The following is a 112,191-nucleotide window of genomic DNA, read 5'->3' as shown; positions in this document are numbered from 1 at the left end:
CCCGTATGCGCCTGGTCGCCTCCGCCTGCTCGCGGCGGTGCTTACAAACCGCGCGAACTGTGATACTGCGCCGCCTTCCCAGCATATAGAAAGCAGTTCATGGCCGCACCACGCGTCAGTTTCGTCAGTCTCGGTTGCCCGAAGGCGCTCGTCGATTCCGAGCGCATCCTCACGCGCCTGCGCGCCGAGGGCTACGAGATCGCGCGCAAGCATGACGGCGCCGACCTCGTCGTCGTCAATACCTGTGGCTTCCTGGATTCGGCGCGCGACGAGTCGCTGAGCGCCATCGGCACGGCGCTGAAGGAAAACGGAAAGGTCATCGTCACCGGCTGCATGGGCGCAACGCCCGAGCTGATCCGCGAGAAGCACCCGAACGTGCTCGCGATTACCGGACCGCAGGCCTATGAGAGCGTCATGGCGGCGGTGCACGAGGCAGCACCGCCAACGCACGAGCCCTTCATCGATCTTATGCCGCCGCAAGGCGTGAAGCTGACGCCGCGCCACTACGCCTATCTGAAGATCTCGGAAGGCTGCAACAACCGCTGCACCTTCTGCATCATCCCAGCACTCCGCGGCGACCTCGTCTCCCGGCCGGCCGCCGACGTCTTGCGCGAGGCGGAGAAGCTTGCAAAGGCCGGAGTCAAGGAATTGCTCGTCATCTCGCAGGACACCAGCGCCTACGGCATCGACGTCAAATACCAGACAAGCCTTTTCCAGGACCGTGAGGTGAAGGCGAAGTTCCTCGACCTCAGCCAGGAGCTCGGCGAGATGGGGATCTGGGTGCGGCTGCACTACGTCTACCCCTACCCGCACGTCGCCGACGTCATCCCGCTGATGGCGGAGGGAAAAATCCTGCCCTATCTCGACATTCCTTTCCAACATGCCTCGCCGCGGGTGCTGAAGAACATGCGCCGGCCCGCGCATGGCGAGAAGACGCTGGAGCGCATTCGCGGCTGGCGCGAGGCCTGCCCCGACCTTGCCATACGTTCGACCTTCATCGTCGGCTTCCCGGGCGAGACGGAGGAAGATTTCGAGACGCTGCTCGACTGGCTGGACGAGGCCAGGATCGACCGCGCCGGCTGCTTCAAATACGAGCCGGTCGCGGGCGCGCGCTCCAACGAGATGGGACTCGAGCAGGTGCCGCAGGCGATCAAGGAAGCGCGCTGGCACCGCTTCATGCAGCGCCAGCAGAAGATCTCGGCCAACCTCCTGCAGAAGAAGGTGGGAAAACGCCTGCCCGTCATCATCGACGAGGCGAGCGGCACCGCCGCCAAGGGCCGGACGAAATACGACGCGCCGGAGATAGACGGCTCGGTGCACATCCAGTCGCGGCGGCCGCTTCGCGCCGGCGACATCGTCACGGTTAAGGTCGACCGGGCCGACGCCTACGACCTCTACGGAACCGCGGTCTGATCGTTCCCCGCAGGCGGCACTAAGCGAACTCCGAACACGCTTTATGCTTGCCGCGACAGGACCTGCATTGGCTCGGTGGACGCGTGATAAGCCTGTCTAAGGGCGCGGTCAAAAAAGAAGGGCGCCCGGAGGCGCCCTTCCCTGGACTGTCGATTGCGGCCTAGCTTACTGCGGCAGCTTGTCGTCCACGCCCTTGACGTAGAAGTTGAGCCCGAGCAGCACGCCGTCCTGGGCGGTCTCGCCAGCCTTCAGCCATTCCGTGCCGTCCTGCTTGGTGATCGGGCCGGTGAAGGGGTTGAGTTCGCCCGCAGTGATCTTGGCTTGGGCCCCTTCGGCGGCCTTCTTCACGTCGTCGGGCATGTTGGCGTACGGCGCCATCACGACGTGTCCGTCTTTCATGCCGCCCCAGACGTCGATCTGCTCCCAGTTGCCGTCGATCACCGCCTTGATGCGCTTGGTGTAGTACGGACCCCAATTGTCGACGATCGAGGTGAGCTGCGTCTCCGGCCCGAACTTGATCATGTCGGAGGCCTGGCCGAAAGCCTTGATGCCGCGCTCGGCGGCAACCTGCATCGGGGCGGTCGAGTCGGTATGCTGGGTGATGATGTCAACGCCCTGGTCGATCAGCGCCTTGGCCGCATCGGCCTCCTTGCCCGGGTCGAACCAGGTGTTCGCCCACACCACCTTCAGCTTGAAGTCCGGGTTGACGGTCTGCGCGCCGAGCACGAAGGAGTTGATGCCCATCACGACTTCCGGGATCGGGAAGGAGGCGATGTAGCCGGCGACGCCCGCTTTCGACATCTTGGCCGCGATGATGCCCTGAACGTAGCGGCCTTCGTGGAACTTCGAGTTGTAGGTCGAGATGTTCGGAGATTCGCGCTTGAAGCCCGTCGCGTGCTCGAACTTCACGTCGGGGAATTTCTTCGCGACCGCGTTGGTCGCGTCCATGTAGCCGAAGGAGGTCGTGAAGATGATGTTGCAGCCGGAACGGGCGAAACGCTCGATTGCGCGCTCGGCATCGGCGCCTTCCGGAACGCTTTCGAGATAGGCGAGTTCAACCTCGCCCTCGCCGCCCAGGTTCTTCTGCGCTTCGAGCGCGCCCTGATGGTGCTGATACGACCAACCGAAATCGCCGATCGGGCCGACATAGATGAAGCAGGCCTTGACCTTGGCCTCGGCTGCCATCGTTCCGAAGGCAAGCGCGGCCGCGGTGGCTGCGAGTGTTAGAAATCTGGTTTTCATGTGAGTGTATCCTCTTGAGGTTCTTTTTGGGGTCTCATCCCGTGTTTTTCTTGTGGTCTAGCGATCTGGCACGAACGGCCGCCCCAGAGATGCCGGTGTGTTGATCATCGTCAATCGCCTGTTCCTTGAGATTAGAACGAGGACGACGATGGTTGCCAGATAGGGAAGCGAAGAAAGCAGCTGCGAGGGTATGCCTATCCCCAGCGCTTGCGCGTGGAGCTGGCCGATCGAGACCGCGCCGAAGAGATACGCGCCGGCCAGCACGCGCAACGGACGCCAGGAGGCGAACACGACAAGCGCCAGCGCGATCCAACCGCGCCCCGCGGTCATGTTCTCGATCCATTGCGGCGTATAGACGAGCGACAGGAAAGCCCCGGCGAGCCCGGCGCAGGCGCCGCCGAACATGACCGCCAGATAGCGGATGCCAATGACGTTGATGCCGAGCGCATGCGCCGAGCCGTGATTGTCGCCGACCGAACGGAGCGTGAGGCCAGCGCGCGTCCTGAACAGGAACCATGCGACGACAAAGGTGAGCACGATCGACAGGTAGAAGATCGGATCCTGGCCGAAGAACAGCTTGCCGACGAATGGAAGGTCGGTGAGGCCGGGAATATAGAGCGTGCCGAGCTTGATGCCTGGCTGGCCGACGAAGCTCTCGCCGATCATGCCGGAAAGGCCGATGCCGAGCAGGGTGAGCGCGAGGCCGGTCGCGACCTGGTTCGTCACCAGCGTCAGCGTCAGGAAGCCGAACAGCAGCGAGAACAGCGCGCCGACGACGATCGCTGCAACCACGCCCAGCCATGGAGACCCTGTCGTGAGCGCCACCGCGAAGCCGGTGACCGCGCCCATGACCATCATGCCTTCGACGCCGAGGTTGAGCACGCCCGAGCGCTCCACTACGAGTTCCCCCAAGGCAGCGATGAGCAGCGGGGTCGCGGCGGTGGCGATGGTGATGATGATCTGCTCAAGCATTCTGCGCGGCCTCCCCCGCCTTGGCGGCAGGCGCGCCGACAATGCGTATGCGGTAGTGGATCAGCGTGTCGCAAGCGAGCACGAAGAAGAGCAGCATACCCTGGAAGGCGCGCACCGCCTTGTCTGAGACGCCGATCGCGATCTGCGCCGACTCGCCGCCGAGATAGGTCAGCGCCAGGATGATGCCTGCCGCGACTATGCCGAGCGGATTGAGCCGCCCCAGGAAGGCGACGATGATGGCGGTGAAGCCGTAGCCGATCGAGATCTTCTCGTTGAGATGCTCGATCGGGCCTGCGACTTCCGAAATGCCTGCTAGGCCGGCAAGTGCACCGGAGAGCAGGAAGGCAAAAAACACCATACGCCCCGACGAAAAGCCGGCGAAGCGCCCTGCCCGCGGGCTCTGGCCGAGCACCTTGACCTCGAAGCCCTTGAGCGTTTTCGACAGCATGAACCAGACGACCACGGCAGCTATGAGCGCCAGGACGAAACCCCAATGCGCGCGGCCGGCGTCCGGCCAGACCTGCGGCAGGATGGCGTATTCGCTGAAGCGGATGGTGCCCGGGAAGCTCATGCCTTCCGGGTTGCGCCAGATGCCGCGCACCAGCCAGTCGTTGAAGAGCTGCGCGACATAGACCAGCATGAGGCTGGTCAGGATTTCGTTGGTGTTGAACCTCACCTTGAAGAAGGCCGGTATTGCGCCGTACGCCGCGCCGCCGGCCATGCCGAGGATCAGCATCAGCGGCAGCACGATCCAGGAGTGGAAGCCCGGAAACACGACCGGTATGAAGGAGCCGGCAATCGCGCCGGCGATGAACTGGCCTTCCGCGCCGATGTTCCAGTTGTTTGACAGGTAGCAGACGGAGAGGCCCACCGCGATCAGGATCAAGGGCGCTGCCTTGATCGCAAGCTCGTGAAGCTGCCAGCGATTGGACGGGTCCCAGATGCCGGTCAGCGGATCGATGAAGTAATAGTAAAGCGCTTCGAGCGGGTTCTTGCCGAGCAGCGAGAACATGATGGCGCCGGCAATCAGCGTCAGGCCGAGCGCGATGAAGGGCGACAGCGCCGAAAACAGCGCCGAATGCTGAGGCCGCCTGACGAGTTCGATCCGCATCAGACGGTCTCCAGGGCGTGGTCGGGATGACCAGGTTCGGCGCCGCCCATCAAGAGGCCGATCTTCTCGAAGGTCGCCTCGGCGCGCAGCAGCGGCTTCGACAGCTCGCCATTGTGCATGACGGCGATCGCATCGGAGATTTCGAAGAGTTCGTCGAGGTCCTGGCTGATGACAAGTACGGCGGAGCCGCTGCGCGCCAGCTCGATCAAAGACTGCCTGATCTTGGCCGCTGCGCCAGCGTCGACGCCCCAGGTCGGCTGGTTGACGACCATGACGGCGGGCCGCCGGTCGAGCTCGCGGCCGATGAGAAATTTTTGCAGATTGCCGCCCGACAGCGAGGCAGCCTCCGGATCGCGCGCGCTCTTCCTGACATCCATCACCTCGATGATGCGCTGAGCGGCCTTGTCGATCGCGGCCTCCTTCACGATGCCGCCGGCGCCTAGGAAGGCTTTGCCGTCGGTTGCATAACGCGAGAGGAAGAGGTTTTCAGACAGCTTCATGCGCGGCGCGGCGCCATGGCCGAGGCGTTCCTCCGGCACGAAGGCCGCGCCAAGCAGCCGCCGGCCGGTGATGTTGAGACGCCCGGCGTCCTTGCCCCGGATGCGGACCGTGCCGGCGTCCTGCTGCATCACTTCACCGGATACGGCCTCGAAGAACTCGCCCTGGCCGTTGCCGGCCACGCCGGCGATGCCGATGACCTCCCCTGCCCGGACATTGAGCGAGATGTTGCGGAGAGGCATGGAGAACGGCGTGGCCGGCTTGCGGCTGAGGCTCCTGATCTCAAGCAGCGGCTCGGCCTTCTCGATGCCTTCGACAGCTTCGCGCACGACCGCGTGCACTTCCGTGCCGACCATCATGCGGGCGAGCGAGGAGGCGGTCTCCTTGCGCGGATCGCAATGGCCGACGACCTTGCCGTGGCGCATGACCGTCGCGGCGTCGCACATGCGCTTCACCTCCTCGAGGCGGTGGGAGATGTAGAGGATCGACTTGCCCTCGGAGCGCAGCCGCTCGAGCGTCTCGAAAAGCTTGTCGGCTTCCTGCGGGGTCAGCACCGACGTCGGCTCGTCGAGGATGATGAGGTCGGGCGTCTGCAGCAGGCAGCGGATGATCTCGATGCGCTGGCGCTCGCCGACCGAAAGGTCGCCGACCAGCGAATAGGGGTCGAGCGGCAGGCCGTAGCTGTAGGACAGCGCCTTCGCCTTGGCGGCAATGGTGGAGATCGGCGTCTGGTCGTTCAGCGAGAGCGCGATGTTCTCTGCCGCCGAGAGTGCCTCGAACAGCGAAAAGTGCTGAAAAACCATGCCGATGCCAAGCTTCTTGGCAATGCTCGGGCTGCCGATCTTAACCGCGTCGCCGTTCCAGCGGATCTCGCCGGAATAGGGTTCCAGCGAGCCGAACAGCATCTTGACCAGAGTGGACTTGCCGGCGCCGTTCTCGCCAAGCAGGGCGTGGATCTCGCCCTTGCGGATGGTCAGGTCGACACCGTCGCACGCCTTGAGCGTACCGAAGATTTTGGTCAGGCCCCGAACCTCGAGCAGGTTCGCGCCGCTATCGCCAGCACTCACGGTGCCTCCCGATCTGTTTGCCAGATTTGTTCTTAGTTCCCGAGGGCATCGTAGTTCCACCGGCGCCGCAACGCAAAGCACCGACCGGCTTGAAAGATTTTCAAGATTCTCAGGGGCAACGGTCCGGATTACTCACGGAATCAGAATGGTCGTGCCCGTGGTCTTGCGGTTCTCAAGGTCGGCATGCGCTTTGGCCGCGTCTTTCAGCGCATAGCGCTGATTGATCCTTATCTTGACCGTTCCCGAGGAAACGACGTCGAAAAGCGCTGCCGCCGAGGCTTCGAGGTCCGCGCGCTTGGCGATATAGACGAAAAGCGTCGGCCGGGTGGCGTAGAGCGAACCCTTCTGCGCCAGTATCTGCATGTTGAAGGGCGGGATGGGACCGGACGACTGGCCGAACAGGACGAACATGCCGAGCGGGCGCAGGCAGTCGAGCGAGCCCGGAAACGTGTCCTTGCCCACCGAATCGTAGACGACATCGCAGAGCTTGCCGCTGGTGATGTGCTTTACCTCCGCGACGAAATCCTGCTCGCGGTAGTTGATGACGTGGTCGAAGCCATGCGCCTTTGCGAGTTCGATCTTGTCGGGCGAGCCGGCCGTGCCGATGACGGTCGCGCCGAGATGCCTGGCCCATTGGCCGAAGATCAGCCCGACGCCTCCGGCGGCCGCATGGTAAAGCACCGTGTCGCCCGGCTTCACCCTGAAGGTGCGGCGCAACAAATATTCGGCGGTCATGCCCTTGAGCATCATGGCCGCCGCCTGTTCGTCAGAAATTCCGTCGGGCACCTTGACCAGCTTGTCGGCGGGGATCAGGCGTTCCTCGCAATAGGCGCCGAGCGGCGTCGTGTAGGCGATGCGGTCACCGGATTTCAGCCAGTCGACGCCCTCGCCGACTTCGACGACCTTGCCTGCCGCCTCTCCGCCCGGAACCAGCGGAAGGCCGTTCGGCGCCGGATAGAGCCCGCTGCGGTAATAGGTGTCGAGGAAGTTGAGGCCGATCGCCGTATGCCGCACCAGCACCTGGCCGGGGCCCGGCCGGCCGGGTTCGTCGTCCTCATAGGAAAGCGCTTCGGGGCCGCCGTGGGCGTGGACCTTGATGGCCTTGGACATGGTCAGGACTTTTCAGGCTCGGTTCTCGCACCGAGGTGCGGGAACAGCTGCATGACGCCGCCGATGCAGAAAAGATAGACGCTGGTCACGCCGATGCCAATCTTGGTGAAGGCGCTGACGTTTTCGGCCAGCACGCCGATCTGGGTATAGAACTGCGCCAGGAAGGACTCGGCCAGCGCCAGCGCCCCGAAGGCGCACCAGGCGAGCGTGATGCCGAGATTGATTGGCCTGAGCCGCTTCACCCGCACCGGGTGCAGGAAATGCACCGGCGCGAAGGTGAGGACGCCGGCAATGACCACAACGCCGAAGGACACCCATTCGCCCGGCTCGATGACGAACAGCGTAAAGACGATCATGTTCCAGACGACCGGAAAGCCCTTGAAAAAATTCTCCGTCGTTTTCATCCCCGTGTCCGCATAATAGATCGCGCTCGACACGACGATGATCGCCGCCGAGAGGAACGAAAGCCCCTCTCCCATCAGTCCGAACTGGTAGAGCGCGAAGGCCGGGATCAGCACATAGGTGACGTAGTCGATGATGTTGTCGAGGAGTTCGCCTGACCAGGTGGGCAGGATCTCCTTCACGTCGAGCTTGCGCGCGATCGGCCCGTCGATGCCGTCGACGAAGAGCGCGAGGCCCAGCCACCAGAACATCGCGGTCCAGCGCTCCTCGCTTGCGGCGACGAGGGAAAGGAAGGCCAGGAACGACCCCGAGGCCGTCAGCAGGTGGACCGAGAAGGCGCGCGCCTGCGGCCAAGTCACTTTTCTTATGGGTTTCAAAGACCTCGCCAACCCCATTGCGTGTTCCGGCCAAGCCGGGCCGGCGAAACGAAGCGACAGTAATCGCAGGGGCGCGACCGGCACAAGCCGTATCGCCGCCCCCGGCGTCCGAGCGTCGCATTGATTAACCTGCGGAGCCTGCCGTATAGCTCGGCTTCGTTATTGTGGAGCGCGCCCTTGGACACGGAACGGAACGGACGGATCATCATCGCCGGCACGGGGCCGGTCGGGCTGACCGCGGCGCTGGCGCTTGCCGACATCGGCATGCCGGTGACGCTGGCGGGTCCGCCTCCATCCTCCGACGACAGGCGCACGACCGCGCTGATGACGCCGGCTCTCGCGTTTCTCGACGGGCTTGGCGTTCTCGCCGTCATCGGGCCGAGGGCCGCGCCGCTGAAGGTGATGCGCATTGCCGACGCCACGAAGCGGCTGATCCGCGGCCCGGTGGTGATCTTTCGCGCGGCAGAGATCGGCGAGGATCATTTTGGCCTCAACATTCCCAATCGCGACCTCAACGCGGCGCTGGAATCGGCCGTCGCGGCGCATCCGGCGATCGAGTGGCGCCGCGTATTGGTCGAAAGCTGGACCATCGGCGGCGGCGGCGTCCTTGCGCGGCTGGCCGACGGGAGCACCGTTGAGGGAGCGCTTGCCGTCGCGGCGGACGGCAGGCTGTCGCCCGCGCGCGCGGCAGCGGGCATCAGGGTCACGACACGGTCCTATCCACAGGCGGCGCTGGTGCTGAATTTCTCGCACAGCCGCGGCCACGGCTTCGTCTCCACCGAGTTCCACACCGAGACCGGCCCCTTCACCCAAGTGCCCCTGCCCGGTGATCGCTCCAGCCTGGTCTGGGTGGTGAACCCGAAAACGGCCGAGGAGCTCGCAGCACTCGATGACGCGTCGCTCTCTGAACGGGTCGAGGAGCAGATGCAGTCAATACTCGGCCGCGTCGCCGTCGAGCCCGGACGGCAGGTCTATCCGCTTGGCGCGACGCTGCCCGTCCGCTTCGCCCAAAACCGCGTTGCACTGGTTGGAGAGGCGGCGCATGTGTTCCCGCCGATCGGCGCACAGGGACTGAACCTCGGTATCAGGGATGTCCGCGATCTCGTTCAAATCGTTACGGAAAACAGAAATGACCCGGGTACCGAACGAGCCTTGTCGGCCTATGACCGGAGGCGGCGGCCGGACGTGCTGGCCCGCGCCGGCGCCGTCAACCTGCTCAACCTGTCGCTGCTGTCGGACATGCTGCCGGTCCAACTCGCCCGCAGCGCCGGGCTCGGCATGGTGGGCGGCTTCGCACCGCTGAGGGCGCTGTTCATGCGCGAGGGACTGCAGCCGGGCAGCGGCTTCGCCTCGATGCTGTCGGGTCTAAGGGAACAGGTCAGGCGGTAGCATGCCGCTTTTGATCAGATAGAGCAGGCCGGTGACCGTCGCGACCGAAATGCAGGTCGTGAGCAGGATGCTGGCGGAGGCCCGCTCCACCCAGACATGATATTGCTGGGCAAGCACGAATACGTTGGTGGCGGTCGGCAGGGCGGCGAGCAGCACCGCCGAAAACAGCCAGATTTCCGAAAAATTGCCGACCCAGCTCAGCACGACGTAGCAGACCAGCGGGTGCAGGATCAGCTTCAGGAACGCGATCGGTCCGAGTTCCCTAGGCACCCGTTTCAGCGGGCGCAGCGCAAGCGTCACCCCCATCGCGAACAGCGCACAGGGTGCGGCGGCGGCCGACAGATATTCCAGCAGGCGCTCGACCGGCAAAGGCGGCCGGACATGGAAATAGGCGGCGGCAACGCCGAACGCGGTGGCGATAATGAACGGGTGCAGTACGATCTTGCGGATGACGCCGTATGCAAGCTGGAGGGGCGTGTTTTTTTCGCCGCCCGACAGCGCCATCATCATTGGGGCAACCGCGAAATGTATGATGTTCTCGAAGCAGAAGATGAGCGCGACCGGCACCGCCGCCTCCGGCCCGAAGACCAGCAGCGCGAGACCCGGCCCCATGTAGCCGATATTGCCGTAGGACGCCGCGAGGCTCTTGATCGTCGATTCGGCGATGTTGCGGCCCGCAAACAGCATCGATCCGGCGAACATGATCAGGAAGATCGTGTAGGTCGAAAGGATGGCGCCGAGGATGAAGGTCCATTCGGCCAGGCGCTCGAACGGGGTTTTGGCGAGCAACTGGAAGAAGAGCGCCGGTAGCGCGACATAGACGATGAACGTATTCATCCAGCCGAGCGCCCCGACCGGCTGGCGGGTAATGCGCGCTACGAAAAAGCCTAGCAAGATCAGGCCGAAAAACGGCAGAACGAGACCCAGTACGTCCGACATTTTCTGCGCGCTTCTTCCGGTTTCTTAGCCGCGGTAACACCGAGTTTCCCGGTCCGGCAAGCGTGCGGGATTGAATTGAATGCCGCACTGCGCCAAATATGGCGCTAGACTTGGACCATGGACGATATGAAAACGGCTAAGTTTGCAATCGGTCAGGTGGTGCGTCACCGGCTCTTCCCGTTCAGGGGGGTCGTTTTCGACGTCGATCCGCAGTTCAACAACACCGAGGAATGGTACCAGTCGATCCCGAAAGAGGTGCGGCCGCGCAAGGACCAGCCGTTCTACCACCTGCTGGCCGAGAATTCGGAGACGGAATACATCGCCTATGTGTCCGAGCAGAACCTGCTCGAGGACGAGTCAGGCGAGCCGGTCCGGCATCCGCAGCTGGGCGAGCTTTTCGACCGGACGGCGGACGGCCACTATTCGCCGAAGGCGCCTTCGCGGCACTGAGCGGTACTGACGCTGCAATGAAAAAGCGGGGCAGTCGCCCCGCTTTTCATTTTCGCGCCGTGAATCAGTTGGCTGTCTTGGCCTTGTCCTGCTCTTCCTTGAGCTTCTTGGCGAAGTCCTCATTGTTCTTCGCGACGAATTCCTGCAGCTTCTTCTGGCGGTCCTCGATGTCGGACTGCTGCAGCGGCGGGCCGTCGAACGCGCCGGTGAAGCCGTTGAGCGAAACCTTGACCGGGTTGGCCTGGTTCTGCGAGTTCACCGAAGTCAGCGTCAGTTCAGTGCCCTTTTTGAAGGATGCCACGAGCGCGTCGGAGAGCTGCGCTTCGGCGATGCAGCGGTCGGGGAAGCAGAGCACGTATTCAAGCTTCTGCGCCTTGCCGCCGTCGACCTGAAGGCCGATGCCTGGAGGCACGAGACGACCGGTCGGCACAGTCACCTGGAACACCTTGCGGTTCACCTTGCCCTTCAGTTCGAGCAGGCTGATGCCGGTAATGACCTGACCGGTGTTGGCGGTGAGGATGTTCTGGACGTTGCAGATGTCCACGTCTTCCTGCTTGGCGCAGGCCTTGAACCAGCCCTTCGGAATCTGCGGCTGCTGCTGCTGCTGCTGCGCGCCGGCCGGCGCCAGCCCGGCCGCGAGCACGCCCATCACACCGGCAGCCATGACCGAAATACGGTAAGCGTCGGTTTTCAGGCTTGTCATCTCGATCGATTCCTCTCAACTGATCCGGGGCGCGGCTCGTACCGCTCGTCTGCGCTACCTGTTGTCCAATTGAGGCAACAGGATGACTTCGCCCCGCCTGTACACCGGGCGGAGCGGCGAATCCAGTCCGGCGCAGCCTTTTCCGCGCGCAAGCCACTTGTCGCCGAGCCGTGATAGGTTCGGCGGCGAATCAACAAGGCCCGCGCTTCGGGAGACTTTTCATGCGACGCCTGGTTCTGAGCCTGATGCTGGTTCTGTCCGCGCTGCCGTGGGGCGCGACCGCCGGCGCCCAGCCTTCCCACGCCATCGCCATGCACGGCGAGCCGGCGCTGCCAGCCGATTTCACGCACCTGCCCTATGCCAATCCGGATGCGCCGAAGGGAGGCGCGGTCAACTATGCCTGGATCGGCACGTTCGACAGCATAAATCCGTTCATCGTGCAGGGCAGCGGCGCGCGCGGCAGCCGCGATCTCATCTTTGGCAACAACGTCTTCGAGTCGCTGATGATGCGCTCCGCCGACGAACCTTTCACTATGTATCCTCTGCTGGCCAAGACGATCGAAACGGACGATGACCGTACCTTCGCTGAATTCACCCTCGATGAGCGTGCCAAGTTTTCCGACGGCCAGTCGGTGACGCCCGAGGACGTGATATTTTCGTTCGAACTGCTGGCAGAAAAGGGTTTGCCGCGCCCCTTCGCTGTGACCGCGAGCAGGCTAGCCAAGATCGAGAAGGTGGGCGAGCGTGGTGTGCGTTTTACCTTCAAGCAGCCCGACCGCGAGCTGCCGCTGACCCTCGGCCTGTCCCCAATCCTCCCCAAACACGCAATCGATCCTGAAACCTTCGACAAGTCGACGCTGAAGCCCATGATCGGCAGCGGTCCCTACCGGCTGGAAACTGTGAGGGCGGGCGACTCGCTGACCTTTCGGCGCAACCCGGATTACTGGGCGAAGGACATCCCCTCGAAGACGGGCTTCGATAATTACGACACTGTCACGCTGACCTATTTCCGGGACGAGAATGCCATGTTCGAGGCGTTCAAGAAGGGGTTGGTCGATGTGTTCATCGACGAGAACAGCGGCCGCTGGGCGAGCCAGTATGATTTCCCGGCGGTGATGCGCGGTGACATCGTCAAGGAGGCGATCAGGACGCGGCTGCCGTCGGGGATGCTCGGCATCGTCATGAACACCAGACGGTCAGTCTTCCAGAACCCGAAGCTGCGCGTCGCGCTGATCGACCTCTTCGACTTCGAATGGGCGAACCGGACGCTGTTCTCCGGCGCCTATACACGCACCAAGAGCTACTTCGATAATTCGGAACTCTCCTCCCACGGCAGGCCGGCGAGTGAGGCCGAGAGGGCGCTGCTGGCGCCCTTCCCCGCCGCCGTGACGCCGGAGATCATGGCCAATGGCTGGACACCGCCCGTGTCTGACGGCAGCGGACTCGACCGTGCCTTCATGCGCGTCGGCTTCGGCAAGTTGAAAGAGGCGGGCTATGTGCTGAAGGATGGGCGCTTGATGGCGCCGGACGGCAAGCCGGTCACCTTCGAGATCATGCTGAAGAGCAACGAGAACCAGCAGGTAGCGATCGCCTATCAGCAGACGCTGGCGAAGCTCGGCATAGCGGTGTCGATCAGGTCGGTTGACGCGGCACAGTTCGTTGAGCGGCAGAAGGACTACGACTTCGATGCCATGTTCTTCAACTACACGCCGTCGCTGTCGCCGGGCGTCGAACAACTCGGTCGTTGGGGTTCTGCGGCCAGAGACACGCCAAGTACCTTCAACTATGCGGGCGTGGCCGATCCGGCGGTCGACGCGATGATCGAGGCGCTGATCAATGCGCGAGAGCGAGACGACTTCATCGATGCCGTGCGGGCTTATGATCGCGTACTTTTGAGTGGCGCCTACGTCGTTCCCCTCTATTTCAAGCCGGAACAATGGATCGCGCGCTGGAAACGCATCGAACGGCCGGAGATGACGCCGCTGCAGGGATCGCAACTGCCGACCTGGTGGCGCGAACAGGATTGAAGGATGGACAAATTGGCTGACGACCGCCTGAAACTCACGATCGACGTGGTGTCCGACGTGGTCTGCCCGTGGTGCTTCCTCGGCCAGAAGCGCCTCGACCAGGCGATTGCGGCCGCCCCCGATGTGGATATCGCCGTGACCTGGCGGCCGTTCCAGCTCGATCCGACGATCCCGCCCGAGGGCATGGGCCGCAAGGCCTATATGCGCGCCAAGTTCGGCGACGAGAGCCGTCTCAGCGAGGCGCACGCCAGGCTCGAGGCGCTCGGCCGGGACGTAGGCATCGACTATGCCTTCGACGCGATCAAAGTGTCGCCCAATACGCTCGACGCGCATAGGGTGATCCGCTGGGCGGGAACCAGCGGCCCGGAGGTTCAAAACAAGCTGGTGCGCGACCTGTTCAAGGCCTATTTCGAGCGTGGCAGGAATATCGGCGACCATGCGGTTCTGGTGGAGGCCGCGCGCGAGGCCGGCATGGATGCGGCGGTGGTCGAGAGCCTGCTCGCCAGCGACGCCGACCGCGACGCTGTGGCCAACGAGGCTGCGACCGCGTCTCGCATGGGCGTCACCGGCGTGCCCTGCTTCCTGTTCGAGGGCAAATACGCCGTCATGGGCGCTCAGGACGTTTCGACGCTGACCGACGCCATCAGGCAAATCGCGGCGGCCAAGGCGCGCGGTGACCTGGAAAAGGCGAGCTGAGGCATCACCTCGTGTCAGTAGCGGTTCTCGACCGCGAACGCGTTCAGGATCGCCACCGCCTCGTCCGCCCGTTCGGCCGGCACGAAGAGGTGGTCGTGGAAGAAACCCGCGACCGGGTTGACGCCCATGCCGGCCGACGCCAGACGTGTCGCAATCGCCGCGATGAAGCCGACGGCATCGAGCGACGAGTGCACGTTCAGCGTGATCATCCGGCTCGGGAAGACGGCGGCGAGCCCGGCCGCCCTCGCCTCTTCCTCGCGAAGGATGAGCGTGGCGCCCTCGCGCTCGCGGAAGATCATGACGGGATCGAGGTCGTCGGGCGCGGGTGCACCCGACGGAAGCGTTGCGAAGACGTAGATATCAGGCAGCAGTTCCGGAGACATGGAGCCGAGCAGTTTTCGCAGATTCGTTTCGCCGGGCATCGCTTTACGCCGCCTTCGCCGCCATGCGCGCGAGCTGCGTCATGACGACGGCCGAGCCGGCCAAGCGCTTCTCGGCGTTCGGCCAGTCGCGCATGAAGACGACGCTCTGGTCGGGCCTGATCTTCGCCAGCGAACCCTGTTCGCCGATGTAGCGGACAAGGCCGACAGGATCTGGGAACTTCTTCTCGCGGAAATGGATGACGACACCCTTCGGTCCGGCGTCGAGCTTTTCGACGTTCGCCTGGCGGCAGAGCACCTTGATGAAGACAATCTTCAACAGGTGCTGCACCTCGTCCGGCAGCGGGCCGAAGCGGTCGATGAGCTCGGCGCCGAAGGCGTCGATTTCTTCCGTCGTCTCAAGGTCGCCAAGGCGACGGTAGAGCGCGAGCCGAAGCTGCAGGTCGGGCACATAGCTTTCGGGGATCATGACCGCCGTGCCGACGGTGATCTGCGGCGACCAGCCGCCGTCGACCGGCTCGCCGGTGTCGCGGATCTCGGCCACCGCCTCCTCCAGCATCTGCTGGTAGAGCTCGAAGCCGACCTCCTTGATATGGCCGGACTGTTCCTCGCCGAGCAGATTGCCGGCGCCGCGTATGTCGAGGTCGTGGCTGGCGAGCTGGAAGCCGGCGCCCAGCGTGTCGAGCGACTGCAGCACTTTCAGGCGGCGGTCGGCGGTGTCGGTGAGTTTACGGTTGGCGGGAAGGGTGAACAGCGCATAGGCGCGCAGCTTCGAACGGCCGACGCGGCCCCTGAGCTGGTAGAGCTGGGCCAGGCCGAACATGTCGGCGCGGTGGACGATGAGGGTGTTGGCGGTCGGGATGTCGAGCCCGGATTCGACGATGGTGGTGGAGAGCAGCACGTCGTACTGGCCGTCGTAGAAGGCGTTCATGATGTCGTCGAGTTCGCCGGCCGGCATCTGGCCGTGAGCGGTCCCGACCTTCAGCTCTGGAACAGATTGGTGAAGGAAATCATGTATTTCCTGGAGATCGCTGATGCGCGGCACGACATAAAAACTCTGGCCGCCGCGATAGCGCTCGCGCAGCAGCGTCTCCCGGATGACCAACGGATCGAAGGGCGAGATGAAGGTGCGGACCGCCATGCGGTCGACAGGCGGCGTAGCGATCAGCGAAAGCTCGCGCACGCCGGTTAGCGCCAGTTGGAGCGTCCGCGGGATGGGCGTGGCCGAGAGCGTCAGCACATGCACGTCGCTCTTCAGCTCCTTCAGCCGCTCCTTGTGCTTGACGCCGAAATGCTGCTCCTCGTCGACGATCAGCAGGCCGAGGTTCCTGAAGGAGATGGCGCTGCCGAGCAAGGCGTGGGTGCCGACGACGATGTCGACCGTGCCATCGGCGATACCCTTTTTCGTCTCGGCAAGTTCCTTCGCGCCGACCAGGCGCGAAGCCTGGCGAACGGTGACGGGAAGCCCGGAGAAGCGCTGCGAGAAGGTCTTGAAATGCTGTCGGGCAAGCAGCGTAGTCGGAACGACGACAGCGACCTGGAAGCCTTCCATGGCGGCTACGAAGGCCGCGCGCAGCGCGACCTCCGTCTTTCCGAACCCTACGTCGCCGCAGACCAGCCGGTCCATCGGACGGCCGGCGGAGAGGTCGTCGAGAACGGAGTCGATCGCTGTCTGCTGGTCGTCGGTCTCCTCATAGGGGAAACGCGCGGAAAACTCGCCGTAGAGGCCGTCCGGCGGGTTGAATGCGGCGGCGGTGCGCATCTTGCGCTCGGCCGCAATGCGGATGAGTTGGCCCGCCATTTCGAGCAGGCGTTTCTTCAGCTTCGCCTTGCGCGACTGCCAGGCGCCGCCGCCGAGCCTGTCGAGCACCGCTTCCGTGCCCTCCGAGCCATAACGCGACAAAAGCTCGATGTTTTCGACCGGCAGATAGAGCCGGCCGTCGCCGGCATAGTGGATTTCCAGGCAGTCGTGAGGCGCGCCAGCGGCTTCGATGGTCTTCAGCCCGACGAAACGGCCGATGCCGTGGTCGGCATGGACGACGATGTCGCCGGCCGACAGTGCCGAGGCCTCGGCGATGAAATCGGAGCCCTTTTTCCGCTTCTTCGAGCGGCGCACGAGGCGGTCGCCCAGAATGTCCTGCTCGGCGACGACCACGAGACGATCCGTCTCGAAGCCCGATTCCAGCGGCAGGACGGCGGCGCCCGCCTGCCCCGCCCCCAGCTTGTCCACCTCGGCCAGTGTCGCGACCGGCTTGATGTTGCCGAGATTGTGCTCGGCGAGGATTTGCGTCAGCCGGTCGAGCGAGCCCTCGGTCCAGCCGGCAATGACGACGCGCCGTTTCGCCGATCGGACGGCGGCGATGTGCTTGACCGCAGCGTCGAAAACGTTGGCGTTGGGGTCGGCGCGGTGCTCGGCGAAATTCTCGCCGGCGCGGGCGCCGGCATGCAGCACCGTGCGCAGGCCCGCGTCGGGCGTGTCGAAAGGCGTGAGTTCGACCGAGAGATGATCCGCCAGCGTGGCGGCGACGTCTTCGGGCGTCAGATAGAGCAGGCCGGGCGGCGTTGGTTTATACGGGACCGCATCCTTGAGCGCGCTGCCCGACTGCTGGCGGCGCGCCTCGTAATAATCGAGGATGAGCTTGTGGCGCTCGTCGATCGCCTCATGCGCGAGATGGTCGAAGATGACGGGCGCGCTGGGCAGGTAGTCGAACAGCGTGTCGAGGCGGTCGTAATAAAACGGCAGCCAGTGCTCCATGCCGGCGAAGCGGCGCCCCTCGCTGATCGCTGCGTAGAGGCCGTCGTCGCGCGACGGCGCGCCAAACGCCTCGATGTAGTTGCGGCGGAAGCGGCTGATCGTCTCCGGCGTCAGCGTGACCTCGGTCATCGGCTGCAGCGACACTTGCGGGCGCGTGCCGGTGGTGCGCTGGGTGGCGACGTCGAAGGCGCGGATCGTCTCCAGCGTGTCGCCGAAGAAGTCGAGGCGCAGCGCCTCGTCGGCGCCCGGCGCGTAGAGGTCGAGGATGCCGCCGCGCACGGCGAACTCGCCGACGTCGCGCACCGTCGGCACGCGCTCGAAGCCGGATTTCTCCAACCGCGCGATCAGCGCGTTCATGTTGACGTTGCTGCCGGGCTTTGCGCGAAAGGCCTGTGCCTCGATCACTTCTGCCGGCGGGATGCGCTGGAGGAGCGCGTTGGCGGTGGTGAGGATGATCGCCCGGTGCGGGTCCTTTCGCAGCGCCGCCATCGCCGACAGCCCGTCGAGGCGGCGCGCGGCGGCGTCGGCGCCGGGCGAGACGCGGTCGTAGGGCAGGCAGTCCCAGGCGGGGAATTCGAGGACAGGCAGGTCGGGCGCGACAAAGGCGAGTGCCTCGATGATCGCCGGCAGCCGCTGGCCGTCGCGCGCGACGAAGAGCAGCGGGCCGTCGGGCGCGGCCTCGGCCGCCGCCGAGGCGAGCGCGAAGGCCTCGAAGCCGTCGGCGACGCCGTCGACGATGAACTGGCCGGTTCTGCCTTTGGGCAGGCCGATTTTTTCGAGCAGGCTCATGGATTCAATCTTCAGGCGGATATCGCTTTTCACACAGGCCGGGAGGCCATGATCTTCGTCAGCAAGGGCGTATCGAAAGCGGCGGGAACGGGGTGCTCGCGCGTGAACCAGGACAGGAGGTCGGCGTCCTGCAGTTCGAGCAGATGCTCATATTGGTCCAGTTCGGCTTCGGTCAAGGTGGCGATGGCGGCATCGGCAAAGCCGCCGAGGATCAGATCCATCTCGCGGATGCCGCGATGCCAGGAGCGGAAGAGGAGCTTGCGCCGCCGCCCGTCCAGTCCCTCGCTCGATCGCGCCGTCCCGCTCATTGCCCGTCCAAATCCATGATGAGCGGCGCATATAGCGTGGACAGACGCCGTTGTCAGCTTTGCGGGGCCGTCCGCGCCGCCTAAGCTGACAAAATGCGCCCGTCCCTGCTCGACCCGCTGTTTGCGCCGATCACCTCGCTTGAGGGAGTCGGGCCGAAGGTCGCGACCATGATCGAGAAGGTGGTGCCGGCGGACCTGGGGGATCGGTCGGCGCGGGTCGGCGACCTGCTCTTCGTGCTGCCGCATTCGGTGATCGACCGGCGCAACCGGCCGGGCATCGCGCTGGCCGCGGAGGGCGCGATCGTGACACTGGAGGTCAGGATCGACCGGCATCAGCCGCCGCCGCGGGGCAACCGCTCGGTGCCGTACCGGGTGTACGCGCATGACGATACGGGCGAGATCGCACTGACCTTCTTCCACGCGCATGCGGCCTATCTGGAAAAGCAGATGCCGGTCGGCGAGCATGTCGTCGTGTCGGGCCGCATGGAGTGGTTCAACGGCCGGCCATCCATGGTGCATCCCGACCACATCGCGCCGCTGTCGGACGCGGCTAGCCTGCCGCTGGTCGAGCCGGTCTATCCGCTGACGGCGGGGCTGTCGGGCAAGGTGTTGCGCCGGGCTATCGGCCAGGCGCTCGGGCGGCTCCCCGAACTGCCCGACTGGCTCGATCCGACGGTGGCGAAAAAGCATAGCTTTCCGGCCTTCGCGGCGGCGCTGGAGCGCCTGCACGATCCGTCCGATCCGATCGATCTGTCGCCCGAAGGTGCGGCGTGGCGCAGGCTTGCCTATGACGAGTTCCTGGCCGGGCAGCTTTCGCTGGCGCTGACCCGGACGCATGTCCGCCGGCTGTCGGGCCGGCCGCTCAAGGGCGACGGCAGGATCGAGGACGCGATCCGCAAGGCCCTGCCCTATTCGCTGACCGGCTCGCAGGAATTCGCGCTCGCCGAGATCAACGCCGACCTCGCCGAGCCGGAGCGCATGCTCAGGCTTCTGCAGGGCGATGTCGGTTCCGGCAAGACCGTCGTTGCGCTGCTTGCCATGGCGCGCGCGGTCGAGGCCGGCGGACAGGCGGCGCTGATGGCCCCGACCGAAATCCTGGCGCGGCAGCATCTGGCAACCATCACGCCGCTCGCCGAGCGTGCCGGGCTGAAGGTTGCGATCCTGACCGGCCGCGAAAAGGGCCGCGAGCGCTCGGCCACGCTCGCCGGGCTGGAAGACGGGTCGATCGACATGGTGGTCGGCACCCATGCGCTGTTCCAGGAGCCGGTGAAGTTTCGCGACCTGGTGCTTGCGGTGGTCGACGAGCAGCACCGCTTCGGCGTGCACCAGCGGCTGGCGATCACCGCCAAGGGCGACGCGCCCGACATGCTGGTGATGACGGCGACGCCGATCCCGCGAACACTGGTGCTGACCGCCTTCGGCGACATGGACGTGTCGCGGCTCACAGAAAAACCCGCCGGGCGGCGGCCGATCCGCACGGTTACACTGCCGCTCGACCGGTTGGACGAACTGATCGGGCGGATTTCCGACGCGGTAGCGGAGGGCCAGAAGGTCTACTGGATCTGCCCGTTGGTCGAAGAGTCCGAGGAGATCAAGCTGACCTCTGCCGAGGACCGCTTTGCAATCCTGAAGCAGGAGTTCGGCGACATCGTAGGTCTGGTCCACGGGCGCATGAAGGGCGCTGAGAAGGACGAGGCGATGCGCGCCTTCAAGGAGGGCGAGACGAAGATCCTCGTCGCCACGACCGTGATCGAGGTCGGCGTCGACGTGCCGGACGCGACGATCATGGTGATCGAGCATGCCGAGCGTTTCGGGCTGGCGCAGCTTCACCAATTGCGCGGCCGCGTCGGGCGCGGCGACAAGCCTTCCTCCTGCGTTCTGCTCTACAAGGACCCGCTCGGCGAAACCGCGAAAAAGCGGCTCTCGGTGATGCGCGACACCGAGGACGGCTTCCTGATCTCCGAGGAAGACCTCAAGCTGCGCGGCGAAGGTGAACTGCTCGGCACAAGGCAGTCCGGCACGCCGGGCTTCCAGGTGGCGCGCATCGAGTTCCACGCCGACCTCCTGGAGGTGGCGCGCGACGACGCCAGGCTCATCCTTGCCCGCGATCCCGACCTCCAAACCGAACGAGGCCAGGCGCTGCGCGTGCTGCTCTATCTGTTCGGGCGCGACGAGGCGGTAAGGTTGTTGCGGGCGGGGTGAGGCCTACGACGTGGCGCGTCTCACTTGAACCTGACGTTGGAGACCTTCTCCACCGTCGGGTTAGCCAGCGCGACATCGATCGGCGCGCCGTCCTTGGTGACCACCTTGCGCTTGTATTCCGGCGCGACGAGGCCGGCAGAAACGATCAGCTTGGCGCCGTCCTCGATCGTCATGTCGAGGAGCACGATCTCGGAGCGATAGACATACATCAGGAAGCCGGTGGTCGGGTTCGGCGTGCACGGCATGAACACGGCGATCAGCGGGTCGCCTTCCTTGTCCAACTTGGCGTTGATCTCCGTCATCTTTTCAGTGGCGACGAAAACCAGCGACCAGACGCCCTTGCGCGGATATTCGACCAGGCCGACCTGCCGGAACATCTCGTTCTTGTTGGAAAGAACCGTCTCGAATATCTGCTTCAGCGCCTTGTAGACGCCGCGCACCAGCGGCATGCGCTCGAGCAGGCGCTCACCGACCGAAACGATCGACCGGCCGACGATGTTGGCCGCCAGGAAACCGATCATGGTGATGACAAAGATCGCCACCAGCAGGCCGAATCCCGGCACCGCGAAAGGCAGATAGGTGTCGGGGCTGTAGGCAGTCGGGATATAGGGCTTCACCCAGGAATCGATCCAGCCGATGAACGACCAGACGATGTAGACCGTGATGGCGAGCGGCGCGCTGACGATGAAGCCGGTCAGGAAATAGTTCCTGAGCCGGGTCATGCCGGATATGACGCTCGGAGTTTCAGACATCGGTCACCGCTTCTCTCGCACTGCAAGATAGTGAAGCGGCGCCAGCTTTGGAACAGCGAAGTTAAGGAACTGATCCCGCGGCAGGTATCGCATGACCCGCATCCGATGAACGTCCGACGAGGCGGGGCGCCTCGTCGGCGATCGCCAATATTATTCCCGATTTGCGAGTCGAGCCAAAGTCCAGGCCGGCGAAATATATGCCAGGCAGGGCCGTGACGCCGTCCTCCTGCAACGGTTGTCCCTCGGCATCGAGCACTCCGGGAAGCTGCATCCAGCCAAAGTCTCCCCGAAAGCCGGTGCACCAAATCACCGTCGTAATGCCGCTCGCGGCGGGATCAAGCGTGTGTATTGGTGGGTTCGGCAACCTTGGAGTGACGATCTCCGCCGGATCGGGCTCCGCGGCGGGCGCGTCGATTCCGGCACGCGCGATGAACTCGTCGATCTGTCGTTTAACGTTCGCGGACGCCTCGTCCGCGAAGCGGAGATGGTCATCCACATCATCGGTGAAGGTGAGCTGGCCAACATTCTGGACGCCGGTAAACCGACCGAGCAGGACGACGCCTCGAGCACTGAGGGACTGAAAACTCATAGTATGCGTCGAGCCAAGAACGCCCCTGGCTGGAATGCGGCCCAGCATTTGAATGATTTGCTCCCGCCGAACGTCAAGAAACCCGCTCTGGACGAGCCAGATCATGATGTCTCGTCCGCGATAACGCCTCGGAAGTCGGCCGATCCGGCTTGTCGAAAGGAAAACGGTTCGCCCGGCCTCCGCCAGGTCCTCGGCTATCTGACAGCCCGATTGGCCGCCCCCCACAACCAACACCGCCCCCTTTTGTAGATCGGTTGCGCTGCGGTAGTCGGAAGCGTCTATCTGATGAAGGCTGGGCGGCAATGCCGCCGCCCACTGTGGACGCCGCGCAACGTTCAAGCTACCACTGGCGACAACCACGTTCCGCGCGGCAAGCTTCCCGCGCGAGGTGGTCAGACGGTAGACTCCGTTTTCTGGTCCGGCGGCAAGTTCGATCACTGGGCAGTTTTGCTCAACTGGAAGACTGTTCCGCTGAGCGAAGTCCTCCAGAAGCGCGACAAAGGCGTCGCGGGTCAAAACACCGTCGGGATCCGTGCCGTCATAGCTGTCTCCAGGCATGACGGTCTGCACGTTTGGCGTGTTCATGCGGAACGAGTCCCACCTTTGAGTACGCCAGGTTTCGCCGACGCGGCCCCGTTCCAATACGTGATGACTGAGGCCTTGTTGTTTCAGCGCATGGCTGACGCCGAGCCCTGCCCAACCGGCACCGACTACGACGGCATCAAGGACATCGACCTTGTTCGTCACAACAGGCTTTCCGCGCGTTCCCGATCAATGAGTACACGGCCCGACAATCTTTGACGAGATCGCGATATCGCTTGAGTGCGATGAACCGCTATTCGACCGTCACCGACTTCGCCAAATTGCGCGGCTGGTCGACGTCGGTGCCCATGAATACCGCCGTGTAGTAGGCGAGCAGCTGGATCGGCAGGGCGTAAATAATCGGCGCGATGAACTCCGGCACGTCGGGCAGCACGATGGTCTCCATCGTCTTCACGGTGGCGTTGGCGGCGCCCTTCCGGTCCGTGATCAGGATAATCTTGCCGCCGCGCGCCGCGACCTCCTGCATGTTGGAGACCGTCTTGTCGAAGATCCGGTCGTGCGGCGCGATCACGATCACCGGCATCTTCTCGTCAATCAGCGCGATCGGCCCATGCTTCAGTTCGCCTGCCGCATAACCTTCCGCGTGTATGTAGCTGATTTCCTTGAGTTTCAGCGCGCCTTCCATGGCCAAAGGGTAGTTGGTGTCGCGGCCGAGATAGAGCACATGCTTGTAGTGCGAAAGCTCGCGCGCGACCTTCTCGATCTGGCCTTCGAGCTTCAGCACCTGGGTGGCGTAGCGCGGCGCTTCGGAGAGGCTGCGCACCATCGCCCTCTCCTCGTCCGCCGTGATCGTGCCGCGGGCGCTGGCGGCGCGAACGGCGAGCGACGCCAGGACGGAAAGCTGGCAGGTGAAGGCTTTTGTAGAGGCGACGCCGATCTCGGGGCCGGCAAGCGTCGGCAACACGACATCGGACTCGCGCGCGATTGTGGATTCGCGGACATTGACGATGGCGCCGATCGGCACGCCGGCCTTGCGGCAATAGCGCAGCGAGGCCAGCGTGTCGGCCGTCTCGCCCGACTGCGAGACGAAGAAGGCCGCGCTGTCCTTCGAGATCGGCATCTCGCGGTAGCGGAACTCCGAGGCGATATCGATGTCGACCGGCAGCCGCGCGTAACGCTCGAACCAGTATTTGCTGATCAGGCCGGCGAGATAAGCGGTGCCGCAGGCCGAGATGGCGATGCGGTCGAGTTTTGCGAAATCGAAGGGCAGGTCGAGCGGCTTCGAGGTGCCGCTGGTGAAATCCAGATAGTGGGCGAGCGTGTGGCCGATGACCTCCGGCTGCTCATGGATCTCCTTCTCCATGAAATGCCGGTGGTTGCCCTTGTCGACCATGAAGGAGGTGCCGAGCGACTGCTGGCGCTTGCGTTCGACCTTGCGTCCTTCCATGTCGAAGATGGTGATCTCGTTGCGGCGCACCACCGCCCAGTCGCCGTCCTCGAGATAGGTGATCGAGTTGGTGAAGGGCGCCAGCGCGATGGCGTCCGATCCCAGGAACATCTCGCCCTCGCCGTGGCCGACCGCGAGCGGCGGGCCGTTGCGGGCGCCGACGATCAGATCCTCGTCTCCGGTGAACATGATGGCCAGCGCGAACGCGCCCTGCAGGCGCTTCAGCGCATTGTGGGCGGCCTCGACGGGTTTTGCGCCACCGGCCAGTTCGCGCGCGATGAGATGCGCGACGACCTCGGTGTCGGTCTGCGAGGCGAATTCATAGCCGTCGCGCTGCAGTTCCTCACGCAGCTCGGCGAAGTTCTCGATGATGCCGTTGTGGACGATGGCGACGCCGTTGGAGAAATGCGGATGCGCGTTGGTCTCGTTGGGCACGCCGTGGGTCGCCCAGCGGGTGTGACCGATGCCGATGGTGCCGCCCAGTGGCTCGCCCTGCAGGCGGCGTTCCAGGTTGACGAGCTTGCCCTCGGCCCTGCGGCGGCCGAGCTCGCCATGATCTATCGTGGCGACGCCGGCCGAGTCATAGCCGCGATATTCGAGGCGCTTCAGCGCATCGACGATGAGCGGTGCAACCGGCGAATGGCCGACTATAGCTACGATCCCGCACATGCTGACCTGTCCCGATTCCCGGCCCGATTCCGTCCCGACTTGCCGTCAACGGCTATTTACGGAGAGCCCGGACGCGGCGGAAGTCAATTTGCGTTTCGTTCCGTTTCAGCCGGATTTCTGGCACAGGGCCATTGAGATCGCGTTACCGGGATCGATTCATTTCTTCTTCGCCGCCGCGGCCGCCGCGAAGCGTTCGCGCAGCTCCTTGCCCTTGCCGGGGATGGTCTTCTGGCGAGTGCGACCAAACGCCAGCGCGTCGGCCTCCACGTCGTCGGTAATGACGCTGCCCGACGCGATATAGGCGCCGTCGCCGAGTGTGACGGGGGCGATCAGCGACGAGTTCGAGCCGACGAAGGCGCCGGCCCCGATGTCGGTGAAATGCTTGCCGAAGCCGTCATAGTTGCAGGTGATGGTGCCCGCGCCGATATTGGCCCCGGCGCCGACGCGCGCGTCGCCGATATAGGTCAAATGGTTGACCTTCGCGCCCTTCTCGACGGTCGCCTTCTTCACCTCGCAGAAATTGCCGACCTTGGCCTTTTCGTGCAAGTCGGCGCCGGGGCGCAGCCGCGCGAAGGGTCCGACCTGCGCGCCGGTGGCGATCGTTGCCCCCTCGATGTGGCTGAAGGCGTGGATCGTCGCGCCCGATGCGATTTTCACGCCGGGACCGAACCAGACGTTCGGCTCGACCAGCGTGTCCTGGCCGATCTCGGTGTCGTGCGAGAAAAACACGGTTTCGGGCGCGATCAGCGTGACGCCTGATAGCATCGCGGCATGGCGCCGGCGGCGCTGCCAGATGGCTTCCGCCTGCGCCAGCTCGGCGCGGTTGTTGATGCCGAGCACGCTTTCCGCACTCGCCTCGATTGCGACGACGTTGAGGCCGCGCGCATGCGCGATCTCGACGATATCGGTGAGATAGTACTCGCTGTTGGCGTTCCGGTTGCCGACCGCATCGAGCAGCGCCAGCGCATGTTTGCCGGAAATCGCCATCAGCCCGCCATTGCAGAAGCCGATCTTCTTCTCGGCCTCCGACGCGTCTTTCACCTCGCGGATGGCGACCAGCTTGCCGTCCTTCTCGATCAGGCGGCCGTAGCCGGCCGGATCGGCGGGGCGGAAGCCGACGACGGCGACCGCGGCACCCTCGGCGAGCTTCTGCCTTGCAGCAAGCAGCGGCTCGGCCTCGATCAGCGGCGTGTCGCCGAACATGACAAGCAGGTCGTCATCGCCGCGCGCGATGGCCGTGCGTGCCGCCAGCACCGCATGCCCGGTACCGAGGCGCTGCTCCTGGACGAAAATCTCCGGCGCAGGGTTCAGTCGGGCGGCGGCCTTGCGCACCTCGTCCGCGCCGTACCCGACGACCAGCGCGACATCGCCGCCGCCGGCCTTCTTCGCCGCGGCCGCGACATGCGCGACCATCGGCAAACAGGCGATCTCGTGCAGGACTTTCGGTTTTGCGCTTTTCATCCGCGTGCCCTCGCCGGCGGCAAGGATGATCGACAGGCAGGTTCTGGAGGTCATGGCGGCTTTCCGGGAGACGGCGGCGGGATTCGCCTGAGTTCTATCACCGCTGCCATACGTCTCCAATCCTGGAGGATTTTGGGCCGGATCTTGCCTAGTTGGAGAAAAACTCCACCAGCTTGGGAATGACCTAGCCCGGCGCCTCGTCGATCAGCCAGTGGCCGGAACCGATGACCAAAACCCCTTCGACATTGTCGTCCACCATGCGTCCCTGATCGATCAGGAATTGCCCACCGGCCTTTTCGCCGCTGAGCACCAGCATGGGCATGGTCAGCTTGGTCTTGGCAAACTCGGCGAAATCCTTGCCGTCCTGCTCAAAGGCGCGGAATACCTCGAAACCGGCCTTCATCGCGCCGGGCTGCCCGTATGCCTGCGCATAAAATACACGATCGGCCTCCGACACGGAGTGTTCGGGATCGGCGGCGAAATCGTTCCAGAAATGCTCGAAATAGATGCGCTCGCGCCCGTCGACCAAGGCTAATGGCGTCTTGCCATAGAAGTGGAAATGCCAGAGATCGCGAAGCAGCCAGACATGTGTCCAGTCGCCTACACCCGGCAGAAAAGCGTCCATTAGCGCGATGCGGCTTACGTCGGCGGGATACTGGGCGGCGTAGGCATAGGCGACCATCAAACCGATATCGTGACCGGCGACCCCTACTTTTGAAATGCCCAGCGACGTGGTCAGGGCGTGAATGTCCTGCGCCATGGATTTCTTGTCGTAGCCGCTGTCCGGCTTGTCCGACTCGCCGAAGCCGCGAAGGTCGGGCGCTATCACCAGATGCGTCTTGGCAAGTTCGGCAATCAGTGGCCGCCACATGTGGCTGTTCTGCGCATATCCATGCAACAGCACGACGGGATCGCCGGCGCCGGCCGCAAGATAGTGCAAGCGCACGCCGTTCACATCCGCGTAGCGGCTTTCGATCGTGACGGGCTCTTCTCCGCTCGCCGGCTGGATCAAGGATAGGCAAACGGAAAGACCGGCCAGAGCGGCAGCGAGGAGCTGTTTGAACATTTGTGCAAGACTCCTGGTCGGGACGCAGAGGCGAACCGTCAGTCAGCAGCAGTACAGGGCGACCGCGCTATGCGCCAGCAGTTTGGGTGGCGCAATTCGGCTTGGCCAATGCCCAATCAACCCAGCCGCGCCAGTCCCGGAAATGCCTCCAGCAGCCAGTAGGCTGCGGTTTGCACACCACCGGTGAGGAACAGCACGCCGGCGATCACCAGCAATCCGCCGATCACCTTTTCGACGCGGCCGAGATGGATGCGGAAGCGCTGCAGGAAGCGCATGAAGGCACTGGAAAACAGCGCGGCGATCAGGAAGGGGATTCCGAGGCCTATCGAATAGGCGAAGAGCAGTAGCGCGCCTTCGCCCACCGTCTCGCGGCCCCCGGCGAGCGTCAGGATCGGACCCAGCACCGGGCCGATGCAGGGCGTCCAGCCGAAAGCGAAGGCGAGGCCCATGACATAGGCCGTGATCGCGTTCGCGGGTCTTCCCTGCGCATGGAAGCGGGCGTCCCGCAAGAGGAACGGGATGCGGATCACGCCGAGGAAATTCAGACCCATGATGATGATGAGCACGCCGGCCGCGATCGCCAGCGGCTCCTGCCAGACGCGCAGCAGGCGGCCGATGGTCGAGGCGCCGGCGCCGAGCGCCACGAAAACCGTGGTGAAACCGAGCACGAAGGCAAGCGAGGACAGAAGCAGCGCCGTGCGCACGCCCGACCGCGCGGCTTCGATGGTGTTGGTGCGAAAATCGTCGACCGAAACCCCGGCCATGTAGCAGAGATAAGGCGGCACGAGCGGCAGCACGCAGGGCGACAGGAAGGACAGCGCCCCCGCCCCTATTGCGCTCACATAGCCGACATCCAGCGCCATTCAGCTTCGCCCGATTGCTCGCGGGCAGCTTATAGACGCGCGCCTGTCCGCGCTCCAGTCACGAACGCGTGGCATGTGGTCGCTTCGGCGGGTCCCGCCGCGTCAGAGCGCCCTTACCGCGACATCCTCCGGCGCCTCGATCTTCAGCGGGTTGCGCAGCGGCAGGCCGAAGTCGGGGGCGGAGATCTCAAAGACGTCGCCTTCCTCGGTCTTCACGCCATCCGCGAAGGAGAGCGTCGCGGTGCCGAACATGTGGATGTGCACGTCGCCGGGCTGGCGGAACAGCGTGTACTTGAAATGGTGGTGCTCGAGATTGGCGATGGTGTGCGACATGTTCGCCTCGCCAGACAGGAACGGCTTTTCCCACAGCGTCTTGCCGCCACGCAGGATTTTCGAGGTGCCGCGGATGTCCGCCGGCAGGTCGCCGACCAGCAGTTCCGGTCCGTAGGAGGCGTTCCTGAGCTTCGAATGCGCGAGGTAGAGGTAGTTGACGCGCTCGGTGACGTGATCGGAGAACTCGTTGGAGAGCGCGAAACCGACGCGGAAGGGCGTGCCGTCGTCGCCGATGACGTAGATGCCCGCGATCTCCGGCTCCTCGCCGCCGTCCTTGGCGAAAGCAGGCGAGAGCAGCGGCGCGCCGGGCGCGACCGCCATGGTGCCGTTGCCCTTGTAAAACCATTCCGGCTGGACGCCGACCTCGCCCTTCTCAGGCTTGCCGGCTTCGAGCCCCATGCGGAACATCTTCATCGAATCCGTCAGCGTCTCCTCGCCGTCGGCCGTCAGCTTCTTGTGCATGGCGTCGCGGGTCGAAGCCGAGCCGAGATGGGTCAGGCCGGTCCCGGTGAGGTGCAGATGCGCGGCGTCGGGATGGTTGATCGGTGAAATCAGCCGGCCCTGGCGATAGGCCGCGTCGAGATCGACGGTCTTGCCGAACCCCTTCCGTTCGATCAACGCCGCCAGCCCGCTGCCGCTGCGGGCGGCCTCCAGCGCCAGCGAGTAGACGCTTTTCGCGCCGTTCACGACCCGGGTGGCGCCATTGGTGCGCGCCACCACCTGGATCATGTCCGACGCGTCGACAACCTGTGAAATCAGCATGCCTCAATCCTCCTCGCCGCGGTGCGCTCGCGCGGTCTTCCGCAGGTTTCCAGCGCAAATTCCTGTCCGCCGCCCGTCGAGGGAAGCGAGTTGTGCTCCAAGATCCTGATTTGCGGCGCGCATCCGGATGTCAGGACGTGTTGCCGGCGTGTTTGCCAGCCCTAAGCCTTGTTCTTGTTGTAGACGTCGAAGACCACCGCGCCGAGCAGCACCAGGCCCTTCACCACCTGCTGCCAGTCGACATTGACGCCCATGATCGACATGCCGTTGTTCATCACACCCATGATGAAGCCACCGACCACGGCCCCGATGACCTGGCCGACGCCGCCCATCGCCGAGGCGCCGCCGATGAACACGGCGGCGATGACGTCGAGCTCGCTGCCCAGGCCCGCAGCCGGCACCGCCTGCCCGAGGCGAGCCGCGATGATCAGCCCGCCGAGCGCCGACAGCACGCCCATGTTGATGAACACGATCAGGGTCAGCCGCTCTATGTTGATGCCGGACAATTGCGCGGCCTTGGCGTTGCCGCCCATGGCGTAGATGCGGCGGCCGATCGTCATCCTTTTGGTGACGAAGACGAATAGCCCGATCAGCAAGCCCATCACCACCAGCACGATCGGCAGGCCCCGGTAGGTCGCGAACTGGTAGACCAGGAACAATATGAGTGCGCTGATGACCAGCGTTTTCACCGTGAACAGCGCGAAGGGCTCGGCGTGATAGCCATGCTTTTCGCGCGTGCGGCGCGCCTTGAGGCCGAAATAGATGTAGGCCAGCACGCCAATGATGCCGATGACGATGGTGGTCATGTGCAGGGAAATGCCGCTGCCGACGATGGTCTTGCCGGCGGCGTTGACGACCGGCGGAACGATCGTCCACGTGCCGATCAGATCGGGAATGAAGCCTGAGCTCAGCGCCTTGAAGCCGTCGGGAAGCGGTCCGACCGACGAGCCGCCGCCGAGCAGCGCCTGGCACATGCCGCGGAAAATCAGCATACCGGCGAGCGTGACGATGAAGCTCGGTATTCGGTGATAGGCGACCCAGTAGCCCTGCGCCGCGCCGATGGCGCCGCCGATAACGAGGCAGACTATCGACACGACGAGGGGGTTGCTGAGAAAACCGAGCGGCCAGATCACCATCATCATGGCGGAAAGCGCGCCGATGAACCCCGCGACCGAGCCGACGCTGAGGTCGATGTGACCGGACACGATGACCAGCAGCATGCCGAGCGCCATCACGATGATGAAGCTGTTCTGCTGCACCAGGTTGCTGAGGTTCACCGGCTTGAACAGCGTGCCGTTCGTGGTGAACTGGAAGAAGACCATGATGGCGATCAGCGCGAGCACGAGTCCGTATTCGCGCAGGTTGGTGACCAGCGCCGAAACGGCGAAGCGCGGCGTCGGCTGAATATCCTGGGCTACGCCGGTGCGTGGGGTCGGAGTGCTTTCGGTGCTCATGACGCTGCTTTTCCTTCTCCGCGAACGATGGCGCGCATGATCTTCTCTTGGCTGGCGTCCGTTGCCGCCATTTCGCCGACCATGCGTCCTTCGTTCATGACGTAGATGCGGTCGGTTATGCCGAGCAGTTCTGGCATTTCCGACGAGATGACGATGATCGCCTTACCCTCCGCCGCGAGCCGCGCGATGATCGTGTAGATTTCATATTTGGCGCCGACGTCTATGCCGCGTGTCGGCTCGTCGAGGATCAGCACTTCCGGGTTGGCGAAGAGCCATTTCGACAGCACGACCTTCTGCTGGTTGCCGCCCGAGAGATTGCCGGTCATCTGGTAGACGCTCGATGCCCGGATATTGGTCCTGGCGCGATAGTCGTTGGCGGCGGCGAGTTCTCTGAGATCGTCGATCACGCCGTGCCTGGACACGCCGCCGAGATTGGCCAGCGAGATGTTGTGCTTGATGTGGTCGATCAGGTTGAGCCCGTAGGTCTTGCGGTCCTCGGTCACATACGCGATGCCGTGCTGGACAGCCTTGCCTACAGAAGACGTGTCGATCGGCTTGCCCCTGAACAGCACCTCACCGGTGATGCGGCGGCCATAGGATCGTCCGAACAGGCTCATGGCGAACTCGGTGCGTCCGGCTCCCATCAGCCCTGCAATGCCCACCACCTCGCCCTTGCGAACATTGATGTCGATGCCCTTGATGACCTGCCGGTCGGCATGGATCGGGTGGTAGACCGACCAGTTCTTCACCTCGAAGACGATCTCGCCTATCTTGGGCTCGCGGGGCGGATAGCGGTCTTCGAGCGCGCGGCCGACCATCGAGGTGATGATGCGGTCTTCGCTGATATCCTGCTTGGCGAGCGTCTCGATGGTCTGGCCGTCGCGGATGATGGTGACGTGATCGGCGACGCGGTTCACCTCGTTCAGCTTGTGGGAGATGAGAATCGAGGTGATGCCCTGGCGCTTGAATTCGAGCAGCAGGTCGAGCAGCGCCTGGCTGTCCTTTTCCGACAGGCTGGCGGTCGGCTCGTCGAGGATGAGCAGGCGCACTTCCTTACTCAGCGCCTTGGCGATCTCGACCAGTTGCTGTTTGCCGACGCCGATATTGGTGATGAGGGTCTTGGGGTCCTCGTTCAGCCCGACCTTCTTCAAGAGCGCGCTGGTGCGCGCCTCGTTGGCGTTCCAGTCGATGACCCCGTATGTGGCGTGTTCGTTGCCGAGAAAGATGTTCTCGGCGATCGACAGCATCGGCACCAGGGCGAGTTCTTGGTGGATGATGACGATGCCCTGGCGTTCGCTGTCGTGGATGCCCCTGAACTTGCATTCCTCGCCGCGAAAAATGATCTGGCCGTCATAGGTTCCATCAGGATAGACGCCCGACAGCACCTTCATCAGCGTAGACTTGCCGGCGCCGTTCTCGCCGACCACGGCGTGAATCTCGCCCTCCTCCACGCTGAGGTTGACGTTGGACAGAGCCTTGACGCCGGGAAACGTCTTGGTGATGCCGCGCATCTCCAAAATCGTGGAAGCCATCGGGAATATTGCTCCTGCGGACCCCCGCAACACTATCGGGGTCACCGATCAACGAAAAGGGCCCCGCGCAAACGCGCGGAGCCCTTCGTATGTCAAAGCCTTACTGCAGCTCTTCAGCCTTGATGTAGCCGGAGTCGACGACCAGCGCCTGGTAGTTCGAGACGTCGACGTCATGCGGTGTCAGCAGGATCGAGGGAACGATCTTGACGTCGTTGTTGTAGGTCTTCTCGTCGAGGCCTTCCGGCTTGCCGCCCGAGAGCACCTTGTCGACCAGCTCGACGGTCGCCTTGGCCAGCTCGCGGGTGTCCTTGAACACCGTCGAATACTGCTCGCCAGAGATGATCAGCTTGACCGAGGCGGTCTCGGCGTCCTGGCCGGTCACGATCGGCCAGGGCTGGGCGTCGGTGCCGTAACCCACGGCGCGCAGCGATGCGGTGATGCCGCGCGACAGGCCGTCATAGGGCGAAAGAACGCCGTCGACGCGGCTGCCGTCGGAGTAGTTGGCCGACAGCAGATTGTCCATGCGGGCCTGGGCGGTTGCGGCGAGCCAGCGCAGCGTTCCAACCTTGTCCATGCCGGTCTGGCCGGACTTGATGACGATCGAGCCGTCGTCGATCAGCGGCTGCAGAACGCTCATGGCGCCGTCATAGAAGAAGAAGGCGTTGTTGTCGTCCGGCGAGCCGCCGAACAGCTCGACATTCCACGGCTTGGTGTCGGGGAAGCGTTCCTTGAGGCCCTTGACCAGCGAGTTGGCCTGGATCACGCCGACGCCGAAATTGTCGAAGGTGGTGTAGTAGTCGACGTTCGGGGTCTTCTTGATCAGGCGGTCATAGGCGACGACGACGACGCCGGCGTCTGCGGCCTTCTGCAGCGCGTCCGACAGGGTGGTGCCGTCGATCGAGGCGATGATCAGCGCCTTCGGGCCCTTAGTGATCTCGTTTTCAAGCTGGCTGAGCTGGTTCGGGATGTCGTCCTGCGCGTATTGCAGGTCGACCGTGTAGCCCAGGGCCTCGAGCTGGGACTTCACGGCGTCGCCGTCGTTGATCCAGCGCTGCGAGGTCTTGGTGGGCATCAGCACGCCGACGAGGCCCTTGTCCTGCGCATAGGCGCCGTAGCTCGTGGTCGCGAGGCCGAGCGCAAGCGCGCCGACCAATGCCTTGATGATTTTCACTCTGATTCTCCCTTGGTGATGATGTGCCGCGGCCGGAATTGCCGGGCCGCCTTTTATGCCTGTCGCCTCGGCGCAGGCTTTTCGTGTTTGGTATCCTCCCAGAGCGTCCGTCGAACCATGCCGCTGTGCGAGTGCGCCCAGACGGCCAGTCAAAAGACAGGCGGAAACTGGCTTCAATCGATATAACTGTCAAATGCATTTTCCGACATATGGCATAATTTCCTGATATGTCAGCTTACGTGGTGCAACGTTTCAATCGAGGATAATCTTTGGAAAGATCGGTCTACAGGGCAGATCCAGAGCCGCGCGGCGAAGACACGGAAGGCCTGCTGCGCAGCGCGCTCAAGGTCACGCATATGCGCATGATCGTGGCGATTGAGGACAGCGGCCAGATCAGCGCCGCGGCCCATATGCTCAATATCTCGCAGCCGGCCGCCTCGCGCATGATCGCGGAGATGGAGGACATACTCGGCGTGCCGCTCTGCCGCCGGCTGCCGCGAGGCGTCGAACTGACCCCGTTCGGGGCGGCGCTGGCGCGCCGCGCCCGTACCATGCTGCTCGAACTGCGCGAGATCGACCGCGAGATCTCCGATCTCAGGTCCGGCAAGGGCGGCGCGGTGTTCCTCGGCGCGGTGACCGCGCCCGCGATCGGGCTCGCCGTGCCGGCGATCCGGCGCATCCGCAAGAACTTTCCGCGCATCGAGATCAGCGTGCAGGTCGACACCAGCGGCGTGCTGGCCCGCGAGCTTCTTGCCTCGCGGCACGACTTCATCATCGCGCGCATCCCCGACGACCTCAATCCGCGCCTCTTCGAGGCGCGCGTCATCGGCATCGAGAAGGCCTGCCTGATCGTGCGCCGCGGCCACCCGCTGGCCGACGGACGGACGGTCGAACTCGAGCAACTGACCGGCTACGACTGGGTGTTCCAGCCGGGAGGCTCGCTGCTCAGGCGCACCATCGAGACGATCTTCATGAGCCGCAGCGTGCCCCTGCCCGACCGCATCCTGAACACCACCTCGCTGTTGCTGACGCTGGTGATGGTGGCGCAGTCGGACGCCATCGCGCCGGTGGCGCTCGACATGGCGAAGTTCGTCAACGCCGCGGACGGGCTGGCCGGCGCGATCGAGATCCTGCCGACATCCTTCGACGTCGACGTGCAGCCCTACAGCCTGATCATGGCGCGCAACCGCGCGCTCTCGCCGGCCGCCAAGCTGCTCTACGATCATATACTGGAGGAGATAAGGTAGGCGGCTCGAGCCATTGGCCGGAGCCGATCTTCCCGAATTTCATCTTGTTTCGTATCATGGATCGACCAGACCGCTGCCCGAAGCCCGAGACCTCGCAATGAACCATGTCCGCGCAACCATATCGATCGCCGCATTGCTCCTGATGGGCGCCACCTTTCAATCCGGTGCGGAGCCGTTCGACACCATGGATGAGGTCGGCGCTGCGATACAGGCGTGCTGGCATCCGCCATCCGGAACCGAGGGCTCCGAGGTCACATTGAGCTTCAGCTTCAATCGTGACGGCGCGCTGATCGGCCCGCCGATGCCGACCGCCATCAACGTTCCCGGCGACGAGGCGGCGAGGCAGGCTTTTGTCGAGGCTGCAACGAAGGCTTTGGAAGGGTGCGTGCCATTCAGCTTCTCGCCCGCGCTCGCGGCTGGCATCGGCGGCACCGTATTCACGACGGAGTTTGCCTCACCGGCGAATTGAACCGGGCGGGTGGCGAACCGGCGCAACATCCTGTACGCCGCTTCGCGGTGTCGTGGCCGCGCGGAGACGAGTTCATGTTTTGGGCAAACAACTGGCTGTGGGGCTTGCCGCTCCTCGTCACGACGGTGGTTGTCCATGTCGCGATGTTCATGGTCATCACCCGGGCTCTGGTCCCCGAGATTATTCCTTCAAAACGCAACCTGTTTGACTTCATCGTGTCGGTCGCGGTCATCGCATTGTTTGCCGCAACCCTTCATTCGCTCGAAGCGCTGGCCTGGGCTTTCCTCTATGTGGCGATCGGAGCTTTGCCCGACATCTCTGTCGCGATGCTTTATTCCCTCAGCGCAATCACGAGTTACGGCCACTCCAACGTCTTCCTTACGAATGACTGGCGGCTACTCGGATCGATCGAGGCGGTGAACGGGCTGATTCTGTTTGGGCTGACGACCGCATTTTTCTTCGCAGCGATTCAGAACGCGTGGCCGGCACACCGGGAGCGTCGCTGAGCCGGAATTTGCGGACATCCTGAAGACACAGCCAACCGGCCACCGCTCGGCAGCAACCGGCCTCCTGCAAAGCATTGATAAAGATACGTTTTCTGGTGAGCGCGCAGGGATTCGAACCCTGGACCTACTGATTAAAAGTCTGTCCAGACAGGCTAACGGGGCGCAACAATTCAGTCGTTCCGTAGGCGCTCATTCCCTTGCAAAGCTTGGATTTGTAAGGCATGTTAGCCCGTGATACTAACACGGGGTAGCGGCCGCAAACGGGCCAAATCTGTTACCCCACAACGATCCGGGGTAACACAATGGCGGTACGGCTCACCGATATTGCCATCAAAAACGCGAAGCCAGGGGCGGCCCGACGGGAGATACCGGACGGCGGCTGCAAGGGGCTCTATCTCGTCATCCAGCCGTCCGGGAAGAAGTCATGGGCGGTGCGCTATCGCCATGAGGGCAAGCCGCGCAAGCTGACGCTCGACGGCTTCCCTGCGCTCGCCACGGCGCGCAAGCTGGCAACTGCGGCAATCGAAAACTCGGAACTCGACCCGGCCCGAGAAAAGAAGGCGAGGAAGGCAGCGCAGAAGGACGAGGCGCAATCCACGCGCGATCTGTTCCCCGAGATCGTTGAGACGTATCTCAAGCACTACGAGGCCGGCAGGGCGACCAGAAAGAACGCCAAGCCGAAGCCGCGCACCATTGCCGAGACGAAGCGTCTGCTCGACCAGTTGATTGTGCCGGACGTGTGGGGCGCGAAGCGGATTCAGGACATCAGGAAGCGCGACGTAATTGACCTGCTCGACGGCATTGTCGACCGCGGCGCGCCATATGTCGCTAACCGGACCTATAGCGCGATATCGCCGCTGTTCGCCTGGGCTGCACGTCGAGACATTATCGACGCCTCCCCTGTCGTATGGAACAAGGCGGCCGAGGAAGCCCGTGAGCGGCATTTCACGGCAGCCGAGATAAAACTGTTCTGGCAGGCGACGGAAGCGCTCGGGCATCCGTTTCAACCGATCTTCCGGCTGCTGCTTCTGACAGGGCAGCGCAAGTCCGAAGTCTCGGAGATGACCGACAGCGAGCTCGACGGTTCCGTCTGGACGATCGGCGCCGACCGGACGAAAAACCGCCGCGAGCATGTCGTGCCCTTGTCGAAGCCGGTGCTTGCCATTCTAGAGGCCGTGCCGCGCATCAAGAGCGACAGGCGGCTGCTATTTACGACGAACGGGAAAACCTCGCCTAGCGGCTTCACCAAGCCCGTGGAGCTATGTCGAGCGAAGATGGAGGAACTGGCGGGCGAGGAAGTGCCGCACTGGTCCCTGCATGATCTGCGCAGGACCGTCAGCACCATGATGAACGACGAGTTGGCGATCGACCCGCATATCGTCGAGGCCACCCTCAACCATATCAGCGGCAGCCGAGGCGGCGTCGCCGGCACCTATAACCGGGCGGGCTATCTAAAGCAGAAAAAGACGGCGCTGGAGGCGTGGGGCCGCTACGTCGAGACACTTGTGTCCGGGACGGCCGCCGACAACGTGATTCCGCTGGCCCGAGGGTAGGTTTCCACCGGCTTTGCATGTCACATTGTCGTGATGCTTATCCGCTGTTTTCAGGCAGGTTCATGCAGGTTGATGCACGTTGATGCTTGTTGGTGCACGTTGCGAACGGAGAAAGAACATTTCGCTTGGGGGGGAAAGCGGGGAAAGGCATTGGTGAAAGGCCGCCGGACCTTGCGTCCGATGATTCGGGCGGGTTAGATTTCGTGCTAACGCGGGGATTCGAAGCGGTCTTTCGCGGAAATAGAAACAGCCGGGCGGGTTTCTGAGGCCAGTGCCCGGCTGTTTTCCATCGATGATCAAGGTCTCCCTTTCGGGAGCCTCCTCCACGCAGAGGAATCCCCTACGCATGAATAATCAAGCACAACAGGGTCAGGCGCGCAATTCGCATTTCGCCGGGTGCGGCGATTCATCCACTACCGGCTTCCTACCCGCCCGAAAGGTTCTCGATCGCTACGGCGTCTCCGACATGACGATCTGGAGATGGCTACGCGACGAGAAAATGAACTTCCCCCAGCCCGTCTACTTGGGCCGCTATCGATATTGGCGCATTGCCGACATCGAGGCTTGGGAAGCTGCGCAGATGCGGGGGGCCGCATGATGAGCATAAAGCCTTCCTTTGATAACGTCTCGGATGGCTGGCGGCGAAACCCGCCGGCCATTTTCGTATCGAGCGCTGGGGCGCTGGCTGGGCAATCAATATTCACCGCGTCGGCGAGCCCGTCCAGACGATCGTCTCAACTCTCGGACGCCGGCTTGTTCGGCTATGTGTCGGGAGGTGCGTGATGATGAAGCGCATCTCCCCTCAACTTCGCTGGAACCGCCGGCACCCGGCGGCAATCCGGGCACACGGCGTCGTTGCCCGCGCGATCCGCCGCGGCGAACTTCAACGTCTGCCCTGCTGGATTTGCGGTGCAGCGGCTGAAGCGCATCACGAAGACTATTCGGTCCCGCTGAGCATCGACTGGCTCTGCCGTTTCCACCACCGCCGGCACCATGACAGACAGCCCGGCGACCTGTTCGCGAGGTGCGCCTAGGTGGGCGCCTTCGCCGAGTGGCAGCCACTCTATGCCGAGCATGGCGTGGCCACCTTCCCTGTTCGGCCGGACAAGACGCCGGCCGTTCGGGGCTATCTCAAGATTGGTGCAAAGACTAGCGGCCAGCTCGCGCTCCGGTTCCCTGACAATGACGCCTTCGGCTTCGCCTGCCGCCGGAACCGCATCACTGTCCTGGACGTGGATACGCCAGACGATCGCGTTCTTGCGGACGGGCTCAGTCGCCACGGGCCGACGCCTTTCATCGTGCGCAGCGGTTCGGGCAATTTCCAAGCGTGGTATCGCAACAACGGCGAGAGCCGGAAGGTGCGGCCGGAACCCGACAGGCCAATCGATATCCTGGGCGACGGCTTCGTTGTGGCACCGCCTTCCATCGGCACCAATGGCCGATACGAGATCGTGCAGGGAAGCCTCGACGACCTCGACCGACTGCCGACGATGAGGGGGTTAAATTCTGACCCCAATAAGAAACAGAACACCCTCTTCCCTCTTTCCTCTCCTCCTCCAAGGGAAGCTTCCGAGAAATCGGACGGCGCCCGGAACGATACCCTCTGGCGGGAGTGCATGAAGATGGCACGGGGCATTCGCAACATAGAGGAACTGATGGTGAGGACGATGGAACACAATCGGGGCTATTGCGAGCCGCTGCCTGTGGACGAGGTGCTCAAGATCGTGGAATCCGCTTGGGGCTACGAAGTCGCGGGCAAAAACTGGTTCGGCCACGGTGAGCGTGTCGTCGTCCGGCATTCGATTGTTGACCAGTTGGCGGCATCCGATCCGCGCGCCTTCGCCTTCCTGTCGCTGCTTATGCGGCATCATTGGGGGCGCGACTTCTATCTGAGCAAGGCGTATGCGGAGACGCTGGGGTGGGCTACCAATACCATGAAGGCCGCGCGCAAAACCTTGGTGGACTGTGGGCTAATTGAGTGCGTCCATCCGGGCGGACGCGGGCCAAACGATCCGCCCGTTTATCGGCTTACCAAGGCCGACCCCAGCATCGCCGCTCGATGAGGGAAAGCCATACCCATGACGCCGCTCTCGAAACAGCCTAAACCCTCGCCAGCAATCGATAAGCCTGTGCGGACAAAGCCGCTCATCAAGGTCGATGGCACCCATGTCACCACCTGCGCTGACAAGACCGGGTGGGTCTTCGGGTCGACCGATGAGAACTTTATCGACGGTCTGGTTGGCCAGCTTGTAAATATCGGCAGCCCAGGCAAGGTGCCCGACCAAAAAGGCACGGCCTTTGTCGCATCGATTGTGCAAGGCATAAATCCGAGGGATCAGATCGAAGCCATGCTGGCCTCGCAGATGGCAGCGGTGCACCTATCGACGATGACGTTCGCCCGTCGCCTCGCCCATGTCGACACGATACCTCAGCAGGACAGCGCCGAGCGCGCCTTCAACAAGCTGGCGCGGACTTTCGCCGCCCAAGTCGAAGCGCTGAAACGCTATCGCACCGGCGGCGAGCAGAAGATGACTGTCGAGCATGTGCATGTGCATCCCGGCGGCCAGGCCATCGTCGGCGACGTGCACACCGGAGGAACCAGATGAAAACCGCGCTTATTGCAGCACTGCTTTTCACGGCAAGCCCGGCCTTCGCGAGCCCGGAAGACGATTACGTTGCGTGTTTGATTGGTCGTGCCGCCGTAGCGCTTCTAAAGCAGAATCCGCCCATGACGAATGCCGAAGCGGCCCAAGAGGTCGCCTATGGCTTTTGTCCCGAACCGGCCTCTATAGGCGCCGATCCTAATGGAGAAGCCGTCGAGGGGATAAGCGACTACGTTAACCTCATGGTCGAGCGGATGGCCGCTGAGTGAGCGACGAGGAACCGCCCCTGATCGAAACCGGAGCGACTGACCCGTGGAAGCATGGGGGGTAGGATGGCGGAAAAAAACAACGTCAACCTCATGAACCTGGCGCCGCGGTGCAAAGCCACGTCGAAGCGATCGGGCCTGCCCTGTCGGGCGCCGTCCGTCAGGGGCTGGAGTGTCTGCAGGGTCCACGGTGCGCGTGGTGGCGCTCCTGAAGGCAAGGCGAACGGCAGCTATCGACACGGGGGCCGAACGAAGAGCACAATGGCGGCCTTGGCCGCTGTCCAGGCAATGGCGCGACTATGCCGGCAGACGCTCGAAGATCTAGACTGAGGCCCCGCAAGCCGCCGCGTCTAGCCCACCTACTTTCAGCCGATTTTCATTTATGCTGTACTTGGAGAACCATTGGAGTTTGGGGGATGGCGCGTTACCGTCGTCGAAATCACACAAACACATTTTTCGGGGCTGGCGAGGCATTTAGCGCTCCTCAGGTTTGGCCGTGTGTGGTTAGGCATGATTACCAAAATTATGATTCCGTGCTGAAGCCTCAGAGCCTCGACTCCGGCGATGCCGGCGTGATTTTTCTCCCGCAGTTGAGGGGTCTGACGCGCGTTGGCTCTGTGTCGGCCCTCAGCAGAATCCAGGCACTCGCCGGTCGCGCATATCCACCCCCGCCAACGCTAAGCGCTGACCCTCCTGCCGAACCTGCCCATCCGGGCCAGCCCCCTAAGTTACCGGATCAGCCTATGTGGGCTCAGTTTGCTCCCAAGAAAAAGAAGGCGTTCTTGAGAAGACTCTACGACGTGTTGTCCGGCAGTTGGTCCAGACGAGAACAGGAAGCAAAACGCCTGTTTGATGCCTCAACTGAAAAGTGGGAGCTAGATCGGGGCCGTTGGGATAGTGCCAAGCGAACCTATGAGTCCAGTATGGCGCGCTACGACGAGCAGATTGTCGAATATCGAACGAAACATAATGCGCTCCAGGTGGAACTAGGGTCAGGACTCATAACCAAAAGATGACGGTTGCGGCGATGCAGACTGCCGACAGGAACAGTTCTCCGCATCGGTCATAACGGGTCGCGATACGACGCCAGTCCTTCAGTCGAGCAAACAAGTTCTTGACCCGGTGCCGCTTGCGATAGAGCGTGGCATCGTGGTCGGCAGGATTCCGTCGTCCTCGACGGGCGGGAATGCACGCACTGATGCCGCGCTTGGCCAGCGCCACCCGGAACCAGTCTGCATCATATCCTTTGTCGCCCAGCAGCGTTTTGGCGGGTGGCAGGCTGCCAAGCAAAACCAGCGCACCTTTGGCATCGCTCATTTGCCCGACTGAGAGGAAGAAAGTCAGAGGTCGCCCGCGTCCGTCGCAGACCGTGTGCAACTTGCTGTTCAGACCACCTTTGGTTCGACCTATGGCTCGCGTCCGAGTCCCCCTTTTGAGAGGCTTACCGCCGTTCGGTGCGCTTTCAGGTTGGTGCTGTCGATCATGATGGTTTCACCGTCCGACCCCGGTTCTGCCAGTTCCCGGAAGATGCGCGCAAAGACACCCAGGCGTGACCATCGCACAAACCGATTGTAGAGTGTTTTGTGCGGACCATACTCGGCTGGTGCATCCCGCCATCGCAGGCCATTGCGGATGACATGGATTATTCCGCTCAGAACCGTACGGTCGTCAGAGCGAGCAACGCCGCGTGGTTTCGGGAACATGTGCTCGATGCGTTTCAGGCGCGCTTGGTCGAGCCAGTATAGATGCGACATGGACAATCCTCCTGCCGCCCTTGAATCACGATGGCGACGCCGATGGAAGCAACGAGTGATGTCCGCGGTCCGGGACAAACCCGTCATCCGACAAAAACCGTCAGATGTCGGCTCAGAGCCCGAAGAGGACTTCCAATTTGCTCGACGCGCCTTTCGGATCAGGTATGAGGAAACAAGCGAACCGTGGATGTTGGAGAGGTACGTGACCTCGCGATCACTATGCCCGGGTTTGCCCAGGTTTTCTCGGACTGAGCACCGCGAGGCAGACCCCCGCGATAAGTGCACTGAGACCGAGGCTCACCCAAACGAAGGCAGTGGGCCATAGAGTCGCTCTGACAGTGTAGAACGTCGGGGGGAAGCCCTGCAGACGCAGAGGGATGTCAGAATACCAATAGACCCACCAACCCATGAGCAACGCGAGGAGCAACAGTGCAAACACGCGACGCAACGCTGAGGACTGCCTGGGACCGTCCCTCTTTCTCCGGCGCAGGTCCACCACCACTCTCCCGCTGATCAAGAGACCAATCAGCGCTGCAATTCCCCCGGCAAACCAGTGCGCGTTGCGGAGAGTCCGGAGTTGACCGCAAACATTGCGCATCGGATTGCCGGGCAAGGCTTCGCTCCAGGGACACGCAATGTCGGCGAATATTCCAGGCGCGGCACGGTCGCTGTTCGCAAGGATTACCAGCCCTGCGCCGATCTCGGGCATTGAGAAAACAATCGCTTTGTAGCCACGGTGGTCGCCGCTCTTCCGCGCGACCAGCGTCTCACCATCCAGGTGCAGGTTGTAGCCGAGGCCGACCGCGCTCTGGTCAGCTTCGAAGGGAAACGGGGTGAAGGTGGCCTTCACTGAACCCGGCGAGATCACGCCGCGACCCGGTTCGACCCCGTCCGGACCGCTCATCGAGGCCGCGAGGAACTTCGCCACGTCGGTCGCGGTCGCAACAATTCCGCCCTGCGCTTTGGTTGCATGGCTGTAATGCGGCAGCCGCCTGCCGTACCAGTCGTGACCCCAGGCGGCCCGCGCCTCAAGCCCAGGCGTCCAGCCGAATGAACTGTCGGTCATCCCAAGCGGGTCAAGGACTTCACGGGTCACATACAAGGCGAAGGGCTCGCCGGTGATGGTCTCGACAGCCATTTCCAGTAGGACGAAGCCCTTGGAGGAATAATGGTAGGCTTCTCCCGGTGGATGGGTGACCCGGATCGGCCCGTATTCCATCCCGGCGCCGTTTGCGGCCTCGACAAGCGTCGGAACCGAAGCCGCCGGGGGGCCGCCGGAATCGCCGCCAGCACCCAGCCCGGCCCCGTGCGCCAGGATTGAACGTCCCGTCACCCCGGAATGGTCGAACTCCGACGGCGGCAAGGTCCAGCCGCCAAGGTAGGTTTCGATCGGCGCGTCTAGGTCGATCCGTCCTTCTTCGGCCAACCTCAGCATCGCCCAGGCTGTGACCGGCTTTGTGACTGAGGCGATCTCGAAAACCGAGTCCGCGGTCACTCGGGCCCCGGTCTCGACATCCGCGACGCCAAAGCCGCCGGCCCAGACGGGTTCGCCGTCGATCACCATGGCCACGGCAACCCCTGGCACGCCGTGCCTGACAAGCGCTGCCGGAGCCGAAGCCTCAACGGCAGCAACCGCGGCCGCAAGGTCGTCGCGGGTCTGGGCCTCGACCAGCCCAGCCGAGACGACGCTGGCGAGAGCGACCAGCATCCTGAGCATTAGGCCGCTCCCGCCCCTTCGGCGGTGCCGCCGAGCATTCGCTCGGCGATGTCTTCCTCAGTGACGGTGAACATCAGCAATAGTCCCGCCAAGATATAGGCGCCGGACAACAACAGATGCGGACCAAACCCAAGCGGGACCGCGACGTAGGGCCCAGCAGTGCCGGAGGTCACATAGATGTAGTCCTCGATCGTGTGCAGATAGATCAACGGCAAGAGGCTGCCGGTCCGCAGAAGCAGGGCACCGTAGAGCACACCCATCCCAAATGTCGCCGCGAACACTTCGATCCAAGCGAAGAGCGAGAGATCCTGAAAGAAGGCGTTGGTCAGGTGCCCCAACGAAAACATCACCGCCGCCAACAAGACAGCGGCCCACTTGCCGTACCTCAGGAGCAGCGGGATCGCGACGCCGCGCGTCAACCCCTCCTCGCTGATCCCGGTCGTAAGTACGGCGAAAAAGAACAGTGATACCCCGGCCGCCGGGATCGAAACCGTGCCATGGAGCAGTGCCGGAACAAAATGAACGATGGCCGGGAATATCAGAAGGTAGGCGTTCCGCACCGTGCCGGTAAGTCCGCAGGCCCGGCTCCATCCCATGGTCCAGATGAACCAGATGATGAACACTGACTGGACGACGGGCACGGCCAGGCGAATAGGTTCCAACGACGTGCCCAGAGCCTTGCCCACGGCGACAACCGGGATGGCGAGTGCTGGCTGAAAGATGGACAAGGCGACGACGAACCAGAATGGATGGGTGTCGGCAAAGCGGCGAATGGCGCTCATGCTGCACCCCACCATGTCTATTCTCAGATTAATATACGATGCGTACCGTTTCGATTCTTGTCAAGATGGGGAAAATCCGCTCTACACCACATCGGCTGAACGCGCGGGAATGCGATGCGGAACGAAACAGAAAGTGACAACAAGAGGACTGGTCGCCCGAGAAGCGAGAACTCGAAGGACGCGATTCTTTCGACTGTTCGAACCCAGCTCTTGAAGGAGGGCTACGCCCGCTTGACGGTCGAAGGGGTTGCGAAAAAGGCCGCCGTCAGCAAAGCCACCATCTATCGCTGGTGGCGCACGAAGGGCGAGCTGGTCCTTGAGGCAGCCGGGAACGACATATCCATCGGCGAGGTACCCGACACCGGAAATTCCTTTGCCGACTTGGACGCGGCGATCAGCCAACTCATTGAGACTTTCTCGCGACGGCTCGCCTCAATCGTCATATTCGCCGCGATCACCACTGCAAGCGAAGACAAGGTGATGGCGGAAATCTTCCGTGATAGATTCGTTTATCCCTGGCGCAAGTCTGCAGCCGAGGCTCTCGACCGCGCCAAGGCCCGTGGAGATCTTACCTTTGATGACACTCAGTTCTTGCTCGACGTTATTGTCGGAACTGTGTTTCAGCGAACTCTCGTTGTGAAAGAGCCCATAGCCGTAGGCCTAAAGGAAAAGCTGCTTCGCGTCGTGTTTGACTCTCGCCAGATCGAGGGCATTGGTGATCGTCGTGAGTTAGTGGACAGGTGGCCCGCAGACCCCCTTCTCGCGATCCATGGCCTAAGGCAGCCAGACTCTGGGTAACGGCCGACTGAACGGAAGTGGCGACGCGAAGCACGGAACGTCCGTTTTGTCCGCAACCCGGACATAGCCCGGTTTTTGCTCTTGGTAGGAGCGGCCATTGAGTTTGGGGCCTATTTATAGGTCCTGACCCTAGAACAGGCCACGAATGCCTACTTGACCAATAAGCGCCGATTCGATGAGGAACGAGCGGCCCTGGATCCGCTTGCGAAAGGCGTCGAGCCGACATCGAAGCAGGGCATAGAAGCTTTGGCGGCTCTGCTTTATCGCGCGATACCGATGCCACTCGCACTTGGCCGGGAAATCGAGGTCAGGTTTGATCCCACTGAAGGCGTTCTGCTTTACACGCTGTCTTTGCCTGATCTCGAAAAGGTCCCGTTTGCTGTCGAACTCGCAACCAAAATACGACCCGCGTCAGAGAAGGAGGTCCGAGCGGCGCAGGAGCTTCTTGTCCACTCTATTCCGCTTCGCCTGATCCATGAGGTGTTCACAACACCCGGACTGAAGTCTGTCAATTTCGTTGGCGTGAATGTGCGGCTCAGCTTCATCAATCGAAGCAATGGCCGACAAATGAACCAGATCGTAGGTTCCCTCGCCGCAACGCGTGAGGAATTCGGGAACATTAACATCGCCGAAGTCGATCCCAAGCTTTGCTTCAGGTCTCTGAAAGGTGTCGCTTCCCCATCATTTCAGGATCTGTCTGCGGTTCGTCCGGTCCTAGTGTTCGACACCGACGACAAAAGAATCGTTAAGGGCCGCGAGGTCGTCGATAAACTCGACTCCAAGACGAACCTGGCGGCGATGAATTGGGAAGACTTCGAACACATCGTTCGGGAGTTGTTCTCGAAGATGTTCTCCGCTCGCAATGCATTGGCAGAGGTTCACGTTACCCGGGCCAGTCGCGACTACGGTGTCGATGCCATTGTTCACGATCCTGACCCTATCCATGGCGGCAAATTCGTGATTCAGGCAAAGCGATACGTGAACACTGTCGAGGTTTCGGCGGTAAGGGACCTATTCGGGACCGTACAGAACGAAGGAGCCAATCGAGGGTTTCTTGTGACAACGAGTTCGTTTGGCCCTGATGCATTTGCCTTTGCCAAGGGCAAGCCAATAACTCTCATTGATGGGCCTCATTTACTGCAACTCCTCCAGACCCATGGATACAGCTTCCGCATCGATTTGAAGGAAGCCAAGAACCTCCTCCACTCCCGCTAGGCGCCTGGCGGGCAATGGCACTTTACTAGCGTCGAACGGCTGGTCGATAAGCTTGCCGCCTAGTGTCGCGTCCCGGGTTGCGTAGGACACGGCGAGGCGCCCCAGCACGCGATGGTCAACAACGCGGATGCTCGATGCCGACAGACCTTACCGACGAGGGAATTGTGCCAGCGGCATGAACTCCGACGGCGCGCGGCAATGGATCTGGGCGCGGTAACCGGTGGCAATTTCAGGTGCCCTCATGGCGCTGCCGTAGGTGGCGCCGGGCGAACCCGAACGAAAGTGTCGCGACTGTTGTAAACGAAGGCTCTTTCCGAAATTTTGTTACCCCATGCGTTACCCGGAGCCGTAAATCGCAACGGAACGGAAAGTTGCGCTTCCCGTTACCGCTATGATTTTATTTAGAAATTTCTGGTGAGCGCGCAGGGATTCGAACCCTGGACCTACTGATTAAAAGTCAGTTGCTCTACCGGCTGAGCTACGCGCTCCCGCGAGGCGCGAATGCCGCCCCCGAAATTGCGCGGAACATAGGGAGAGTGCCCGGACGGGTCAACCGTAAAAAGCCTACCGGCAGGCCGCCTCCCCGCGGCCGGAATCAGCCCCGCGGCGCCAGGGCGGGAGCGGCATGCAGCTTGATTTGAATCAATGCCGGATCATTACGATTAGGCAATCTTGATAAACATGGGAACTATTTATCCAATCGGCCGTTTCCTGCGACAAGGGACACGGACAACCGTCTCGGACAAAGGAATCTATTATGAGAAAGCTCTTTTCGGCCCTGTGCGCCACGGCGCTTGCGGCTTCGTTCGCAATTGCCGGCGCGGTGCCCGCGACGGCCGCGCCGGTCTATGTGCCGCAGACCCAGCCGCTCCAGGCATCGGACGTGGTCTCGGTCGACTACCACTGGCGCAAGAAGCGCCGAAACTTCCGACGCAACAGCGGTTTTTACAAGCAAAACAACCATGGCTACTACAACGGCCATCGCGGCTACCGCTACAAGCGTCCAGGCTACAACTACTACAACAACGGCTGGTGGTTCCCGGGCGGCGCCTTCATTGCCGGCGCGATCATCGGCGGCGCGATCGCCAACAGCAACACCTATTATCGCGGCGGCGGCAGCGCGCACGTCCAGTGGTGCTATGACCGCTATCGCTCGTATCGCGCGTACGACAATACGTTCCAGCCCTACGACGGCCCGCGCAGGCAGTGCTACTCGCCTTATAGCTGATAGCTGACTCGTTTCCTTGAAAGCCCGCGTCGTGAAAACGGCGCGGGTTTCCTGCGTCAGGTGCTGAGCGTGCGCCGGACGGCGTCGCGCCAGCCCCTCAGTTTCGCCGCGCGCGTCTTCTCGTCCATCCCGGGCTTGAAGCGGCGCTCCAGCGCCCAGCTTCTTGCGAAGTCCGCTGCTTTCGGCCAGACGCCCGCCCGCGAGCCTGCGAGCCAGGCAGCACCCAGCGCCGTCGTCTCCAATATCTCCGGGCGGTCGACCGGTGCGTCCAGAATGTCGGCCAGCCTCTGCATGGTCCAGTCCGAGGCCACCATGCCGCCGTCTACCCTCAGCACCGTGCCGGCCGAAGCTCCTATCCAGTCCTTCTTCATAGCGTCGAGCAGGTCGCGCGTCTGGTAGGCGACGGCCTCGAGCGCCGCGCGCGCGAATTCGGCCGGGCCCGAGTTGCGCGTCAGCCCGAAGATCGCGCCCCGCGCATGCGCATCCCAATGTGGGGCGCCCAGACCGACGAAGGCCGGCACGAGATAGACGTTCTGGGTCTCGTCCGCTTGTGCGGCCAGCTCGCCGCTATGCGCGGCCTTGGAGATCATCTTCGCCCCGTCGCGCAGCCACTGAACGGCCGCGCCGGCGATGAAGATCGAGCCTTCGAGCGCATAGGTGGTCTTGCCGTCGAGACGGTAAGCGATGGTTGTGAGCAGGCGGTTCTTCGAACGCACGATGTCGGCTCCGGTGTTGAGCAGCGCAAAGCAGCCGGTGCCGTAGGTCGATTTCATCATGCCCGGGTTGAAGCAGGCCTGGCCGATGGTCGCAGCATGCTGGTCGCCGGCAACGCCGAGGATCGGGATCGCCGCGCCGAAGATGGCCTTGTCGGCGATGCCGTAGTCGTCGGCACAGTCCTTCACCACGGGCAGGAGTTTTGCCGGGACCTTCAATAGCTCGAGCAGTTCGGCGTCCCACGCGTTTTTGCCGATGTTGTAGAGCAGCGTGCGCGACGCATTGGTGGCGTCGGTCGCGTGCACCTTGCCGCTGGTCAGGCGCCAGATGAGGAAGCTGTCGATGGTGCCGGCAAGAAGCTCGCCCTTCTCGGCGCGCCTGCGGGCGCCTTTGACGTTGTCCAGCAGCCAGGCGATCTTGGTGCCCGAGAAATAGGGGTCGAGCAGCAGCCCGGTCTTGCGCGCGAATTTTTTCTCCAGCCCGGCCCTCTTCAGCTTCGCGCAGAGCGGCGCGGTGCGCCGATCCTGCCAGACAATGGCCTTGTGGATCGGCTTGCCGGTCGCCTTGTCCCAGATCACCACCGTCTCGCGCTGGTTGGTGATGCCTATGGCCGCGATGTCGCCGGCCTTTAACTTGGCTTTCCGCAGCGCTTCCTTCGCGGCCCACACCACGCTCTGCCAGATTTCCTCCGGATCGTGCTCGACCCAGCCCGACGCCGGATAGAACTGCGTGAATTCCTTCTGGCCGACGCCCGCCACCTTCATCGCGCCGTCGAAGACGATGGCGCGGGAGGATGTGGTGCCTTGGTCTATGGCGAGGATGTAGCCGGTCATGATCCCTCCGCTTAACCGAACAGGGAGACGGCATGGCGCCGCCTCCCCGTTCTTCAGATATCCGGGCGCGGACGCCCGAACGATGTTTACTGCCAGCTCTTCACCAACTCGTCGTAGTTGATGGTGATCGGCTTTTCCTTCTCGTTCTCGATCTTGAGCTGCGGCGCGAGATTGCCGGCCTTGACCGCTTCCGCGTTCCAGTATGCGAGATCATGCTCCTCGGCGAGCTTCGGACCCATGTCGCCCATGACGCCGGCACGCTCGAGGCGTTCCAAGACGCTTTCCTGCTCGGCGCAGAGCGAGTCCATCGCTTCCTGGGGCGTCTTGGCGCCCGACGACGCGTCGCCGATCGCCTGCCACCAGAGCTGCGCCAGCTTCGGATAATCCGGGATGTTCGTACCGGTCGGCGACCACTGGACACGGGCCGGCGAACGGTAGAACTCGATCAGACCACCGAGCTTGGGCGCTCGCTCCGTGAACGACTTGTGCTGGATCGTCGATTCGCGGATGAGCGTCAGGCCGACATGGCTCTTCTTCACGTCCACCGTCTTCGACGTGACGAACTGCGCGTAGAGCCATGCTGCCTTGGCGCGGTCGTCCGGCGTCGACTTAAGGAGCGTCCAGGAACCCACGTCCTGATAGCCGAGCTTCATGCCATCCTTCCAGTAGACGCCATGCGGCGACGGTGCGAAACGCCACTTCGGCGTGCCGTCCGCGTTCACCACCGGCAACCCCTCCGTTACAAAGGAGGCTGTAAAGGCTGTGTAGGTGAACATCTGCTGGGCGACCTCGCCCTGCGAGGGAACCGGCCCCGATTCGCTGAAGGTCATTCCCTGGGCCGCTGGCGGCGCATAGGCCTTCATCCAGTCGAGATACTTCTGGATCGAATATACGGCTGCTGGACCGTTGGTATCGCCACCTCGGGCGACGCACGAGCCGACCGGCCGCGAATTCTCGTCGACCTTGATGCCCCATTCGTCGACCGGTTTGCCGTTCGGGATACCCTTGTCGCCATTGCCTGCCATCGACAGCCAGGCGTCGGTGAAGCGCCAGCCGAGCGACGGGTCCTTCTTGCCGTAGTCCATGTGGCCGAAGACCTTCTTGCCGTCGATCTCGCGGCCGGTGAAGAACTCGGCGATGTCCTCATAGGCCGACCAGTTGACGGGCACACCGAGGTCGTAGCCGTACTTGGCCTTGAAGTCCGCCTTGTTTTTCTCGTCGTTGAACCAGTCGTAGCGGAACCAGTAGAGGTTCGCGAACTGCTGGTCGGGCAACTGGTAGAGCTTGCCGTCGGGAGCAGTCGTGAACGACGTGCCGATGAAGTCGGCGAGATCGAGGTTCGGGTTGGTGGCGTCCTTGCCCTCGTTCGCCATCCAGTCGGTCAGGCTGCGGGCCTGCTGGTAGCGCCAGTGGGTGCCAATCAGGTCGGAATCGTTGACATAGGCGTCGTAGATGTTCTCGCCCGACTGCATTTGCGTCTGCAGCTTCTCGATCACGTCGCCCTCGCCGATCAGGTCATGGGTGATCTTGATCCCAGTGATCGCCGTGAACGCCGGCGCCAGCACCTCCGATTCATACTGGTGCGTGGCAATGGTCTCCGAAACCACCTTGATATCCATGCCTGCGAAAGGCTTGGCAGCGTCGATAAACCACTGCATCTCGGCTTCCTGGGCGCCGCGGTCCAGCGTCGACAGTTCGCCGATCTCGGCGTCGAGGAACGCCTTGGCCTCGTCCATTCCGGCATAGGCCTGACCCGCACCGAAGAGCAGTGCAAGCGCAGTCGTTGATGTTAGTAGATGCCGTCGCATTTCGTTTCCTCCACTTTTCAGGTTTCAAGTGCGATCTGGAGCGGTCGCCGGCACGCGGCCGCTCCAACAGTTTCCCCCTCTATACAAAGCGGAATACGCCAATCGCGTAGACCACCGAGAGAGCGAGAGCCCACCACAGGCTGGGGCCGATGAGCCCCAGCCAAGCGAGATGGATAAAGGCGCTGCCAAGCAGCGAAACAAAGAGGCGATCACCGCGCGTCGTCTCGAAGTGCAGGATACCGACGCGCGGATTGCCACCAGGCGAAAAATATTCCCATACGCCCATGCCGACGAGCATGAGGAAGATGGTGCCGAAGAAGGCGGCGGTCGGCAAAGTCCAGGCCATCCAGGCGAAGTTCATCCGCGGCGCCCTCCCCTTAGACCCGCCCAAGGGCAAAGCCCTTGGCGATGTAGTTGCGGACGAACCAGATGACGAGCGCGCCCGGAATGATGGTGAGTACGCCGGCCGCTGCGAGCACGCCCCAGTCAAGGCCCGACGCCGAGACCGTGCGGGTCATGATGGCGGCGATCGGCTTGGCGTCGGTCGTCGTCAGCGTGCGCGCGATCAAGAGTTCGACCCACGAGAACATGAAGCAGAAGAAGGCGGCGACGCCGACGCCTGACGCGATCAGCGGCATGAATATCTTCACGAAGAAGCGCGGGAAGGAATAGCCGTCGATATAGGCGGTCTCGTCGATTTCCTTCGGCACGCCCGACATGAAGCCTTCGAGGATCCACACCGCCAGCGGCACGTTGAACAGGCAGTGCGCCAGTGCCACCGCAATGTGCGTGTCGATGAGCCCGAATGCCGAATAGAGCTGGAAGAAGGGCAGCGCGAAGACGGCGGGCGGCGCCATGCGGTTGGTGAGCAGCCAGAAGAAGAGATGCTTGTCGCCGAGGAAGCGGTAGCGCGAGAAGGCGTAAGCCGCCGGCAGCGCCACAGCGATCGAAATCACCGTATTCATGACCACGTAGATGATCGAGTTGATGTAGCCCTTGTACCAGGACGGATCGGTGAAGATCACGGCATAGTTGCGCAGCGTCGGGTCCCGCGGCCAGAGCGAGAACGCTCCCAGTATCTCCTGGTTGGTCTTGAAGCTCATATTGACCAGCCAGTAGATCGGCAGCAGCAGGAAGATGATGTAGATCGTCGGCACCAGCCACCAGAACCGCGATTTCTCGCCGCGCCGGCGCATGGCGCGCGCGACCGCATCCTGTCCGGCCCCTGCGGCGCTGGACGCCTGCGCCGCCAGATTGTCGGTGCGGACCGCCACGGCGACGTTCTGCTTGCCGTCCGCCATCTCAGCGCTCCTGCCCGTAATTGGTCATGACCGTGTAGAACACCCATGACAGCAGCAGCACGATGAGGAAGTAGACGATCGACATCGCCGCCGCCTCGCCCAGGTTGAACTCGCCGATGGCGAGCTTGACGAGGTCGATCGACAGGAAGGTCGTGGTGTTGCCGGGACCGCCGCCGGTGACGACGAAGGGCTCGGTGTAGATCATGAAGGAGTCCATGAAGCGCAGGAGCACGGCGATCAGAAGCACGCGGTTCATCTTCGGCAGTTGGATGTAGCGGAAGATGGCCCAGCGCGACGCCCCGTCGATCTTGGCGGCCTGGTAGTAGGCGTCGGGGATGGAGACGAGACCGGCGTAGCAGAGCAGCACGACAAGGCTCGTCCAGTGCCAGACGTCCATCAGGATGACGGTAACCCAGGCGTCGAACGGATCATTGACGTAGTTGTAGTCGAAGCCGAGGTTGGACAGCGTGTAGCCGAGCAGGCCGATGTCGACGCGCCCGAACACCTGCCAGATAGTGCCGACGACGTTCCACGGAATGAGAAGAGGCAGCGCCATCAGGACGAGACAGGTCGGAACGCCCCAGCCGGAGCGCGGCATGTTGAGCGCTATGAAAATGCCGAGCGGTATCTCGATGGCGAGGATCGTGGCCGAGAAGATCAGGTTGCGGCCCATCGCCGTCCAGAAGCGGTCGGACGAAAGAATGTCCTCGTACCAGGAGGTGCCGGCCCAGAAGAAGACGTTGTTGCCGAACGTGTCCTGCACCGAATAGTTGACCACCGTCATTAGCGGGATCACGGCCGAGAACGCCACCAGCAGCAGCACCGGCAGCACCATGAACCAGGCCTTGTTGTTCCAGGTCTTGTTCACGCGCTCAGCCTCCCATCTCGACGCGCCAGGAATCGGCGTAAAGGTTGATGCCGGCGGGATCGAAGGCGATCCTCGGCTCGGCCGGGATTTCCGCGTCCTCGCCTACGATCACGGCTATGTCGCGCCCCTCGAGGTTGGCGCGCACCACCTTGTGGCGGCCGATGTCCTCGACCTTCCTGATCGTCGCCGGCATGCCGGCCGAGCCGAGGCGCACATATTCGGGACGGATGCCGAGTTCGATGGCGCCGGCGTCGCCGAGCTTTGGCGCGCCGGGCAGTTCGATCACCTGGCCGCCGAGCTTCGCACTGCGCCCCTCGACCGAGACCGGCATGACGTTCATGCCCGGCGAGCCGATGAAATAGCCGACGAATGTGTGCTTCGGCCGCTCGAAAAGCTCGGCCGGCGTGCCGATCTGCACCACCTCGCCGTCATACATGACGACGACGTGCTCGGCGAAGGTCAGCGCCTCGGTCTGGTCGTGGGTGACGTAGACCATGGTGTAGCCGAAGCGCTTGTGAAGCTGCTTCAGCTGCGAGCGCAGCACCCATTTCATGTGCGGATCGATGACGGTCAGCGGCTCGTCGAAGAGGATGGCGTTGACGTCGTGACGCACCAGGCCGCGCCCCAGCGAAATCTTCTGCTTCTGGTCGGCTGTGAGCCCCCTCGCCCGGCGCTTCGCCATGTCGGCGAGCCCCGTCATCTCCAGCGTCTCGCGCACGCGGCGGTCCACATCGGCTTCCGGCACGGCGCGGTTGCGCAGCGGGAAGGCCAAATTGTCGTAGACGCTCATGGTGTCGTAGATGACCGGGAACTGGAACACCTGCGCGATGTTGCGCTCCTGCGTCGACAGATGCGTGACGTCCCTGCCGTTGAACAGCAGTTCGCCATGCGAGGGGTGCAGCAGGCCGGAGATGATGTTGAGCAGCGTGGTCTTGCCGCAGCCCGACGGCCCGAGCAGCGCATAGGCGCCGCCGTCCTCGAAAGTGTGGTGCACTTCCTTCAGCGCATAGTCCCTCGGCGACCGCGGGTTTGCGCCGTAGGCGTGGCGGATGTGGTTGCAGTCGATGCGCGCCATCCTATCCCCCTCAAGCCGCCAGCTTTTCGCGCGGCGCGGCCGAGCGGCCCAGCGCGTCGAAGACCATGATGTGGCGCGGATCGATGAAGACCTCGATCTCCTGGTCCGGTTCGAAACTCAGAATGCCATGCGCCAGCATGACCCAGCGTACATCGGCGAAATCGAGATGCACAAAGCTTTCCGAACCGGTGATCTCGGTCACGATGACCTTGGCTTTCACCGGCACGGCGGCTGCGCCCGGGCGCGATAAAGAAAGATGGTGAGGCTGAAAGCCGATCGTGTAGCTCGCATCGGCAATGCCTGCGAGTTCGGCCGGCACAGGGAGGTTCACCCCACCATCAAGCTGGAAGCCCGTTCCGCTCTTCTTCAGCACGATCGTGTTGAGCGGCGGATCGGCAAAGGTTCTGGCCGTGACGAGGTCGTCCGGCCGGCGAAAGACGTCGATGGTCGGGCCGAACTGCGTGACCCGGCCTTCCGACAGCGTCGCCGTGTTGCCTCCGAGCAGCAGTGCCTCCTGCGGCTCGGTCGTGGCATAGACGAAGATCGTGCCCGCCTCGGCGAAGATTTTCGGCAGTTCCTCGCGCAGTTCCTCGCGCAGCTTGTAGTCGAGGTTGGCGAGCGGTTCGTCGAGCAGCACGAGGGACGCGTTCTTGACGATGGCGCGGGCCAGCGCGGTGCGCTGCTGCTGGCCGCCCGACAGGTTGAGCGGGGTGCGGTCGAGGAAGGGGGTCAGCTTGAGCAGCGACGCGGCGCGTTCGACCTCCCGCTTGATCGTCGCCTTGTCGGCGCCGGCGACGCGCAGCGGCGACGCGATGTTTTCATAGACCGTCATCGCCGGGTAGTTGATGAATTGCTGGTAGACCATGGCGACGTTGCGCTTCTGCACCGGCACGCCGGTGACGTCGACGCCATCGAACCAGATCGATCCGGAAGTCGGCGCGTCGAGGCCCGCCATCAGGCGCATCAGGCTGGTCTTGCCCGAGAGGGTCGGCCCGAGGAGCACGTTCAGCGAGCCGTGGCGAAGCGTCAGCGACACGTCGCGGATGTGATCCGCGCCGGACACCGTCTTCGTCACATTCCTCAGTTCGAGCATGTCGCCTCCTCCCAGGCTGCTACTTTCGGCGCGTCATTTCATTCCGCGGCGGCACTATGCACGCCGCGCTTGATGCCCTTCATGTATTCGTCAAGCGCTGACGCCTCGTCGCGGGACAACGTAAGCCCCCGCTTGGTCCTGCGCCACAGGACGTCCTCGGCCGTGACGGCCCATTCGTGTTCGGCCAGATAGCGTATCTCGGCCTCATAGAGGTCGGACCCGAACCTGCGGCCGAGGTCGGCCTCGGACCTTGCCAGGCCCAGAAGCGCAGTGGCGCGCGTGCCGTAGAGTCGCGTAAGCCGGCGTGCGAGGCGGATGTCGAGGAAGGGGTATTCCGCCTTCAGCTTCCGCACCTGAGCGTCGAAACCCGTCGCGAAAAAATCGCCCCCGGGCAGCGGCGCTCTCGCGGTCCAGGATTTACCTTTCTTGCCGAGGAAATGCTCGATCTTCTCCAGCATATGCTCGGCGAGCCTGCGGTAGGTCGTGATCTTGCCGCCGAAGACATTGATGACAGGCGCCTGTCCGTCCGGGTGATCCGCCTTCAGCACGTAATCGCGGGTAGCCTCCTGCGCTTTCGACGCGCCGTCGTCGTAAAGCGGGCGCACGCCCGAATAGCTCCAGACGATGTCTTCCGGCCGAACCGGCACGGCGAAATATTCGCTCGCCGCATCGCAGAGATATTTCGTTTCAGCGTCGCTGATCTTCGCTTCGTGCGGGTCGCCCGAATAGTCCCGGTCGGTCGTGCCGATAAGGGTGAATTCCTCCTCATAGGGGATGGCGAAGATGATGCGGCCGTCCTTGTTCTGGAAGAAATAGGCGCGAGGGTCGTCGAATTTTTTGCGGACGACGATGTGGCTGCCCTGAACTAGGCGCACATTGTGCACGTCGTTCTGTCCGATCGCGGCCGAGAGCACATGGTCGACCCAGGGGCCGGCGGCGTTGACGATCAGCCGCGCCTTGACCTCCTCCAGCATTCCGTTGCGAAGATCCTCGACGCCGATGCTCCAATGGCCGTTTTCGCGGCGCGCGCTCACCACCTTGCAGCGGGTGCGGATCGTCGCGCCCCGGTCGGCCGCATCGCGGGCGTTGAGCACGACGAGGCGCGCGTCGTTCACCCAGCCGTCGGAATATTCGAACGCCTTTGCGAACATGGGCTTCAGAGGCTTGCCGGCGGGATCCTTGCGCATGTCGAGCGTGCGCGTCGCCGGCAGTAGCTTGCGGCCGCCGATATGGTCGTAGAGGAACAGGCCGAGCCGGACCATCCAGGCGGGGCGCGGGCCGCCCTTGTGATATGGCAGCACGAAACGCATCGGCCAGATGATGTGCGGGGCATTGCGCCACAGCACCTCGCGCTCCATCAAAGATTCACGCACCAGCCGAAATTCGTAATATTCCAGGTAGCGCAGTCCGCCGTGAATGAGCTTGGTGGAAAACGACGACGTGCCGCTGGCAAGATCGTTCATTTCCGCAAGGTAGACCGAATACCCCCGCCCGACGGCGTCGCGGGCGATGCCGCAGCCGTTGATGCCGCCACCTATGACAAAGACGTCATGGACTGGGGATGTGCTCAATCATTCCTCCCCGCTTTCGCACTGCAGCATTTTAGGCTTTTTGCGAAAGCGTTTCGGAATTATTTCGAAAAGATAACGAATGTCAAACGAAATAAGCGAAAGCCGCTATGAGACCGAGGTCTCGACCAGATCGACTTCGGAATCGCGGCAGATGTTGCGGACCGAGGGCAATTCGCAGCGATCGGTGATGAACGTATCGACCTGGCTGAGATGACCGATCCGGACAGGCGCGGTGCGCTCGAACTTCGTCGAGTCGGCGACCAGAATTACATGCCTTGCATTGGCGATGATCGCTTGCGCTACCTTGACCTCGCGAAAGTCGAAATCCAGCAGCGCCCCGTCGTGGTCGATCGCCGAGGTTCCGATAACGGCATAGTCGACCTTGAACTGCTTGATGAAGTCGACCGCCGCCTCGCCGACGATGCCGCCGTCCGAGCCGCGCACCACGCCGCCGGCGATTACCACCTCGATCGAGGGGTATACGCGCATCCTATTGGCAACATTGATGTTATTGGTGATCACCATCAGCCCGTCATGATCGAGAAGCGCCTTGCTGACGGCCTCGGTGGTGGTGCCGATATTGATGAAAAGCGAGGCGTGGTCGGGGATCAGCCGCGCTGCCGCCAGCCCGATCGCCTGCTTCTCGTCGGACGCGATCTTGCGGCGCGCCTCATACTCCATGTTCTCGATGCCGGACGGGAAATGCGCGCCTCCGTGGATGCGCGTCAGCAGGCGTTGGTCGCACAAGTCGTTGAGATCCTTGCGGATCGTCTGCGGGGTGACGGCAAAATGCCGGGCAAGATCCTCGACCAGGACGCGGCCGTTGTCCTTGGCCATCTGGATGATTTCATTGTGCCGGGGTGACAGGAACATGGCGGGCCTCCTGGTTTCGTTTTTAGCACAGACACGCCAAAACGAAAGCAGTTAAAAGCCGACAGCCGGCTAAATGAATTTTATCGCTAACAAACCGCGTTAAGACCGCTCAGGTCGCATGGTCGTTCAAGCTTGACGCGATGCTGGTGATGACGTCAAAGGCGACCTCCACATCCGCCTCGGTGGTCTCGAATTGCCCGGCCTGGAAGCGTATCGCCACGCGTCCGTCGACCTTCGTCTGCGTCAGATAAATGCGGCCGTCATCGTTGATCGCGCTGATCAGCGCGAGATTGTGCTCGTCCGTGCGGCTCTCGTCGCGCGCCTGATGACGGAAGGTGAAAAGCGACAGCATCGGCTCGGTGACGATCTCGAAGCCCGGCACCCCGGCCAGCCGCGAGGCAAGGTTCCCGCTCCAGCGAACATGGTTGCGGATCATGGCGCGCAGTCCTTCCAGCCCGTGCGCCCTGAGCAGGAACCACAGCTTCAGCGCGCGAAAGCGGCGGCCGAGCGGAACCGTCCATTCCGAATAATTGACGATGCCATCCTTGCCATGCGTCTTCAGATATTCCGGCTTGATGGCCAGGGTGCGCACGAGGCTGTCGGGATCGCGTACGAAATGCACCGAACAATCGAACTGCGCGCCGAGCCATTTGTGCGGGTTGAAGACGATCGAATCCGCTTGCTCGACACCCGACCAGAAATGCCGGAACTCCGGGCAGATCATGGCGGAGCCTGCCCATGCGGCGTCGACATGCAGATAGAGGCCGTGTTTGCGGGCAATGGCGCCGATGGCGGAAATGTCGTCCGTTCCGCCAACGCTGGTGCCGCCGACGCAACCGATCACCCCGACCGGGAGGAAGCCGGCGGCGCGGTCCGCCTCGATCGCGGCGTCAAGTGCCGATGGCGCCATGGAGCGCCATCTGCCGCCGGTCGGGATGCGCACAAGGTTCTCCTCGCCGATGCCCGAAACCCAGATCGCGCGGTCGATCGACGTGTGGACCTGGTCGGAGGAATAGACGCGCAGCCTCGGCTGGCCAGCAAGACCGTTCCGGTTGCCCGACCACTTGAGCGCGCGCTCGCGCATGGTGAGCACGGCCGAGAGCGTTGCGGAGGAGGCGGAATCCTGGATGACGCCGGAAAAGGCCTCGGGCAGCGCGAGCGCCTGACGCAGCCAGTCGATCACCTTCGTCTCGAGCTCGGTCGCGGCAGGCGACGTCTGCCAGAGCATGCATTGCGCGGCCATCGCGCTGACGAGATACTCCGCCACCACCGAAACCGGCGCGGCGTTGGCCGGGAAATAGGCGAAGAAGCGCGGGTGCTGCCAATGCGTCATGCCGGGCATGATGTCCCGCTCGAAGTCGGCGAAGATCTGCTCCATCGGCTCGGGTTTTTCGGGAGCGGACGGCGCGATCAGCGCCGCGATGTCGCCCGGTTGCGTTCTGGCGCGCACCGGCCGCTCGCGCAGCGTATCGCGATAGTCCGCCCCCCAGTCGGCCGCGCGGCGCGACCATTTTCGGAAATCTTCGCTGTCCATCGGCCCTCCCCTGCGGCTCAGCGCTTCTGTAGCAGTATAGGAAGACGGACGCGCGCCGGAGGCTAGCTCTCCGGAAAGTCGGGCAGGCTCCTGAAAGCCTGTTTCAGCGCGTTCGACCAGCCGTCGGAGACGGTGCGGTAGTAGGGATCGTCCTGGGCGATACGCTTTTTCAGCCCCACCCTGAAGCTGTCCTTTTCGTAAAAAAGCAGATCGAGCGGCAGCCCGACCGACAAATTCGACTTAAGAGTCGAATCGAAGGAGACGATCAGGAGCTTCACCGTCTCGGCGAAGCTCATCGTCTTGTCATAGGTGCGCACGATGATCGGCTTGCCGTATTTGGTCTCGCCGACCTGAAAGAACGGCGTGTCGTCGCTGGACTCGATGAAGTTCCCCTCTGGGTAGATCATGAACAGCCGCGGTTCCGTGCCGCGGATCTGGCCGCCGAGCACGAAAGAAGCGTTGAAATAGGAATCGGCCTTTTCGCCTGCGGGCGAGGAGCTTGCGATGACCTCCTTGACCACGTTCCCGACCAGCTTGGCCGTCTGGTACATGGACGGCGTCTCCAGAAGGGTCGGCGTGCGTTCGTTGACCGACTTGGTGCGCTCGTCGAGGATGCTGACGACCGATTGCGTGGTGGCGAGGTTGCCGGCCGACATCAGCACGATGACGCGTTCGCCGGGTTCCTCCCAGACGTGCATCTTGCGGAAGGTGGAGATCGAATCGATGCCGGCGTTGGTGCGCGTGTCCGACATGAACACGAGCCCCCGGTCGATCTTCAATCCAACGCAATACGTCATGGAATCGTTTCTGGCAGCGCCTGTTGCCGGATTACTGCTCCACCGTGATCGCGACGGCAAGCTGTTCTTCCGCCCATCCAAGGCGAATTCCCGACACCGGCGTGGCGTCGCGGTAGTCGCGGCCGACCGCCATGCGCACATAACGCTCGTCCGGCGAGATGCCGTTCGAGGCATCGAAGGCGACCCAGCCCAGCCCGGGCACATGCGCTTCCGCCCAGGCGTGGCTTGCGGCCTGGTCAACGGTTTCGTTCATCATCAGGTAGCCGCTGACGTAGCGGGCGGGGAAACCGAGCAGCCGGGCCGCGGCGGTGAAGACATGGGTATGGTCCTGGCAGACGCCCGCGCCGAGTTTCAGCGCCTCCTCGGCGGTCGTCGCTGCGGTCGTCGCGCCAGCCGTGTAGGCCACCCTCGCCTCGATCGTGTTCATCAGCCGGTGCAGCCTGTCGAGTTCGGAGCCCGGTCCGATCGAAGCCGCCAGATCGCGAACCGCCTCGCCGGCAGCGGTCAGCGGCGTTTCATGCTGGAAGAGCCACAGCGGCGCAAATCCCTTGTGCTCGCCGACGACGCCGGCCGTGTCGAAGGTCTCGACCTCGCCCCAGGCGTCGATGCCGATGAGGCTGGCGTCTCCGGAGACGCTGACCAGCCGCGTATCGTTCTCGAACTGATCGACGAAACGCACCTCTTCGGTCGCGCCCTCGACCTTGAGCGACCAGCTTTGGACCGTCTGCGTCCTGCCGCCGCGAGGCACCAGCCGCAGCCGCTGCAGGGCATATTGGACCGGGGCGTCGTAGCGGTATTCGGTCCGGTGCGAAATCTTCAGCCGCATCGTGCCTCGCGCTCAGTGAAAACGGTAGCCGTTGGCGACTTCGTCGCCGAGACGGTAGTTGTCCTGGATGAAATCCGTCAGGAACTCGTGCAGGCCGGTGTCGAATATCTGCTTGATCGAGCCGACCCTTAGCTTGGCCAGCGTATGCTCCACAGTTTCATGGCAAGGGAGCCTGAGGCCGTATTCCTCTTCGCGGAAGCGCAGATGCTCGGCGAGGAAACGGTAGCAGAAGGTCAGCGAACGCGGCATGCGGCCATTGAGGATGAGGTAGTCGGCGATGTTGGACGGCCGGTACTCGGCGTCGTAGACCCAGCGATAGGAACGGTGCGCCGACACCGAGCGCAGGATCGACTCCCACTGGTAGTTGTCGAGCGTCGAGCCGACCCAGGAGACGGACGGCAGCAGCACGTAATATTTGACGTCGAGGATGCGTGCGGTGTTGTCGGCCCGTTCGACATAGGTGCCTATCTGCGCGAAATCGAAGATCTCGTTGCGCAGCATCGTGCCGTAGAAGGAACCGCGGATCAGAGCGGTCTCGCGCTTGATGGCGTCGAGCACCGCGGGAAGGTCGCGCTCGTCGATCGGCTTGGCAAGCATGCGCTTCAGCGCCATCCAGGCCTCGTTGATGCTCTCCCAGGTCTCGCGCGTCAACGCGGTGCGAACCATGCGCGCATTGAAGCGCGCGGTCTCCATCGAAGACATGGAACTCGACGGGTTGGAGGTGTCGCGGATGAGAAAATCCGACACGGCGGCGGAGGTGTATTCGCTGTATTTGGCGGCAAATCCGAAATCGACTCCGGCCGACAGCACGACCGATTTCCACTCTTCCTCGGCGCTCGAGGTCCGGGTCAGAGCCATGCGCAACCCGGCGTCGACCAGGCGCGCCATGTTCTCCGCCCGCTCGATATAGCGGTTCATCCAGTAGAGACCGTTGGCGACGCGTCCGAGAAGCATCACGCCGCTCCGCGACCGAGTGAGTAGTGAATAGGGAGTAGAGAGTAGTAGAGGGACATCACGAAGACTTCTGCTGTAGGCTACGGATCATTGCGTGCAACATTCTGCCGAGATCATCTGATTGGCTAAGCAGTTTCTGCATATCCTCTTCCGCCATTAACTCAACTCTTCCGCTCAGGATCACATGCGTTTCGAGTTCCTTGAGCGACCCTTGCGCGATCCTGAGAAACTGTATGAAAGAGCCCCTGTGCTCCCTTCCATACCCCTCGGCTATATTCGCGCCAATCGAGGCTGCTGACCGGCGAATCTGAGATGTCATCCCGAAGGCTTCTTTCTGAGGAAACGATTTCGTGGCGGCATAGCACCCTACAGCCAGTTCAATGGCTGCCTTCCAGACAAGCAAATCCCGGTAAGACTTGACTGCGGTCGCCAGCACTGCCCCCACTACTCACTACTCACTACTCACTACTCACTACTCACTACTCACTACTCACTAGTTCAGTCATCCAACACCCACGTATCCTTCGTCCCCCCGCCCTGCGAGGAGTTCACCACCAAGGACCCCTCCTTCAGCGCAACCCGTGTTAATCCGCCCGGCACGATCTGGATGCGGTCGGAAACCAGCACGAAAGGCCTGAGGTCGACATGGCGCGGCGCGAGCCCCGCCTCGGTCAGGATCGGGCAGGTCGACAGGGAAAGCGTCGGCTGGGCGATGTAGTTGGTCGGGTTGGCGGCGAGCTTTTTCGAGAAGGCTTCGCGTTCCTTCTTTGTCGAGGTTGGGCCGACCAGCATGCCGTAGCCGCCGGAGCCGTGGACTTCCTTGACCACCAGCTCGGCCAGGTTCTCCTGGACGTATTTCAGACTGTCCGGCTCCGAACAGCGCCATGTCAGGATGTTCTCGAGGATCGCCTTTCGGCCGGTGTAGAACTCGATGATCTCCGGCATGTAGGAATAGATCGCCTTGTCGTCGGCGATGCCGGTGCCCGGCGCGTTGGCGATGGTGATGTTGCCGGCCCGGTAGACGTCCATGATGCCCGGCACGCCCAGTGCCGAATCCGGGTTGAAGGTCAGCGGGTCGAGAAAGGCGTCGTCGACGCGGCGGTAAAGCACGTCGATCTGCTTGTAGCCCTCGGTCGTGCGCATCGCGACATGGCCGTCGACCACGCGCAAATCATGGCCTTCGACCAGCTCGACGCCCATCTGGTCGGCGAGGAAGGCGTGCTCGAAATAGGCGGAGTTGTAGCTGCCGGGGGTCAGCACCGCGATGGTCGGCGCCTTGCGCAGGTTTTCCGGCCTGACGGCGGCAAGCGACTGGCGCAGCAGCTGAGGATAGTTCTCGACCGGACGGACCCGCACCTTCTGGAACAGCTCGGGGAAGAGCTGCATCATGGTCTCGCGGTTTTCGAGCATGTAGGAGACGCCGGAAGGCGTGCGCGCGTTGTCCTCGAGAACGAAGAACTCGTCTTCGCCCGTGCGTACGATGTCGACGCCGATGATGTGTGTATAGACACCCGCCGGGGGGCGCACGCCGATCATCTCCGGTAGGAAGGCGTCGTTGTCGGCGATCAGCTGCTTGGGTATGCGGCACGCGCGAAGGATTTCCTGGCGGTGATAGATGTCGTCAAGGAAGGCGTTGAGCGCCTGGACGCGCTGCTCGATGCCCTGGGTCAGCCGGCGCCACTCCGACCCCGACAGGATGCGCGGCACGATGTCGAAGGGGATCAGGCGCTCCGCCGCCTCTTCCTCGCCATAGACGGCGAAGGTGATGCCCGTCTTGCGAAAGACGCGCTCGGCGTCGCGCATCTTTTCAGTCAGCCTGGCAGGGTCCTGCTGTTTCAGCCAACGGTCGTAAGCCGCGTAAGAATGTCTCAAACCGGATCGCTCCGGCTGCATTTCGTCGAACGCTACCAAGCGCGTACTCCCCTGTGGCGCTATTTGAAAATGCGTCGCGACCGAAAAGCAAGCGCAATCGGCCAATTCGGCCTAGACTTTGGTCAACACGCCCAAACTGCCGAATTTGCGGGCACGTGGCGGCAGCGCCGTGTCACCCTTTGCCCAACGACAGTGCAACAGCCTGTCGTGGCCAAAGCGCTTTGCCCCTAGGTCACCGGTGAATCAGGTCGCGGAGAGGTTTGGCGAGGCCCTTGCGACGGCAACTGCCTCTTTGAGCGCGGCCAGCGGCAAGCCGTGGCGATAAAGCACGCCGCCGACGAGCAGCGCCGGCGTTCCCGCAAGCCTGAAATCCGAGGCCTGCGCGGCGTTACGGGCAAGCACCTGGTCGATACCAGGCCCGCAGGCTTCCATGCGCTCGCCAAGCGCCGCTATGCTTATACCGGCGTCATCCAGCAGCCGCTCCGTGCGCAGCCTGGTCAGCTTGCGCTCGTTGCGCATCAGCGCGTCGATGGTTCCCGCGTAGGCGGGGTCGTCAGTCGAGGCAAGCAGCGCGCGGGCGGCGAACTCCGAGGGCGGGCCGAAGATCGGCCAGTCCTTCACGACCAGCCTGATGCCGCCGTCTTCCGCCACGAGCTTCATGATCTCGAGGTAGCAGAGCTTGCAGTAGGGACACTGGTAGTCGACGAATTCGACCAGCGTGACGTCGCCTTCCGGATTGGCGAGGGCCGGGATAGCCGGGTCGTGCGCGACCTCGTCGACCGACGGCAGCGCGATGGCCCGGCGAGGCAACGACGTCGAGGCAAGGAAACTGGTTGCGCCGGCAATGAGCAGGCGACGGTTGATCGAAGTTCCGGTCATGCATTCGTCCCGTGTCAGCCCCGAACGCCGTCCGTCCCTACGATGAGGCATGCGGTTTAAGGGAGACTTAAGCGCGGCGCGTTTCCGCCTTTCGCCTGAAACCGAAAAGCCTTTTGCCGCGTATGATACGATGTGCGGCAGCTATCGTGTCCGCTCGGCACAAGGAGACAAGACATTCGCCAGATCCGTGCATTCCTCCTCGCAAGCGCGCTGCTCCTACCGTCCGCCGCCTTTGCCGGCGACGCCGAGATCAAGGCCGCGCAAGGCACGATCGGGGCGCAGTTGAGGGCCTTCCAGGCCGGCGATGGCGAACGCGCCTATTCCTACGCGGCGCCGAGCATCAAGCGGATGTTCCCGACGGTCGACGTCTTTATGGGCATGGTCGAAAGCGGCTACCAGCCTGTGCGCAATCCGCAGCACTTCTCGTTCGGCAAGGTCGAGGAGATGGGCGTCGGCAAGATCGCGCAGCAGGTGATGATCACCGGACCCGACGGCAAGGAATACGAGGCGCTCTACACGCTCGAACTGCAGCCCGACGGCGTCTGGCGGATCACCGGCGTCAGCCTGAAGGCGTCGAATGCGCTGAGCACTTGAACGCCAAAAGTCGTTACAGCGACGGCAGGTCTCCCCGCACCCAGCCTTCGGTGATCCCGGCGGCGCGGTCGGCGAAAGCCAGCGCCTCGATCGCGTCGCGAATGTCCTGCATCAGCCGCTGGTAGTAGGACAGGTTGTTCCAGGTGAGCAGCATGGCGCCCAGCGCCTCCTGCGACTTCACGAGGTGATGCAGATAGGCGCGGGAATAATCGCGCGTGGCGGGGCAGTCGCTTTCCTCATCGAGCGGGCGCGGATCGTCGGCATGGCGCGCATTGCGCAAATTGATCTTGCCGCGCCGCGTGTAGGCGAGGCCGTGGCGCCCTGCCCGCGTCGGCATCACGCAGTCGAACATGTCGATGCCGCGCGCCACCGATTTCAATATGTCATCCGGGGTGCCGACGCCCATCAGATAGCGCGGCTTGTCGGCCGGCAATTCAGGGCAGGTGATGTCGAGCATGTCGAGCATCACCGCCTGGGGTTCGCCGACCGCCAGCCCGCCGATCGAATAGCCCTTGAGGTCCATTGCTTTCAGCGCCTGCGCGGAACGGATACGCAGCTCCGCCACGTCACCGCCCTGGACGATGCCGAACATCGCCTTGCCTGTTTGCTCGCCGAAGGCGGTCTTGCAGCGCTCGGCCCAGCGCAGCGACAACTCCATCGCGCGCGCGATCTCCTGAGGCTTCGCCGGCAGCGCGACGCATTCATCGAGCTGCATCTGGATGTCGGAATCGAGCAGTCCCTGTATCTCGATGGAGCGCTCCGGGCTCATCTCATACGCCGCGCCGTCGATATGGGAGCGGAAAGTGACGCCGTTCTCGGTCAGCTTGCGCAGCTGCGACAGCGACATCACCTGAAAGCCGCCGCTGTCGGTCAGGATCGGATAGGGCCAGCGCGCGAATTCGTGCAGGCCCCCCAGCCGGGCGACGCGCTCGGCGCCCGGTCTCAGCATCAGATGATAGGTGTTGCCGAGGATGATGTCCGAGCCGAGGTCACGGACCTGATCGAGATACATAGCCTTGACCGTGCCGGCGGTGCCGACCGGCATGAAGGCCGGCGTGCGTACGGTCCCGCGCGGCATGGACAGCTCGCCGCGCCGCGCCTTGCCGTCCGTGGCAAGCAGTTTGAAGGTAAAGCTGTCAGTCATGGTCGGCCCGGAAAAGCAGGCTCGCGTCGCCGTAGGAATAGAACCTGTAGCCGTTTTCGATGGCGTGGGCATAGGCCGCGCGCATGCGCTCCAGCCCGGAGAAGGCCGAGACCAGCATGAAGAGCGTCGAGCGCGGCAGGTGGAAATTGGTCATCAGCGCGTCGGCGACACGGAAACGGTAGCCCGGCGTGATGAAGATGTCGGTCGCGCCGGACCATGCCGCGAGGCTCCCATCCTCGCTCGCTGCGCTTTCGAGCAACCTCAGCGAGGTGGTGCCGACGCAGACGACACGGTTGCCGCGCGCTCGCGCGGCGTTGATCGCGTCGGCGGTCACCGATGAGACATGCCCGGTCTCGGCATGCATCCTGTGGTCTACCGTGTCATCGGCCTTGACCGGCAGAAAGGTCCCTGCCCCGACATGCAGCGTCACGAAATGTCGTTCGACGCCCCGCGCGTCGAGTGCGGCGAACAGTTCCGGCGTGAAATGCAGCCCGGCCGTGGGCGCGGCAACGGCGCCTTCGTCACGGGCATAGATCGTCTGGTAGTCAGCACGGTCACGCTCGTCGTCCGGGCGTTTCGAGGCGATGTATGGCGGCAATGGAACATGGCCGACAGCATGCAACGCCTCGTCGAGGAACGGACCGGAGAGATCAAAGGAAAGCAGCACCTCGCCGCCGTCGCGCTTCTCGATGACGGTCGCATCGAGTTGCCCGAGGAAGCACGAATTGCCGTCATGGCCGAAATGGATGCGGTCGCCCGCCGCCACGCGCTTGCCCGGCCGCACGAAGGCCAACCAGCGGTCCGGCGCGACGCGCATGTGCAGCGTCGCGTCTACCTGCGCCGAGGCGTCGCCGCGCTTGCGGATACCGGTAAGCTGCGCCGGGATCACCTTGGTGTCGTTGAAGACAAGGACGTCGCCGGGGTCGAGCAGCGACGGCAGGTCGCGCGCGATACGGTCCTCGAACGCGCCCTGCGGCCGCACGACCAGCAGTTTCGCCGCATCGCGCGGACTGGCCGGGCGCAGCGCGATTCGCTCGTCCGGCAGATCGAAATCGAAGAGATCGACGCGCATCAGGTCAGCCGTATGAGCACGGCCCCGGCCATCAGCAGGAGGGCTCCGGCCACGCGCCCGAGCGAGATTTCCCTGACCGCCATGCCGAGGAAGCCGATCCGGTCCATCAGCATGCCGGCAAGCAGTTGCCCCGCCACGATCAGCGCCATCAGCGCGGCGGCGCCGATGCGCGGGATGAGCAGCGTCGAGATGGTGACGTAGGAGCCGCCGAGCACGCCGCCGGCGACGAACAGCCAGGGCGCCGGCGCCTTCCAGTCGAGCGAGATGCCCTGGCCGCGGGTCACCACCAGCGTTGCGATGCCGAGCACGATCGCGCCCGACAGGAACGAGAAGGCGGCCGCGGCGACGGGAAGTCCGAGGCCGCGCGCCAGTTGCGAGTTGATCGGCGCCTGGATGGCGATGAAGGCGCCCGACACGATGCCGAGCAAGGACCAGAAAGCGCCCATCATCGCCGTGCCGCCCGCCAATTCAAATGGTGCATGATCTGACCCAAAAACCGGTTCCCACTTTTGGGATCATGCTCCCGGACTACTTCACGTCCGCGGCGACTTTCATCGAAACGATCTTGTCGGGATCCTGCACCGGTTCGCCGCGCTTGATCTTGTCGACATTCTCCATGCCCTCGATGACCTGGCCCCACACCGTGTACTGGCGGTTGAGGAAGCCGGCGTCGCCGAAGCAGATGAAGAACTGCGAGTTGGCCGAGTTCGGGTTCTGCGCGCGCGCCATCGAGCAGGTGCCGCGGGTGTGGTTCATGTTGGAGAACTCGGCCTTGAGGTCGGGCTTGCCCGACCCGCCCATGCCGGCGCGGCCCGGGTTGAAGTCCTTGCCGCCGCTCTTGCCGAACTTGACGTCGCCGGTCTGCGCCATGAAGCCGTCGATGACGCGGTGGAACACCACGCCGTCATACGCGCCCTCGCGGGCCAGTTCCTTGATGCGGCCGACATGGCCGGGCGCCAGGTCGGGGAACAGTTCGATGACGACGTTGCCCTTGGTCGTCTCCATGATAAGCGCGTTCTCGCGGTCCTTGATCTCGGCCATGCTCTCAATCCTTCTTGCTCGAGCTTACTTGTTGTCCGCGGCGACGCGGACCTTGATCATGCGGTCGGGGTCGCTGACCGACCCGTTGTCGGCCTGGTCGCCCTTCTTGATGTTGTCGACCAGTTCCATGCCGCTCTCGACGGTGCCGACGACCGTATACTGGCCGTTGAGGAAGCTGGCGTCGCCGAAGCAGATGAAGAACTGCGAGTTGGCGGAGTTGGGGTCCTGCGAACGCGCCATGCCGATCGTGCCGCGCACGAAGGGTTCGTCGGAGAACTCGGCGACGATGTCGGGCTTGTCGGAGCCGCCCATGCCGGCCGCGCCGGCGTCGTAGCCGTCGTTCATGTCGCCGTACTGCACGTCGCCGGTCTGCGCCATGAAGCCGTCGATGACGCGATGGAAGGCGACGTTGTCATAGGCGCCTTCGCGGGCCAGCGCCTTGATCTGCTCGACATGCTTGGGCGCCAGGTCGGGCCTCAGCGCAATCGTCACGTCGCCATCCTTCAGCGTGACGATCAGCGTGTTCTCCGGATCGGCGGCGAACGCGATTTGGGCCGTCAGCAACGTTGCGGCCAGCACGCACGCCGAAGCGAGCATTTTCAACATGGACTGTCTCCTGAACCTTATTGTCTGGATTGTTTGGATTTGAATTTCGCCTTGAGCGGAGCGACGACCGCCGCGGGTACGAAGGGACGGATATCGCCGCCCATCGACGCAATCTGGCGTACGAGTGTGGCGGTAATGGTGCGCACCGAGGGGCTGGCCGGCAGGAAGACGGTCTGCAGTTCCGGCGCCATCGTCTCGTTCATGCCTGCCATCTGCATCTCGTAGTCGAGGTCGGTGCCGTCGCGCAGGCCGCGGATCATGATCGAAGCGCCGAGCTTTCTCGCCGCGTCGATGACCAGCCCGTCGAAGGAGACGACCTTGATGCGCCTGGCGTCCTTGCCGAGCTCTTGCTTCGCCACAGTCTCGATCAGCTTCATGCGCTGCTTGAACTCGAAGAGCGGCTTCTTGCCCGGATGAATGCCGACCGCGGCATAGATCACATCGGCGACGGCAAGCGACGCCTTGAGCACGTCGAGATGCCCGTTGGTCAGCGGGTCGAAGGAACCGGCATAGATGGCGTGGCGGTCGGTCATGGGCGTGCTTCTAGTGCCTTTCACATCCGGATGGAAGCTGGAGCGTTGCGCCGTAGCCAAATCGCATGAACGCCAGATGAACGGCCCGCTCACGCATGATTAAAGATGGCCTGACTATACGTGAGGACAGCTTACGGCAACCAAACCGCCCGCACTACGTTGTTGCGCAGGAGATTTGCCATGATGATCTACATGCTCGCCGCCGCAATGACCATCGCCATGCTGATCGCGACCGCTTTCGGCCTGCACCAGGAGACCGAACGGATGCGCCTCAAGGAGAAGCGCAGTTCGTTCCGCGGCTTCGGTACGCGCTGAGGCGGCGTCCGCCGCCCCGCGCGCGCATCAAGCTCGCGCATCAAGCTTCCGGCGCATCAAGCTTCCGGCTCGGCCTCTATCGTTGGCGGGACAACCACTTCCCCGCCCTCCGGTTCCCCGCCCTCGGGTTCGGAAATCCGCTCGACCGAGACGACCTTCTCGCCTTCCGCCGTATTGAAGATGGTGACGCCCTTGGTGGCGCGGCTGGCGAAGCGGATGCCGCCGACCGGCACGCGGATGACCGTCCCCCCGTCCGAGACAAGCATGATTTGATCCTCGCTTTCGACCGGGAACGCGGCGATGAGCCTGCCGATCTCGTCGACCTTCGAGACATCCGTCGCGCGGATGCCCTTGCCGCCGCGGCCGATGACCCGGAAATCATAGGACGACGAGCGCTTGCCGTAGCCGTATTCGGTGACCGTCAGCACGAACTGCTCGTGCGCCTTCAGGAACTGATAACGATCTTCGGCGAGATCGCCCACTTCGCCGACCTCCTCGTTCGTCAGCACAACCTCTTCTTCGCCGTCGGCATGCTCTCCAGCGACTGCCCTTCTTTCGGCCGCGGCGCGCTTCAGATAGGCGGCGCGCTCGGCAGTATCGGCGTCCACATGTTCGAGGATGGCCATGGAAATGGCGTGGTCGCCGTCCTCGAGCTGAATGCCCTTTACGCCCTGCGAGCCGCGGCTCTGGAACACGCGCACTTTCGTAACCGGGAACCGGACGCAGAGGCCTGAATCCGCCGTCAGCAGCACGTCGTCGTTCTCCGTGCAGGCCTCGACGGCGAGGATGGCGTCGCCCTCCTCCTCGAACTTCATGGCGATCTTGCCGTTTCGCCGCACATCCGCGAAATCCGACAGCTTGTTTCGGCGCACGGTGCCGCGCGTAGTCGCGAACATTACGTCCAGCTTGTCCCATTCGGATTCGTCGGGCAGCGGCAATATGGCGGTGATGCGGTCGCCGTCTTCCAGCGGCAGCATGTTGCGCAGGAATTTGCCGCGCGACTGCGGGCTGCCGATCGGCAGGCGCCAGACCTTCTCCTTGTAGACGATGCCGCGCGAGGAGAAGAACAGGATCGGCGTGTGCGTGTTGGCGACGAAGAGCCGGGTGAGGTAGTCCTCCTCCTTGGTCGCCATGCCCGAGCGGCCCTTGCCGCCGCGCGCCTGCGCCCGGTAGAGCGAAAGCGGCACGCGCTTGATGTAGCCCTCATGGGTGACGGTGACGACCATGTCCTCGCGCTGGATGAGGTCCTCGTCCTCCATGTCGGTCCCGCCATCGGTCAGTTCCGTGCGGCGCGGCGTGCCGAACTCGTCGCGCACAGCGGCGAGTTCGTCCTTGACGATCTTCTGGATGCGGACGCGCGACGACAGAATGTCGAGGAAATCCTTGATCTCCTCGCCGATCTTGCCGAGTTCGTCGGCAATCTCGTCGCGGCCGAGCGCGGTCAGCCTGGAAAGCTGCAGGGCGAGGATGGCGCGCGCCTGCTCCTCGGACAAATTGTAGGTGCCGTCGTCGTTGATGCGATGGCGCGGGTCGTCGATCAGCAGGATCAGCGACTCGACGTCGGCCGAGGGCCAGCGCCGCTCCATCAACTGCTCGCGGGCGGCCTGCGGGTCTGGAGCCTGCCGGATCAGCTTGATGACCTCGTCGATGTTGGCGACGGCGATGGCGAGGCCAACCAGCACATGCGCCCTGTCGCGCACCTTGCGCAGCAGGAATTTGGTGCGCCGGCTGATGACATCCTCGCGGAAGGCGACGAACGCCTTCAGCATGTCGATCAGCGTCATGATCTCGGGCTTGCCGCCGTTCAGCGCCACGACATTGGCGCCGAAGGATGTCTGCAGCGGCGTGTAGCGGTAGAGCTGGTTCAGCACGACGTCGGCAACGGCGTCGCGCTTCAGCTCGATGACGACGCGGTAGCCCTGCCGGTCGCTCTCGTCGCGGATGTCGGAGATGCCCTCGATGCGCTTGTCGCGCACCAGTTCGGCCATCTTCTCGATCATCGTCGCCTTGTTCACCTGATAAGGCACTTCGGTGATGATGATCGCCTCGCGGTCGCCGCGGATTTCCTCGAAATGCACCTTGCCGCGCATCATGATCGAGCCGCGGCCCGTCGAATAGGCGTTGTAGATGCCGGAACGGCCAAGCACGATGCCGCCGGTCGGGAAATCCGGGCCGGGCACGATATCCATCAGGTCGGGAAGGTCGATGGCCGGATTGTCGATGATGGCGATGGCGCCGTCGCAGACTTCAGCCAGATTGTGCGGCGGGATGTTGGTGGCCATGCCCACCGCGATGCCGCCCGAGCCGTTGACGAGCAGGTTCGGGAAGCGCGCCGGCAGTACGCGCGGTTCCCGCCCGGACGCGTCGTAGGTGTCCTGGAAATCGACCGTGTCCTTGTCGATGTCCTCGAGCAGCTCATGCGCAACCTTGGTGAGGCGCGATTCCGTGTAGCGCATGGCCGCCGGCGGATCGCCGTCGATCGAGCCGAAATTGCCCTGTCCGTCGATCAGCGGCACGCGAAGCGACCAGTCCTGGGCCATGCGCACCAGGGCGTCGTAGATGGAGGCGTCGCCATGCGGGTGGTATTTACCCATGACATCGGCAACGGGCCGCGCCGACTTCACGTATTTGCGGTTCCAGTGGTAGCCGCTCTCATGCGCCGCGAAGAGGATGCGGCGGTGCACGGGCTTCAGCCCGTCGCGCACGTCAGGCAGCGCGCGCGACACGATCACGCTCATGGCGTAATCGAGATAGGAGCGCTGCATCTCCTCGATGATGGAAATAGGCTCGATGCCGGAAGGACCGTCGGGGCTGCGCGGTGTTTTCTGGTCGTTCAAAATTGGTTCACGCTATATCTGGGAATCAGGCTCCCCTTATATAGGAAGCGCTGCCGATTCTCCAACGAATGCCTGGGTTTTCCAGCGTTGGTTTTCCATAGAATTTCAAATGGATATGGTGTTTTCCGTGACCTCGCGTCAGCTTGTGACGCAAAGCCCGCTGGCCCGCTTGGAGGACCATTGCGGCGTAAAAGCGGCAAGCGCCGGGCTGGCGTGCGGCGGCGAGGCGGGATAGCCTGCGGTCGAGGGGAACGGACATGCCGAATTACGACAGTCTTTTCAATGCCTTCCTGACCATCCTGGTGACGATCGACCCGCCGGGGCTGGCGCCGCTCTTCCTCGGAATCACGCGGGGCATGAACCGCGTCGAGCGGACCCAGGTGTCCGTTCGGGCCTCCCTGATCGCTTTCGGCGTCATGGCGCTCTTCGCCATCGCCGGGGCGGCCATCCTGACGATGTTCGGCATCACGCTCCCTGCGTTCCGGATCGCGGGCGGCTTTCTGCTCTTCTACATAGCCTTCGAGATGATCTTCGAGAAGCGGCAGGACCGGAAGGAAAAGACCGCCGACGTGGCGATCACCAAGGATCTGATCCACAACATTGCAGCCTTCCCGCTCGCCATCCCGCTGATCGCGGGACCGGGCGCGATTTCCGCGACGGTGCTGCTTTCCGGCAGCTTCCATGAGCCGATAGCCAAGGCCGCGCTCGTCGGGATCATCGCGGTCTGCATCCTGCTGACCTACCTGGTCTTCCTGCTTGCCGAGCGCATCGACGGGATTTTGGGCGCTACCGGCCGCTCGATCCTGACACGCCTGCTTGGCGTGCTGCTCGCGGCGCTCGCCGTGCAGTTCGTCGCCGACGGCATCAAGGCGCTGGCCGCGGCGTAGATCACCGTGACGCGCCCAAAACCCATTGCGAGACTGCTGCACAAAGTCAAAAACCATGCGTTCCCGCTTTTCCGATCGTGGCCTGGACCCAGGGCGATCGAGCAACCGGACAAACGTATTGCCGATCTTGTGCAGCTTTGCGAGGATCGTTTGCGCGCCATCGGCGCGCTCGGATCGGAGATCGCGGAGTTGCGGCGGTCGCGCTCCAGCCTGCTTGACGAGGTGAGCGCTCTGCGATCGGCGGCTGCGCCTTATCGTGGGCCAGCCATACCGGTTGTGCTGGGCGTCGACGTGGAACCGAACGCCCGCGCCGTTGATCTGCGCGATCCATCCTGGGACGCCACGACTGCGTTTTTCTCCAAAACTGTCGATCTGCGCAATCGCGTTAGAACGATTTCGGGAGCCCCGCTACACATCACATGGTTTCCCAGGGCGGACCCGCAGGTCGAGATTTCGAACGGCAGCGCTGACTGGGCCCTGAAGCACTTCGAAGCCGAGTGGAGGATTGCGCAACTGGAGGGAGACGAAATCGGGTTGCACATGCACCCATGGCGGTGGGACGAGGTTACGCGAGGCTGGTGCCAGGACCACGGCGACGAAGGCTGGGTGTTGCAGTGCGCGCGCTCGTCGATCGATGCCTACCGAGGGGCTTTCGGCAAGACACCCGCCGCCTATCGCGGCGGCGATCGCTTTCTGAGCAATGCGATGGTGCGGCTGCTTGAGGAGGAAGGCGTTCAACTGGACCTGACCCTCGAGCGCATGCCTGGAGCAGCACGACTTGTGGAAGCCGAGCGTGGTACCGGAAACATCCCGGACGGAGAGAATATTCCGCCAAGCGCCTATCGACCGTCGTCCGCGGATTTTCGCGTGCCGGATCCGGATAAAACGTCAGGACTCGGCATGTTGCCCTTGACCGCCTACGAGCAGGAAACGCTGGCTCCATGGCTGCCCAACATACGTTTCGAAGAAGCGTTGGATCGATTGCTGGCCGCCGCTCCGGAGAACGGACTTACACATCTGGCGTTCGTGGCGAGGTCCGACCTCGCCAACATTCCTCAGTGGGAGGCTTACGTCGACAATGTCATCTCCCTGGCGCGCAGGGTCCGAGAAGGGCGACTGGTCTTCAAAACCGCCAGCGAGACGTGGGAATATATCGGAAAGTCGCGGTCTCAGCCGCCATTCGACGAATCGACCACTTCGTAGTCGTGCGTCACGGTCGCCGTCTTCGACAGCATCGCCGTCGCCGAGCAATATTTCTCGATCGACAGGTCGATCGCGCGCTTGACCTTGGCGTCGGCCAACCCGCGCCCCCTGACAATGAAATGCATGTGGATACGGGTGAAGACTTTCGGGTCGGTCTCGGCGCGGTCCGAGTCCAGTTCGACCACGCAACCCTCGACCGCCTCGCGGCCCTTTTCCAGTATGTGGACCACATCAATCGCCGAACAGCCTCCCGCGCCGATCAGCATGAGTTCCATCGGGCTTGGTCCGGGCTTGGGCCTGATCCCGTCCGGGCCGGATGCCGTGCCGAACACGATCTTGTGGCCGGAGCCCGTCTCGCCGACGAAGGTCCGGTCCTCAACCCATTTGATGCGCGCTTTCAAATGCCTGGCTTCCGGTCGTTGTCCTGGGTAGCTACCGTATCAATCAAGTCCGCGCCTCAGAACGGGATTTCGTCGTCGAGTTCGCGCGAAGCTCCGCCGCCGCTTCGGTTTGCGCCGCCGCTTCTGGTGCCTTCATTGGGCCCGGATTGACCGAAGTCCGAGCTGCGGCCGCCGCCGGAATAACCGACGCTGCCGCCTTCGCCGCCCTGCCCGCGCGCGTCGAGCATCTGCAGCTCGCCGCGGAACTTCTGCAGCACCACCTCGGTCGAGTAGCGATCCTGCCCGCTCTGGTCCTGCCATTTGCGCGTCTGCAGCGCGCCCTCGACATAAACCTTCGAGCCCTTCTTCAGATACTGCTCGGCGACCTTGGCGAGATTGTCGTTGAAAATGACGACCTGGTGCCACTCGGTCTTTTCCTTGCGCTCGCCCGAATTCTTGTCGCGCCAAGTCTCCGAGGTGGCGATGCGCAGATTGACGACGGGATCGCCAGACGGCATCCGTCGGATTTCGGGGTCGGCTCCCAGATTTCCCACCAGTATAACCTTGTTGACGCCTGCCATGACACTTCTCCGCGCTCAATCCTAAACCAGGTCGACCGAAACCCAGGTCGATATCGTGTTGCGGGCGCATCCTATAGGATCAGGCCCGCGACAGCCCCGTTGAAAGACCTTTCTCCTTCGGCTGTCCACATAATAGTTAGTTCTCGATTTGTTCTACATATTTCCACGCAAAACGCAAGCGCTGCCGAAGACCTCAATTCCGGAACGTCGCCACGTTTCCCTCGCACGACACCAGCCCGGCATGGCCGGCCATGTGTCAGGTCGACCAAGAAAACGGCCCTGTCTCTCGCTCGGAGAGAACAGGGCCTCGATCACGCGGGCCTTGCCCGCTTATGCCGGGATTCCATAACCGGCGTTTATTCGGATGCCACGCGGCGTTCAGCCGACGATCCGACTCGTAGTCTCTGATTGTGGGTTGATCAGCAGGCCGTTGCCCGAACGGATCAGGAGTTTACCTGCCTAGGCTCCAGGCTTTTAGTGGAGCCTCTGGGGACTGTCCGGTGGAGTCATTCCTTCCTCCTTCGTCAGTTTCCGATCGCCTCTACGGCGGCCTCTCCGCTGGTCTGCGGCGTCTCGCAAACCGCCCTTTGGCAGCGAACGATGTCGCGTGGACATCCGGCGCCATGAGACACCCTATAAATCTGGACCCCGGTGCCTGCCGCGTCAACCGCGAAAGGGCGCCTGCAAAGAAATGTGATCGCCGCCAGCTTCGTCCCCAGCGATTTGTCAGGAACCTGTTCGACCTTTGTTCTTTTCGCTTGCCCCCCGGGCGACCGGAAGAGTAGACCTCGAAAGTCTGGCAAAATCGGGTTCCCGTGCTGGCCCCAATACTGGCACTCGACGCGGCGACGAAAACACCTAAATAAGGGGCTGGCTGGTGATACCCTGCCATCCCGACATTTTTTTGAGACGAGGCGGCGGACCGGCCATGGCCGACCACAAATACCTTTCCATTCGCGGCGCGCGCGAGCACAACCTCAAGAACATCGATCTCGACCTGCCCAGGGATTCGCTGATCGTGATGACCGGCCTCTCCGGCTCCGGCAAGTCGTCGCTCGCCTTCGACACGATCTACGCCGAGGGCCAGCGCCGCTACGTCGAGAGCCTGTCGGCCTATGCGCGCCAGTTCCTGGAGATGATGCAGAAGCCGGACGTCGACCAGATCGATGGCCTGTCGCCGGCCATCTCGATCGAGCAGAAGACGACCTCGCGCAACCCGCGCTCGACCGTCGGCACGGTCACCGAGATCTACGACTACATGCGTTTGCTGTTTGCCCGCGCGGGCATCCCCTATTCGCCGGCGACCGGTCTGCCCATCGAGAGCCAGACGGTCTCGCAGATGGTCGACCGCGTGCTTGCGCTCGACGAGGGCACACGCCTCTTCATCCTTGCGCCCATCGTGCGCGGCCGCAAGGGCGAGTACCGCAAGGAACTCGCCGAGCTCCAGAAGAAGGGGTTCCAGCGCGTCAAGGTCGACGGCGCCTTCTACGAGATGTCAGATGTGCCGGCGCTCGACAAGAAGTACAAGCACGACATCGACGTGGTGGTCGACCGCATCGTCGTGCGCGCCGACCTCGCCACCCGGCTCGCGGATTCGCTGGAGACTGCGCTAAAACTCGCCGAGGGCATCGCGGTCGCGGAATTCGCCGACCGTCCGCTCGATGCCAGCCAGACCGGCGCCGATTCCGTCAACAAGAGCGCGAACGAAACCCACGAACGCATTCTTTTCTCTGAGAAATTCGCCTGCCCCGTTTCGGGCTTCACCATCCCCGAGATCGAGCCGCGCCTGTTTTCCTTCAACAATCCGTTCGGCGCCTGCCCGGCCTGCGACGGGCTGGGCAGCCAGCGCGCCATCGACGCCAGCCTCGTCGTGCCCGACGAAAACGTCTCGCTGCGCGACGGCGCGGTGGCGCCCTGGGCGAAGTCCTCCTCGCCCTATTACGCGCAGACGCTCGAAGCGCTCGGCAAGGTTTTCGGCTTCAAGCTCGGCGACCGCTTCAGCGAGCTGAGCAAGGAGGCGCAGAACGCCATCCTGCACGGCACCGGCGCGAAGGAGGTCACCTTCAGCTATGACGACGGGCTGCGCTCCTACAAGACGACCAAGACCTTCGAAGGCGTCATCCCCAACCTCGAACGCCGCTGGAAGGAGACCGAATCCGCCTGGATGCGCGAGGAGATCGAGCGCTTCATGTCGGCCACGCCCTGCCCTACCTGCAACGGCTACCGCCTGAAGCCCGAATCCCTCGCCGTCAAGATCGCCGGCCTCCACATCGGCCAGGTCAGCGAAATGTCGATCCGCAAGGCCGACCAGTGGTTCACCGACCTGCCCGCCCATCTCTCGGCCAAGCAGAACGAGATCGCCGTGCGCATCCTCAAGGAGATCCGCGAGCGGCTGCGCTTCCTCAACGATGTCGGCCTCGACTATCTCACCATGTCCCGCAACTCCGGAACGCTCAGCGGCGGCGAGAGCCAGCGCATCCGCCTGGCCTCGCAGATCGGCTCGGGGCTGACCGGCGTGCTCTACGTGCTCGACGAGCCTTCGATCGGGCTCCACCAGCGCGACAATGCGCGGCTCCTCGACACGCTGAAGCACCTGCGCGACCTCGGCAACACGGTCATCGTCGTCGAGCATGACGAGGACGCGATCATGACCGCGGACTATGTCGTCGACATCGGCCCCGCCGCCGGCATCCATGGCGGCCAGGTGATCGCCAAGGGCACGCCGCGCGACATCATGGCCAACCCGAACTCCATCACCGGCAAATATCTCTCCGGCGAGTTGGAGATCGCCACGCCCCCCGCCCGCCGCCAGGGCAAGAAGAACCGCCGCATCCGCGTCGTCGGTGCGCGCGGCAACAACCTCAAGAACGTCACCGCCGACATCCCGCTCGGCACCTTCACCGCCGTCACCGGCGTGTCGGGCGGCGGCAAGTCCACCTTCCTCATCGAGACGCTGTTCAAGGCGGCGTCGCGCCGCATCATGGGCAGCAGAGAGCATCCCTCCGACCACGACCACGTCGAGGGGCTGGAGTTCCTGGACAAGGTCATCGACATCGACCAGTCGCCCATCGGCCGCACCCCGCGCTCGAACCCCGCCACCTACACCGGCGCCTTCACGCCGATCCGCGACTGGTTCGCCAATTTGCCGGAGGCGAAGGCGCGCGGCTACCAGCCCGGCCGCTTCTCCTTCAACGTCAAGGGCGGCCGCTGCGAGGCCTGCCAGGGCGACGGCGTCATCAAGATCGAGATGCACTTCCTGCCCGACGTCTACGTCACCTGCGACGTCTGCCACGGCAAGCGCTACAACCGCGAGACGCTCGACGTGCTGTTCAAGGGCAAGTCGATCGCCGACGTGCTCGACATGACGGTCGAGGAAGGCGTCGACTTCTTCGCGGCGGTGCCCGGCGTGCGCGACAAGCTCACTACGCTGAACCAGGTCGGCCTCGGCTACATCCACATCGGCCAGCAGGCCAACACGCTCAGTGGCGGCGAGGCGCAGCGGATAAAACTCGCCAAGGAGCTGTCAAGGAAAGCAACTGGCAAGACGCTCTACATCCTCGACGAGCCGACCACCGGCCTCCACTTCCACGATGTCGCGAAGCTGCTCGAAGTGCTGCACGAGCTGGTCGACCAGGGCAACACGGTCGTCGTCATCGAGCACAACCTCGAAGTGATAAAAACCGCCGACTGGGTGCTCGACCTCGGCCCCGAAGGGGGCGACGGCGGCGGCGAACTCGTGGCATCAGGTACGCCCGAAGACATCGCGGCCGAGAAGCGCAGCTACACAGGGCAGTTCCTCAAGGAGCTGCTCGGACGCCGGCCGGGGAAAAGGGCGCAGGCGGCGGAGTGAGGGGGTGGCTAATGGACTCGGATGAGAAGCCGGAGCGTTCGAAGGGCCGAAGGAAAGCCGGCGAAGACCACCAGAAGAAGTGGCTGTCGGAGCACTTCCCGTACGAAGTTTGCATGATGCGGTACGGGCTCACGGCCATGCGCGGGGCTATCATGCAAATCGACTACAATCTCGCTTTCGAGTGCTTTGTCTCAAAGGCGAGGGTCATTTACAGCTTCCTAACCAACAAGGCCCAACACAACGACGACATTCAGGCTGCTGATTTTACGTCGACCTATCCGCCTCCTAGCATTGAAAAGGTCAAGAACATCATCAGCCGCTGGAACGCACACGCGGCACATGCCTCGAACAAGCGACCGGACAGCGTCGCCGAAAAAATTGATCTGGAAGACTGCATCAAAATGGCCGGGTGGATTGAGAAAGCGCTCGTGGCGTTTCTAGCTGCCGTGCCGGAGAGGATGCGTGAGAACTGGAGCGGTGAACGTGCTGGAGACATGCTCCCCCAGATCGCGGGAACGGTCACTTTCCAATCAACCTTCTCGGCTTCGTCGGCTGCCCCCGTCATTGTGAAAGGCATGTCGACCGCAACCAACCACATCAGGCTCAGCGATGGCGACGATTCAGGAACTTGAAGCTCTTTTCGACCTTCAAGACGAAACCCTGAGCACCGAGTTCAAAGCGTGGCTTGACCTGACCACGCCACACGGCAAAGCCACCATGGCAAAGTCAGCTATCGCGATGGCCAACCACGGGGGTGGTACTGTGCTTATGGGCATGGGCGGCAAGCCTCCGCAATCCACCGAGCGTCCGGCCGAAATCGCTCGCTACACCGCCGACATGGTCAATGCAGCGGTGAATCGGTACGCCGACCCCAAAATTAGTTGCGAGGTTGCACACCTCAACCACCCTGACACCGGATTTCAGCATGCCTTGATACTTGTACCCGGCGGCGCATCGGTTCCCGTGATGTCGGTGAAAGAGCTGCCTGGGACGATTGCGCAGCAACGCTGCTACATACGAAAGCCCGGCCCGAAGAGCGAGGAGCCGTTTACCGCGGAGGAATGGCGTGCACTGCTGGACAGGTGCGTGCGTGCCAACCGCGACAACCTGCTCGATGCTATCCGGCAGATTGTTCAAGGCCAGCCGATTACACAAGCAGCGCAAGACCAAATCGACCGTTTACTTGGCTTCACCGATGAGTCTCGCGAGCGTTGGCAGAGCCGCATCGAACCGCTCCCTAAGGATGATCCTGCTCGCTTCAAGAAGGGTTTCTACGAGCAGTCATTCGAACTGGTCGGTGTAGAGCCCGCCGCGAACCTGAAGGAACTGCGGGATAGGATCTACAAAGCCGGAGAGGTCAAACTCACTGGTTGGGGGCCGTTCATCTACCTCGACCGCCCCCCCATTGGCCCGACTCCCGCCGGCGATGCAATCGAAGCATGGATTGGTCATCCTGATGAGCGAGGGAGAGACGGCAGACACTCTGACTTTTGGCGAGTGAACCGCCAAGGATGCATGTACGAAATCCGCTCTCATGATGAGGATTACACGGAGAAGGCGGTACCTGGTACCGTCTTAGACTTAACCATTCCGATCTGGCGTATCGGCGAGACGCTGCTCTACGTCGCACGATTTGCACGGCTGTTCGGAGAAGATCCAGAAATCGCGTACCGCATCGAATATACGGGGCTCAAGGGCCGGAAGATGAAAAGTGTCTTTTCATCTCGGTATCTGAGCTACGAACGCGAATGTGTGGTCGACTCGGTGCTGATGCAGGGAAAGACGCAAGCCTCGGTTCTCGATGACAACATCGATGAGGTTTTGCTGCAACTCCTGACGCCTCTCTACGAGGCCTTCAATTTCGCGCCGCTTAACGCGCCGCTAGTCAGTGATGAGCTGGCGAAATTCCGCAACTCTCGCTTCTAGTCTAAGGAGATCGCCCCAGAGGGGCTGAGGTCTTAGGCGTGGTCGCAGACGCGGCGACCGATCACATCTGCGGCAATGGCTGGACCTGATGACGTTGCGGCAGTACAAGCCGTGCCGTTTTATCAACCAAGCCATTTCAGAGGAGATATCTAGATGGCCAAGAATCGCCCTTTATGGGTTCAGTATTTCGACCCGGACGCAATCCCTGACCTTCCATGCCCGGAGTGTCGGCGGGGCAATCTTATGCTCGACAAGAAGAACTTGCTCATTAAGACGCCCGACCATCCGGACCATATTCGCAATCACCCGGACTGGGAGCCAGACTGGGACAACGGTATTTTCACGTGCGTCCTTGTCTGCGGTTCAAAGAAGTGTGGATCTTCCGTGACGATGAGCGGGAATTACGTGTGGGTGCCCGGCTACATTGCGGAACTCGACACCGATGGGTTCATGCCGTTTCTTGAGCCAAAGACGATGTACCCCGGCTCCCCGCTTATAGAGATTCCCAAGCAGACGCCTGCGTCGGTAGCGGATGCGATCAAGCAGTCCTTTGTCGCATACTGGGGCGACAGAGGTGCCGCCGCGAACCGGCTCAGAATCAGCGTCGAGCGCATCATGGATGAGGAGAGCATACCTGCGAAAGGCACGCTCTTCGACCGCATCGAGTTGTTCGGCAAGAAGCACACGGCCGAAAAGGATACGCTGGACGCGCTACGCAAGGTGGGTAATCTCGGCAGCCATGACGGTGAGGTTTCACGCGAGGCTCTGCTGGATGCCTACGAAGCGTATCAGTATTGGCTGAGCAATTTCTATGAAGCATATCCGAAACACATCGCCGGCATCGTGAAAAAGCTTAATTCCACCAAAGGCAAGTACGCCTATTAACTTGACGGCGCAGGCTTTGAATCCAGCCTAGGGGTGGCGGGCTTCGACGAGCGCCGCCTCTATGCGATTGCTTCGAATCGAACAACGGCCCAATTTCTTATCTTAAGATCGAGACGCACGATTTCCGCCCTCATATTTATCCACTCCCTTCCCACCTACGCGATAATCCCGCCGCCTTGAAAGGAGGCGGCGATGGACGGAACGGCGGCGATATCAAACAATCTCGAGGCGCTGAAGCGCATCCTGGCCGGTCTTGTCGCCATGGCCGGACTTGCATCCGGATCGCGGTGTCCGCGAAGGATCAGGACGCACGCCAATTGCCAGCGACAATCTCAGTGAAACGGCGACCTACAGATCCGCCTTGACCCGTGATACGGCTGAAAGGTGTCCGTTCGGACATCGTAGGACCGGTAGCGCTGGGCGCACCAGTCCACGTGCGAGGCGGGGGCGCGGACGACCGCCCGAGGCACGCGCGCGGGCGCTTTGTAGATCGGCACCGGATAGCCGGTCAGCCGATGCGGATAGCCCGGCACATGGTTGGGGTAATAGCTGTAGTAGTGGCCTGTCGCCGTCCCGGTCCACGGCTCCTGCCGGTACCACGAAGCCACGGGCACGGAGTCGTATAGGATCAGGTCAGCCGCGGGATCGTATTCCCATCCACCTGCCCTTGCCGAAGATGGTGCGATGACCATCGCGGCGGACACCGCGACCAAGACGCTTCTCCACATGCCAGCCTCCATGCGCGCACTGCGCCGTGCACTCAACCGGCGGGCGCAGCCTCGGTTCCGCGCGTCCGTCGGGCAGGGTTAACGATCTCGAAACGCGGCGCGCCGCCGAAGCGAGGACGGGTGCTGGAAGATTGCGGCGCTGGCGATCCTGCCAGAACCCCGTCGGCTAAAACCGCGCAAGTTTATCCACGCTCGCCCAACCTGCGCGATAATCCCGCCTTCCATGAAAGGAGGGCGGCGATGGACGGAACGGCGGCAATCAACCACAATCTCGAGGCGCTGAAGCGCATCCTGGCCGGCCTGGTCGGCATGGCCGGGCTTGCCGGCCCTTTCACCTCCCCCTTGAGGGGAGGTCGGCGGTCGTCAGACCGCCGGGTGGGGGTAACTGAGGCGTCGCAACCCCCACCCGACGCTTCGCGTCGACCTCCCCTCAAGGGGGAGGTGAAACTCACCCTGCCCCGTCATCTCCGCCTCGCCATCCTTCGCCTCCTGCGTCCGGCCGAAGCCGCCGCGCGGCGGCTGATCATCGCGGCCGCGCGCGGCCTGGCCGTGACCCTGCCGTATCAGCGAAAACGCGAGGCCCGGCCCGTGACCGTCGAGCCACAGCTCCGCCGCTTCGGCATCGCCGTCGTGATGTCGCCGGCCGATCTTGCGGCCGGCCGGATCCTCCCCCGTTCACGGGGGACCGGCGAAGCCGGTGGAGGGGGCGGCCCGCGCACCCTATGCCTGCCGCTCCTCGATCCACTGAAACGTCCGTCGCGCGCCCACCGCCGCACCGTCCCCGCGCATGCCGCGCCGCGCATCCTGTTTCCCGGCCTCGTCACGCCCCACCGCCTGCCGCCGCCGCCCTCCCCCGACGACCCGATCGACGCCACGCGCCTGGCCCAGCGCCTCGCCGCACTCTCCGCCGCGCTCGACGATTTGCCGGGGCAGGCCCGGCGCTTTGCCCGCTGGAAGGCGCGGGGGGCGGACGCCGCAGGCGCGCAAAACAAAAACCGCGACGCCGCAGGCGCGCAAAACCAAAACCGCGATGCCGCAGGCGCGCAAAATCAAAACCACGACGCCACTCGGAAAGGATCCACCCCCGGCCGCCGCACCGCGCCGCTGCGCCCCGGCCGCCCGCCCGGCGGCCGGCTCTCCCGCTACGATCCGTCTGCCCCCCATCGCCGCCGCATCCGCGAGGTCGATGAGATCCTCGCCCACGCCCATGCGCTGGCCCTCTACGCACTGGCCTATCCCGACACGTCATGAACTCACCGCCGCCTTACTGCTGGGGAAAGCGGCTCGCGGCATTGAATTGCCGCGCACGCTTTCGCGCGTCCCCGTGCTGCCGTATTCCCCTATTCCCCTACTCCCTGTCAGGAGCCATCCGCCACCGGGTGGACAAGCTTATCGGGCGAACGCATCTTCGCCGCACGAGCGATGCAAGGGAGGTGACGATGCCCAGAGGAAAGAGCGCGGGCCAGATCCGCGCCGGCATGGGCGGCTGGACCTTCGAGCCGTGGGACACGTCCTTCTATCCGGAAAAACTGTCGAAGGCGAAGCAGCTCAACTATGCCAGCCGGCAGGTGCCGACCATCGAGGTCAACGGTACCTATTATTCGACCTTCAAGCCGCCGACCTTCGCCAAATGGGCGGCCGACGCACCCGACGGTTTTGTCTTTTCGCTGAAGGCGATCCGCTTCGCCACCAACCGCCGCGTGCTCGCCGAAGCCGGCGAGTCCGTGCAGCGCTTTCTCGGGTCGGGCGTGTCGGAACTCGGCGACAAGCTCGGGCCGATCCTCTGGCAGTTCGCGCCGACGAAAAAATTCGACGAGGCCGATTTCAGCGCTTTCCTGAAACTGCTGCCGGAAAAACAGGATGGCGTGAAACTCCGCCATGCCGTGGAGGTCAGGACCGACTCCTTCATCGTGCCGGAATTCGTCGCTCTCTGCCGCAAGAACAATGTCGCGATCGTCTATGCCGACCACGAGAAATACCCGGCGATTTCGGACGTCACCGGCGACTTCGTCTATGCCAGGCTGCAGACGGGTTCGGACGACGAGCCGACCTGCTACACGCCGAAGGCGCTGGACGAGTGGGCCGCGCGGGCGAAGCTCTGGGCCGCGGGCAAGGCGCCCGACGACCTGCCCCGCGCCGACCCCGGTAGCGAGGCGCCCGTCAGGCCGCGCGACGTGTTCGTCTACTTCATCACATCAGGCAAAGTGCGCGCGCCGCACGGCGCCATGGCCTTCATGGAGCGTGTCAACGGCTGAGTCGTTCCCGCAACAGCGGCGGCAGCAGGTCGGGCAGGTCTTCGGCGATCAGCCCGGGCCCGAAGCGGGAGCCGGCCTCGGCGTGCAGCCACACCGCCGCGCAGGCCGCCTCGAAGGAGGGCATGCCCTGCGCCAGCAGGCCCGCCGCGATGCCGGCGAGCACGTCGCCCGAACCGGCCGTGGCGAGCCAGGGCGTCGCGTTGGCGTTGATCGCGGCGCGGCCGTCGGGTGAGGCGATCACGGTGTCGGGCCCCTTCAGGATCAGCGTCGCCCCCGCCAGCGCGGCGGCCTTCCTTGCCCGGTCGAGCTTCGACAGGCTCTCGTTGCCGGCGAGTTCGGGGAAGGCCCGGGCGAACTCGCCCTCATGCGGCGTCAGCACGATCTGCGGCGCGCCCGGCATCCCGAACGCTGCGAGGAACTCGGCGCGGCGGCGCGACAGATGCGTCAGCGCGTCGGCGTCGAAGACGATGTGGCGAACGATGCCGGCGCTCGCCGCGATCAGCTTGAGCGCGAGGTCGCCGACCTTGTCGTCCAGCCCGAGCCCCGGCCCGAAGACCAGCGCGGCCGGCTTTCGGTCGCCCAGCCATTCCGCGATCTCCTCCGGTGTATCGGCCTTGCGCAGGATGATCGAGGTCAGGTGCGCGGCGTTCACCTGGACGGCGTTGCCGGGGGACAGCAGCGTCACTGCCCCTGCGCCGGCGCGGGCCGCTCCCCTCGCCGAGAGGCGCGCCGCGCCGGTCGAGGCCGGACCGCCGGAAAAGACGCCGACATGCCCGCGCGCGTATTTATGCGTCTCGGCCGCCGGGCGCGGGAACAGAGCGCCCCACAGCGCCGGCGTGTTCTCGAAGCAGGCCGGACGGATCGCGGCGAGCACGCCCGGCGCTATGCCAATCTCAGCGACGATCGTCTCGCCGCAGCGCTGCCGGCCCGGGTACAGCAGATGACCCGGCTTCTTGCGGAAGAAGGTGACGGTGATGTCGGCGTTGAACGACGCGCCGAGGATACTACCGCTCTCGCCGGACACCCCGGACGGCAGGTCGACCGCGATGACCGGCACGCAGGCTCGATCGCATTTCTCGATTGCCCTCGCCGCATCGCCCTCGATCGACTTGGACAGGCCGGCCCCGAACAGCGCGTCGACCACGACCGCTCCCGGCGTCGGCGCGAAATCGTGCAGCGGCTTCGTCTCCAGCGGGCTTTCGGCGGCGGCCGTTGCGGCGTCCGCGCCCGGCCTCGGCGTGCCGAGCGACCAGACGCGCACCGGCATGCCGGCCGCATGCAGCAGCCTCGCCACGACATAACCGTCGCCGCCATTGTTGCCGGGACCGCACAGGACGTCGGCCGACGCCGCCGGATAGCGTTCGAGCACGACAGCGGCTACCGCCGCGCCGGCGCGGCGCATCAGGGCCATGCCGTCGAACGGCCCCGTCTCGATGGCGAGCCGGTCGGCCTCGCCCATTTCCGCCGGTGTCAGAAGCTCATGCGCCATCACCTCTGCGGTAGCACAAGCCGGTCCGGCTGCGAATAGCTGGATCGATCGGATCGGGGATGCATTATCTGCATACAAAAGAAGCATTTTGCTTATTCTTTATACTGCCCGATTTGGCGGCACTTTTCGGCGCTGCGCAAGGAAACAGCGGTTTGCGGATGGATGTCGTCGCCGGAAATCAAACTTTCGTCCGACGGGGACTTTCGGCGCAACGTTGCCGCTTTCGGGACGGATTGGCACGGTTCGTGCTAGACGTTGCGCAAGCGGGGCAAAGCTCCCGTCATCCCGGTACTGGAGGCCATAACAAAGATGAAGAAGATCGAAGCAATCATCAAGCCGTTCAAGCTCGATGAGGTCAAGGAGGCGCTCCAGGAGGCGGGCCTGCAAGGCATCACGGTAACCGAAGCCAAGGGTTTCGGCCGCCAGAAGGGACACACCGAGCTCTATCGCGGGGCCGAATACGTCGTCGACTTCCTTCCCAAGGTGAAGATCGAGGTCGTGCTCGGCGACGACGCGGTCGAAGGCGCCATCGAGGCGATCCGCAAGGCGGCCCAGACCGGACGCATCGGAGACGGCAAGATCTTCGTCTCCAACATCGAGGAGGTGGTCCGCATCCGCACCGGCGAAACCGGCATAGACGCCGTCTGATCCAATCGATATTTCAACAAAACCAAGTCAACAATTTCATCTAGGGAAACAGGACATGACGACAGCCAAAGACATCATGAAGCAGATCAAGGACAACGACGTGAAGTTCGTCGACCTGCGCTTCACGGACCCGAAGGGCAAGCTGCAGCATGTGACGATGGACGTCGTGGAGGTCGATGAGGACATGTTCGCGGACGGCGTCATGTTCGACGGCTCGTCGATCGCCGGCTGGAAGGCGATCAACGAGTCCGACATGGTGCTGATGCCGGACACCGAGACGGTCCACATGGACCCCTTCTTCGCGCAGTCGACCATGGTCGTGATCTGCGACATCCTCGACCCAGTATCGGGCGAACCCTACAACCGCGATCCGCGCGGCACGGCCAAGAAGGCCGAGGCCTATATGAAGGCCGAAGGCATCGGCGACACAATCTATGTGGGTCCCGAAGCCGAGTTCTTCGTATTCGATGACGTGCAGTACAAGGCCGACCCTTACAATACGGGTTTTCGGCTCGACTCGACCGAGCTGCCGTCAAACGACGACACGCCATACGAGACAGGCAACCTCGGCCACCGCCCGCGCGTCAAGGGCGGCTACTTCCCGGTTCCGCCGATCGATTCCGCACAGGACATGCGTTCGGAAATGCTGACGGTGCTCGCCGAGATGGGCGTTCGCGTCGAGAAGCACCACCATGAGGTGGCGGCGGCGCAGCATGAACTGGGCATCAAGTTCGACACGCTCGTGCGCAACGCCGACAAGATGCTGATCTACAAGTATGTCGTGCACCAGGTCGCCAACGCCTACGGCAAGACTGCGACCTTCATGCCGAAGCCGATCTTCGGCGACAACGGCTCGGGCATGCACGTCCACCAGTCGATCTGGAAGAATGGCAAGCCGACCTTCGCCGGCAATGAATATGCCGGCCTGTCGGAAAGCTGCCTCTACTACATCGGCGGCATCATCAAGCACGCCAAGGCGATCAACGCCTTTACCAACCCGCTGACCAACAGCTACAAGCGCCTGGTGCCCGGCTACGAAGCGCCGGTGCTGCTCGCCTATTCGGCGCGCAACCGCTCGGCGTCATGCCGCATTCCGTTCGGCTCGTCGCCGAAGGCCAAGCGCGTCGAGGTCCGCTTCCCCGATCCGGGCGCGAACCCCTATCTCGGCTTCGCGGCGATGCTGATGGCCGGCCTCGACGGCATCAAGAACAAGATCCACCCTGGCCAGCCGATGGACAAGGATCTCTACGATTTGCCGCCGAAGGAGCTGAAGAAGATCCCGACCGTCTGCGGCAGCTTGCGCGAAGCGCTGCAGAATCTCGACAAGGACCGCGGCTTCCTCAAAGCGGGCGGCGTCTTCGACGACGACCAGATCGATGCCTATATCGAACTCAAGATGGCCGAGGTCATGCGCTTCGAGATGACCCCCCACCCGGTCGAATTCGACATGTACTACTCGGTCTGAGCCTCGGTTTCGTCAGCAAAAAGAGCCCCGGCGTCGCAACGCCGGGGTTTTGCTTGAGAACACCACTCGCCGCTGACCGCACAGGCCTTACATCCGCCCGAGCGAAAGCATGGCAGGATCACCACGCCAGGCCCTGGCGAGTTCATCCGCAGCCTTTTGCTCGGCAAGCGTATCGCCTTTCGCCTTTGCCGCCTCCTTCAGCCCGTAAAGCGGCCAGGCGCTGCCTTTCTCGTGTTCGAGAGCCAGGCGGAACTCCCGCTCGGCCTCCTCCGCATTGCCCGTCTTCAGCAGGGCCGCCCCAAGCGATTGCCTAACCGGGTAGTACCAGAACGGCGGCTCCATATAGGGTATGGTGTCCTGGACGTCGGCGGCATGCTTCAGCAGTTCGATCGCCGCTTGCTGATCGTCTTCGGCCTGGGCAGCCCGCGCCATCACCACGTTCGCGGCCACTTCGAGAACCGGCCGCGCCGGAATGCCCCAGTTGTCGAGCTCGGTCCAGTCCGCGCCGCCGAGAATCGTCCGGATCGCTTCCGCCTCAGCGCGCGCTGCAACAACGTCTCGCTTCGCCGCGAACGCGGTTCCTCGCGCGTAATGCCACATCGCTTTGACATAGGGCGGCGCGCCGGGAGGCTCTGGAAGCGCAAGCACCGTGTCCGGATCGGCAAACTGCGCCCAGGCGAAATACGGAGCAGCCTTGACCGGTTGCGTGATCGGTATCGCCGCCGCCACCTCATTGCTCAGCCACTTGTCGAGCTTGTCGGCTTGCTCGAGCACCGTCGCCTTGTCGCCAAGCAGTTGCGCGGAAACGAGCACGAAGTGGATGTTGTGGGAGTAGTAGCCGATCGGATAAACGCCAACAGCGCCCGTCTCGGCGATATAGGCCTCATCGACCTTCGAGGCCGCCTTGTTGGAATCCAGCGAATCCGAATAGCGGCCGACCCGGTGGTAGATGTGGCTCGGCATGTGGACGATGTGTCCGGCGCCGGGCATCAGCGCCGCAAGCCGATCGGCATAGGGCTCGCCGCGTTCGGGCCGGTCCGACGCCTCGACGAAATGGATGTAGAGGTGCATCGCCCAGGCGTCGTCGGGGTTCTTGGCCAAGACCGCTTCAAGCCGTTTCTGGATGTCGGCGCCGCGGCCTTTTGGCAGCTTGCCGCCAGGCTCCCAGTAGTCCCAGGGCTGGGTGTCCATGCCGGCCTCCGCCGCGATGACGGCCAGCAGCTGATCCTCGGGATATTTGTCGGAGAGCGCCGCCATTGCGTCGGCGAAGGCGGCGTCGAGCGTTGGCCGTTCCGCATCCGGATCGTCCGAATAGCGGGCGGAGATCGCCTCGATCAGCCCCTGCTCCTTGTCGGTCGCGCCGGCGGCAAGCCGCTCAGCCCTGCGCAGTGCTTCCAGGGCAGGTGCATTGGCTGCCGGATCCATCGGCACGTTGATGTTCGGTCCGAGCACCAGCGCCTCGCCCAGGTAGCACAGGGCACATTCGGGATCGAGACGCTGTGCTTTCCGAAACGCTCGCCGCGCCTCGGCATGATTGAAGTTGCTGGCCTGCCTCAACCCCTGGTCAAAATAGGCCTGAGCCTCGGCATTCTTCGTGCTGATCGGGTAGCTCAGGGCCCCGAGTTCGTCCCACAGCGGCACCTCGCCTTCCTCGTAAGCCTTCGCGGCCTCCGCGGCTTGAACCTGCGGGGGAACCGAAGCGACCCTGCAATGCGCCGCCGTCCGCAGCTCGGCAGCCGCAGGGCCGTGCGCCCGGTCGGACCGGTCGGCGACGAACGCTACGGCTGCGCCGGCGCCCAGTCCGGCGAAAGCCAACATCGCCAGACTTGCTCGCGGCAGGATATGACGTGCTTTCATCTGAACCTCCTATGGCTTTGTCTTTGGGAAAGCCGTGATCGCTGGGATGCGATCGTGGCGGGCATTGTCGGAGGCGCTCGCCAAACTAATCATATCATCACTCTCTAATTTAGAGAACGTGTGAATTTGGCGGCATCGCGGCCCCGGCGGGTTCACCGGCAGCAGGCGCCGGCCTGATCGCATCCGCCGCCGACATGCGCCGCAACGCGCATGCGGCCTTCATCGGGGTTTTCCGATCGGCGCACATTGGCGGCGATCAACTCGGCGACCGAGGCCGGATGGGTCGATATCATGAAGTGCGCGGCGCCGCCTATCGCGTTGAATGTCGCGTCCTTAATGGCCATCGCGACGAGACCGTTGGCGCGGCAGATTGCCGGGTGGCTGCTAGCACCGACAGCCACGGCGACGGGCACGTCGATGGTCGCCAGCACCTCCGGGGACAATTCGTAGTCGTAGGCGCAGGCCCAGTCGAGCATGTTGACCGGCGTCGTCTCGACGGCATAGGCGCGCACGCGCTCCGGCCAGGAACGGTAAGTCCCCTCGCCGCCGTAGAAGTCGATCATCGACCTGATCGCCTCGCGGTCACCGCTGCCATAGGCCGCGAAATAGGCGTCGGTCATGTCGCGGAAAGAACGGTAATGCGCATCCTCTCTGCAATGACGCAGCAGCGCCGGCAGCGGCGCCTCAAGCACCGTCAGGCTGGCAAGGCGGACACGCTTGCGCATGGCCACGATCAGCGCCACCGCACCGCCGAAGGAATGGCCTGCGAGATGCACGTCGCCGCCAGCCCTGCCGATCACGGCCTCCAGCATTTCCGCCTCGCGCAAGACGGAAGGATCGGCCTCGGTCCGGCGTTCGGCGGTCGCGCCGTAGCCGAGCAGGCTCGTCGTCACGCAGCGGAATTTGCCGTCGAGGGCCTTCATCACCGGCCGCCATGCTGCCCCCGTGCTGCAGGACCCGGGCACCAACACCAGCGTCGGACCCGATCCGTATTCGTCGTATTCGATGCGCCCGAGATCGTCTTCGATCATGGCATGCTCCTCAGCCGCAGCCCCTCGCGGGCAGCGGCCCATAGCCGACGCCCGAAGTGCCTTATGGGGGAGCGCTGTTGCGAAACGACGCCGGCGCGAACAACGACTCTGTTACAGAGACTCGCGGGAGTGGGTTGGCGCAGTCTAGCCGATTCCCGGGCTGACGCTCAGATCAGTTCGTCGTTCAGCCTCTGGCGCCATTCGGCGAGGCGCTTCTTGATCTCTGCAGCGCGGAAGTAGGCGTTGGCCTCCTCGTCAATCCGGTCCACGACCTCAAAGATGAAATCGCTGGCGTCCCCCTCGTCCCAAGCCTTCTGAAGCGAGCGTCCGGGATAGCCGCTGTTGCGCAGCGAGAACCAGATGCGGTTCTGGACCTTGTCGAGATTGGGCGCGCTTCCGAGCCACACCTGTCCGGTCGGCAAACTCTTCACGGCGAACACGCCAGCCTCGACCTTGATCTCCTTGTATGCGGCGAGTGCAGCCTTGCGATCCACGTTTTTCATTGTCTTGGCCCTGTTGCGGCGGGCGGCTTAAGCGCTTCGGAGGCACTTGTGAAGCAATAAAAAGGCGGCGTCTCGCGGCGCGGCCCGTTTTTTTACACAACGTGAGAGATCAAGCCATCGAGCGCCTTATCGCCAGCCGCCACGCAGCGCCGGTGCGGCACGCGCGTCCTCGATCATATACACGGCTCCTCGGGACGCCTTCTGGAGTCTAAGCGCCGGAATATGCTTGCGCCGTCTTCCGCAAATCATCTTTCGCCGAGCAGATCGTCGGCGATGGCCACGAGGTCGCCCGCCTGAAGCAGGTCCTCATGCGCGCGCAGAAGATTCATGCGCAGATTGTTGAAGATGTAGTCGTAGTCGTTGGTCACGATGTCCTTGTGCATCGGCAGCGCATTGAAAATCAGCCGTGCAGTCGGTTTGGGGATCATGCGCACGGGCCGCGGCGGGCCGGATTGTGTCGCTTCCAATCTTGCCTCGACCAATTCCGCGGCCGCGGTCCAGAAATCGTCAGTTGTCCCGTCCGGCACCTTGTATCCCGAGAAGGTCTGCCTCGCGAGATTGGCAAGGACGCCCGGAAGCTTGCGCTGCCGGATGCCGGCCGCGGGACGCAGTACGCCTTCGGCCATTTCCGCCACCATCGCATAGGCAGGCGGATAGCTCAGCCATCGCGATTTGGTCAGTTCGGCCTGGAATTCCTTCTCGCTGAAAAGCTTCTGCCAGTATACGCCTGACCGCACGCGGCAGAATTCGACCACGCATTTCTGCGCCATGAATGCCGCACGCGAATCCATGAAATCGGCCAACGCGGAAGCGTCGGCGATCGATTCAGCCTTGCCGAACAAGCCAGCCGTAATGGTATCGAGTAGCCCCAAAGGCCAGCCTCCAACGTTCCTGCGGGCTGGAGTCTACTGCGCCGTCACGAACTTCACCAGACGTCCCCCACGGCCAACGAGCGATTCTAAAGTTGTATGAACAAACAGTGGCTACAAATGTTACGAAACGTCACTGTCGAGTCCGTGTGTCACACATTCGGTGCGCGATGGAGGAGGTCCGGCAGCCCTTGGCTGGCCGGAAGAAACCGGGCCCGGCTGTTGGAGGCGACAGCTTGGCTCTCAGGGAGGGAGGACAAGCGGGATGGCTACGCCAGATCGTGTAAGTTATTGGAATGACACCCGAAGGCTCATGTACATCATGTTGGCCCTGTGGGTGTTCTTCGGATACGTCGTACACTTTTTCGTGGGTGCTCTGAACAACATCGTTATTCTCGGCTTCCCGCTCGGCTTCTACATGGCCGCGCAGGGCTCGCTCATTGCCTTCGTCGTCATGCTGTTCTGGTTTGCACGCAAGCAGAACGCAATCGACGAAGAGCATGGCGTCGCTGAAGATTGATGGGGGGATGGATATGGCTAGCGCGACAACAAGTGGAGGCGATTTCACCTCCAATCTAGGCCGCATCTACGGCATCTACACCGGCGGCTTCATCGCCTTTATCATATTGATGGCGATCCTGAGCGCGATGGGCGTGCCGAACGTCATCATCGGCTACCTCTTCATGGGCTTCACCATCGTCATCTACGCGGTGATCGGCATTCTGAGCCGCACCATGCACGTCGGCGAATACTACGTCGCTGGCCGGCGGGTTCCTGCCATCTACAACGGCATGGCGACGGGCGCCGACTGGATGTCCGCCGCCTCGTTCATCGGCATGGCGGGTTCTCTTTACATCCTCGGCTACGACGGTCTTGGCTTCGTGCTCGGCTGGACCGGCGGCTACGTGCTCGTCGCCATCCTGGTCGCGCCCTATCTGCGCAAGTTCGGCGCCTACACGGTCCCCGACTTCCTGTCGGCGCGTTATGGCGGCAACCTCGCCCGCTTTATCGGCGTCGTTGTGCTGTTCTCCTGCTCGTTCACCTATGTGGTCGCGCAGATCTTCGGCACCGGGCTGATCTCCGCCCGCTTCCTCGGCATCGACTTCAACGTCGCGGTCTATGTCGGCCTCGCCGGCATCCTGGTCTGTTCCATGCTCGGGGGCATGCGCGCCGTCACCTGGACGCAGGTCGCACAATACATCGTGCTGATCATCGCCTACCTCATCCCCGTCATCTGGATGTCGACTGTGAAGACCGGCGTGCCGATCCCGCAGATCATGTACGGACAGGCGCTGCAGAACATCGGCGCTCTCGAGGTCGCGCAAGGCATAACCGTCGGACACGCCACGCCGTTCGCGCATGGCGGCTACGATGCCAAGAACTTCTTCCTTCTCATCCTCTGCCTGATGGTCGGCACGGCATCGCTGCCGCATGTGCTGATGCGTTATTTCACCACCCCGTCGGTGCGTGAGGCGCGCGTTTCGGTCGCCTGGTCGCTGCTGTTCATCTTCATGCTCTACTTTACCGCGCCGGCTTATGCGGCGTTCGCCAAGTGGACCATGCTCGACCTGGTGGCTTCCGGCCTGACACCCGACAACATTGCCGAAAAGGCTGGTTGGATGATGCGCTGGGCGGCGGCGGATAACACGCTGGTGCAGATCTGCGGCAAGGCGGCGGTCGATGCCGCTACAATCGCGGCCGCCTGCGCCGAAAAGGGCATCACTGCGCTGTCCTTCGCCGACATCAACCTCAACGCCGACATGATCGTGCTTTCCACGCCGGAAATGGCTGGCATGCCCTATGTCATCTCGGGTCTCGTCGCAGCCGGGGGTCTCGCCGCCGCGCTGTCGACGGCGGATGGCCTGCTGCTGGCCATCGCCAACGCGCTCAGCCACGACATCTACTACAAGATGATCGACCAGAATGCCCCGACCTCGCGTCGTCTCATCGTGTCGCGCATCCTGCTCGTCATGGTCGCGGTGCTGGCCGCCTATGTCGCGTCGACCAAGCCGTCCGACATCCTGTCGATGGTGTCGTGGGCCTTCTCGCTGGCGGCAGGCGGGCTCTTCCCCGCGCTGGTGCTCGGCGTGTGGTGGAAGCGGGCCACGTCGGCCGGCGCCATCGCCGGCATGATCGCCGGCTTCGGGATCACGATCTTCTATCTCGTCATGACCCAGTACGGCGCCGACTTCGACAAGGCTACGCCGAACATGGAACTGTGGTGGGGTGTGAAGAACATCTCGTCGGCCGCCTTCGGGCTTCCGGTGGGCTTCATCGTGATGGTTGTCGTCAGCCTGCTGACCAAGGCTCCGTCCAAGGAAATGCAGGACATGATCGAAGAAATCCGCGTTCCGCGCGGCAAGCAGATCATGGAAGAAAAGACGGCCTGATCGTCTAACTCTTACAACAGGCGGGGTCCGGCGACGGACCCCGCTTTCTTTTCGTCGCGACGCGGCCCATAAGGCCGCTTGGGCGTCATCCCCCAGGTCTTTGCCGAATGAATGATTTCTGGTCCTACTGGTATTTTCACATACCGAACTTCATCCTCGCCGCGATCATGTACACTTTGCTAGGGCGCCTGGTGCTGGGACTGTTCGTGCCGGAGAACTGGGACAACTACATCTGGCGCGCCTTCAAGCTAATCACCGACCCGATTCTAAAACTCGTCCGCTTCGTGACGCCGAACGCCCTCACAGGCTTGGTGGTCATAGTCTTCGGCGTGCTCTGGATCATGCTGATCCGTCTGGTTTATCTCGTCGCCTTGATAAACTACGGGCTGGCGCCTGTCGCACAGGGGAGCTGATGCTCATGGATCGCAATGCGCTTGTTCCGGTGATGGCGATCGCCATTATCAACGGCATCTTCTCGCCCTGGGTGCTTGTCGTATTCATTCTCTACCCGATCTGGTTTCCCGTATGGGCGCCGGCATACAGCCAGGTGGTCTACATGTGCAGCGCCCTGATCCTGTCGACGCTGACGATCATGGTCGCCGGCGTTCCGGCCGCGCTCTATGAACGCCTGGTTCCGGCTTCCCGCCCGGCAGTCGCGACAGTGATCTGGGTTGCAGGCGTGGCTCTGCTGACGCTTCCGGCGTTGCCCAACGTCCTGCGCGCGCTCGGCTTTTCCGCGTAACAGCCGGCGCGGCGAGCAACGGCACGACAACGAAAAAACCCCGGTGGACGACGCCACCGGGGTTTTCGCATTGTACCGCGTGGGCTAGCGGCCGATCAGGCGGCGGCCTTCTTTGCCTCGCCGGTCGACACTTCCGCGACCGTCTTCAGAACCTGCGATGCGATCTGGTAGGGGTCGCCCTGCGAGTTCGGGCGACGGTCTTCCAGATAGCCCTTATAGCCGTTGTTGACGAAGGAGTGCGGCACTCGGATCGAGGCGCCGCGGTCGGCGACGCCGTAGCTGAACTTGTTCCACGGCGCGGTCTCGTGCTTGCCGGTCAGGCGCTTGTCATTGTCCGGCCCATAGACGGCGATGTGGTCCATCAGGTTCTTGTCGAAGGCCGCCATCAGCGCTTCGAAATACTCCTTGCCGCCGACTTCGCGCATATATTTGGTCGAGAAGTTGCAGTGCATGCCGGAACCGTTCCAGTCGGTGTCGCCGAGCGGCTTGCAGTGATACTCGATGTCGATGCCGTACTTCTCGGTCAGGCGCTGCAGCAGGTAGCGCGCCATCCACACCTCGTCGGCAGCCTTCTTGGAGCCCTTGCCGAATATCTGGAATTCCCACTGGCCCTTGGCCACTTCGGCGTTGATGCCTTCGTGGTTGATGCCGGCTTCGAGGCAGAGGTCGAGGTGCTCTTCGACGATCTTGCGGGCGACATCGCCGACATTGGAGTAGCCGACGCCGGTGTAGTACGGGCCCTGCGGCGCGGGGTAGCCGGCGGTCGGGAAGCCAAGCGGGCGGCCGTCCTTGTAGAAGAAGTACTCCTGCTCGAAGCCGAACCACGCGCCCTCGTCGTCGAGGATGGTGGCGCGCGCATTGGTCGAGTGCGGGGTGACGCCGTCCGGCAGCATGACTTCGCACATGACCAGGGCGCCGTTCGTACGGGCCGGGTCCGGGTAGATCGCGACTGGCTTCAGCACGCAATCCGAGCTGCGGCCTTCCGCCTGCATCGTCGAGGAGCCGTCGAAGCCCCATAGTGGCAGCTGTTCGAGCGTCGGGAAGGCATCGAATTCCTTGATCTGCGTCTTGCCGCGGAGATTAGGAACCGGGGAGTACCCGTCCAACCAGATGTACTCGAGTTTGTATTTTGTCATTCGGGCCTCTCATAGCCAGTTGGCAATCGTTCGGGGACGCGCTTTGCGGCTCGGCGCACCGGGGCCGACTCCCCACGGTTAAGACGCAATTAACGTGCCACTTTCCGCACTGCAGCATTCGACGCGAACAAGGCGAGTTGCCGTCGCGAAACGCGCGGGCAGATCTGACCGAAAAATGGGCATCTGCACCGGATGTCAGGAACGGATGCAATGAACAGGCGTTTCGAAGGGATGGGGGCAGGAAACGCGACCGAATTGTCCCCTATTACAGCATTCAGCGGGCATGCCTAAAATTTGGTCATCTGATTATTTTTAGATCAGAACATTGCATAAAACTGCTGCAGACCTTACTCTTTGGGAATACTTGGAATCGCAAAGACGCAGCACAACAGGACAAAAACAATGACTGCGAAGGTTCAACACGAATCGGCGAAGATATTCGCCTTCCCCACCAGGGCCCAGTTGGCGGCGGGCTATCGCCGCGACATGTCGGCGATGGCTTCCGAAGTGGCGGATGCACTACGTCTCAAAAGGCCGGATTTCGGCAGCGGTTGGTATCATGACGCCGCCATCGAGGACGCTGGACGCGGGAAGAAGAACTGACGACTTCCCGGACGCCGGTTGGCTTGACGGATTACCATAGAAGCCCCGGCTAAACACGCCGGGGCTTTTCGTTTGGCGGTATATCAATGCGCGCTGTGGTCGCTCGTGCCCTCCCCCGCGCCGTTGCGCTCCAGCCAGTCCCTCATGAAGGCGATCTCGGACTCCTGGGCCTTGACGATCTCCTCGGCAAGTTTCCTGACCTCGGGGTCCGTGCCGTTCTCGATGACGATTTTCGCCATGTCGATCGCGCCCTGGTGATGGGGAATCATCATGCGCATGAAGTCGACATCGACGTCGCCGGTTGTTTCGACGGCCATCGCCTCGTGCATGGCGCCGTTTGCGGCTTCCAGCGCCTTTGAGCCCGCGGAATGCTCGGCAGCGGTTACCGCCGTCGACCCCGCGACCAGCAGCGCAACCATGGAAATCGTGTGAAAGAGCCGTTTCATCCTGTTGAAATCCTTCTTATTTCGGTTCCAGCCCCCACATTCGCCACGGGCAGTGACATGTGTCTAGAGGTTCCACCAAATGGAAGGTCAACAGGCAAAATCGGCCGGCCGGCGATTTAGCTCCTGATCGCGTCGATCAGCGCGGCGGCAGCCGTCATGTCGCGCTTGCGGTTGGCGCGACGCGCGACCGCCTCTGAATCCTGGCCCCATTGCGCGGCCTGGAAATCCTCGTCGACATGCGCGGCGGCCCAGGCGGTTTCGGCGTCGAGTTCGCCGAAGTCGACAGCGAGCGCGAGCAACGCCGAGCCGGTCAGGCTGGTCATCACATGTAGCGCCGCAAGCCGCAGCGGCTCGGCGCGCTGGCCGACATGAACGCCGATGGCGGCGATCGCCTCGCGCGGCTGTTCGAGATGGATGACGCCCTCGGCGAGGAGAAGGCGTGCGCCGAGTGCGGCCCGTGCCCAGTCTAGGACGGCGTCCCATGCTTCGTTCTGGCGGCGCACCAGCGCGTCCGGCCCCTCGGCGCGGTAGCAAAGCAGGTCGGACGAGGAGAAGCGCAGAATATCTTCGAGCACGGCCTGCGGATCGCTGGCGACGCCGTCTATCGCGGTGTTGACAAGCCGGTAGGCAGGCATCGAGGCGAGGTCGAGCGTCTCGCCCTGCGCGGCGAATTCGTCGGCGACCAGTTGCGCGGCGCGCTCGGTCGGCAGCGCCAGCAGCGCCTTGCCGGGGGTCTTCACGGTCCTGCCATCAAGCTGGACGACGAAACCGCCCTCTCCCGCCGCGACCGCCACATCCTTGTAAAAACGCTTCGGCGTCGGCGTGCGCATCTGCAACTGTGCGCGCCGCACCGGGTCCGGGTCGGAGAGAAGTCTGCCGGTTTCGAGGTCGTTCAGGATGTCGCGCATCATTGTCCCATAGGCCGTCGCGGCGCGCGGTTGACGAGGACCAGCCCGCCCGCAATCAGCAGCAATGCAATGAAGATAGTTACTCCGAGCGGCTCGCCAAGGATCAGTCCGGCAAACAGCACGCCGAAGGCCGGCGTCACGAAGGTGAAGCTGGCGAGCCCCGAAGCCGGATAGTGGCGCACCAGCCAGAACCAGAGCACATAGGTGACCGCGACGATATAGACCGACTGGAAGATCAAGGACCATGTCGCGACAGCGTTGGCGTCGCGGATCGCCGGTCCCCAGAACGGCAGCAGGATCACGGCAACGATGGCAGCCACGGCGAGTTGGTAGAGCAGCAGCTTTTCGGCGCCGGCATGCGCAAGCCTCGTTCCCTTGATCACCACATAGGTCGCAGCCCAGGCCAAACCGGCGCCGAGGCTCATCAGGTCGCCGATCAGCGCGTCAGGTCCCGGCCGGCTCAGCTTGTCGGAGAAGATGAGCGCAAGGCCGCCGAAGGCGAGCAGAAGACCGACGACCTTTCTCCCCGTCATTCGTTCGCCGAGGAACAGGTGGCCGCCGACGAGCATCCAGAACGGCATCGTGTTGACGAGCAGCGTGCTGCGCGCAACCGAGGTATAATCCAGTCCGACGAAGATCAGCAGGAATTCAAGTGCGAAGAGCAGGCCGGTCAGCATGCCGGGCCACAATGTCCCGTCACGTTCGAAAAGGTGTATGCCACGCCACCGGCACCAGACAAAGACCAGCAGGCCGCCAAGCGCCGAGCGCACCAGAGTCAGGAACACCGGGCTGTAGCCAGTGTTCGAAAGCTTCGCCGCGACCCCATTCAGGCCCCACGAAAGGGTGAGGGCGATCATCATGGCGACGGCGAACGTGTCGACGGCTTCGCGCCGCTGCACAGCGACGATTGCGCTCACTCCTGGTCACCGCTTGCATCGTCGAAACCGATAAGGTTCCAGCTCTGGCGCATATGCGGTGGCATCGGCGCGGTGACGTCGATCACACCCTTGTCCGGATGGGGAATGATGATGCGCCTCGCGTGGAGATGCAGCCTGTTCTGCACGCCGCCTGGAAAGTCCCAGTTGGAGTCGAGCTCGAAGTATTTCGGATCGCCGATGATCGGGCAGCCGATATGAGCGGCATGGACGCGCAACTGGTGCGTCCGCCCGGTATAAGGCTCCATTTCTAGCCAGGACAGCGTCTGCCCGGCCTGCTCGAGGACGCGATAATAGGAAACCGCGTGATCGGCGCCCTTTTCTCCGTGCTTGGCGACGCGGACCCTATCGCCGTCGGGCGTCTGCTCCTTGATCAGCCAGGTGGAGATCTTGTCCTCGCGCTTGGGCGGCACGCCCTTGACCAGCGCCCAATAGGTCTTTTTCGTCTCCCGCGCGCGAAACGCCTCGGCGAGCTTCATGGCAGCGAGGCGTGTCCGCGCCACGACCAGAACGCCCGACGTGTCGCGGTCCAGCCGGTGCACCAGCCGCGGCTTCTCGCCCTTGCTGTTGCGCCACGCCTCCAGCATGTCGTCGACATGGCGCACGACGCCCGAACCGCCCTGCACCGCCAGCCCCGCCGGCTTGTTGAAGACGAAAACCTTCGGGTCCTCGTAAAGCAGCATCTGCCGGAGGACGTCGCCGTCGTCCTGGTTGCGGATGGTCTTGGCCGTCAGCGGGCCAGAACCCGCCTTGTCTATGGGAAGCGGCGGAATGCGCACAGTCTGGCCGGGCTCGACGCGTGAATCCGCCTTCACCCGTCCGCCGTCGACGCGGACCTGGCCGGAGCGCAGCAGCTTCTGCAGGTGACCGAAGCCGAGGCCCGGATAGTGGACCTTGAACCAGCGGTCGAGCCGCATGCCCGCCTCGCCGTCCTGGACCGTGATCTGCTCTACGCCTGCCATCGCTTAAACCTTCAAGCTGCGCGCAATAGCATCAGCCGCCGATATCAGCCAACACTTCTTGCAAGCCACAGCCCGAGGAACAGCGCGACGATCGAGCCGACGACGCTTGCAATCGCATAGGCCAGCGCCGGAAGGGCTGCGCCGCGCTCCCAGAGCACGGCGAAATCGAGCGAGAAGGCCGAGAAGGTCGTGAAGCCGCCGAGAATGCCGGTGGCGACGAAGAGCCTGAGTTCGTTCGATGCGTTGAACCGTCTTGCAAGGAGCTCGATGAAAACTCCCATCGCTAATGAGCCGACGATGTTGACCGCCATCGTGCCCCAGGGGAAGCCAGGCCCGACCAGCCGGAGCGATGAGAGGTTGACGAGATGGCGAAGCGAGGCGCCGACAGCGCCGCCGACGGCGACGAGAAAGAGATGGAACATGACCCGTGTATTGCCCGCGCCCGCGGGGTCGGTCAACCGGGCTCAGTTCGACCTTGCTTCTTGCTTGGCCATTCTTCCGAATGCCTTCGCGCCTGCTCGACAGCCGCAAAGGCCAGAACAAGCCATAGGTTCTGCAAGGGCCAAGCTCGCGCAGGCTTTTTCTTTCGGACGGCATCAAAGTAGGCCGACGCCAGAAACTCCGGTAAGCTCTGCGCTTTGCGCGCCCTGTTGCATGGAAGGCAAGCCGGTATTTTGATGCCGCCGGTTGTGTGCGATTTCGGAAAAACATGGTCGCGCGTCGCATTTGCGGCGCCGGCTTTGTTGGCAGCGAAATCGATCGAGTCGCCGCAATACGCGCACCAATTTCGACGATCGTCCTGCCACAAGTCGCCCGTCTTCTTCGATATCAGCACTGCAGGATTGTTCACGGTCGCAGGAGCCGCCTCTTTTGCCTTGGCCATCATGATTATTTGGCAGGCAATTCTTTGGATTCTGCTAATTGGATAGCGCGAATTCTTTCCCTTACGGTTTCTTTGCCTTTAACCGCCTCCGACGAAAACCACACTTCCGGATAGATCGCTGTCGCCGTGTCGTCCGGCGCACGCTCCGATGTCAGCACGATCGAACGAGACGTCCGTGCCTCCCGCGGGCTTGGTGCCTTCAGGCTCAAGGCGCGGTCCGACGCGCCGCTGCACGGGATGAACCAGGAACCGCCGACGATGCGTATGGCAAAGCCCGCGCGCGCCCGCGTAGCCAGCACCGCGAGGCCTATCTCCTGCGCCGGCCGCCAGGGGAAGATCATGCGCCCGCCTGGCTTCAGCGCCTTCAGCCAGCTGACCGGCGGCGCGACCACGCCGGCATTGACGTAGATGATGTCGGCGCGCTTCAGCCGAGCCTCCACCGCATCGGCATGGATGAGCGTCACGTTCCCATAAGGCGCAAGGTTGCGCCTGGCCATCTCAGCCAGCCGCTCGTCGATCTCGTAGGCGAAGACCTTGCCTCCGGGTTCCACCAACCTCGCCAGGGCCGCCGTATAGTAGCCACCGCCGGCGCCGATGTGGATCACCGTTTCGCCCGGCCGCGGCGCGACCGCTCCGATCCAGGCCGCATGCAGGAACGGCTCGCCATTGTTGATGCCGCGTTCCACATCGAGCGCGATGAGCGCGTTGCGGTAGAGATGGACGGGATCGGCGCTTGGCGTCTCGATATATTGCTGGGCGACCAGCATGTGCCAGGGGCCGGTCGGCAGGAATGCCTCGCGCGGCAGCGTTTCGAAAACCTCGCCTATACGCGGATCGCCGGACCCGCTGGCGGCCGCCATCGAGCGCCCGTAGAAGGCACGCGCCTCGGCCAGCCGGTCAGTCGGATCATGCATATGGTCAAACCTCGCCGGCAGCACGCGGCGCTACACGCCGTCGCTCTCGCCGGGAGTGTATCATCCCATAAAAAAAGGCGGCCGGGAACTTGCCCGGCCGCCGCATTTCACGTTGAGCGCGCCTTACGCCGCCTTGGCCTCGATGCAGCTCATTGCGATCTGCTCGATGTGGCGGTGATCGGTGCCGCAGCAGCCGCCGAGCACGTTCATCCGCTTCAGGCGCGAACGGATCGCGGCGAACTGACGGCCGAACTCAATCGGGTCGCCATCATCCAATTCCGTTGCATTGTCGAGTTCGGCATGGCTGAGCCGCGACGCGTTGGCCCGCATGCCGCCGATGCGCTCCACCCAAGGTTCGCCTGACAGCAGCCGGGTTTCGTAGTGGGTCGGATGGGCGCAGTTGACCATGTAGTAGGCTGGACCGTTGCCGGTCACCCGGTCGACCATGTCGATCGCCTTGCCGAGACTGTCGCCGGTCGGCAGATTGCCGTCGGTCTCGACGGTGAAGGATATGACCACCGGCAGCTCAGCCTGCTGCGCGGCCCTGACGATGCCGAGCGCTTCGTTGACATTGGTCATCGTGATCGCCGAGATCATGTCGACATTCTCGTCGGCGAAGATGCGAACCTGCTGCGAGTGATAGGCCTGCGCCTCCTCTAGGCTCATGACCTTGCCAGGGTCGTAGCCGTCGCCGCGCGGTCCTACGCAGCCGCTGATCACCATCTTCGAACGGGGCGTCTCGTATTCGGCCTTGATGTCGCGCAAGAGCCGGATCGCCCTGCGATTGGCCTCTTCCAGGTCGGGCGCCGAATAGCCGAGCTTGTCGGCCCAGTCCTTGCTCGCGCGCCAAGTGGCGCTTTCCAGGATGAAGCCGGCGCCGGTCCTCTTCGCGACCGATGCATGGCGGGCGAAATAGCGGCGCAGAGCGCGCGTACCCTTCTCGTCCTTGAACAGGTCGAAGGCTGCGAAATATGGCAAGTCGAAGCCATCATGGAAGATCAAGGTCGTCTCGATGCCGCCGTCGGTCAGGAACAGGCCGCCGTTCATCTGCGGCAAGGTGCTTTTTGAGATGTTCATAGTTGCGAACGTCCTTCGTGTTGAACCGTGCCTGCTTCGCAAAGACCTCGCGCGAAGCGGCAGAGGGTCGATCGCGCCGCCGGCTTCTCGGCCACGCTCCGGGTCTAAGTATTTGTCGTGCTGTAACCGGGGAATGTCTTGGGACGCCGGCTTTCCAGCTTTCCTGCAACGGCGCTGAAACAGTTCCTGCGAGCTAGTCTAGTTTCGCGTCGTGCGGTTCCCATCAGCCGCGCTGTCGTTCGCGGGCTCGCCGAATGACGCGACAAACGCGTCGCGCCATGCCGGCGGCAGTCCGTCGACCAGCAGCGTCTTGAACAGCCGGTCCGCCTCGACAGGCGCGATATCGCGGCGGCCGCGCACCCACCAGTGCAATATCGTGTAGAAGGTCGCCACGATGTGCCGGATCGCGAGTTCCCTCGGCACGCCCTCGACCGTCTGGGCCGGCAAGGAGTCCCGCAGCACGTCCGCCAGCACCTCGCTGAGCGCTTCGCCCAGCACGGCGTCGCCGCGGCCGCCGGCAAGCGCAAGCTGTATGTCGGTGTATTCGTGGACATGCTCGAAGAGCGCGCGGCTGGCGTCCCAGGCTTCGGTCTGCGCGCCCTCTTGCGTGGCCAAACGATGCTGGTCCCTGGTGGCGACCAGCAGCGTCTTCAGCCGCTCGAGGCTGTTCTTCAGAAGGTCGTCCTTGGAGGTGAAGTGGGCATAGAACGTCGAGCGCCCCACATTCGCCTCGCGCAGAATGTCCTCCACGCTGATCGCATCATAGTCCCGGTCCCGGATGAGCCTGACCAAAGCGTCGTAGAGAGCGGTGCGGGTGCGGGCCACCCTTCGGTCGATTGCCATGTCGCGCTCGCATTTTTCCGCACGTCTGCCGGCCGTCGTCCGTTTCCGGAATTTCAGGCCGAATAGTCCGGAAACTTACCGAACATCATGTTCGGTATCGTGTTAGGCCGCCGCTACGAAGTCAATTGGAGCGTGGCCCATGAGCCTGACTGCCGCGAGGGACACAAGTCCGGTCCCCTATCTCCGAGCCGGCGCCGCCGCGCTCTCCGTCCTGCTGCTCACATCGGTGCACCATGTCTATGGCGCCGTCATCTACGACACGCCCTGGCGCTCGCACATCGCCCACATCTCGGCGCCCGTCGGGGCGGCCATCGCGCTCGCCTACTACATTGGCTGGTCGCGACGCGGCTCCCGGCTCGGCCTTGCCGCGACCTGGACGGGATCGCTGATCGCACTCGCCTTCCCGGTCGCGGCACTCGGCATCTACGAAGGCGGCTACAACCACGTCGTCAAAAACATCGCCTATTTCGGCCTTGGCCAGGAGGCCGCACGGACGCTGTTTTCCGGCGCTGCCTATGAAATGCCGAACGATTTCATCTTCGAGGCAACCGGCGTCGCGCAATTCCCTCTTGCCGTCCTGACGGCGGTGCTCGTCGTGCGGCTGTTGCGGTTGCCCAACCGCCGAACGTCTTGAGTTGGAGGACCGCGAACATGGCCACCCCTGCGCGCGACCCGCATCGTCTTGCCCCCGGCGACCGGGCTCCGGTCGAGAGGTTTCGCACGGTCAGCGGCGCGGTCATCGACGTGGCCGGATCGGCCTTGCCGACGCACATCCAGTTCCGCCGCTTCGCCGGCTGTCCGGTTTGCTCCCTGCATCTGGCAGGCTTCGCCCGGCGCAGAGCCGAGATCGCCGCCGCGGTACATGAAGTCGTGTTCTTCCATTCGTCGGCCGAGGAACTGTTTCCCCACGTCGCCGACCTGCCGTTCGACATTGTCGCCGATCCCGGCAAGGCGATTTATCGCGCCTTCGGCGTGGAATGCGGCAGCCGGGCGCTGCTCGACCGGCGCGCCTGGCCAACCATCGCGCGCTCGGTGGCGCAGTCGCTTCCGGACGTCGTGTCAGGCCGCAGGCCCGCTCCCTCGCTCAACCCGGCCGGCGGCCGCTACCGACTGCCTGCGGATTTCCTGGTCCTGCCGGACGGCCGTATCGAGGCGTGCAAGTATGGCGAGCACGCCGACGATCAATGGTCTGTCGACGACGTCCTTGCACTGGTTGCGTGGATCACCCCCCGCTCCGCTCGCGCCTGATCTTCGCCCAGTAGTCGAGGCGTTTTCTGATTTCCCGCTCGAAGCCGCGCTCGGGCGGGTCGTAGAAGGTGTGGCGGCCCATCTTTTCGGGGAAATAGTCCTGCCCCGAAAATGCGTCCGGCTGGTCGTGGTCGTAGAGATAGCCCTTGGCGTAGTCCTCTTCCTTCATCAGCTTGGTCGGCGCGTTGAGGATGTGCTTCGGCGGCAGCAGCGAGCCGTATTCCTTGGCCGCGCGCTTCGCCGCGCCGAAGGCGGTGTATACCGCGTTCGACTTCGGCGCGGTCGCCATGTAGACGCAGGCCTCCGCCAGCGCCAGTTCGCCTTCCGGCGAGCCGAGATAGTCGTAGGCGTCCTTGGCCGCATTGGCGATCACCAGCGCCTGCGGATCGGCAAGCCCGATGTCCTCGGTCGCCATGCGCACCAGCCGCCGGCCGAGATAGAGAGGATTCTCGCCGGCGTCGAGCATGCGCGCGAGGTAGTAGAGCGCCGCGTCCGGGTCCGACCCGCGCACCGCTTTATGCAGCGCCGAGATCAAATTGTAGTGGCCGTCCTGGCCCTTGTCGTAGACCGGCGCACGCCGCTGCACGATGTGCTGCAGCGCCTCGGCGTCGAACACCTCGCCGGGTTTTGCCGCGCGCCATACCTCTTCGGCCAGCGTCAGCGCGGCGCGCCCGTCGCCGTCGGCCATGCGCAGCAGCACCGCCCTCGCCTCTTCGTCGAGCGGCAGCGGAACGCCTTCGGCCTCCTCGGCTCGGGCGAGCAGTTTTTCCAGGCTCTCTTCGCCCAGCGTGTGGAAGGTCATCACCCGCGCGCGCGACAGAAGCGCTGCGTTGAGCTCGAAGGACGGGTTTTCCGTCGTTGCGCCGACGAGGATGACGGTTCCATCCTCCATCACCGGCAGGAAGCTGTCCTGCTGGGCACGGTTGAAGCGGTGTATCTCGTCGACGAAGAGCAGCGTCTGGCGTCCGTTCTGGCGGCGCAATCTCGCGGCCTCGAACACCTTCTTCAGGTCGGCGACGCCGGAGAAGATCGCAGAGATCTGCTCGAAGGCGAGCTTTGTCTCGCCGGCGAGCAGCCGCGCCACCGTCGTCTTTCCGGTGCCCGGCGGCCCCCAGAAGATCATGGAGCCGAGCGAGCCGGAGCGGATAAGCCGCGTCAGCGCGCCGTCCTCGCCGGTCAAGTGCTCCTGGCCGACGACTTCGGCGAGCGTCTTGGGGCGCAGCCGGTCTGCGAGCGGCGCCGCGGTCGGCGCCTTGTTGGGTTCGCCTGCGCCGAAGAGGTCCGCCATCAGTACCTGAGCGTCTGCCGCAGCAGCTTGCCGTCGCGCTCGACGGTGAAGCGCCACCAGCGCGACTCCGTCTCCGCGACCTGCTTCAGCTTCTCGGCGGTGTCGATCTCCTCGCCATTCACCTCGCGCACGATGTCGCGCGGCTGGAAGCCGAAGCGCGCGGCCGGCGAACTGCCGTCGATGTCGACAACCGCGACGCCCTTGATGTCGGCGTCGAGGCCGAGGCGCTGCGCCAGCCACGGCGACAGTTCCGCGAACTTCGCGCCCGCGAAGGGGCTGCGGCCGCGGATCGTGACCTCGGCCACACTCGCCCCCTCGGGCGCACGGATGAGGTCGACGCCGACCGACTTCTCATCTCCCTGCGAAAGCACCATGAGCTCGGCGGTCGTCCCGATAGACTGCGTCGCCAGCCGGTAGCTGAGCGCGTCGACATGCTCGATATCAGCGCCGTTCAACGTCAGCACCACGTCGCCGGGCTTGAGCCCGGCCTTGGCCGCCGGGCCATCCTTGGCCACCGACGACACCAGCGCGCCTGTCGGCCGCGCCATGCCCAGCGACTCCGCGATCTGCGCCGTCACCTCTTCGAAGTCGGCGCCGAGATAGGGCCGCTCGAAAAAGTCGCTGCCGCCGGCTGCCGCCTGCGTCACCGCGCGCACCATGTTCGAGGGAATAGCGAAGCCGATGCCGATCGAGCCGCCGCTGCGGCTGAAGATCGCCGTATTGATGCCGACGAGCTGGCCGGCCATGTTGATCAGCGCGCCGCCCGAATTGCCAGGGTTGATCGCCGCGTCCGTCTGGATGAAGAAGCCGAAGTCGGAGACGCCGACATGGCTGCGCGCGAGCGCCGAGACTATGCCGCTGGTCGTCGTCTGGCCGACGCCGAACGGATTGCCGACCGCAAGCACCAAATCGCCGACTTCCAGCGCGTCGGAATCGCCGATCGCCACGACAGGAAACGGCTCGGGCGCGTCGATCTTCAAGACGGCGAGATCGAGCGACTCGTCCTTGAGAAGCACCTTGCTGGCGAATTCGCGCCCGTCGGACATCGCGACTTTCACCTCGTCCGCGCCGCGGATGACATGGAAGTTGGTCACCACGAGGCCACTCGCGTCGACGATCACGCCCGAGCCCAGCGAATTCTGCGCCCGAGGCCGCATCTGCCTGCCGAAAAACTGCTCGAAGAAGGGATCGCCCTCGAAGGGGGACCGGACTTCCCGCGGTTTCTTGGATGCGTAGACGTTGACGACCGCTGGCGCGCTGGCCTTGACCAGCGGCGCGAAAGAGAGCTGGATTTCTTCCCGGCCGAAAGGGATGCGCCGGTCTGGGCCGGCCGTCGGGCCGGCGCCTTCCGAACCGCGAAGCAGGTCGGACAGAACGTCGCTCAGCCCTTCGCCTTCCTGCGCTGCCGCCATCGTGGCTGGCAGTACGCAGGCTGCGGCGAGCCAGGCGCCGAGCAAGACAATTCCAATTCGTATCGCGCGCATGCGAATCCCTCGATTTTCGGATGAACGGATGCCACTTTCCCGAGGATTGTGCAAAATAAATGGCTCCGAAGTGGGGCGGCGCGTCCGCTGATTGCGCCCCGCGACACGCCGCTCGATGCGCCGTCTTCGCCGTTAACCTTTTATTAGGAAATTACTTCTCGTTGTGCAGTGCGGTGTTAAACACATCCTGAAAGGCCCCCGACCTGACAGAGACCCGCCATGAACCACATCACCTCGGTTCAGGACGGCCACGCGATTGAACTTTCCGCGGCGCCCGAGAAGGTGCGGGCGAAAGCGCGCGAGCACGTCGCCTACATCGAGTATTTCCGCGCCGTCGCGATCATCCTGATCGTCTGTGGCCACACCTACGCGCTGTCGTGGACGCATTTTGCCGATGAGGACCCGCAGACGCGCCTGACGTGGCTCAACGTCATCCCGGCGCTGATCACCGGCGGCACCGCCTATTTCGTCTTCATCTCGGGCTTTCTCTACCGACAGGTCTTTTATGGCCGCACGCCCTATGGCGAGTTCATGCGCAAGAAGGCGCTGTATGTAGGCCTGCCCTATCTCGTGCTGGCGACGCCGCTGGCCTTCGCCGAAATCTGGCTCGGGCCGTTCTACGTGACGGCCGTAAAGGAAGGCGTGGCCTATCCACACAGCACATTTGTCGATTTCATCGTCCTGTTTTCGACGGGCCGCATGGTCACTGCCTACTGGTACATTCCCTTCATCTTTCTCGTGTTCCTGGCGTCACCGCTGTTCGACCGTTTTATCGAATTGTCCCGGGGTTGGCGCGCTGCCGCCTTCGCCGCATCGATCGGGCTGGCGTTCTGGATCGTGCGCCCGGCGGAGAACCTCAATCCGGCGCAATGCTTCTTCTACTTCGCTAACTTCTACATGTTCGGCATCCTGTTCTGCGAATACCGCAAGCCGATCATGGAGCTCGTCAGCCGGCCGCTCGTTCTGACCGCGCTCGGCGCGGTCATCCTGGCCATCGCATCGGTACAGGCGATGATCATGCAATTTCCGGGCAACCTCGAACGCCTGCCGGCCGACGGCTTGGGTTTCGTCGGCTTCGACGCGATGCTGGTTCAGAAATATATCGGCGTCCTCTTCTTCTGCGGCCTGCTCACCCACGTCGCCGGCTGGATGAAGCGGCCACTGAGCTTTGTCGCCGAACACAGCTTCGGCCTGTTCTTCGTCCATGGGGTCGTGATCGCCATACTCATGCGGCTGCCCGCGCCGCTGTCGCCTCATATCGGCGAGCCGATGATCGACCTTGCGATCTACAGCGGCTTCGTCATCGCCATAAGCCTGGCGATCGTGGTGATCGCGAAATACGTGACCGGCAAATACAGCCGCTACATCATCGGCTGCTGAGACAGGCGTTCTCATCGGCCGGCCGGCATTTCAACCGGCCAACAAAAAAGGGCCCGAAGGCCCTTTCAAAACTCAACCACATACCGTGAGATCAGGCCGCCTCGGCCTCGCCCCCGGCGTCTTCCGCTTCGGCGCGGGCGCGGTCGCCGGCGCCCTTGGCCGTGGTGTCGCGGTCGACGAACTCGATCACCGCCATCGCTGCGTTGTCGCCAGGACGGAAACCGGCCTTCATGATGCGCAAATAGCCGCCGCTGCGGTCGGCGTAGCGCGGTGCGAGCGTGTCGAAAAGGCGCTTAACGACATTCTCGTTGCCGATCTGGGCGATCACCTGGCGGCGTGCATGCAGGTCGCCGCGCTTGCCGAGAGTCACCAGCTTCTCGACGATCGGACGCAGGTCCTTCGCCTTGGGCAGGGTGGTGACGATCTGCTCGTGCTCGATGAGAGACACGGCGAGGTTGGCGAACATCGACTTGCGGTGGCTGACACTGCGGGCGAAGCGGCGGCCTTTAAAACCGTGGCGCATGGCTCTTTTCCTTCTTCAGTTGTTCAAGAGGCCACGGCCTCTGATGGCTTTCCGCATGACCGTCGGGCCGGGCGGCTCGCGCCGCCGGCCCTTGGAATTCATGCTCAATACTGGTCTTCGTAACGCTTGGCGAGGTCTTCGATGTTTTCCGGCGGCCAATCCGGCACTTCCATGCCGAGGTGCAGGCCCATGGCCGCCAGCACTTCCTTGATCTCGTTCAGCGACTTGCGGCCGAAGTTCGGGGTGCGCAGCATCTCCGCCTCGGTCTTCTGGATCAGGTCGCCAATATAGACGATGTTGTCGTTCTTCAGGCAGTTGGCCGAGCGGACCGAAAGCTCCAGCTCGTCGACCTTCTTCAAGAGCGCCGGGTTGAAGGCGAGTTCGGTGACCGCCTCGGTCGCGACTTCCTTCTGCGGCTCGTCGAAGTTGACGAACAGGCCGAGCTGGTCCTGCAGGATGCGCGCGGCAAACGCCACGGCGTCCTCGCCGGTGACCGAGCCGTTGGTCTCGAGCGTCATGGTCAGCTTGTCGTAGTCGAGAACCTGGCCTTCGCGGGTATTCTCGACCTTGTAGGAGACCTTCTTGACCGGCGAGTAGAGGCTGTCGACCGGGATCAGCCCGATCGGCGCGTCTTCGGCGCGGTTGCGGTCGGCCGGCACATAACCCTTGCCGGTGTCGACGGTGAACTCCATGCGGATCTCCGCGCCCTCGTCGAGCGTGCAGATGACATGGTCGGGGTTCAGGATTTCGACATCGCCCACGGTCTGGATGTCGCCGGCGACGACGGCGCCCGGACCCTGCTTGCGCACGACCATGCGCTTGGGACCATCGCCTTCCATCTTGATGGCGATTTCCTTGATGTTGAGCACGATGTCGGTCACGTCCTCGCGCACGCCGGCGATCGAGGAGAACTCATGCAGCACGCCGTCGATCTGGACGGCGGTGACGGCAGCGCCGCGCAGCGACGAGAGCAGCACGCGCCGCAGCGCGTTGCCGAGCGTCAGGCCGAAGCCACGCTCGAGCGGCTCGGCCACCAGCGTGGTCACCGTCTTGCCCTTCGAGGAGAATTCGATCTTGTTCGGCTTGATCAGTTCTTGCCAGTTTTTCTGGATCATTTGGTCT

The 112,191-nt window shown here is 63.3% G+C and carries 106 protein-coding genes, 1 tRNA gene and 1 pseudogene; 38 read left to right on the top strand and 70 right to left on the bottom strand.

Going from position 1 to position 112,191, the window contains the following annotated elements; translation table 11 throughout:
- The first annotated feature begins 99 nt into the window (after nucleotides 1-99).
- Entirely contained in the window at nucleotides 100-1,413 is a 1,314-nt protein-coding gene (gene rimO / locus ABLE71_RS24875; protein WP_348786165.1) for a 30S ribosomal protein S12 methylthiotransferase RimO, read from the top strand.
- A 165-nt stretch (nucleotides 1,414-1,578) separates the two neighbouring features.
- Here the strand turns inward: rimO and ABLE71_RS24870 are convergent, their stop codons facing one another.
- The 6 genes from ABLE71_RS24870 to pcsA form a co-directional block, all read right to left on the bottom strand.
- Entirely contained in the window at nucleotides 1,579-2,655 is a 1,077-nt protein-coding gene (locus ABLE71_RS24870; RefSeq protein ID WP_348786164.1) for a BMP family ABC transporter substrate-binding protein, read from the bottom strand.
- Nucleotides 2,656-2,712: 57 nt separating this feature from the next.
- The gene (locus ABLE71_RS24865) at nucleotides 2,713-3,627 is read right to left on the bottom strand and encodes an ABC transporter permease (RefSeq protein ID WP_348786163.1); all 915 of its coding nucleotides are present in this window, start codon (nucleotides 3,625-3,627) and stop codon (nucleotides 2,713-2,715) included.
- Nucleotides 3,620-4,738: an ABC transporter permease gene (locus ABLE71_RS24860; protein WP_348786162.1), complete on the bottom strand. Its 1,119-nt coding sequence runs from the start codon at nucleotides 4,736-4,738 to the stop codon at nucleotides 3,620-3,622. The genes ABLE71_RS24865 and ABLE71_RS24860 overlap by 8 nt, the downstream gene beginning before the upstream one ends.
- A complete protein-coding gene (locus ABLE71_RS24855) occupies nucleotides 4,738-6,303 on the bottom strand; it encodes an ABC transporter ATP-binding protein (protein ID WP_348786161.1) in 1,566 nt (521 codons plus the stop codon). The genes ABLE71_RS24860 and ABLE71_RS24855 overlap by 1 nt, the downstream gene beginning before the upstream one ends.
- A gap of 132 nt (nucleotides 6,304-6,435) precedes the next feature.
- Nucleotides 6,436-7,413, bottom strand: coding sequence for a quinone oxidoreductase (locus ABLE71_RS24850; protein ID WP_348786160.1), 978 nt, complete (start codon nucleotides 7,411-7,413; stop codon nucleotides 6,436-6,438).
- Between the two features lie 2 nt (nucleotides 7,414-7,415).
- The gene (pcsA, locus tag ABLE71_RS24845; RefSeq protein WP_348786159.1) at nucleotides 7,416-8,192 is read right to left on the bottom strand and encodes a phosphatidylcholine synthase; all 777 of its coding nucleotides are present in this window, start codon (nucleotides 8,190-8,192) and stop codon (nucleotides 7,416-7,418) included.
- 177 nt (nucleotides 8,193-8,369) lie between these two features.
- On the opposite strand from pcsA, the gene ABLE71_RS24840 reads away from it, so the two are divergent.
- Nucleotides 8,370-9,581 (top strand): UbiH/UbiF family hydroxylase, encoded by a 1,212-nt coding sequence (locus ABLE71_RS24840; protein ID WP_348786158.1) that lies wholly within the window; start codon nucleotides 8,370-8,372, stop codon nucleotides 9,579-9,581.
- Here ABLE71_RS24840 and ABLE71_RS24835 read toward each other — a convergent pair.
- Entirely contained in the window at nucleotides 9,558-10,520 is a 963-nt protein-coding gene (locus ABLE71_RS24835; protein ID WP_348786157.1) for an AEC family transporter, read from the bottom strand. The genes ABLE71_RS24840 and ABLE71_RS24835 overlap by 24 nt on opposite strands.
- 126 nt (nucleotides 10,521-10,646) lie before the next feature.
- Between ABLE71_RS24835 and hspQ the strand changes: the two genes are divergently transcribed.
- On the top strand, nucleotides 10,647-10,970 hold the full coding sequence (hspQ, locus tag ABLE71_RS24830) for a heat shock protein HspQ (protein ID WP_348786190.1): 324 nt from the start codon (nucleotides 10,647-10,649) through the stop codon (nucleotides 10,968-10,970).
- 64 nt (nucleotides 10,971-11,034) lie between these two features.
- Here the strand turns inward: hspQ and ABLE71_RS24825 are convergent, their stop codons facing one another.
- Nucleotides 11,035-11,673 (bottom strand): invasion associated locus B family protein, encoded by a 639-nt coding sequence (locus tag ABLE71_RS24825; RefSeq protein ID WP_348786156.1) that lies wholly within the window; start codon nucleotides 11,671-11,673, stop codon nucleotides 11,035-11,037.
- Between the two features lie 221 nt (nucleotides 11,674-11,894).
- On the opposite strand from ABLE71_RS24825, the gene ABLE71_RS24820 reads away from it, so the two are divergent.
- Together ABLE71_RS24820 and ABLE71_RS24815 are read left to right on the top strand one after the other, a co-directional pair.
- Complete coding sequence (locus ABLE71_RS24820) at nucleotides 11,895-13,700, top strand: extracellular solute-binding protein (RefSeq protein WP_348786155.1); 1,806 nt, start codon at nucleotides 11,895-11,897, stop codon at nucleotides 13,698-13,700.
- Between the two features lie 3 nt (nucleotides 13,701-13,703).
- Nucleotides 13,704-14,396 (top strand): DsbA family oxidoreductase, encoded by a 693-nt coding sequence (locus ABLE71_RS24815; protein ID WP_348786154.1) that lies wholly within the window; start codon nucleotides 13,704-13,706, stop codon nucleotides 14,394-14,396.
- Between the two features lie 14 nt (nucleotides 14,397-14,410).
- On the opposite strand, the gene ABLE71_RS24810 is transcribed toward ABLE71_RS24815, so the two are convergent.
- From ABLE71_RS24810 to ABLE71_RS24800, 3 genes are read right to left on the bottom strand one after another with little or no spacing between them, the layout of a single operon-like run.
- Nucleotides 14,411-14,818, bottom strand: coding sequence for an ACT domain-containing protein (locus ABLE71_RS24810; RefSeq protein ID WP_348786153.1), 408 nt, complete (start codon nucleotides 14,816-14,818; stop codon nucleotides 14,411-14,413).
- Nucleotides 14,819-14,822: 4 nt separating this feature from the next.
- Nucleotides 14,823-18,320, bottom strand: coding sequence for a transcription-repair coupling factor (gene mfd, locus ABLE71_RS24805; protein ID WP_348786152.1), 3,498 nt, complete (start codon nucleotides 18,318-18,320; stop codon nucleotides 14,823-14,825).
- Between the two features lie 29 nt (nucleotides 18,321-18,349).
- Complete coding sequence (locus tag ABLE71_RS24800; protein WP_348786151.1) at nucleotides 18,350-18,628, bottom strand: succinate dehydrogenase assembly factor 2; 279 nt, start codon at nucleotides 18,626-18,628, stop codon at nucleotides 18,350-18,352.
- Nucleotides 18,629-18,721: 93 nt separating this feature from the next.
- Between ABLE71_RS24800 and recG the strand changes: the two genes are divergently transcribed.
- Nucleotides 18,722-20,830 (top strand): ATP-dependent DNA helicase RecG, encoded by a 2,109-nt coding sequence (recG, locus tag ABLE71_RS24795; RefSeq protein ID WP_348786150.1) that lies wholly within the window; start codon nucleotides 18,722-18,724, stop codon nucleotides 20,828-20,830.
- Here recG and ABLE71_RS24790 read toward each other — a convergent pair.
- The 10 genes and pseudogenes from ABLE71_RS24790 to chvE form a co-directional block, all read right to left on the bottom strand.
- Nucleotides 20,782-21,582, bottom strand: a pseudogene (locus tag ABLE71_RS24790) (DUF502 domain-containing protein). The gene recG and the pseudogene ABLE71_RS24790 sit on opposite strands and share 49 nt — an antisense overlap.
- 61 nt (nucleotides 21,583-21,643) lie before the next feature.
- Nucleotides 21,644-22,918: an NAD(P)/FAD-dependent oxidoreductase gene (locus ABLE71_RS24785; RefSeq protein WP_348786149.1), complete on the bottom strand. Its 1,275-nt coding sequence runs from the start codon at nucleotides 22,916-22,918 to the stop codon at nucleotides 21,644-21,646.
- An 88-nt stretch (nucleotides 22,919-23,006) separates the two neighbouring features.
- Nucleotides 23,007-24,830 (bottom strand): glutamine--fructose-6-phosphate transaminase (isomerizing), encoded by a 1,824-nt coding sequence (gene glmS, locus ABLE71_RS24780; protein ID WP_348786148.1) that lies wholly within the window; start codon nucleotides 24,828-24,830, stop codon nucleotides 23,007-23,009.
- 156 nt (nucleotides 24,831-24,986) lie between these two features.
- Nucleotides 24,987-26,345 (bottom strand): bifunctional UDP-N-acetylglucosamine diphosphorylase/glucosamine-1-phosphate N-acetyltransferase GlmU, encoded by a 1,359-nt coding sequence (glmU, locus tag ABLE71_RS24775; protein WP_348786147.1) that lies wholly within the window; start codon nucleotides 26,343-26,345, stop codon nucleotides 24,987-24,989.
- A 130-nt stretch (nucleotides 26,346-26,475) separates the two neighbouring features.
- Nucleotides 26,476-27,357 (bottom strand): alpha/beta hydrolase, encoded by an 882-nt coding sequence (locus tag ABLE71_RS24770; RefSeq protein ID WP_348786146.1) that lies wholly within the window; start codon nucleotides 27,355-27,357, stop codon nucleotides 26,476-26,478.
- Nucleotides 27,358-27,473: 116 nt separating this feature from the next.
- On the bottom strand, nucleotides 27,474-28,220 hold the full coding sequence (locus ABLE71_RS24765) for a cytochrome c biogenesis protein CcdA (RefSeq protein WP_348786145.1): 747 nt from the start codon (nucleotides 28,218-28,220) through the stop codon (nucleotides 27,474-27,476).
- Between the two features lie 102 nt (nucleotides 28,221-28,322).
- A complete protein-coding gene (gene araD1, locus ABLE71_RS24760) occupies nucleotides 28,323-29,315 on the bottom strand; it encodes an AraD1 family protein (protein WP_348786144.1) in 993 nt (330 codons plus the stop codon).
- Nucleotides 29,316-29,476: 161 nt separating this feature from the next.
- Entirely contained in the window at nucleotides 29,477-30,769 is a 1,293-nt protein-coding gene (gene mmsB / locus ABLE71_RS24755) for a multiple monosaccharide ABC transporter permease (protein ID WP_348786143.1), read from the bottom strand.
- Complete coding sequence (gene mmsA, locus ABLE71_RS24750; RefSeq protein ID WP_348786142.1) at nucleotides 30,766-32,301, bottom strand: multiple monosaccharide ABC transporter ATP-binding protein; 1,536 nt, start codon at nucleotides 32,299-32,301, stop codon at nucleotides 30,766-30,768. The genes mmsB and mmsA overlap by 4 nt, the downstream gene beginning before the upstream one ends.
- 100 nt (nucleotides 32,302-32,401) lie before the next feature.
- Complete coding sequence (chvE, locus tag ABLE71_RS24745; RefSeq protein WP_348786141.1) at nucleotides 32,402-33,472, bottom strand: multiple monosaccharide ABC transporter substrate-binding protein; 1,071 nt, start codon at nucleotides 33,470-33,472, stop codon at nucleotides 32,402-32,404.
- A 269-nt stretch (nucleotides 33,473-33,741) separates the two neighbouring features.
- Between chvE and ABLE71_RS24740 the strand changes: the two genes are divergently transcribed.
- From ABLE71_RS24740 to ABLE71_RS24700, 9 genes are all read left to right on the top strand, one after another.
- Nucleotides 33,742-34,719 (top strand): LysR family transcriptional regulator, encoded by a 978-nt coding sequence (locus ABLE71_RS24740; RefSeq protein WP_348786140.1) that lies wholly within the window; start codon nucleotides 33,742-33,744, stop codon nucleotides 34,717-34,719.
- Between the two features lie 142 nt (nucleotides 34,720-34,861).
- The gene (locus tag ABLE71_RS24735; RefSeq protein WP_348786189.1) at nucleotides 34,862-35,188 is read left to right on the top strand and encodes a hypothetical protein; all 327 of its coding nucleotides are present in this window, start codon (nucleotides 34,862-34,864) and stop codon (nucleotides 35,186-35,188) included.
- 74 nt (nucleotides 35,189-35,262) lie between these two features.
- Nucleotides 35,263-35,694 (top strand): hypothetical protein, encoded by a 432-nt coding sequence (locus ABLE71_RS24730; RefSeq protein WP_348786139.1) that lies wholly within the window; start codon nucleotides 35,263-35,265, stop codon nucleotides 35,692-35,694.
- Nucleotides 35,695-35,996: 302 nt separating this feature from the next.
- Nucleotides 35,997-37,247, top strand: coding sequence for an integrase arm-type DNA-binding domain-containing protein (locus ABLE71_RS24725; protein ID WP_348786138.1), 1,251 nt, complete (start codon nucleotides 35,997-35,999; stop codon nucleotides 37,245-37,247).
- 346 nt (nucleotides 37,248-37,593) lie between these two features.
- A complete protein-coding gene (locus ABLE71_RS24720) occupies nucleotides 37,594-37,845 on the top strand; it encodes an AlpA family phage regulatory protein (protein WP_348786137.1) in 252 nt (83 codons plus the stop codon).
- Nucleotides 37,846-38,029: 184 nt separating this feature from the next.
- Complete coding sequence (locus ABLE71_RS24715) at nucleotides 38,030-38,281, top strand: hypothetical protein (protein WP_348786136.1); 252 nt, start codon at nucleotides 38,030-38,032, stop codon at nucleotides 38,279-38,281.
- The gene (locus ABLE71_RS24710; protein WP_348786135.1) at nucleotides 38,282-39,310 is read left to right on the top strand and encodes a bifunctional DNA primase/polymerase; all 1,029 of its coding nucleotides are present in this window, start codon (nucleotides 38,282-38,284) and stop codon (nucleotides 39,308-39,310) included. It begins immediately after the preceding gene.
- A 15-nt stretch (nucleotides 39,311-39,325) separates the two neighbouring features.
- Nucleotides 39,326-39,853, top strand: coding sequence for a hypothetical protein (locus tag ABLE71_RS24705; RefSeq protein WP_348786134.1), 528 nt, complete (start codon nucleotides 39,326-39,328; stop codon nucleotides 39,851-39,853).
- On the top strand, nucleotides 39,850-40,119 hold the full coding sequence (locus tag ABLE71_RS24700) for a hypothetical protein (RefSeq protein WP_348786133.1): 270 nt from the start codon (nucleotides 39,850-39,852) through the stop codon (nucleotides 40,117-40,119). Before ABLE71_RS24705 ends, ABLE71_RS24700 begins: the two co-directional genes overlap by 4 nt.
- A 996-nt stretch (nucleotides 40,120-41,115) precedes the next feature.
- Here the strand turns inward: ABLE71_RS24700 and ABLE71_RS24695 are convergent.
- From ABLE71_RS24695 to ABLE71_RS24685, 3 genes are all read right to left on the bottom strand, one after another.
- Nucleotides 41,116-41,870 (bottom strand): IS5 family transposase gene (locus ABLE71_RS24695; RefSeq protein ID WP_348786132.1). Its coding sequence is split into 2 segments (ribosomal slippage): nucleotides 41,116-41,552 and nucleotides 41,552-41,870, totalling 756 coding nucleotides; the frame shifts between segments, so codons are not numbered across the junction.
- Nucleotides 41,871-42,087: 217 nt separating this feature from the next.
- Complete coding sequence (locus tag ABLE71_RS24690) at nucleotides 42,088-43,587, bottom strand: serine hydrolase domain-containing protein (RefSeq protein WP_348786131.1); 1,500 nt, start codon at nucleotides 43,585-43,587, stop codon at nucleotides 42,088-42,090.
- Entirely contained in the window at nucleotides 43,587-44,369 is a 783-nt protein-coding gene (locus ABLE71_RS24685) for a CPBP family intramembrane glutamic endopeptidase (RefSeq protein ID WP_348786130.1), read from the bottom strand. Before ABLE71_RS24685 ends, ABLE71_RS24690 begins: the two co-directional genes overlap by 1 nt.
- 114 nt (nucleotides 44,370-44,483) lie before the next feature.
- Here ABLE71_RS24685 and ABLE71_RS24680 point away from each other — a divergent pair, with 114 nt between their 5' ends.
- On the top strand, nucleotides 44,484-45,167 hold the full coding sequence (locus ABLE71_RS24680) for a TetR/AcrR family transcriptional regulator (RefSeq protein ID WP_348786129.1): 684 nt from the start codon (nucleotides 44,484-44,486) through the stop codon (nucleotides 45,165-45,167).
- A 153-nt stretch (nucleotides 45,168-45,320) separates the two neighbouring features.
- The gene (locus ABLE71_RS24675) at nucleotides 45,321-46,382 is read left to right on the top strand and encodes a restriction endonuclease (protein ID WP_348786128.1); all 1,062 of its coding nucleotides are present in this window, start codon (nucleotides 45,321-45,323) and stop codon (nucleotides 46,380-46,382) included.
- Between the two features lie 412 nt (nucleotides 46,383-46,794).
- On the opposite strand, the gene ABLE71_RS24670 is transcribed toward ABLE71_RS24675, so the two are convergent.
- Nucleotides 46,795-46,870: transfer RNA gene (locus ABLE71_RS24670), tRNA-Lys, on the bottom strand.
- A 269-nt stretch (nucleotides 46,871-47,139) separates the two neighbouring features.
- On the opposite strand from ABLE71_RS24670, the gene ABLE71_RS24665 reads away from it, so the two are divergent.
- Entirely contained in the window at nucleotides 47,140-47,610 is a 471-nt protein-coding gene (locus ABLE71_RS24665; protein WP_348786127.1) for a BA14K family protein, read from the top strand.
- A gap of 56 nt (nucleotides 47,611-47,666) precedes the next feature.
- On the opposite strand, the gene glpK is transcribed toward ABLE71_RS24665, so the two are convergent.
- The 16 genes from glpK to ABLE71_RS24585 form a co-directional block, all read right to left on the bottom strand.
- Entirely contained in the window at nucleotides 47,667-49,157 is a 1,491-nt protein-coding gene (gene glpK / locus ABLE71_RS24660; protein WP_348786126.1) for a glycerol kinase GlpK, read from the bottom strand.
- Nucleotides 49,158-49,243: 86 nt separating this feature from the next.
- Complete coding sequence (locus ABLE71_RS24655) at nucleotides 49,244-50,965, bottom strand: ABC transporter substrate-binding protein (RefSeq protein ID WP_348786125.1); 1,722 nt, start codon at nucleotides 50,963-50,965, stop codon at nucleotides 49,244-49,246.
- Between the two features lie 79 nt (nucleotides 50,966-51,044).
- Nucleotides 51,045-51,326 (bottom strand): DUF2160 domain-containing protein, encoded by a 282-nt coding sequence (locus tag ABLE71_RS24650; RefSeq protein ID WP_348786124.1) that lies wholly within the window; start codon nucleotides 51,324-51,326, stop codon nucleotides 51,045-51,047.
- A 16-nt stretch (nucleotides 51,327-51,342) separates the two neighbouring features.
- On the bottom strand, nucleotides 51,343-52,161 hold the full coding sequence (locus ABLE71_RS24645; RefSeq protein ID WP_348786188.1) for a carbohydrate ABC transporter permease: 819 nt from the start codon (nucleotides 52,159-52,161) through the stop codon (nucleotides 51,343-51,345).
- Nucleotides 52,162-52,267: 106 nt separating this feature from the next.
- Nucleotides 52,268-53,134 (bottom strand): sugar ABC transporter permease, encoded by an 867-nt coding sequence (locus tag ABLE71_RS24640; RefSeq protein WP_348786123.1) that lies wholly within the window; start codon nucleotides 53,132-53,134, stop codon nucleotides 52,268-52,270.
- A gap of 4 nt (nucleotides 53,135-53,138) precedes the next feature.
- On the bottom strand, nucleotides 53,139-54,209 hold the full coding sequence (locus ABLE71_RS24635) for an ABC transporter ATP-binding protein (RefSeq protein ID WP_348786122.1): 1,071 nt from the start codon (nucleotides 54,207-54,209) through the stop codon (nucleotides 53,139-53,141).
- A 10-nt stretch (nucleotides 54,210-54,219) separates the two neighbouring features.
- Nucleotides 54,220-55,302: an ABC transporter ATP-binding protein gene (locus ABLE71_RS24630; protein ID WP_348786121.1), complete on the bottom strand. Its 1,083-nt coding sequence runs from the start codon at nucleotides 55,300-55,302 to the stop codon at nucleotides 54,220-54,222.
- A gap of 38 nt (nucleotides 55,303-55,340) precedes the next feature.
- Nucleotides 55,341-56,873, bottom strand: a complete 1,533-nt coding sequence (glpD, locus tag ABLE71_RS24625; RefSeq protein WP_348786120.1) for a glycerol-3-phosphate dehydrogenase — start codon at nucleotides 56,871-56,873, stop codon at nucleotides 55,341-55,343.
- A 105-nt stretch (nucleotides 56,874-56,978) separates the two neighbouring features.
- Complete coding sequence (locus ABLE71_RS24620) at nucleotides 56,979-57,746, bottom strand: DeoR/GlpR family DNA-binding transcription regulator (RefSeq protein ID WP_348786119.1); 768 nt, start codon at nucleotides 57,744-57,746, stop codon at nucleotides 56,979-56,981.
- 109 nt (nucleotides 57,747-57,855) lie between these two features.
- The gene (locus ABLE71_RS24615) at nucleotides 57,856-59,280 is read right to left on the bottom strand and encodes a pyridoxal-dependent decarboxylase (RefSeq protein WP_348786118.1); all 1,425 of its coding nucleotides are present in this window, start codon (nucleotides 59,278-59,280) and stop codon (nucleotides 57,856-57,858) included.
- Nucleotides 59,281-59,342: 62 nt separating this feature from the next.
- Nucleotides 59,343-60,077, bottom strand: a complete 735-nt coding sequence (locus tag ABLE71_RS24610; RefSeq protein WP_348786117.1) for a proteasome-type protease — start codon at nucleotides 60,075-60,077, stop codon at nucleotides 59,343-59,345.
- 31 nt (nucleotides 60,078-60,108) lie between these two features.
- Nucleotides 60,109-60,903, bottom strand: coding sequence for a transglutaminase family protein (locus ABLE71_RS24605; protein WP_348786116.1), 795 nt, complete (start codon nucleotides 60,901-60,903; stop codon nucleotides 60,109-60,111).
- A gap of 12 nt (nucleotides 60,904-60,915) precedes the next feature.
- A complete protein-coding gene (locus ABLE71_RS24600; protein ID WP_348786115.1) occupies nucleotides 60,916-61,857 on the bottom strand; it encodes an alpha-E domain-containing protein in 942 nt (313 codons plus the stop codon).
- Between the two features lie 58 nt (nucleotides 61,858-61,915).
- Entirely contained in the window at nucleotides 61,916-62,290 is a 375-nt protein-coding gene (locus ABLE71_RS24595) for a four helix bundle protein (protein ID WP_348786187.1), read from the bottom strand.
- Between the two features lie 65 nt (nucleotides 62,291-62,355).
- A complete protein-coding gene (locus ABLE71_RS24590; RefSeq protein WP_348786186.1) occupies nucleotides 62,356-63,750 on the bottom strand; it encodes a circularly permuted type 2 ATP-grasp protein in 1,395 nt (464 codons plus the stop codon).
- A gap of 222 nt (nucleotides 63,751-63,972) precedes the next feature.
- Nucleotides 63,973-64,608, bottom strand: coding sequence for a DsbA family protein (locus ABLE71_RS24585; RefSeq protein WP_348786114.1), 636 nt, complete (start codon nucleotides 64,606-64,608; stop codon nucleotides 63,973-63,975).
- A 174-nt stretch (nucleotides 64,609-64,782) separates the two neighbouring features.
- Between ABLE71_RS24585 and ABLE71_RS24580 the strand changes: the two genes are divergently transcribed.
- On the top strand, nucleotides 64,783-65,202 hold the full coding sequence (locus ABLE71_RS24580; RefSeq protein WP_348786185.1) for a DUF4864 domain-containing protein: 420 nt from the start codon (nucleotides 64,783-64,785) through the stop codon (nucleotides 65,200-65,202).
- Between the two features lie 13 nt (nucleotides 65,203-65,215).
- Here the strand turns inward: ABLE71_RS24580 and tgt are convergent, their stop codons facing one another.
- From tgt to coaD, 6 genes are all read right to left on the bottom strand, one after another.
- Nucleotides 65,216-66,346: a tRNA guanosine(34) transglycosylase Tgt gene (tgt, locus tag ABLE71_RS24575; protein ID WP_348786113.1), complete on the bottom strand. Its 1,131-nt coding sequence runs from the start codon at nucleotides 66,344-66,346 to the stop codon at nucleotides 65,216-65,218.
- Nucleotides 66,339-67,418 carry a tRNA preQ1(34) S-adenosylmethionine ribosyltransferase-isomerase QueA gene (gene queA / locus ABLE71_RS24570; RefSeq protein ID WP_348786112.1) on the bottom strand — a complete coding sequence of 360 codons (1,080 nt, stop codon included), beginning with the start codon at nucleotides 67,416-67,418 and terminating at the stop codon, nucleotides 66,339-66,341. Before queA ends, tgt begins: the two co-directional genes overlap by 8 nt.
- Entirely contained in the window at nucleotides 67,418-67,867 is a 450-nt protein-coding gene (locus tag ABLE71_RS24565; RefSeq protein WP_348786111.1) for a DMT family transporter, read from the bottom strand. Before ABLE71_RS24565 ends, queA begins: the two co-directional genes overlap by 1 nt.
- A 79-nt stretch (nucleotides 67,868-67,946) precedes the next feature.
- Nucleotides 67,947-68,459 carry a peptidylprolyl isomerase gene (locus tag ABLE71_RS24560; RefSeq protein ID WP_348786110.1) on the bottom strand — a complete coding sequence of 171 codons (513 nt, stop codon included), beginning with the start codon at nucleotides 68,457-68,459 and terminating at the stop codon, nucleotides 67,947-67,949.
- A 24-nt stretch (nucleotides 68,460-68,483) separates the two neighbouring features.
- The gene (locus tag ABLE71_RS24555; RefSeq protein ID WP_348786109.1) at nucleotides 68,484-69,065 is read right to left on the bottom strand and encodes a peptidylprolyl isomerase; all 582 of its coding nucleotides are present in this window, start codon (nucleotides 69,063-69,065) and stop codon (nucleotides 68,484-68,486) included.
- A 17-nt stretch (nucleotides 69,066-69,082) separates the two neighbouring features.
- Nucleotides 69,083-69,598, bottom strand: a complete 516-nt coding sequence (coaD, locus tag ABLE71_RS24550) for a pantetheine-phosphate adenylyltransferase (protein WP_348786108.1) — start codon at nucleotides 69,596-69,598, stop codon at nucleotides 69,083-69,085.
- A gap of 180 nt (nucleotides 69,599-69,778) precedes the next feature.
- On the opposite strand from coaD, the gene ABLE71_RS24545 reads away from it, so the two are divergent.
- On the top strand, nucleotides 69,779-69,913 hold the full coding sequence (locus tag ABLE71_RS24545) for a hypothetical protein (protein WP_348786107.1): 135 nt from the start codon (nucleotides 69,779-69,781) through the stop codon (nucleotides 69,911-69,913).
- Nucleotides 69,914-69,969: 56 nt separating this feature from the next.
- Here the strand turns inward: ABLE71_RS24545 and gyrA are convergent, their stop codons facing one another.
- On the bottom strand, nucleotides 69,970-72,750 hold the full coding sequence (gyrA, locus tag ABLE71_RS24540; RefSeq protein WP_348786106.1) for a DNA gyrase subunit A: 2,781 nt from the start codon (nucleotides 72,748-72,750) through the stop codon (nucleotides 69,970-69,972).
- A gap of 257 nt (nucleotides 72,751-73,007) precedes the next feature.
- Between gyrA and ABLE71_RS24535 the strand changes: the two genes are divergently transcribed.
- The gene (locus tag ABLE71_RS24535; RefSeq protein ID WP_348786105.1) at nucleotides 73,008-73,637 is read left to right on the top strand and encodes a MarC family protein; all 630 of its coding nucleotides are present in this window, start codon (nucleotides 73,008-73,010) and stop codon (nucleotides 73,635-73,637) included.
- 6 nt (nucleotides 73,638-73,643) lie between these two features.
- A complete protein-coding gene (locus ABLE71_RS24530) occupies nucleotides 73,644-74,840 on the top strand; it encodes a hypothetical protein (RefSeq protein WP_348786104.1) in 1,197 nt (398 codons plus the stop codon).
- Here ABLE71_RS24530 and ABLE71_RS24525 read toward each other — a convergent pair.
- A complete protein-coding gene (locus ABLE71_RS24525) occupies nucleotides 74,807-75,241 on the bottom strand; it encodes an OsmC family protein (RefSeq protein WP_348786103.1) in 435 nt (144 codons plus the stop codon). The two genes, ABLE71_RS24530 and ABLE71_RS24525, sit on opposite strands and share 34 nt — an antisense overlap.
- Nucleotides 75,242-75,297: 56 nt before the next feature.
- The gene (locus ABLE71_RS24520) at nucleotides 75,298-75,801 is read right to left on the bottom strand and encodes a single-stranded DNA-binding protein (RefSeq protein WP_348786102.1); all 504 of its coding nucleotides are present in this window, start codon (nucleotides 75,799-75,801) and stop codon (nucleotides 75,298-75,300) included.
- A gap of 928 nt (nucleotides 75,802-76,729) precedes the next feature.
- Between ABLE71_RS24520 and uvrA the strand changes: the two genes are divergently transcribed.
- The 4 genes from uvrA (at nucleotide 76,730) to ABLE71_RS24500 (ending at nucleotide 82,462) form a co-directional block, all read left to right on the top strand.
- On the top strand, nucleotides 76,730-79,651 hold the full coding sequence (uvrA, locus tag ABLE71_RS24515; RefSeq protein WP_348786101.1) for an excinuclease ABC subunit UvrA: 2,922 nt from the start codon (nucleotides 76,730-76,732) through the stop codon (nucleotides 79,649-79,651).
- An 11-nt stretch (nucleotides 79,652-79,662) separates the two neighbouring features.
- A complete protein-coding gene (locus ABLE71_RS24510; protein WP_348786100.1) occupies nucleotides 79,663-80,283 on the top strand; it encodes a hypothetical protein in 621 nt (206 codons plus the stop codon).
- On the top strand, nucleotides 80,261-81,577 hold the full coding sequence (locus ABLE71_RS24505) for a hypothetical protein (RefSeq protein WP_348786099.1): 1,317 nt from the start codon (nucleotides 80,261-80,263) through the stop codon (nucleotides 81,575-81,577). The genes ABLE71_RS24510 and ABLE71_RS24505 overlap by 23 nt, the downstream gene beginning before the upstream one ends.
- 153 nt (nucleotides 81,578-81,730) lie before the next feature.
- Complete coding sequence (locus ABLE71_RS24500; protein ID WP_348786098.1) at nucleotides 81,731-82,462, top strand: DUF4145 domain-containing protein; 732 nt, start codon at nucleotides 81,731-81,733, stop codon at nucleotides 82,460-82,462.
- A gap of 332 nt (nucleotides 82,463-82,794) precedes the next feature.
- Here the strand turns inward: ABLE71_RS24500 and ABLE71_RS24495 are convergent, their stop codons facing one another.
- Nucleotides 82,795-83,190, bottom strand: coding sequence for a BA14K family protein (locus ABLE71_RS24495; RefSeq protein WP_348786097.1), 396 nt, complete (start codon nucleotides 83,188-83,190; stop codon nucleotides 82,795-82,797).
- Between the two features lie 240 nt (nucleotides 83,191-83,430).
- Here ABLE71_RS24495 and ABLE71_RS24490 point away from each other — a divergent pair, with 240 nt between their 5' ends.
- Nucleotides 83,431-84,441 (top strand): hypothetical protein, encoded by a 1,011-nt coding sequence (locus ABLE71_RS24490; RefSeq protein ID WP_348786096.1) that lies wholly within the window; start codon nucleotides 83,431-83,433, stop codon nucleotides 84,439-84,441.
- A gap of 188 nt (nucleotides 84,442-84,629) precedes the next feature.
- Nucleotides 84,630-85,445, top strand: coding sequence for a DUF72 domain-containing protein (locus ABLE71_RS24485; RefSeq protein ID WP_348786095.1), 816 nt, complete (start codon nucleotides 84,630-84,632; stop codon nucleotides 85,443-85,445).
- Here ABLE71_RS24485 and ABLE71_RS24480 read toward each other — a convergent pair.
- Nucleotides 85,435-86,934: an NAD(P)H-hydrate dehydratase gene (locus ABLE71_RS24480; RefSeq protein WP_348786094.1), complete on the bottom strand. Its 1,500-nt coding sequence runs from the start codon at nucleotides 86,932-86,934 to the stop codon at nucleotides 85,435-85,437. The genes ABLE71_RS24485 and ABLE71_RS24480 overlap by 11 nt on opposite strands.
- A 309-nt stretch (nucleotides 86,935-87,243) precedes the next feature.
- Here ABLE71_RS24480 and ABLE71_RS24475 point away from each other — a divergent pair, with 309 nt between their 5' ends.
- Nucleotides 87,244-87,582 carry a P-II family nitrogen regulator gene (locus ABLE71_RS24475; RefSeq protein WP_145716532.1) on the top strand — a complete coding sequence of 113 codons (339 nt, stop codon included), beginning with the start codon at nucleotides 87,244-87,246 and terminating at the stop codon, nucleotides 87,580-87,582.
- A gap of 55 nt (nucleotides 87,583-87,637) precedes the next feature.
- On the top strand, nucleotides 87,638-89,047 hold the full coding sequence (gene glnA / locus ABLE71_RS24470; protein ID WP_348786093.1) for a type I glutamate--ammonia ligase: 1,410 nt from the start codon (nucleotides 87,638-87,640) through the stop codon (nucleotides 89,045-89,047).
- Between the two features lie 87 nt (nucleotides 89,048-89,134).
- Here glnA and ABLE71_RS24465 read toward each other — a convergent pair whose 3' ends face one another.
- The 4 genes from ABLE71_RS24465 to ABLE71_RS24450 form a co-directional block, all read right to left on the bottom strand.
- Entirely contained in the window at nucleotides 89,135-90,904 is a 1,770-nt protein-coding gene (locus tag ABLE71_RS24465; RefSeq protein ID WP_348786092.1) for a hypothetical protein, read from the bottom strand.
- Nucleotides 90,905-91,056: 152 nt separating this feature from the next.
- Nucleotides 91,057-91,935 carry an alpha/beta hydrolase gene (locus ABLE71_RS24460; protein ID WP_348786091.1) on the bottom strand — a complete coding sequence of 293 codons (879 nt, stop codon included), beginning with the start codon at nucleotides 91,933-91,935 and terminating at the stop codon, nucleotides 91,057-91,059.
- Nucleotides 91,936-92,102: 167 nt separating this feature from the next.
- On the bottom strand, nucleotides 92,103-92,438 hold the full coding sequence (locus ABLE71_RS24455; RefSeq protein WP_348786090.1) for a GIY-YIG nuclease family protein: 336 nt from the start codon (nucleotides 92,436-92,438) through the stop codon (nucleotides 92,103-92,105).
- A gap of 245 nt (nucleotides 92,439-92,683) precedes the next feature.
- Nucleotides 92,684-93,310, bottom strand: a complete 627-nt coding sequence (locus tag ABLE71_RS24450; protein WP_348786089.1) for a hypothetical protein — start codon at nucleotides 93,308-93,310, stop codon at nucleotides 92,684-92,686.
- A 262-nt stretch (nucleotides 93,311-93,572) separates the two neighbouring features.
- Here ABLE71_RS24450 and ABLE71_RS24445 point away from each other — a divergent pair, with 262 nt between their 5' ends.
- The 4 genes from ABLE71_RS24445 to ABLE71_RS24430 all read left to right on the top strand — a co-directional run bounded on the left by ABLE71_RS24445 (nucleotide 93,573) and on the right by ABLE71_RS24430 (nucleotide 96,439).
- Complete coding sequence (locus ABLE71_RS24445; RefSeq protein ID WP_348786088.1) at nucleotides 93,573-93,827, top strand: DUF4212 domain-containing protein; 255 nt, start codon at nucleotides 93,573-93,575, stop codon at nucleotides 93,825-93,827.
- A gap of 13 nt (nucleotides 93,828-93,840) precedes the next feature.
- Nucleotides 93,841-95,697: a sodium:solute symporter family protein gene (locus tag ABLE71_RS24440; protein ID WP_348786087.1), complete on the top strand. Its 1,857-nt coding sequence runs from the start codon at nucleotides 93,841-93,843 to the stop codon at nucleotides 95,695-95,697.
- 107 nt (nucleotides 95,698-95,804) lie between these two features.
- Nucleotides 95,805-96,110 (top strand): hypothetical protein, encoded by a 306-nt coding sequence (locus ABLE71_RS24435; RefSeq protein ID WP_348786086.1) that lies wholly within the window; start codon nucleotides 95,805-95,807, stop codon nucleotides 96,108-96,110.
- On the top strand, nucleotides 96,110-96,439 hold the full coding sequence (locus ABLE71_RS24430) for a hypothetical protein (RefSeq protein WP_348786085.1): 330 nt from the start codon (nucleotides 96,110-96,112) through the stop codon (nucleotides 96,437-96,439). Before ABLE71_RS24435 ends, ABLE71_RS24430 begins: the two co-directional genes overlap by 1 nt.
- 95 nt (nucleotides 96,440-96,534) lie before the next feature.
- On the opposite strand, the gene ABLE71_RS24425 is transcribed toward ABLE71_RS24430, so the two are convergent.
- Nucleotides 96,535-97,575 carry a glutamine synthetase beta-grasp domain-containing protein gene (locus ABLE71_RS24425; protein WP_348786084.1) on the bottom strand — a complete coding sequence of 347 codons (1,041 nt, stop codon included), beginning with the start codon at nucleotides 97,573-97,575 and terminating at the stop codon, nucleotides 96,535-96,537.
- Between the two features lie 402 nt (nucleotides 97,576-97,977).
- Here ABLE71_RS24425 and ABLE71_RS24420 point away from each other — a divergent pair, with 402 nt between their 5' ends.
- Nucleotides 97,978-98,178, top strand: coding sequence for a DUF2735 domain-containing protein (locus tag ABLE71_RS24420; protein ID WP_348786083.1), 201 nt, complete (start codon nucleotides 97,978-97,980; stop codon nucleotides 98,176-98,178).
- An 83-nt stretch (nucleotides 98,179-98,261) separates the two neighbouring features.
- Here the strand turns inward: ABLE71_RS24420 and ABLE71_RS24415 are convergent, their stop codons facing one another.
- From ABLE71_RS24415 to ABLE71_RS24375, 9 genes are all read right to left on the bottom strand, one after another.
- A complete protein-coding gene (locus ABLE71_RS24415; protein WP_348786184.1) occupies nucleotides 98,262-98,597 on the bottom strand; it encodes a DUF305 domain-containing protein in 336 nt (111 codons plus the stop codon).
- A 143-nt stretch (nucleotides 98,598-98,740) separates the two neighbouring features.
- The gene (locus tag ABLE71_RS24410; RefSeq protein ID WP_348786082.1) at nucleotides 98,741-99,532 is read right to left on the bottom strand and encodes an ATP12 family protein; all 792 of its coding nucleotides are present in this window, start codon (nucleotides 99,530-99,532) and stop codon (nucleotides 98,741-98,743) included.
- Complete coding sequence (locus ABLE71_RS24405) at nucleotides 99,532-100,449, bottom strand: DMT family transporter (RefSeq protein WP_348786081.1); 918 nt, start codon at nucleotides 100,447-100,449, stop codon at nucleotides 99,532-99,534. The genes ABLE71_RS24410 and ABLE71_RS24405 overlap by 1 nt, the downstream gene beginning before the upstream one ends.
- Entirely contained in the window at nucleotides 100,446-101,429 is a 984-nt protein-coding gene (locus ABLE71_RS24400; RefSeq protein ID WP_348786080.1) for an RluA family pseudouridine synthase, read from the bottom strand. Before ABLE71_RS24400 ends, ABLE71_RS24405 begins: the two co-directional genes overlap by 4 nt.
- Nucleotides 101,430-101,473: 44 nt before the next feature.
- Nucleotides 101,474-101,851: a fluoride efflux transporter CrcB gene (gene crcB, locus ABLE71_RS24395; RefSeq protein WP_348786183.1), complete on the bottom strand. Its 378-nt coding sequence runs from the start codon at nucleotides 101,849-101,851 to the stop codon at nucleotides 101,474-101,476.
- Between the two features lie 32 nt (nucleotides 101,852-101,883).
- Nucleotides 101,884-102,315 (bottom strand): hypothetical protein, encoded by a 432-nt coding sequence (locus ABLE71_RS24390; protein WP_348786079.1) that lies wholly within the window; start codon nucleotides 102,313-102,315, stop codon nucleotides 101,884-101,886.
- Nucleotides 102,316-102,317: 2 nt separating this feature from the next.
- Nucleotides 102,318-103,226 (bottom strand): rRNA adenine N-6-methyltransferase family protein, encoded by a 909-nt coding sequence (locus tag ABLE71_RS24385; protein WP_348786078.1) that lies wholly within the window; start codon nucleotides 103,224-103,226, stop codon nucleotides 102,318-102,320.
- 123 nt (nucleotides 103,227-103,349) lie between these two features.
- A complete protein-coding gene (locus ABLE71_RS24380) occupies nucleotides 103,350-104,303 on the bottom strand; it encodes a homocysteine S-methyltransferase family protein (RefSeq protein ID WP_348786077.1) in 954 nt (317 codons plus the stop codon).
- Between the two features lie 198 nt (nucleotides 104,304-104,501).
- The gene (locus tag ABLE71_RS24375; protein ID WP_348786076.1) at nucleotides 104,502-105,146 is read right to left on the bottom strand and encodes a helix-turn-helix domain-containing protein; all 645 of its coding nucleotides are present in this window, start codon (nucleotides 105,144-105,146) and stop codon (nucleotides 104,502-104,504) included.
- 139 nt (nucleotides 105,147-105,285) lie between these two features.
- Between ABLE71_RS24375 and ABLE71_RS24370 the strand changes: the two genes are divergently transcribed.
- Together ABLE71_RS24370 and ABLE71_RS24365 are read left to right on the top strand one after the other, a co-directional pair.
- Nucleotides 105,286-105,780 (top strand): hypothetical protein, encoded by a 495-nt coding sequence (locus ABLE71_RS24370; RefSeq protein WP_348786075.1) that lies wholly within the window; start codon nucleotides 105,286-105,288, stop codon nucleotides 105,778-105,780.
- 17 nt (nucleotides 105,781-105,797) lie between these two features.
- A complete protein-coding gene (locus ABLE71_RS24365; RefSeq protein WP_348786074.1) occupies nucleotides 105,798-106,394 on the top strand; it encodes a hypothetical protein in 597 nt (198 codons plus the stop codon).
- On the opposite strand, the gene ABLE71_RS24360 is transcribed toward ABLE71_RS24365, so the two are convergent.
- Both ABLE71_RS24360 and ABLE71_RS24355 read right to left on the bottom strand, forming a co-directional pair.
- Nucleotides 106,369-107,682 (bottom strand): replication-associated recombination protein A, encoded by a 1,314-nt coding sequence (locus tag ABLE71_RS24360; protein WP_348786073.1) that lies wholly within the window; start codon nucleotides 107,680-107,682, stop codon nucleotides 106,369-106,371. The two genes, ABLE71_RS24365 and ABLE71_RS24360, sit on opposite strands and share 26 nt — an antisense overlap.
- Nucleotides 107,682-109,166: a DegQ family serine endoprotease gene (locus tag ABLE71_RS24355; RefSeq protein WP_348786072.1), complete on the bottom strand. Its 1,485-nt coding sequence runs from the start codon at nucleotides 109,164-109,166 to the stop codon at nucleotides 107,682-107,684. The genes ABLE71_RS24360 and ABLE71_RS24355 overlap by 1 nt, the downstream gene beginning before the upstream one ends.
- Before the next feature lie 219 nt (nucleotides 109,167-109,385).
- Here ABLE71_RS24355 and ABLE71_RS24350 point away from each other — a divergent pair, with 219 nt between their 5' ends.
- Nucleotides 109,386-110,546, top strand: a complete 1,161-nt coding sequence (locus tag ABLE71_RS24350) for an acyltransferase (protein ID WP_348786071.1) — start codon at nucleotides 109,386-109,388, stop codon at nucleotides 110,544-110,546.
- 91 nt (nucleotides 110,547-110,637) lie between these two features.
- On the opposite strand, the gene rplQ is transcribed toward ABLE71_RS24350, so the two are convergent.
- The gene (gene rplQ, locus ABLE71_RS24345; protein WP_348786070.1) at nucleotides 110,638-111,069 is read right to left on the bottom strand and encodes a 50S ribosomal protein L17; all 432 of its coding nucleotides are present in this window, start codon (nucleotides 111,067-111,069) and stop codon (nucleotides 110,638-110,640) included.
- A gap of 104 nt (nucleotides 111,070-111,173) precedes the next feature.
- The gene (locus ABLE71_RS24340; RefSeq protein ID WP_348786069.1) at nucleotides 111,174-112,184 is read right to left on the bottom strand and encodes a DNA-directed RNA polymerase subunit alpha; all 1,011 of its coding nucleotides are present in this window, start codon (nucleotides 112,182-112,184) and stop codon (nucleotides 111,174-111,176) included.
- Between the last annotated feature and the right edge of the window lie 7 nt (nucleotides 112,185-112,191).

This window comes from Mesorhizobium sp. KR9-304, assembly GCF_040049215.1.
Taxonomy (GTDB): Bacteria; Pseudomonadota; Alphaproteobacteria; order Rhizobiales; family Rhizobiaceae; genus Mesorhizobium_K.
The sequence above is the reverse complement of the archived record's forward strand: the minus strand, read 5'-3'. Positions and strand labels throughout refer to the sequence as shown.

Excerpts from the sequence above, each read along its gene's own strand:
- ABLE71_RS24420 (WP_348786083.1), top strand. The coding sequence starts at position 97,978 with ATGACTGCGAAGGTTCAACACGAATCGGCGAAGATATTCGCCTTCCCC.
- ABLE71_RS24730 (WP_348786139.1), top strand. The coding sequence starts at position 35,263 with ATGTTTTGGGCAAACAACTGGCTGTGGGGCTTGCCGCTCCTCGTCACG.
- ABLE71_RS24430 (WP_348786085.1), top strand. The coding sequence starts at position 96,110 with ATGCTCATGGATCGCAATGCGCTTGTTCCGGTGATGGCGATCGCCATT.
- ABLE71_RS24820 (WP_348786155.1), top strand. The coding sequence starts at position 11,895 with ATGCGACGCCTGGTTCTGAGCCTGATGCTGGTTCTGTCCGCGCTGCCG.
- ABLE71_RS24630 (WP_348786121.1), bottom strand. The coding sequence starts at position 55,302 with ATGCTCGAACTGAGGAATGTGACGAAGACGGTGTCCGGCGCGGATCAC.
- ABLE71_RS24350 (WP_348786071.1), top strand. The coding sequence starts at position 109,386 with ATGAACCACATCACCTCGGTTCAGGACGGCCACGCGATTGAACTTTCC.
- mmsA (WP_348786142.1), bottom strand. The coding sequence starts at position 32,301 with ATGGCTTCCACGATTTTGGAGATGCGCGGCATCACCAAGACGTTTCCC.
- ABLE71_RS24610 (WP_348786117.1), bottom strand. The coding sequence starts at position 60,077 with ATGACGTATTGCGTTGGATTGAAGATCGACCGGGGGCTCGTGTTCATG.
- ABLE71_RS24510 (WP_348786100.1), top strand. The coding sequence starts at position 79,663 with ATGGACTCGGATGAGAAGCCGGAGCGTTCGAAGGGCCGAAGGAAAGCC.
- ABLE71_RS24835 (WP_348786157.1), bottom strand. The coding sequence starts at position 10,520 with ATGTCGGACGTACTGGGTCTCGTTCTGCCGTTTTTCGGCCTGATCTTG.
- ABLE71_RS24645 (WP_348786188.1), bottom strand. The coding sequence starts at position 52,161 with ATGCGCCGGCGCGGCGAGAAATCGCGGTTCTGGTGGCTGGTGCCGACG.
- ABLE71_RS24860 (WP_348786162.1), bottom strand. The coding sequence starts at position 4,738 with ATGCGGATCGAACTCGTCAGGCGGCCTCAGCATTCGGCGCTGTTTTCG.
- ABLE71_RS24765 (WP_348786145.1), bottom strand. The coding sequence starts at position 28,220 with ATGGCGCTGGATGTCGGCTATGTGAGCGCAATAGGGGCGGGGGCGCTG.
- ABLE71_RS24365 (WP_348786074.1), top strand. The coding sequence starts at position 105,798 with ATGGCCACCCCTGCGCGCGACCCGCATCGTCTTGCCCCCGGCGACCGG.
- ABLE71_RS24650 (WP_348786124.1), bottom strand. The coding sequence starts at position 51,326 with ATGAACTTCGCCTGGATGGCCTGGACTTTGCCGACCGCCGCCTTCTTC.
- ABLE71_RS24440 (WP_348786087.1), top strand. The coding sequence starts at position 93,841 with ATGGCTAGCGCGACAACAAGTGGAGGCGATTTCACCTCCAATCTAGGC.
- ABLE71_RS24715 (WP_348786136.1), top strand. The coding sequence starts at position 38,030 with ATGATGAAGCGCATCTCCCCTCAACTTCGCTGGAACCGCCGGCACCCG.
- ABLE71_RS24605 (WP_348786116.1), bottom strand. The coding sequence starts at position 60,903 with ATGCGGCTGAAGATTTCGCACCGGACCGAATACCGCTACGACGCCCCG.
- hspQ (WP_348786190.1), top strand. The coding sequence starts at position 10,647 with ATGAAAACGGCTAAGTTTGCAATCGGTCAGGTGGTGCGTCACCGGCTC.
- ABLE71_RS24415 (WP_348786184.1), bottom strand. The coding sequence starts at position 98,597 with ATGGTTGCGCTGCTGGTCGCGGGGTCGACGGCGGTAACCGCTGCCGAG.
- ABLE71_RS24455 (WP_348786090.1), bottom strand. The coding sequence starts at position 92,438 with ATGAAAAACGTGGATCGCAAGGCTGCACTCGCCGCATACAAGGAGATC.
- araD1 (WP_348786144.1), bottom strand. The coding sequence starts at position 29,315 with ATGCTGATTTCACAGGTTGTCGACGCGTCGGACATGATCCAGGTGGTG.
- ABLE71_RS24475 (WP_145716532.1), top strand. The coding sequence starts at position 87,244 with ATGAAGAAGATCGAAGCAATCATCAAGCCGTTCAAGCTCGATGAGGTC.
- glmU (WP_348786147.1), bottom strand. The coding sequence starts at position 26,345 with ATGACCTCCAGAACCTGCCTGTCGATCATCCTTGCCGCCGGCGAGGGC.
- ABLE71_RS24435 (WP_348786086.1), top strand. The coding sequence starts at position 95,805 with ATGAATGATTTCTGGTCCTACTGGTATTTTCACATACCGAACTTCATC.
- ABLE71_RS24810 (WP_348786153.1), bottom strand. The coding sequence starts at position 14,818 with ATGCCCGGCGAAACGAATCTGCGAAAACTGCTCGGCTCCATGTCTCCG.
- ABLE71_RS24505 (WP_348786099.1), top strand. The coding sequence starts at position 80,261 with ATGGCGACGATTCAGGAACTTGAAGCTCTTTTCGACCTTCAAGACGAA.
- ABLE71_RS24850 (WP_348786160.1), bottom strand. The coding sequence starts at position 7,413 with ATGTCCAAGGCCATCAAGGTCCACGCCCACGGCGGCCCCGAAGCGCTT.
- ABLE71_RS24590 (WP_348786186.1), bottom strand. The coding sequence starts at position 63,750 with ATGCAGCCGGAGCGATCCGGTTTGAGACATTCTTACGCGGCTTACGAC.
- ABLE71_RS24545 (WP_348786107.1), top strand. The coding sequence starts at position 69,779 with ATGATGATCTACATGCTCGCCGCCGCAATGACCATCGCCATGCTGATC.
- ABLE71_RS24700 (WP_348786133.1), top strand. The coding sequence starts at position 39,850 with ATGAAAACCGCGCTTATTGCAGCACTGCTTTTCACGGCAAGCCCGGCC.
- ABLE71_RS24495 (WP_348786097.1), bottom strand. The coding sequence starts at position 83,190 with ATGTGGAGAAGCGTCTTGGTCGCGGTGTCCGCCGCGATGGTCATCGCA.
- glpK (WP_348786126.1), bottom strand. The coding sequence starts at position 49,157 with ATGACCGGCTACATCCTCGCCATAGACCAAGGCACCACATCCTCCCGC.
- ABLE71_RS24655 (WP_348786125.1), bottom strand. The coding sequence starts at position 50,965 with ATGCGACGGCATCTACTAACATCAACGACTGCGCTTGCACTGCTCTTC.
- ABLE71_RS24665 (WP_348786127.1), top strand. The coding sequence starts at position 47,140 with ATGAGAAAGCTCTTTTCGGCCCTGTGCGCCACGGCGCTTGCGGCTTCG.
- queA (WP_348786112.1), bottom strand. The coding sequence starts at position 67,418 with ATGCGCGTCGATCTCTTCGATTTCGATCTGCCGGACGAGCGAATCGCG.
- ABLE71_RS24340 (WP_348786069.1), bottom strand. The coding sequence starts at position 112,184 with ATGATCCAGAAAAACTGGCAAGAACTGATCAAGCCGAACAAGATCGAA.
- rplQ (WP_348786070.1), bottom strand. The coding sequence starts at position 111,069 with ATGCGCCACGGTTTTAAAGGCCGCCGCTTCGCCCGCAGTGTCAGCCAC.
- glmS (WP_348786148.1), bottom strand. The coding sequence starts at position 24,830 with ATGTGCGGGATCGTAGCTATAGTCGGCCATTCGCCGGTTGCACCGCTC.
- ABLE71_RS24615 (WP_348786118.1), bottom strand. The coding sequence starts at position 59,280 with ATGGACAGCGAAGATTTCCGAAAATGGTCGCGCCGCGCGGCCGACTGG.
- ABLE71_RS24705 (WP_348786134.1), top strand. The coding sequence starts at position 39,326 with ATGACGCCGCTCTCGAAACAGCCTAAACCCTCGCCAGCAATCGATAAG.
- ABLE71_RS24635 (WP_348786122.1), bottom strand. The coding sequence starts at position 54,209 with ATGGCGCGCATCGACTGCAACCACATCCGCCACGCCTACGGCGCAAAC.
- ABLE71_RS24460 (WP_348786091.1), bottom strand. The coding sequence starts at position 91,935 with ATGATCGAAGACGATCTCGGGCGCATCGAATACGACGAATACGGATCG.
- ABLE71_RS24480 (WP_348786094.1), bottom strand. The coding sequence starts at position 86,934 with ATGGCGCATGAGCTTCTGACACCGGCGGAAATGGGCGAGGCCGACCGG.
- ABLE71_RS24690 (WP_348786131.1), bottom strand. The coding sequence starts at position 43,587 with ATGCTCAGGATGCTGGTCGCTCTCGCCAGCGTCGTCTCGGCTGGGCTG.
- ABLE71_RS24375 (WP_348786076.1), bottom strand. The coding sequence starts at position 105,146 with ATGGCAATCGACCGAAGGGTGGCCCGCACCCGCACCGCTCTCTACGAC.
- coaD (WP_348786108.1), bottom strand. The coding sequence starts at position 69,598 with ATGACCGACCGCCACGCCATCTATGCCGGTTCCTTCGACCCGCTGACC.
- ABLE71_RS24560 (WP_348786110.1), bottom strand. The coding sequence starts at position 68,459 with ATGGCCGAGATCAAGGACCGCGAGAACGCGCTTATCATGGAGACGACC.
- ABLE71_RS24770 (WP_348786146.1), bottom strand. The coding sequence starts at position 27,357 with ATGTTCAAACAGCTCCTCGCTGCCGCTCTGGCCGGTCTTTCCGTTTGC.
- ABLE71_RS24870 (WP_348786164.1), bottom strand. The coding sequence starts at position 2,655 with ATGAAAACCAGATTTCTAACACTCGCAGCCACCGCGGCCGCGCTTGCC.
- ABLE71_RS24815 (WP_348786154.1), top strand. The coding sequence starts at position 13,704 with ATGGACAAATTGGCTGACGACCGCCTGAAACTCACGATCGACGTGGTG.
- ABLE71_RS24565 (WP_348786111.1), bottom strand. The coding sequence starts at position 67,867 with ATGATGGGCGCTTTCTGGTCCTTGCTCGGCATCGTGTCGGGCGCCTTC.
- ABLE71_RS24725 (WP_348786138.1), top strand. The coding sequence starts at position 35,997 with ATGGCGGTACGGCTCACCGATATTGCCATCAAAAACGCGAAGCCAGGG.
- ABLE71_RS24490 (WP_348786096.1), top strand. The coding sequence starts at position 83,431 with ATGGACGGAACGGCGGCAATCAACCACAATCTCGAGGCGCTGAAGCGC.
- ABLE71_RS24600 (WP_348786115.1), bottom strand. The coding sequence starts at position 61,857 with ATGCTTCTCGGACGCGTCGCCAACGGTCTCTACTGGATGAACCGCTAT.
- ABLE71_RS24535 (WP_348786105.1), top strand. The coding sequence starts at position 73,008 with ATGCCGAATTACGACAGTCTTTTCAATGCCTTCCTGACCATCCTGGTG.
- ABLE71_RS24800 (WP_348786151.1), bottom strand. The coding sequence starts at position 18,628 with ATGAGCGGGACGGCGCGATCGAGCGAGGGACTGGACGGGCGGCGGCGC.
- ABLE71_RS24485 (WP_348786095.1), top strand. The coding sequence starts at position 84,630 with ATGCCCAGAGGAAAGAGCGCGGGCCAGATCCGCGCCGGCATGGGCGGC.
- ABLE71_RS24410 (WP_348786082.1), bottom strand. The coding sequence starts at position 99,532 with ATGCGCGACATCCTGAACGACCTCGAAACCGGCAGACTTCTCTCCGAC.
- recG (WP_348786150.1), top strand. The coding sequence starts at position 18,722 with ATGCGCCCGTCCCTGCTCGACCCGCTGTTTGCGCCGATCACCTCGCTT.
- ABLE71_RS24735 (WP_348786189.1), top strand. The coding sequence starts at position 34,862 with ATGGGCGCCACCTTTCAATCCGGTGCGGAGCCGTTCGACACCATGGAT.
- rimO (WP_348786165.1), top strand. The coding sequence starts at position 100 with ATGGCCGCACCACGCGTCAGTTTCGTCAGTCTCGGTTGCCCGAAGGCG.
- mfd (WP_348786152.1), bottom strand. The coding sequence starts at position 18,320 with ATGAGCCTGCTCGAAAAAATCGGCCTGCCCAAAGGCAGAACCGGCCAG.
- glnA (WP_348786093.1), top strand. The coding sequence starts at position 87,638 with ATGACGACAGCCAAAGACATCATGAAGCAGATCAAGGACAACGACGTG.
- ABLE71_RS24390 (WP_348786079.1), bottom strand. The coding sequence starts at position 102,315 with ATGATGGCCAAGGCAAAAGAGGCGGCTCCTGCGACCGTGAACAATCCT.
- crcB (WP_348786183.1), bottom strand. The coding sequence starts at position 101,851 with ATGTTCCATCTCTTTCTCGTCGCCGTCGGCGGCGCTGTCGGCGCCTCG.
- ABLE71_RS24355 (WP_348786072.1), bottom strand. The coding sequence starts at position 109,166 with ATGCGCGCGATACGAATTGGAATTGTCTTGCTCGGCGCCTGGCTCGCC.
- ABLE71_RS24370 (WP_348786075.1), top strand. The coding sequence starts at position 105,286 with ATGAGCCTGACTGCCGCGAGGGACACAAGTCCGGTCCCCTATCTCCGA.
- ABLE71_RS24500 (WP_348786098.1), top strand. The coding sequence starts at position 81,731 with ATGGCCAAGAATCGCCCTTTATGGGTTCAGTATTTCGACCCGGACGCA.
- ABLE71_RS24585 (WP_348786114.1), bottom strand. The coding sequence starts at position 64,608 with ATGACCGGAACTTCGATCAACCGTCGCCTGCTCATTGCCGGCGCAACC.
- ABLE71_RS24465 (WP_348786092.1), bottom strand. The coding sequence starts at position 90,904 with ATGAAAGCACGTCATATCCTGCCGCGAGCAAGTCTGGCGATGTTGGCT.
- uvrA (WP_348786101.1), top strand. The coding sequence starts at position 76,730 with ATGGCCGACCACAAATACCTTTCCATTCGCGGCGCGCGCGAGCACAAC.
- ABLE71_RS24425 (WP_348786084.1), bottom strand. The coding sequence starts at position 97,575 with ATGACAAAATACAAACTCGAGTACATCTGGTTGGACGGGTACTCCCCG.
- ABLE71_RS24865 (WP_348786163.1), bottom strand. The coding sequence starts at position 3,627 with ATGCTTGAGCAGATCATCATCACCATCGCCACCGCCGCGACCCCGCTG.
- ABLE71_RS24360 (WP_348786073.1), bottom strand. The coding sequence starts at position 107,682 with ATGGCGGACCTCTTCGGCGCAGGCGAACCCAACAAGGCGCCGACCGCG.
- tgt (WP_348786113.1), bottom strand. The coding sequence starts at position 66,346 with ATGACTGACAGCTTTACCTTCAAACTGCTTGCCACGGACGGCAAGGCG.
- ABLE71_RS24825 (WP_348786156.1), bottom strand. The coding sequence starts at position 11,673 with ATGACAAGCCTGAAAACCGACGCTTACCGTATTTCGGTCATGGCTGCC.
- ABLE71_RS24555 (WP_348786109.1), bottom strand. The coding sequence starts at position 69,065 with ATGTTGAAAATGCTCGCTTCGGCGTGCGTGCTGGCCGCAACGTTGCTG.
- ABLE71_RS24380 (WP_348786077.1), bottom strand. The coding sequence starts at position 104,303 with ATGAACATCTCAAAAAGCACCTTGCCGCAGATGAACGGCGGCCTGTTC.
- ABLE71_RS24680 (WP_348786129.1), top strand. The coding sequence starts at position 44,484 with ATGCGGAACGAAACAGAAAGTGACAACAAGAGGACTGGTCGCCCGAGA.
- ABLE71_RS24520 (WP_348786102.1), bottom strand. The coding sequence starts at position 75,801 with ATGGCAGGCGTCAACAAGGTTATACTGGTGGGAAATCTGGGAGCCGAC.
- ABLE71_RS24620 (WP_348786119.1), bottom strand. The coding sequence starts at position 57,746 with ATGTTCCTGTCACCCCGGCACAATGAAATCATCCAGATGGCCAAGGAC.
- ABLE71_RS24445 (WP_348786088.1), top strand. The coding sequence starts at position 93,573 with ATGGCTACGCCAGATCGTGTAAGTTATTGGAATGACACCCGAAGGCTC.
- ABLE71_RS24685 (WP_348786130.1), bottom strand. The coding sequence starts at position 44,369 with ATGAGCGCCATTCGCCGCTTTGCCGACACCCATCCATTCTGGTTCGTC.
- ABLE71_RS24385 (WP_348786078.1), bottom strand. The coding sequence starts at position 103,226 with ATGCATGATCCGACTGACCGGCTGGCCGAGGCGCGTGCCTTCTACGGG.
- mmsB (WP_348786143.1), bottom strand. The coding sequence starts at position 30,769 with ATGAGCACCGAAAGCACTCCGACCCCACGCACCGGCGTAGCCCAGGAT.
- ABLE71_RS24720 (WP_348786137.1), top strand. The coding sequence starts at position 37,594 with ATGAATAATCAAGCACAACAGGGTCAGGCGCGCAATTCGCATTTCGCC.
- ABLE71_RS24400 (WP_348786080.1), bottom strand. The coding sequence starts at position 101,429 with ATGGCAGGCGTAGAGCAGATCACGGTCCAGGACGGCGAGGCGGGCATG.